This is a genomic window from Lentisphaera araneosa HTCC2155 (assembly GCF_000170755.1).
GTDB lineage: Bacteria > Verrucomicrobiota > Lentisphaeria > Lentisphaerales > Lentisphaeraceae > Lentisphaera > Lentisphaera araneosa.
The window spans coordinates 1-115,343 of record NZ_ABCK01000005.1 but is presented as its reverse complement, the minus strand read 5'-3'; the positions used below and the strand labels follow the sequence as shown (position 1 = coordinate 115,343).

The window sequence follows — 115,343 nt, the reverse complement described above, 5'->3', positions numbered from 1 at the left end:
GCCTTTCAATTTATATTTCAACCCTAAGCTTACTCTTCACTAAACATGGCAAAGACTTCAGCACCAGTCATTTTGTGAGTCTCGTTTTTGAAGGAGTAATAATCCGGCTTTGAATCAATGAAAATTTCGTGGTCAAAATTGAGTTCCATTTGATTATCAAAGAGACCTATGGGCACGATAAACTGATCGTTTTTCTTTAGGTGATAGAAAAGGTGAGTGCTGCATTCTGAGCAAAAACCGCGCTCCGCCCATTCGGAAGAATTAAAAATTTTGATATTTTCCGTGCCGTCGAATTTTACGGAATCCTTGCAGTCCACTCCTAAGTAGGGTGCGCCGGCCCATTTTCTGCACATCTCGCAATGACAGGCGCCCACATCATTACTCATTGATTTTGCGTGAATTTTAACCGCACCACAAAGACATTGGCCAGTGTTTTCAATACTCTTACTCATGTAAGCTCCTAATTATGTTTTATTAAGAATATTTCCATTTCCAGTAAAGATTACTGATAAATTCTTTAAGTGAAAATTTAGACTCGCTTGAATTCAACTCATAAGTGCAACACCCTTTGTTTTTGTTAAATCAATTCCAGTTAATTTCTGAAATACTTCATAAGGTGTTTTAAATTTTAAGCATTTTCTAGGCCTATTATTAAGCTTGTCGACAGCAATTTCAACTTCTGAAACATTAACTTTATCAAGAGTCATGTACTTGGGAAAGTATTGACGTAGTAAGCCATTTGCATTTTCGTTCTGTCCTCGCTCCCATGAATGATATGGTTTTGCAAAATAGCTTTTACATTCCAACTTTTCAGAAATACTCTCATGTTTAGCAAACTCCTTCCCGTTATCAAAGGTGAGAGTGTGAACTTGTTCTTTAATAGGTGTCAACAAATTAATGATGGCTTCACTAACTAAGGAAGCCTTTTTCTGAGAAACAGGCAGTGCTAACCGTACTTTTGACTTACGATCATCCATTGTTACTATTGCCCCTTTATGAGCTTTTCCGATGATTGTATCAAGCTCCCAGTCACCAACTCGTTCTCTTTTGTTTGCAGCTTCAGGTCGCTGATCTATATCAATCCTGTTGGGAATGCCATTTCTACTGTGTTGATTACCATAACGTTTACGGTAAGGCTTACCTTGATGTCGAAGCAACTTATATAGTTCACCACCCGATTTTTTGTCTTTGAGAATATATTGGTAAACTGTTTCATGATGAAGTGATATTGACATATCATCTTTTAATCGCCCAACGATTTGTTCTGGACTCCAATCCTTCGTAAGATGTTCATCGATATAAATTTTAACCTCAACTGTTAATTTGATGGATTTTGGCTTTTCTTTTAGTCGCTTTTGAGCTAATTCATTAGCCTGCCTGTTACGATAACCACGTTTACCTGTGTTACGTTTAAGTTCCCGTGAGAGAGTACTCACGTGACGACATAGCTTTTTTGCTATTTTATTGATGGATGTACCTGCCTTTTGTTCCAACTCAAGGTAATGTCTTTCTTCAAGACTCAGATGTTTATAGGACATATTTCTTGTCTCCTCTGTTTTTGGTTTGGTCACTAATACAGAGTACATTTGAGTCTTGTTTCACTCAATAGCTTCTGTACTAGCAACTAACAGAGGTGTTGCACTTACTACCCGAATTCAGCACTTTGTGTTCATATGTATAGGGATATTTAGTTCTATATTTAACTGCTTTCTTTAAAGCTCCCATGATTAACTTATGAGAATTTGGATCTTTTTTAGAGTCTATGTATGCAATAAATGTTACCAGGTGACTATTTAAGTTTAATTCTAAAGTTGCAATTGCTTGTGATATGTGTGGATCGTTTGAGTGTTGTGATGACCTTAGTAATTCTAGCACTCGGATAGCAGAAAAATTTTTGTTTGCATGCCCCATGTATTGTTGATTTATATCAAACTTTAATTGTAATTTTTCAGCTAAGTCCTCTATGAGTTTTTCGGCTTCTTTTTTAGAAATCATCTCCTCATAGGCATGTGTGTGCAGTGAACATATGGCAGTCAGAATGAGTAATAATAGTTTCATTTTTTATTCCTTTAGAACGCTTAAATTGAGCCTGCGTTTCTATTAATTATTATGTGATTCCACTTTTTAAAAAAGTGATCCCTACAGATAAAGTAACGAGAAAGAATACCCAGAAAAAGACTGGTTTGTCTGACTTTTTTACTAAAGTTTCTTTCCCAAAAAAAATAAATCTAAATTTGTTTTCTTTGATGATTATAATTCCTACAATTAAGAAAAATATTCCAAAAAGAATATGGATGATTTGCTCAGGGTTCATTATTATTGTTGCCTAAGCTATGATTAGGCGTTGTCGTTTTTATATTTCGTATATTTTTCGAGGAACTTTTTTTGCTTGTCTGTAATCGTTTGTTTATCCGATAAATCTTCATAATACGCTTCAATGAACTTTGTGTATTTAATCATTAAATCGGCAAGCTTCTGTTCATCAGTGGCGTTTTTGAGAACGCTAAGAATTATGAGGTTAGACATTAATCTTTCTTCTTCAATTGCGTGATTAACTTCTTCTAACCTTTTTTGGAGGGAACCATTGCCATATTTTATCAAAAAATCATTTAACTCTTGTTGGTTCATCCCTGATTCTTGTAATGATGCTTGATATTCGTGGTAATCACTGATTTTTTGAAATGTATGTCGAGCCTCTTCAGCTATTGGATCGATTTGAGTATATATGGAATAGTTCCACGCCAGAATACTCGTTGAAGTGATGAAGAGTAGGAGATTCAATATGCTTATTTTATTTTTCATTTAATGAATTTTTTGATTTTATTTATTTGCCAAAAGTATAATTAGCCTTGTTGATGATTTCATATACATCCCACCACTACATAGACTTGTGTCTTGTTATTGTTGGTGATGAGAGAATAAAACCAAGTGCCTTCATTGTTCTTATATTGCATGGCATCTGACCATTCTTTGTAGTTTGGTGAACCTTTGAGGACTGGGACTATTGAATGGGAAAGTTTTCCTTCATAATGCTCATCGAGTGTGACCTGAAGTTGTAATATAAGTTTATCAATCTTTTCAGGCGATGTCTCAAAATAATATGTATCAAAGTAATCAGCGATTCCACCACCACTAAAATGGTGATTAAGGTTTTTTAGGTCTTGGGGTAAATCAACTTTGGTCAATGACTTGAAGCGTTTGTGGGGAGTAGGGGGATTAGTGAATAAAGACCATAGAACAAAAATTAGGGGTAGAATAGAAGGACTCACAATCCAATGTGTTCTATATTTTTGCAGTTTTCTCCACTTATAGATCCCGTATATCAGCAAACTCCAGGGTAAAAAATAAATGCACCAGCCAATACTGTGAAATATTGTGTGAAACAAGCCATTTTGTAATCCTCGAATATGGTCACTCCATCGGGAAAACTGATCAATTATGAACGCAAAGTTAAATAAACATATTGAGATTGAGATTATAAGGGTAATCCCAAAATGTAATGGCGTGCGCTTTATGCTTTCAGTTTCATTCATATTTCATTTATGCCTAAGCACCTAAGTTACTCTATGATCGAGGGATCGAGAGTATTGACTATGGCACTTAGTTCGATTTACTTGTATGCTCGTTCTTTGTTTTCTAGTATCGGTTCAATATGTCCGTCGCCAAATAGGCCGTATGCTTTATTTGCAGGGATATGAACGTCCACATTACCTTTTTTCGTACTGTCATAGCCAATAAGTGAATCAGTGCTTTCCCATTTTCTTATCTCGAGTCCTTGAATAGCCTTGTCAATCGAATAAACATGGTCGCCATGTTTTCTTTTTGCTGGGCATGTAAGGATACTTGCATCTAATCCGAAGACTTTAGCTATATGACTATTTTGATCTAAATAAGAGAACTTAGTATTTGTTGGAAACACTGTTTCTGAACCATCTGAAAAATACATCTGCATTGCAATGCTAACTTTTTTCAAATTAATATTACACGGGTGTGGAGCTCTTCTATCGGAGTTTGTTGAGAGTGCAGGGATAGTAAAAATGCCAATCACACAAAAAATGGCAAGGATCACTAAGAGGTCGGTTTTAGTAAAGTGTTTCTTTAAGTGCATTTTATTGGTGCGGAATTTTTAAGCTGGGTTCAATTTAAGTGTTACTCTTTTTCAAATTCTTTTATTATTTGATCAATTGCTAATTCAGTTCCTTTATCGAACAACTTCTTTTGGAAATTAGGTTTTACTATTTTATCGAGTATGAATTTAGCTTCTTTATCAGTTAGCTTTTCGTCTAAATGGTCACCCACACTTATACGTGTTTTTCTATCATTCTTTGCAATGATAAATATGATGGTGTTGCCATCGAGTTTCTTTCTTTTCCATAGCTCATGTGAATATTTCACCTCGTCTTGCCCATTAAAACTTTTGATTACAAAGACAAGTATTTTTTTATTTTCTCCATGTTCAAAATCGCTTAATTTTGAATTTAAAGTTGATATTGCCGTCTTACTTAAAAATGGTGTTTCTGTGATGACATATTTTGAGAGCGGTGCTTTTGCTTGAGTTGACAAAGCAAAGAAAATTAACGTGATGATTAGTAGTGTATTTTTCATGATTTTTATTCTGAGATTTCTTTGACTCTTCCGACATCGCCGCTTTCTAGGCGAACTTTGATACCATGGGGATGAAAGGAGGAATTGGTCAATATATTTTGGACAATTCCTTCCGTGAGCGCCCCAGACCTTTGGTCTTTTTTAAGAACAATTCTCACTTCTAGACCAAATTTAATATTTGAACGATTTCGACCATCCATGTTGTTACCTTATTTTCTGTTTTTAAATTATATACTAACGCTTAGGTAGATGTTTTTGATGAATAAATTTGAGCCTATAAAAATGCTTATAATCAATGCGATAATGATTGTGACGATGGCGAATATTTTCATTGTTTTGAGTCTTCTATAGATTATTTATTCTTGCGAAGAATTTACTTCTTCGGCGTTTTGTTTGAGTTCGATTTTTTGCTGGATTTCGATGATTAATTTTTGCTTAGATTTTTCGTCTAAATCATTCGAGTTTTCTAATTCTTTCAAGCATTGATTTAACTCTTCAAGTGAGCCTTCATCCACAATTTGTTCCGCTTTCTTCATGAAGTAAGTGACCACAGCTAATAAGAAGATGAGCCCAGAAAAAAAGACGATATCGTAATAGATCGATACATTGCCCACCAAACTGCCGGCAATAATTGTTAGGACGAGGATGGAAGTTGATTTAAGTTTATTCATTTCTTACAATTTTACGTTCTTGGGATTTTTGATTAGTCGATTATGCTGGCAAGAATAGCATCCAAAGTGAGATCGACACCCTGGGTGCATAATTGATCGACAATCGTTTCAAGGCTTTGCCTATTTCCGAATATTCCAAATAATAACATAATGGACCCAAAAATATAAGCAGGAATTGAATGCTCATTTGTGACGGCATAAAGAATACTGACGCCACCAACGAGGTTAATGGCGACGCGCATCCAGGGATCAATAGTGGAAACCTTCGTTTTTAAGATTTGTTTTTTGGAAAGTTTGCCTCTTCTTCTTTCGAGCTTAGCTAAACGCCTCTTTATATTTCTTTCTACAATATTTTTCTTCATAGTCAGCTTAGGCTTCTTTAGCGATTTCTATTATGGTGTCGATGCTTTGTCGCAAGATTTCAATGAGTTCGGCATCCATGTACTGATAATTATCTTCGATATCCAAAACATATATCTTTTTGTAATTCATTAAATCTCTGAAGTCGGCTTTTTATTTGTTGCGGTGCTTGGATTCCATGACACAAATGAGCTCAGCCCATTTAATATCTGAGTGGGAAACAGTTCTCCTCGCTTTTCTGCTTGTTCCTGCAGAGCGAATTGCGAGCTCAGGATGATTGCGATAGATATGTTCTGTAGTGGGACTACGCCATTGATTCATGGAGCAAATAAAAAGTATATTCATCAGTGATTTCAGGTGAGGCGACTCATTAAGACAGGCTCCGCATCAAAAGTGGCCAAAGCACTTTTGTGGAATAAGGGGAAACTGAATTGTTTGAGTGACTCCTACCTCCAAGTAAATATCAATAATTTAATAGACTAGGACTTTGCGGACTTCGCAAAAGCTTAGGTGAAAAAAGCCTTGGGGACTTGGGTTATTTTATGGACTTTTGTCTTGCTAGTGAGTGTTCAGTGTAACTGGCCCGTATTTAAGAGGGAGTCAAACTTCTATAATGATTAGACCTTTACGCAAAAAAGCCCTTCTCGTTTGAGAAGGGCTTTAAGAGTTTTTGCTCTGGGACTTATCTTTGTTCGAGAGTCAAAGTAATGGTGGGTTGATCACAAACTTCTGTGGGGCCGAAGTACTGAATCGGACCTGGGAAGACGTAGTTTGAATGAAGTGCCCATTCATCGCGATTAGCGACGAGTTCTTTGAAGGGAGCGCCATCGAGTTCGACGAGTGCTTTTTTGATCACGGGCTTATCGGCACCATGACGGCGTTCAACATTCATCATAGAAGTCAATGGAATACCCCCAGCAACCCATTCAGAAGCGGGTGATTTAAGATTTTTAACTGAGGCTAAGCAAGCAGTTTTACCGGCGCCAATGAGTGCGGCTGCGGTATAACCAAGGCTATAGCAGTAATCGGCATCAAAGTTCGATGGCGCAGCGCAACGACCTTCGTAACCAAAGAAGTGATGTTGCTCAGAGAAGTGGATATCCGCGTGATTCTCTTCCATATACATTTCTACCATGCTCGCAATGAGTTTCTCGGTTTCAATACGAGAAACTTGCACGTTGCCATGAGGGTCACGATCCATCACCAGTTGCTGACGGATATTTGCTGGCATGGAGAGGTAAACACTTGCGGATTCAGCACTGAGGCCGTGGCTTTGGAGTTGATCTACATCAGCAGCGATAGGGAGAGAGTCGGAGAGGCTTGCGTCATGTGCAAGTAGGTCATTGAGCTCAGCAATGAGAACTTTCATTTGGGGGATGAATTCAATGACGCCTTCGGGGATAACGACAATACCAAAATGCTCGCCTTTCGCTGCGCGCTTGACGGCTTTATCTGCGATATCTGCAACAATGCCACCAAGTGTCATGGCTTTAGCTTCCACTTCTTCGGAAACGAGCGTGACGTTGGCGCGGGTTTGAAGTCCGCATTCAAGGGCAATGTGGGAAGCAGAACGCCCCATGACTTTGATGAAGTGCCAGTATTTGCGAGCTGAGCAAGCATCACGCGAGATATTACCAATGAGTTCACTGTAAACTTTGCAGGCTGTGTCAAAACCAAATGAAGCTTCGATGTCTTCGTTTTTAAGGTCGCCATCAATCGTTTTAGGTGCGCCAATGACGAGGATGCCAGAGTTTTGTGCTTTGCAGTACTCAGCTAAAACGCAACCGTTGGTATTGGAATCGTCACCACCAATGATGACGAGAGCGCCAATATTCAGTGCTTTACAGTTGGTAATAACTTGGTCGAACTGAGCCGTTTCTTCAAGTTTTGTACGACCGGAACCAATGATATCAAAACCGCCTGTGTTGCGGTAGGCATCCATGATTGCCGAGTCAATTTCCATATACTTATTATCAACTGCACCACCGGGGCCACCGAGAAATCCGTAGAGTTTTGAATCTGCATTCAAGGATATGATGCCATCGAAAATACCGGCAATCACATTGTGTCCGCCCGGAGCTTGTCCACCAGAGAGGATAACGGCAACATTGATGGCTGTAGTGGTCTTATTCATATTTGCTTCGAAATTGACTTTTGGTGCACCATAAGTTTCGGGGAACAGAGCTTGGATTTGATCGAGGTCAGCCGCTGCAGTGGTCGCATCACCTTCGATAATGTTGACGGCGGCGCCATTGGCAAAAACGGTGGGGAGCTTGGGTTGGTAAGCTGCACGGGCAGCCTGGAGTGCGGAAATCGCAGACATTGAAGTATCCTTAGTTTTAAGATATTTTTTTAAACGATCGGCCAATATAAAGTGAGGCATTTTAAGTACAAGATTTGTGACAGGGAAAGGTCGGAGCTTTCTTGCTTCATTTGATTAGTTTATTTGTGGGTAAGAGGGAGGAGGTTAATTCTTAATTTTGAATTCTTAATTATGAATGGGTAGTTTTGTCAGCAATTGCGGGCAAGCTGCCCGCGCTCCCAGGTGAATATTAAAAGTTGTAGGGCTTCGCTTAACAGCGGGTTGCGGCTGCCACCGCGGGCGGAAAGGGGGGAGTTAATTATGAATGCTTAATTTTAGATTTTGAATGGGAAGTTTTGTCAGCATAGGGTTAGGAGAGTTTCGCTTAACAGCGGGTTGCGGCTGCCACCGCGGGCGGAAAGGTGGGAGCTAATTATGAATGCTTAATTTTAGATTTTGAATGGGAAGATTTGTCCGCAGTTGCGGGCAAGATGCCCGCGCTCGTGCGCCTGAGAGCGCACACAATCAGTGAGGTGAAAGTCCTCATCAACAAAGGCTGATTATGTTGTAGTCGAACCTAACTGCGTTGTCGTGAGGCGGGGTGGAGAGCAAGGCAAGGCGAAGCAGCAGTCCGTAGGATGACGAACTCGATTCGGCTTTATAGTACTAGCGAGCCTGCGATCGCGTGGCGAAGCTTGGAACGGAATGAAAATAATAATAAGGAGTAATTCTGAAGATCCTTTATGCTGAATATCAGCGAGTAGAAAAGCAGTAGAGGAAGTCTATAGAGTGGTTGGAGACGGAATGCGGTGAAGGTTGTGTGACGTTAATCAGGGAGATCTGCATGTGCAGTGCAATAAGGCATGCAGAAGTCAGAGCTCTCATAGTAGCGAAGAAGGCGGTGAAAGCTGTTAGAGCGAAGGAGAGTAGGAAGATGAAACTGAGAAGAAAAGAATGAAGGAGTGAAACAATTGTCAGAGATGACTAAACATACATGGGAGCACTTAGGGCGCACCGAAGAAATTCGTGCGTGGGCCTCGACTTCAGTCTGGACAGATCAGATGCTGGGAACTCTTGAAACAAGAGTTGAAGGTAAGAAATGGTATAGCTTAATAGATAAAGTAGCGCGAGAAGTAAACCTTATAGAAGCTTGGGAATCTGTTCGTGCAAACGGCGGGAGTCACGGGGTGGATATGGTGAGCTTGGATCGTTACGAATCAGAGCTAGAGCACAATACAAAGCAATTGATGAAGCAACTGCAGGCAGGGACTTACCTGCCACAATGCGTTCGCAGGGTAGAGATCCCAAAAGCAGATGGTAAAACGCGTGCTTTGGGAATACCGACCGTGCGCGATAGAGTTGTTCAGACTGCGCTCAAGAATGTTATTGAACCGATATATGATGTGGATTTTCTACACAAAGTTTTGGTTTTCGTCCGCAACGTGGATGTAAAGATGCGCTTTGGCGTGTTCATCATCTACTTACGCAGGGACAGCTCTACGTCATTGATGCGGATATTCAAAGTTACTTTGATATGATACCGCACGACAAACTCATGGAACGAGTCAAAGAGAAAATAAGCGATGGCAAGACCCTAGATCTTATAGAAGCTTTCCTCAAAGCAGGAATATTTGATGGGATCAAGGAGTGGGATCCCGAGAAAGGGACTCCGCAAGGAGGCGTAATTAGCCCACTACTTGCCAATATTTACCTCAATGAATTCGACCACAGGATGACAGCGGCTGGCTTTGAAATCGTAAGGTATGCGGATGACTTTCTGGTGATGTGTGATAATGCGAAATCGGCTAAGAGGGGCTTGCGCAAAATCAAGCGTTGGATGAAGGCTCATGGTCTGAACCTCCATCCCGATAAAACCCGAATTGCCGACATGAATCAGCAGGATGAGTACTTTGAATTTCTAGGTTATCACTTTGAGCGCTCGAAAAGAACGGGCAGGATAAATAGGTGGCCAAGAAAACAGAGTATGGCTAAAATGAAAGACACTGTGCGAAAGCATACGAGGCGTTGTAACTGGCAATCGGTAGAAGAAATCATTAAAGGTCTCAGGCCTAGTCTCAAAGGTTGGTATGAGTACTTCAAACACTCAAATCGTTGGGCTATGCTCGAAGTTGATGCTTTCTTTCGTCGAAGGTTACGAAGTATTATCGCTAAGTACAATCGTAAGAAAGGTTCACATCGCTTTATAGATAACAGGAAATATACCAAGAAATACTTTGCAGAGCTAGCAGCCTGTCGGACTTATCCTGACTCGAGAAGTGAAATTAGAGGAAGCTGGAGTATTTTGAATAAATGCTAATTCAAGTAGGTTTATTTTATGTCATCCCGGTTCAAATACTTTGATAGAAATACTCCTTTGTTACTACCTCCAAGTCTGAATGACTGGATACCCGAAGATCATATAGTCCACTTTATAATTGATGCAGTGGATCTTGTGCCAGTCGATAAATTCAAGACAAATCCAACAGGCAGTGGTTCCGATCAATTCCATCCTCACTTAATGCTTTCAATATTGATCTATTGTTATGCAACGGGTCGTTTTTCCTCACGAGAAATAGAATGCGCTACTTATTCAGATCTAGCCGTGCGCTACATAGCAGCAGATTTACATCCCGATCATGATACTATCTGTAAATTTCGCAGAGAAAATGGAGTCGCTTTCAAAGAAGCATTTATTCAAGTTTTAGAATTAGCTTCGGAATTAAAAGTTCTTAAGAAATTGGGTGGAGTAAGCGTAGATGGCACAAAGATTAAGGCCAATGCAAGTAAGCATTCGGCCGTGTCGTATAAGAAATCAGGTGAGTTACTTGAGTTGCTTAGCGCAGAAGTTGATGCGTTAACTCAAAAAGCTGAACAGGCCGACTCTAAACCACTTGAAGAAGGCTTGAGCATACCAGAAGAAATCACTCGACGCGAAACCCGTATAGCTAAACTCAAAGATGCGAGAAAAATCATCGAAGAGCGTCATTCCGAAAAGATGAAAGCAAAGCAAGAAGAGTATGAACAGAAACAAAAAACACGACAAACTATTCGTGATAAAGGCGGAAAACCTCGTGGACGTGAACCCAAGCCTCCTCAAGATATACCTGACGATAAAGCGCAAGTAAATTTCACCGATGAAGAAAGTCGTATTATGAAGACATCTTCATCAGGTTTTCAGCAATGCTATAACGCTCAAGCGGCGGTAGATATTGAAGGTAGCATGTTGATTCTCGGTGCCTATGTAACAAATGATCCCAATGACAAACTACAGCTTGATCCAGCCTTGAATAGCATAGATTCCTCCATCAGAGAAGTCAGTGAACTCTTGGCTGATAGTGGTTATTACTCCGAGGGAGCTGTTACAAAAATCGAAAGCGATGAAACCCAAAACACTGAAGTTTATTGTGATGTAGAACGTACGCCTCACGGGCGAACAGTCGCAGACTTAGAAAAGAGAGATGACCTAGAATACTCACCTCAAGGTTTAACTCCAAAAGAAGCTATGCGCCAAAAGCTTCAAACTACACGAGGGAGAGAATGTTATAAGCTGCGTAAACAAACAGTGGAACCAGCCTTTGGTATAATTAAAGAAGTGCTCGGGTTCAGGCAATTTTTCCTGCGAGGTATTGAAAAAGTTAACCTCGAGTGGGACTTACTCAGCATCGCTTATAACCTCAAAAGAATATTTAAACTCACAAAAGGCAATGGCCTGTCGCCGTTCGATAAAAAATTCTTTATTGGAGCCTAAAAAGGCTCTCAGGCACTCTTTTTTATACAGATAAGGTGATTTCTACTCGCTAATTACTTGGTGCTCTGTAAAGACGACTAAACTCATCATTACATGTACATGTTGACGTGATTTGATCGGCTTGATACGCAATATATCTTTTCAGAATTCCGACAGGCTGCTAGGGTTCTTTTCACTGGAAGAGTCTTGGCTATTGGAATCTCAGTCTCTTCGGAGTAAGCATTGACCGGAGAGCCGTATGCGGGAGATCCGCACGTACGGTTCGGAAGGAGGGGAGGCTCCGCAAGGAGCTTTCCCTACCCTTATCCAGTAAAAAATCAAGACGAGCCTGCGAAGCCGATCTGCCAACTGTTCAAAAAGAACAAACTAAAAACTCCTCTTTTCTCTGAGTTCTCCGTGCACTCTGTGGTGAAATAGTTTCTTTAATTATTTATGGGAAAAAAACTTTGTGGCTTGGCGCCTTTGCGAGAGAACTCTAATCCGTTACTATTCTGATAAAACCACCTGTTTATACAGGCAAGCTGCCCGCGATTCCAGGTAAATAATATAAAAAATGCTGAGCGGGTGCTCGGCATTTTTTAGTGTTCGTTAATGCGGGTATGCAAACATATTAGTCAATAAGATTGACGCAGCTAGGGCGACCAATACCTTCGGTTTTAGATTTGTAGGTGAGCATACCCGTTTCAGCATCGAGATCGAATAAAACGATGTTGTCGCTACTTTGGTTGGCCACGAGAGCAAAGTCATCATAGATGCCAAAGTTACGGGGGATTTCTCCCATGGTCGATTCGTTTTTGAGGAACTCGATTTTATCGTAAGCTATTTTGAAGATAGCGAGGCTATTATGACCACGGTTTGAGGCGTAGACGTAATGGCCATTGGGGTGAACGTGAACGTCGGCACAACTATTCCATTCTGTGAAGTCAGTAGGTAAGCAGCGCTTGTTATCCGTTTCTGTGAGCTGACCTTCTTGGTAGATGAATGCGGTAAGAGTGAAATCGAGTTCATTGATCAAGTAAGCGCGTTTGCCATCTGGGTGGAAAGTAAAGTGGCGTGGTCCAGAACCTGGAGCTGATTTATAGTCGAGGTCATGACGATAAATGAGCTTGTTATTAACGACTTGGAAAGCTTGCATGAGGTCACGGCCGAGGTCGGGCATGAAGCCGAATTTACCCTCATTATCAAAAGTAAAGCAGTGAGGATGTGGTGAATTCTGGCGCTTGGGGTTAACCTTGCTACCGCCAGTGAAGCTATATTTTTGCAATTGCTTTTGAATTTCGCCAGATTCGCCGAGCTGGAAGCTTTCAATATAATTGCCACCATAAGCCGTCACCACAAGCAGTGAGCCATGCGCTGCCACATGGCAAAGTTTAGCGGCAGTTTCGAAAGAACTGATTTTCTCTAGAGTGTTTTCTTTCGTATTAAGCTTATAAGCTTCTATAGAATGAACTTGTTCTTTTTTAGCACCTCGAGTCGCACATGAATAGAGTGTGTCATTGTGGTAAACTTGGAAGCCATGACTTTCACCTTCTCCCGCAATCGAAAGTAGTTCGATGTTTTCTCCTGTGGCACAAGTTTTGTAGAGGTGTAGGCCGCCGTTCTTACCGGATCCACCACCAACAAAGTAGCTGCCATGCTTCTCTTGGCTCTTACTCGTGGCGCATGAGCTCGCTAAAACGGTGAGTGAACTGGCTTGGATGAAGGTTCTTCTATTCATGGTTTCTCCTATTTTTTGTATATGCGTTTTATTCTTTGTCCCAAGGAACAAATGATTTCGTAAGTAATGGTACCTTTCCATTTGGCCCATTTTGCAACGGGGATTGCATCGCCTAGGCAGAGAACGGCATCGCCACTCTTTGCGTTAGGACATTGACTGAGATCAATGGTGATGTAATCCATAGATATGCGCCCGATAACGGGGCATTTATGGCCTTGGTATAATACATAGGCCTTTGTGTTAAATGGAAAACCATCGGCATAACCGAGCGCGACGGTTCCCACTAAAGTCGTTTTTTCTAATAGCCATTCTCGTCCATAGCCAATACTCATACCAGCATTTAATTCGCGAACGCGAACGAGGCGCGATGCAAGTGTCAAAATGGGTTCTAGTTGAACTCGTTGAGCACCTTCTAGGTCAAAACATCCATAGAGGTTGAGTCCAGTGCGGACAAAATTAAAAGGAGCTTGGCAGGCTTCGGGGATATTATGAATGCCATCGGAGTTGGCAATGTGGATACGTTTAAATGTATGAGGGCATTGATTTAGGAAATCTTTAAATGCTTCGATTTGTTGGAGTGAGAACTCGCGATCGGAATAAGCAACTGGGAAGTGAGTGTAAACGCCATCGAAGTGAAGTTTCTCGAGTTTTGCAATCTCCGCAAATTCCTCCAAGGCTTGTGCAGCTGGGATGCCGAGTCGTCCCATGCCTGAATCGATAACCAGATGACAAAAGACGCGACGTTCTCCTGCGTGAGCAGAAATGAGCTGGGCGCTTTCCAGTGAACCAATGGGTAAGATGAAATTGTTTCTGATAGCGAGGGGGATTTCCTCGGGAATGATATCGCCAAGGATGAGGATGTCGAGGTCTAAGTCACGTAGATCAAGAGCTTCGTTGAGATCAGCTACGGCAATGATTGTGGCTCCAGATTCTTTGAGTTCAGCGGCGATTTCTTTGGCTCCAAGGCCATAGGCATTGGCTTTTAAAACGGGCATGACTTGAGAGGGCGAGCTCAACTTTTCGAGCTTGTGAAAATTTTCTTTTAAAGCTCTTAAGTCAATGCTTAATGTATTGCGATGCTGATGCGCCAAATGACAACTCCGTATTTATCCTTATTAAAATGACTTTTCATTGAGATTAAACAAGTGCTAAAGAGCATCGTACTAGCCTAAATTACCACTTGAGGTATCTTAATGACGATTTTTAATTTAGGAGTACAAAATGAAATATATTGGGGCCATTTTTATCGCCATTTTCTTATCTGCGTGTGGAACTTCACCTGCAGCACCAACGAGTTTTTTAGAAGACGCTTGGAAAATGGAAGAGGGCAGGAATTTACAATTGGTTTGGAAATCACCAAATGCTCACATCGGTCAGTACACAAAGTTTGCTATGAAACCCATTGGTGTGACATATATGAAGCGTTTGGGTTGGTGGGATAAAAAGAATGCCACATCCTATCAGGAGAACGATGTTTTTCCAGGTTTTGATAATGCCGATAATCGCAAGGTCGCTTCTGATGTCGCTAAGATGTTTGAGCATCAAATGCGTCAAGCTTTTTTAGATGATCCGCAAAAAGATGTTCGCTTTGTACCTCACACTTTCTTGGATAATCAGACACTGCTGATGGAAATTCAAATTATTGAGCTTGTGCCTATTAAAAAATACTTTCCAGCAATGGGCTCAGTCAAAGGTGGGGCCATGGCGATTGAAGGTCAAGTTTTTAATGGTGGAACTGGCGAGATGTTGATGATGTTTAGCGATCGTCGCATTGAAAATAGCCCCAAGCAAGAATTGCAGGGAAAACTGAAACGCTATAGTCACGTGAGGCCCTTGATTCACGACTGGTGTGCCTATTTTGCGCGTTTAGCTAATACGGGTATGAAAGCGAATTAACTGAGTTCGTCGTCCAAGCGACGAATTTCTTTGTAAAGTTTATCTTGAACACGGTTCTTTAATACATAGGCCGTGTTCTTTTTTATGTCGAGATCAAGACAAATTTGCTCGATCTCTTTACCTTCACTAAAAGCGAGAAAAACCTGGGCAGCTTTGCCTTTGAAATCGTCCTTGATGTTCTCCCATGCCAAGTTAGAGACATGAAGTTTCCATTCTTTTTCAGCCATGTTGTAGACTTCGGGTTCGCTTTGCTCGGGGTCTTCTTCATTGAGACGAATTGACGCGGCGCGATCCAGGTCGTTTTTGTAACGTTTTTGTTTGCGGAAATAAGCAATCACTGTGTTGCGAGTGATTTGGTTCATCCAAGTCCTGAACTTGCATTTGTTGGGCTCGTACTCAAAGGAGGGGAGTTTTTCCCAAAGGGCGAGTAAGACGCGTTGCACTAAATCTTCCACATCCTGATTATTAACTCCCATCTTGGCGATCACCACGTAAATGTAACGTTGGTAAAAATAGACGAAATCTTCCCATGAATGATCATCGTGCTGATTGCGTATTTTGGCGATTAAAGTGTGACGGGTGTTATAATCTGAACTCATTGCTACTCCTAAAACGTTGTCCTAATATGGTGCTTCTTTTTAGCTGAGCAACAATTTATTAATGACTTTATGAGTTTTTCTTAGAAAAGAGGAATGAAATATTTTTCAGGAAATGCGGGCAAGATGCCCGCGCTCGTGCGCCTGAGAGCGCACACAATCAGTGAGGTGAAAGTCCTCATCAACAAAGGCTGATTATGTTGTAGTCGAACCTAACTGCGTTGTCGTGAGGCGGGGTGGAGAGCAAGGCAAGGCGAAGCAGCAGTCCGTAGGATGACGAACTCGATTCGGCTTTATAGTACTAGCGAGCCTGCGATCGCGTGGCGAAGCTTGGAACGGAATGAAAATAATAATAAGGAGTAATTCTGAAGATCCTTTATGCTGAATATCAGCGAGTAGAAAAGCAGTAGAGGAAGTCTATAGAGTGGTTGGAGACGGAATGCGGTGAAGGTTGTGTGACGTTAATTAGGGAGATCTGCATGTGCAGTGCAATAAGGCATGCAGGAGTCAGAGCTCTCATAGTAGCGAAGAAGGCGGTGAAAGCTGTTAGAGCGAAGGAGAGTAGGAAGATGAAACTGAGAAGAAAAGAATGAAGGAGTGAAACAATTGTCAGAGATGACTAAACATACATGGGAGCACTTAGGGCGCACCGAAGAAATTCGTGCGTGGGCCTCGACTTCAGTCTGGACAGATCAGATGCTGGGAACTCTTGAAACAAGAGTTGAAGGTAAGAAATGGTATAGCTTAATAGATAAAGTAGCGCGAGAAGTAAACCTTATAGAAGCTTGGGAATCTGTTCGTGCAAACGGCGGGAGTCACGGGGTGGATATGGTGAGCTTGGATCGTTACGAATCAGAGCTAGAGCACAATACAAAGCAATTGATGAAGCAACTGCAGGCAGGGACTTACCTACCACAATGCGTTCGCAGGGTAGAGATCCCAAAAGCAGATGGTAAAACGCGTGCTTTGGGAATACCGACCGTGCGCGATAGAGTTGTTCAGACTGCGCTCAAGAATGTTATTGAACCGATATATGATGTGGATTTTTCTACACAAAGTTTTGGTTTTCGTCCGCAACGTGGATGTAAAGATGCGCTTCGGCGTGTTCATCATCTACTTACGCAGGGACAGCTCTACGTCATTGATGCGGATATTCAAAGTTACTTTGATATGATACCGCACGACAAACTCATGGAACGAGTCAAAGAGAAAATAAGCGATGGCAAGACCCTAGATCTTATAGAAGCTTTCCTCAAAGCAGGAATATTTGATGGGATCAAGGAGTGGGATCCCGAGAAAGGGACTCCGCAAGGAGGCGTAATTAGCCCACTACTTGCCAATATTTACCTCAATGAATTCGACCACAGGATGACAGCGGCTGGCTTTGAAATCGTAAGGTATGCGGATGACTTTCTGGTGGTGTGTAATAATGCGAAATCGGCTAAGAGGGGCTTGCGCAAAATCAAGCGTTGGATGAAGGCTCATGGTCTGAACCTCCATCCCGATAAAACCCGAATTGCCGACATGAATCAGCAGGATGAGTACTTTGAATTTCTAGGTTATCACTTTGAGCGCTCGAAAAGAACGGGCAGGATAAATAGGTGGCCAAGAAAACAGAGTATGGCTAAAATGAAAGACACTGTGCGAAAGCATACGAGGCGTTGTAACTGGCAATCGGTAGAAGAAATCATTAAAGGTCTCAGGCCTAGTCTCAAAGGTTGGTATGAGTACTTCAAACACTCAAATCGTTGGGCTATGCTCGAAGTTGATGCTTTCTTTCGTCGAAGGTTACGAAGTATTATCGCTAAGTACAATCGTAAGAAAGGTTCACATCGCTTTATAGATAACAGGAAATATACCAAGAAATACTTTGCAGAGCTAGGGTTCTTTTCACTGGAAGAGGCTTGGCTATTGGAATCTCAGTCTCTTCGGAGTAAGCATTGACCGGAGAGCCGTATGCGGGAGATCCGCACGTACGGTTCGGAAGGAGGGGAGGCTCCGCAAGGAGCTTTCCCTACCCTTATCCAGCTTGGTTCTGAGACCTGAGACCTTATGTTATATGGGCTGGAACTTTAATTTGGAGCATTCACATAAGTTGCAGACCCAAGACTTGGGTAAGTCCATGAAGTCAGTTCCTGGAGAAATACCGTTTTGAGGATCACCTGCATTTTTGTGATATTCACTGAGGCAATCAGGGCATTGATATTGCTCGGGTTGATTATCCTCTAAACTAATGGGCTGGATTCTTACACCTGCGGAATCGATTTTACGTGTATGGAATTGCTGTTGCAAATCTCTCAAACAAGTAAGGAGTTCATCGAAATTAAGGTTCTTGCCTGCAGTTTTAAAGCCTGAATGCCGATAGTCAAAACTTGGCTTATAAATGACTCTACAAGAAAGACTCATGAAGTTCTTTGAGGTATTAATGATAATGGGGGCGCCACAATCTGAATCTCGTGGATCAATGGCAATATTGAGGCCATGGCAAGCGAAACCTTCGTGATTGAGTTCCTGAATGACTTGCTCTTTTAACTTGATCGAATTGGACTTGTGTGAAGGCACAATCCAAGCTAAATCCTGTTCAGAATGACGAATACTAATGTTATGGCGTCCGAGTAGAGCTTCCCAGGAATGGAGATCTTTTTTACTGATATGCTTCATCAGTAATGAACGTCCAGCCGTCACATAAAGCCTATTGAGATCATGTTCTTTTGCGAGATTCGCAAAATCGCGGATGAACTCTTTTTTCCAAGGTTTGTGGTTAGAGAAGATGTTGAGGGCAAGACGACCATTTTTCATGGGGGTGAAACCTTCAAAATCCCTATTCTGAAGTGGTGGCAAGATGAGGTCAGCACTCTTGTTTTCATTGAGGGGTAGCGAGGCTTCAAGGAGTTCAGCTAAATGATGCGAAGTAATGAATTGATCGTTAGCAATAAAGTCCTGCATGGCCTGGACGGCAGGTGCCACTTGAGTCGTTTTGAATAAGTGTGGGAGTAAAACACGCTCTTGGTTCAGCATGATAACTAAATGCCAAAGACCTTCGATATTTGAGGCGATAAAATTAAGCTTACTCGAAAAGAGGGGGAACATGCTCTGCTGAAAACTGCAGATACTGACAGAGAGTGTTGGCTTAAAAGTAAACGAATCAAAAATAGTCTGATAATCTTCATTAATGTAAGCCCAGTCATTTTTTTCGAGATCAATGCCACCAGAAGCATGCGAACAAATGATATTGGGATGCACGAGGGGCACGGGGTCTACATTAACGCGTCTAGAAAGCTCTTGTGGAGTACCAGGATAATCAATGAGGATATTTTGACGGCGTCCCAAAATGAAGCCGTCGACTCCTTCGGGTTCGACTAATTTGAGCAGGTCATTAGGAGTAAGCATGCCGCCAGGAGCATTAATCGTGAGTAAATTTTTCATATTCATGATTGAACCTCTTCGGCTTTATTGGCAATGTTTTTCATAAGTATTTTTTTAACTTCAGGTCGGCAAGAACCACAGCCAGTACCTGCACCTGATTTTGTGCAGAGTTCTTGAAAGTTACAGCAGCCTTCGTTAATAAGGTTTTCTATGTTGCCTTCACCGACATTATTACATGAGCAGACAACTTTGCCTATTGGTGGCTCGGCGGGTTCTGCACTTCCTTTGAGTAGTGGGAGGCGTTGATCAGCGAGTTCAATCTCCTGCTCAATCAAATCTTTAAAGTGGTTGAATTCAGATTTGTCACCAATGAGGATGGCGCCAATAAGCACGTCGTTACGCAAGATACATTTTTTATAATAATTTTTGCGACGGTCAATTAAAGTGATTTCGTCGTACTCAGGTCCTTCAGGTTTGCGAACTTGACCCAAAGAAGCGAGTTGGAGATCTTTGAGTTTGAGAATGTTGAAACTCAGTGAACCCTTGTAAGTCGCCCAGCGGTCACCATTGAGGTAGGCGGCAACGATACGTGCTTGGTCTTGAGCTGAAGGAGTCGTGCCGTAAGTTTTATTGCGGTGTTGAGCAATTTCACCCATGGCAAAAATTTTTGGATCGGAACTTAAGAGTTGATCATTGACCATGATGCCACGATCACATTTGAGTCCTGCTTCTTGGCCAATTTCAATATTGGGTTTTATGCCAGCAGCAAAGAAGAGCGCATCACAGGCAAGTTTTTTACCCGATTTGAGTTCAATAGCTTTTAAGTGTGTGTCCCCCTCAAAGCTTGCGACTTCATCATTATAGACAATTTCGATGTTGCGGTTGATGATTTCGTCGTGGAGAATATCACTACCCATATCATCGAGTTGGCCACGCATAAGGCGAGAAGAGCGTTGGATAATAGTGACTTCGACTCCGAGTGAAGCGAGTGATCCCGCGAGTTCGAGGCCGAGTAAACCACCACCAATAATGACGGCTTTACCACCATCTTTGAGATAAGATTTGATACGATCGGCATCACGTCTGGTACGCAAGCCAAAGAATCCCTGCATATTATCGGGAGTTTTCATGGTTTGAGTGGGACGACTTCCCGTCGCTAAAATGAGCGTGTCGTAGTTATGAGAAGTCCCTTTGCTATCCGTAATGGTTTGCTGCTCACGAGAGATTTGCTCAATGGCAGTACCTTCGTGATACGTGACTTTGAGTTTTTCCAATTCCTGAGTTTCAGAAAGAAGAATAGCTTCCCAACTTTTTTCATTGTTGATGTAATCGGGGAGCATGACGCGATTATAAAAGAGGTGAGGTTCGCGACCAAAGACGTGGATTTCATCTTCTTGATTGATTTTTCTGTAAGAGTGAATGAATTCAAGTGCAGCGGCACCGGCACCCACAAGAACAATCTTACGCTTCTTCTTGGCTAAAGCTTGCACGCGAACGGCCGAATATTTGAAGTCGGGTTCTTTGGAAATAGGATCAACCAAATCGGACGTGAGGTTATTGGCACGAGCTTGTTTGGAACCGTTGATATAACCCCAGTGCATGGGAAGAAAGACGGTGCCTGGACGAATTGAATCAGTTACTTGGCAGGCGATAATTGACTTAGAACGACGACTGGTGACTTCGACATTTTCTCCGTCAATAATGCCGAGTTCAAGAGCATCATTAGGGTGGATCTCAAGCTTAGGAGCAGGAATGTGTTGATTAAGGCGTTGGACTTTTCCTGTACGCGTCATGGTATGCCACTGATCGCGAATACGCCCCGTTGTAAGAACCAGAGGGAAATCAGAATTCGTTTTTTCCGATTGGTGAGGAGCTTCCACCACATGAAGATTGGCGCGTTTGTCGGAAGTGAAAAATTTAAAGTCCTCGAAGAGGCGTATTGTACCCGGGTGATCTGTGCTTGGACAAGGCCATTGGATGGAATTTTTCTTTAAACGCTCATAAGAAACACCACAGATGTCGATGTTGGTTCCGCGGGTTAATTCCCTATGCTCGTTGAAAATAGCTTCGGCATTAGGGTAAGTGAAGGCATCTTCAAAACCCATTTTTTGCGCAAAGTGCATGAGGATGTCGACATCGGGGCGAGCATTACCTGGAGCCTCAATGAGTTTGGGCACATAGGAAATACGACGCTCAGAGTTGGTCATGGTGCCTTCTTTTTCAGCCCAGCCAGCGGCGGGGAGAATCATGTCGGCATATTTGAGTGTGTCGGATTTCGATGAGATATCGGACACCATGACAAACTTGGCATTTTTGTAAGCGCGTTCAACTTTTTCGAGATCGGGTAAACTAACCACAGGGTTGGTACAAATGACCCAAATCGCCTTCAGGCGACCGTCGTCGAGTGCATCAACCATTTCCGTAGCAGTTAAACCCGGCTGAGAAGAAACCGACCCGCAACCCCAGTAATTGGCGACTTTATTACAATGATCAGGGTTAGCAAGGTCGTGATGGGCTGCTAACAGGTTGGCGAGGCCGCCGACTTCGCGACCCCCCATGGCATTGGGTTGACCAGTGAGTGAAAATGGACCACTCCCAGCTTTGCCAATGCGACCTGTTAGTAAGTTGAGGTTGATGAGAGCTAAATTCTTGTTAGTTCCAATGGAACTTTGATTCAAACCCATGGTCCACATAGAGAGTAAGGTTTTGGATTTAGCAATCATTTTTGCGGCTTGTTCAATTAAATTGAGTTCAAGGCCACAGGCTTGTGCAGATTCAATAAGATCCACATCTTTAAGAAATTCGAGTAGTTGATGTCCACCATTACAATGAGACTCTAAGAAATGGTAATCCACCGCACCATATTGTATGAGAAGTTTTGCGATGGCGTTAAAGAGGTAGACATCTGTGCCGGGGATAAGGGGCAGATGCAGGTCTGCCATTTCAGCACTTTGAGTTTTACGAGGATCGACAACAATAATTTTTGCGTCGGGAAATTGTTCTTTTCTTTTCTCTATGCGACGGAAGAGGATGGGGTGACACCAGGCTGGGTTTGCACCAGCGATAAAGAAACAGTCACTGTTTTCGATGTCGTCATAGGAAATGGGAGGCGCATCATCGCCAATTGTTTTTTTGTATCCAACAACAGCTGAGCTCATGCACAGGCGTGAGTTAGTGTCGATGTTATTTGTGCCGAGAAAGCCTTTGGTGAGCTTGTTGGCCAAGTAGTACTCTTCTGTTAAGAGTTGACCAGATACGTAAAGGCCAACTGAGTTTGGACCGTACTTCTTTATGATAGACTTAAAGACTGCTGCAGCTCGTGTCATGGCCTGATCCCAGCTTACATTTTGTAAGGGGTGGTGTTTGGCAGTGCGCATTTGCGGTTCTAGCAAACGGTCACTCTTGTCCATGACAGTGTTGTGAAGGTTCATGCCCTTGGAGCAGAGCATTCCCGTGTTCACGGGGTAATGCTCATTACCTTTGAGCGAAAGAAAACTGTCCTTGTCTTTGCTTAAAGAAATACCACATCCAACTCCGCAATAAGAGCAGGTTGTTTTACAGTTTTTCATTCTTTATCACATTGGGCGCTCAGCGCCCTTTAAGTTTAGACTTCTACTAGGATTAGGTCGTTTTCAAGCTTAACGGGGTAAGTCTTGATATTGTCGCAATCCTTATTGTCGCTCATGAGTTGGCCATCTTTAAGGCTAAAAGAACGTTTGTGTAAAGGACAGATAACTGTGGGTTTTTCAAAGTCTCCGCCAACTAAACCTCTGGATAAAACCATACGTTTTTGGTGAGGGCATAAGTTTTGGACGGCGTACCAATTTCCATCTGTAAGATGATAGATAGCGATTTGCTTGTCATTAACTTTTACGTTTGTCCCTAAATCTTGGGGGAAGTCAGCGGTTTTTCCTACGGGGTGCCATTGAGTGTACATATTGATTTTCCTTAAATTGTGACCTTGAGTTTTTCTTCTTCGTTTGCGGGGCGAATTTGATCGCGTTCGAGTACGAATTCAACTGTTTCGTCTTGTGCTTCTGAGTTGTTAAAGTGAGTGAAACGCTTCATTTTTTCTTCATCATTAATTGTATTTTTCCATTCACATTCATAAGTGTTAACCACGTGCTGCATTTGAGCTTCGAGTTCTTCGTTGATTCCTAAGGAATCATTGATGACAACATCTTTGAGGAAGTCTAGGCCGCCTTCGAGTTTGGTCATCCAAGTTGAAGTACGTTCGAGACGTTCAGCCGTTTTGACGTAATACATCAGGAAGCGGTCAATATATTTAATCAGCGTTTCTTCATCGAGGTCAGCAGCGAGTAGGTCTGCGTGACGTGGCTTCATGCCGCCATTACCGCAAACGTAGAGGTTCCAACCTTTTTCTGTGGCAATGATACCAAAGTCTTTACTCTGTGCTTCGGCACATTCACGAGTACAGCCAGAAACGGCTGACTTGAGTTTGTGCGGAGAGCGCAAACCGCGGTAACGTTCTTCAACGCGAATAGCGAGAGAAGTAGAATCACCCACACCGTAACGGCACCAAGTTTCACCAACACAAGATTTTACTGTTCTGAGTGATTTACCGTAAGCGTGACCTGATTCGAAACCAGCATCTACGAGGATTTGCCAAATTTTAGGGAGATCATTGAGACGTGCACCGAGAAGGTCAACGCGTTGGCCACCAGTAATCTTTGTGTAGAGATTGAAGTCTTTAGCAACTTGGCCAATGACGATGAGTTTATCAGGAGTGATTTCGCCACCTGGGATACGTGGGATGACTGAGTACGTCCCATCTTTCTGAATGTTGGCTAAGTAGATGTCGTTGGTGTCTTGAAGTGGAGCATGCTCAAGGATAGGGCGATTGAATACTGAAGCAAAAATAGAAGCGGCAGTGGGTTTGCAGACTTCGCAACCAATACCCTTACCGTGTTTAGCAAGAAGTGTGGCGTAGTTATCAATACCCGTTTTACGAACGAGGTCATACATTTCTGAACGAGACATATCAAAGTGATCGCAGAGAGCGTTAGAAACTTCAACGCCTGATTCTGCCATTTGATGCTTAAAGAGGTCTGTGAGAAGTGGCATACATCCACCGCAACCTGTACCAGCTTTTGTGCAAGATTTAAGTTCGCCAACGCTGCAAGAACCTTCGTCAATCGCTTTGCAGATGTCGCCTTTTGTCACATTTTCACATGAACAAATCTGTGCTGTATCAGGAAGGTCACCAATACCAATACCCGTTTGAGCATCGTCATTTGCAGGAAGGATGAGAGCCATTGGATCCTCAGGAAGCTTCATGCCATTTTGGTAGATCTGAAGGAGAGTACCGTATTCTTCGGCATCACCTACAAGAACCCCGCCTAAAAGTTTTTCGCCATCTTCAGAAACGACGATTTTTTTGTAAACACCTGAGTGTGGGTTGTTGAATTTTAAATGTTTAACCGCTACACCTTGTGGGTCAATATCACCAAAACTTGCTACGTCTGTACCGAGCAGTTTGAGTTTTGTTGACATGTCAGCGCCCGTGAATTCAGCATCGCGACCAAGGAGCTGTTCGGCTACAGCATCAGCCATAGTATAACCAGGTGCGACGAGGCCATAAATCATGTTGTTGTAAAGAGCACATTCTCCGATAGCATAAATATCTTCATCAGAAGTTTTCAGCTGATCGTTGACGAGGATGCCGCCGCGTGGGCCGAGTGTGAGGCCTGCTTCACGCGCAATTTCGTCACGAGGGCGGATACCTGCGGAGACAATAATCATTTCGGTTTCAAGAGAGGTGTCATCGGCAAATTCCATGCCCGTTACTTTGCCTTCGCCGGCGATGTTTGATGTAGCCTTACTGCAGTTAACTTTAATGCCGAGGTCTTCGATAAGATTTTTCAGCATTTCACCGCCTTCTTCATCAAGCTGTCTAGGCATGAGACGCGGAGCAAATTCAACAACTTCAGTTTTAAGGCCCATATCTTGCGCCGCTTTGGCTGCTTCAAGGCCAAGTAGACCGCCACCGATAACGGCACAAGTGTCTACTTTTTTAGAGTATTCAAGCATTTGATCGAGGTCTTCAATTGTTCTGTAAACAAAAACACCTTCCTTATCAATACCTGGTACTGGAGGAACAAAAGCATCTGAGCCCGTAGCGAGGATGAGTTTGTCGTAAGGGATAGTTAAGCCTTTTGAAGATGTGACGAGTTTAGCTTTGCGATCAATAATCGTCGCTTTATCACCGAGGTGAAGTGTGATGCCATTTTCTTCGTACCACTCGATTTTTGCCATAAGAAGATCATCAGCAGTCTTCCCATCAAAGTAGGAAGAGAGGTGGACTCGGTCATAAGCGGGGCGAGGTTCTTCGCAGAAGCTCGTGATTTGAAATTTCTTTTGAGTGTCTTTTTCGAGGAGTCGTTCACAAAATTTGTAACCGACCATGCCATTACCAATAACAACAATTTGTTCTTTCATTTTTATTTACCTAAAGTTCTAATCATTACAATTATGTAAATGATTTCATTATTCTTTCAATCTGCGTCTCAAATGTACGTATTGAGGCTTCTTTTCCAAGTCAAAATTTAGCAAAAAGGGCATTTAAGTCGTTAAAACAACGTAAAAAATGAATTAAAATATATTTATTACAAAAATGTAACCTAAAATAGGTTTTTTCAAAATAGGTGTGTTTTTGACTTAATTAGATTCTGAAGGTACAATTTGCTGATAAACTCTTTAATTAGGTAAAAAATGATTGTTGTGAATTGAGTATGTCATAAGGCGCGATAAAATAGGGGCAATTTTAAAGCATATTATATATAAGGTATTAAGACATGGGTAATTATCGCTCGAAAGCAACGACTGAAGGTCGTAATATGGCAGGGGCTCGCGCTCTCTGGCGTGCAACTGGAATGACAGATGAAGATTTTGGTAAACCAATTATTGCGGTTGTAAATTCTTTTACTCAATTTGTTCCAGGTCACGTTCACTTAAAGGATATGGGCCAATTAGTTGCCAGAGAAATCGAAAAGCACGGTGGTGTGGCGAAAGAATTTAATACGATTGCGATTGATGATGGTATTGCGATGGGTCACGACGGCATGCTTTACAGTTTGCCTTCTCGTGAAATCATTGCTGACTCGGTTGAGTACATGGTGAATGGTCACAAAGCTGATGCCATCGTTTGTATTTCTAACTGCGATAAAATTACTCCTGGTATGTTAATGGCGGCAATGCGTTTAAATATCCCAGCTGTCTTTGTTTCTGGTGGCCCCATGGAAGCGGGTAAAACTAAACTGGCCGATGGAACAACTCGAGCCACAGACTTGGTTGATGCGATGATTGCAGGTGCAGACCGCAACGTAAGTGATGAAGATGCCGAGAACTATGAGCGTTCTGCGTGTCCAACTTGTGGTTCTTGTTCTGGTATGTTTACCGCAAACTCAATGAACTGTTTGACTGAAGCTCTCGGTCTTTCGCTTCCAGGTAATGGTTCGACTTTAGCAACTCATGCTGACCGTAAGCAACTCTTCTTGAGAGCAGGTCAACTCATCGTTGAAAATTCTAAACGTTATTACGAAAAATTTGACGATTCAGTCTTGCCTCGTTCAATTGCGACTGTTGAAGCTTTTGAAAATGCTATGACACTCGATATTGCTATGGGTGGTTCTACAAATACTGTATTGCACATCTTGGCAGCAGCCCAAGAGGGTGGCATCGATTTCACAATGAAAGACATTGACCGTCTGTCTCGCCAAGTGCCAAACCTTTGTAAAGTGGCACCTTCAGTACAGCATTACCACATGGAAGATGTTCACAGAGCTGGCGGTATTTTTGGTCTCTTAGGTGAATTGGATCGTGCAGGTCTCTTAAAAACTGACTTAAGCACAGTTCACAGTCCCACGATGGCTGATGCGCTTAAGAAATATGATATTGTTCAAAGCGATGACGCGGAAGTAAGAGAGTTCTTTAGAGCAGGCCCTGCGGGCGTTCCAACTCAGACAGCTTTTAGTCAAGATTGTCGCTACGATTCCGTTGATGATGACCGTGAAAACGGTTGTATTCGCAACAAGGAAAATGCTTACTCTCAAGATGGCGGTTTAGCGGTTCTCTATGGTAACTTAGCTGAAGATGGCTGCATTGTAAAAACTGCGGGTGTTGATGAGTCGATCTTGAAATTTAATGGTCCTGCAAGAGTTTTTGAAAGCCAAGATGCTGCGGTTGCCGCAATTTTAGGTGATAAAGTTGTCGAAGGCGATGTGGTCATTATTCGTTATGAAGGTCCTAAGGGCGGTCCTGGTATGCAGGAAATGCTCTATCCAACGACTTACCTCAAGTCACGTGGACTTGGTGCGGCCTGTGCTTTGATTACTGATGGACGTTTCTCTGGCGGCACTTCAGGTCTCTCGATTGGTCACGTTTCTCCTGAGGCAGCTTCAGGTGGAGCTATTGGACTTGTTGCAGAAGGTGACATGATCAAGATTGATATTCCTAACCGCATCATTGCGATTGATATTTCTGATGAAGAATTGGCTTCGCGTCGCGCAGCTATGGAAGCATCGGAAAAGCCTTGGCAGCCAATTAACAGAAAGCGTACAATCTCCAAAGCTCTTAAAGCTTATGGAGCCATGGCGACTTCTGCAGATAAGGGTGCCGTAAGGGACGTTGACTGGTTCTAATTTTAGGACTCAGTTAATCTAGTGAAAAGGTCGCCTAAGGGCGGCCTTTTTTATTAGGCTTTATTGCCCTTTCTTATAATGAAGAGGGAGAGGCCTAAGCTGAAAGCAAAAATTATTGCTGCTTGCAGAAAAGTACTGGAGCTAAAATCTGGCAGGGTGTTGTAGGCGCGAGGGATCCATTTTCCTTTATTGGCAAGGACAGAGCCGTCGGCATTGAGCATGTCGATTTTGAAGGGCCACAAAACATAGAGTGAGCTCGCAATCATTCCGGTGAGTAAAGCCATGGTGTTATCGTGGAATTTTTCTAAAGCTTTGTGGATGACTCGACTCATGATCCCAAGCCCAAGGAGACAACCGAGTGCAAAGATGCAAAGTAAACTAATTGTTTGAATATTCGAGAAGTGTGCGACCAAGCTTAGAGCCTCGGCTTTGCTCTCTGATGTTCGACCTGTCATTAAGGATATGAAGCGGGTGATTAAACCTAGTACGAAGATATATTGACCGAGTAGCATGAGGATGAAGGATCCACTAATGCCAGGGAGGATCATTGCGCAAATCGCAATGAAAGCTGAGCTGAAACAAATCCACGTAGCTTGGGTGAAGCTGATCGCTTGATGGGAGGAGGAGACATCTCCTTTGGCGGCCAAGGTACTGCCCACAGTAATGGCGAGTCCAATTAAGAAAAACAGGTATGAAGAAGTCTTGCGTTCTTTAATCATTCTCCATGGTAGAAAAATAGATGGGATGATGAGGCCTAGGAAGCAGGAGAAAGTGAGCTCTGTATGATTGATAATTAAATAAGGTATAAAACTACTACCTATAGCGACCGCCGTAACGACGCCTGCGCCTAGTGTGAAGAGAAAGAGTCCATCGATTTTTTTGAACTCATTTAAAAAATCGCTGCGCCCTTGTTTTGATGTACAAAAGAAGATTTTTTTCAATAGATTAATAATGAGAGTGGGGGAAAGGTTCTTAAGAGCATTGATCAGTCTTTCGTATATCCCAACGATGAGCGCGAGAGTTCCTCCGCTAATACCGGGGACAACATCGGCACTTCCCATTAGCATCCCTTTAAGGAAAATTTTCATATCTTTTTCTGGTCTCCATGATTTAATTGTCAGAATATAATCAAAGAGTATTTATTTACTCGTCATAAAAGAGTTTTTTCATCATAAAGGTGATCTGAGGGTAGACTTATTAGACCTTCTTAAGGGATTCTTTTTTAAGACTTTGTGAGATGGTAAAAAAAGCCTTCTAAAAAAAAATATCTACCTTGCAAAAATGCGTCCTTAGTTTCTATTTCCTTCGATATAGATAAAGCCTTAATTTTTAGATTTTAAGAGAGTCCTAGATGCCTAAACGCAATGACATAAAAAGAATTTTACTCCTCGGATCAGGCCCCATTGTTATTGGTCAAGCCTGCGAATTTGATTACTCCGGAACTCAAGCTTGTAAAGCACTCAGAGAAGAAGGTTACGAAGTTGTTCTCGTAAACAGTAATCCTGCAACAATTATGACCGATCCAGAATTTTCTGATCGTACATACATAGAGCCACTCACAACTGAATTCCTTGAAAAAATCATCGAACGCGAACGCCCCGATGCGGTTCTGCCAACACTCGGTGGCCAAACAGCACTTAATGCAGCAATTGCTTTGCATGATGAAGGTATTTTAGAAAAATATAATGTAATGATGCTCGGTGCGACACCAGACGTTATTGATAAAGCAGAAAACCGTGACCGTTTCCGTGTATTGATGGAAGGTATTGGTCTCGATATGCCACGCTGTGCTACGGCAACTGATATGGAAGGTTGCTATAAAGTCCGTGAATGGTTAGGTGGAGAATATCCCCTTATTATACGTCCGAGTTTCACTATGGGTGGATCTGGTGGCGGTATTGCTTACAATGATGAAGAGTTCGATCGCATTTGTAAAACGGGTATGGACATGAGTCCTACAAATGAAGTTTTGATTGACGAATCTATTCTCGGTTGGAAAGAGTATGAACTCGAAGTTGTTCGCGATAAAAATGATAATGCGATCATTGTTTGTTCAATTGAAAACTTTGACCCCGTTGGTGTTCACACCGGTGACTCAATTACAGTAGCTCCCATTCAAACTTTGACTGACCGTGAATACCAAATCATGCGTGATAAATCAATTGCCGTTTTGCGTGAAGTTGGCGTAGAAACTGGTGGTTCAAACGTTCAATGGGCGGTATGTCCAAAAACTGGCCGTATGGTTATTATCGAGATGAATCCACGTGTGTCGCGTTCATCGGCGCTCGCTTCTAAAGCAACGGGTTTCCCAATTGCTAAAATTGCAGCAAAACTCGCTATAGGTTACACGCTCGACGAATTACAAAATGACATTACTAAATCGACTCCCGCTTGTTTCGAGCCTTCAATTGATTACGTTGTCACAAAGATTCCTCGTTTCACTTTCGAAAAGTTTGCGGGTGCTGAAGATTCACTTAATACACAGATGAAATCTGTTGGTGAAGTGATGGCAATCGGTAAGACTTTTAAACAATCTTTTCAAAAAGCTTTACGTGGTATGGAACTTGGTCGTTTTGGTTTCGGTGCCGATGGCAAAGATGCTCCTTTTGAAAATGCCAGTGATGAAGAGATCAAAAGATTACTCGAAGATCCAAACTCGCAGCGTACTTTTGCTCTTAGAGCGGCGTTCAAGCGTGGTTGGTCAATGGAGAAGGTTTTTGATATTTGCTTTATTGATCCTTGGTTCCTTAGTCATTTAGAAGAATTAGTCGCCTACGAAGATGAAATTAAATCAGCGGGTGATTTGGCCGGTTTAAGTGCTGATATCGCACTCTTCCGTCAAGCTAAAGAGTTTGGTTACTCGGATCCGCAAATTGCTTACCTTCTTTTTACAAAAGCTGACGAAGTACGTGCTGCTCGTAAAAAGATTGGTTTAACTCCATCTTACAACTTAGTTGATACTTGTGCAGCTGAGTTCGCGGCTGTGACTCCTTATTACTATTCGACTTATTCTGAAATCAATGAAGTTCGCCCTTCAAATGATAAGAAGACGATCATGATTATCGGTGGCGGTCCCAATAGAATTGGACAAGGTATTGAATTCGATTACTGCTGCGTTCATGCATCTTTTGCACTCCGTGAAGCAGGGTTTGAAACAATCATGGTTAACTCCAATCCTGAAACTGTTTCTACAGATTACGATACTTCAGATAAACTTTATTTTGAGCCTTTAACTCTAGAAGATGTTTTAGCTATATATGAATCCGAAGAATGTGATGGCGCTATTGTTCAGTTTGGTGGTCAAACTCCACTTAACTTGGCTGCGGACCTAAAAGCGAATGGCGTTAATGTTATTGGTACAAGTCCTGAAAGTATTGAGCAAGCAGAAGACCGTGATTTCTTCCAAAAGCTCGTTACTGAATTAGATATTAAACAGCCAGCTAATGGTATTGCGGTTAATGTTGAGCAAGCAGTAGCCATTGCCGATAGAATTGAATACCCAGTTCTCGTTCGTCCTTCTTTTGTTCTAGGTGGTCGCGCAATGGCGATTGTCTATGATGAACCCGAACTCCGTAAATATATGGAGACGGCCGTAGATGTTTCTGATGATAAACCAATCCTTGTAGATAAATTTCTTGATGACGCAGTGGAAGTAGATGTTGACTGTATTTCTGATGGTGAAACTTCTGTTATTGGTGCCATCATGGAGCACGTTGAACCCGCAGGTGTTCACTCAGGTGACTCAGCTACATGTATTCCATCAATGACTCTTACAGACAGTGTTAAAGATGTGATTCGCCAGCATACGTATAACTTAGCAAAAGCTCTTAAAGTTCGTGGTCTCATGAATATTCAGTATGCTGTGCAGAGTGGTGAAGTTTATATTATTGAAGTGAATCCCCGTGCTTCACGTACAGTGCCTTATGTATCTAAAGCAATTGGTGTTCCAATGGCGAAGTACGCTTCACTTGTAATGGCGGGTACATCACTCAAAGAACTCGGTTTCACGCAAGAAGTTGAAGCCAAGTACTGGTCTGTGAAAGAAGCTGTATTCCCATTTGTTAGATTCCCTGGTCACGATGTGATCCTTTCGCCAGAAATGAAATCGACTGGTGAAGTTATGGGTATTTCTGATAACTCTGGCTTAGCTTTCTTAAAAGCTCAGGTTATGGCCGGTAACAAGATCCCTCAAGGTGGCGCTGTATTCATCACTGTAATGGATCGCGATAAGCCGAAAATTGTTGAGCATGCGAGAGATCTTGTTGATCTTGGTTACGAACTTTATGCAACTCAAGGTACGGCTACTTTCCTTTATGAGCAGGGCGTTAAAGTGAATGCTCTCTTCAAAATTAGCGAAGGTCAGCCCAATACTTTAGATCTCATCAAAGATGGTACGATCAAGTGGATTATCAATACCCCAACGGGCTCTCAACCTCGTAAAGATGAAGTCGCCATGCGTGCGGCAGCCATTATGAATGGTGTCCCAATGACGACTACGATTCCAGCACTTGCTTCTGCAGTGTCGGGCTTAAAGCACTTAGGTGCAGGCAAGTCATTTGGTGTCTTAAGCTTACAGGAAATCCACTCCTAAGAGTTTAAATAAGTTTTAAAGCCCAGCTCGCAAGAGGCTGGGCTTTTTTTTGACTTGTGGTATTTCAAAGTTGTTTGCCGAAAACACACCAAAAAACAAGAAAAAAAACATTTTATTTTACGAGAACCGTTTCATATAAAGAATGTTAAGAATATATTAAGATGTATCTTTTGATAATTCATTTTTTAGGTGTAAAAATATGTTAAGACAATTAAGTCCTACGGAGCATTCTTGGCAGAGAGTGGGGGAGCTTGATTCAAACAATTTTATCGTGATTGCAGAACTCAGTGGAGCTTTAAATGAAGCTTTGTTACATGACTCGCTAGTTAAACTGATTCAATCACAGGCTATACTTAGCTATGATATTGCTTCTAAGGGCGATAAACTTTATTACGTTCAAGGGGAATTAGAAGATGTACCCTTAGAGAGTTATTCTGTAAAAAATAAAGATGAACGCAATTACATCATCGACAAATGTCTCAATACACCGATCACAGCTTGTCCATTTTGGAACCTGAAAATCATTTCCATAGGTCGTTATCAACATAGTTTAGTTTTAAGTTTTAATCACATGTTAGCCGATGGTCGTGCAGGGGTGAAATTCTTTGATTACTTATTGAAATCAATGGCTGATAGCAACTATGAAATACCTCAATCTGAACCGATTAAAAGTTTTGAGCATTCCTATTCTCAGCAAAAAGATGTAATGCAAACTTTGAAGACTTATTCTTGGGGGATCAAAAACAAATTTGCGAGGAAAGCTCTTATTCCAAGTTCAGTTGAACCTAAATCAAGCACTTCAGCATCTACCTCGTATGTCAGCAAGCGTATTGATTCAGCTAGCTTAAGTAAAATTTTATCCTTTAGTCGACTCTATGAAGCATCTTTCACCTCGACTGTAACAACAGTTTTTCTAAATGAGATTGCAAAAAAATATGACCTTCATAAGCCACTTCATTCTTTCGTTGCAGTGGATACACGCCCCTATGCAAATGATAGTGACTATGAGGCCTTAAATTATGCAGTTGGAACGATAGAAGTGGGTTATAAATTTGGCAAATCGACTAAGCTATCTGCAGTTACGGGACAGTTTAAAACAGAGTTCAATGAAAAATGTACACCCATTCAATTTGCTTTTGACAAATTTGTTCGCTCGATGGCAATAAAGAAGTTTCCAGAAGCTCCAAAGTTCTTAAGTGCAGTTCAGGAGAATCAAAATGCTGTTGGACTTGTAACTAATATCGGTGAGACGGGTTTACAGAAAGAGTATGGTCAAATGAAGCTACTTCATTGCTATCATATTCCAGCGACTCATTTAGTGAATAAACCTTTTTACTGCTTAGCAACTTCCACGCATCAGAATGAAGTGGTTCTTAACTTGTCCTTCCCAGCAAATCTTGTCGATCGCAGTGAAGCTGATGAACTTTTAAATTCGATCATCAGCTCCTTGCAAGAAATTTCTTAAAGTTAATTAGTTAACTCGTTGAACTCTCGCACCGAGCTGTAGGAGTCGGCTTTCAATATTGGCGTAACCACGGTCAATCATTTGAATATTCTTGACGGTACTTGTACCGCTTGCGCAGAGGGCGCCTCCAAGTAAAGCCATGCCAGCTCGGATGTCTGGGCTGCTGAGAGTATTGGCTCTTAGTTTTGCAGGTCCGCTGATTACCACGCGGTGAGGGTCACAGACAATAGCGTTTGCCCCCATGCTAATGAGGCGGTCGACAAAATAGAGTCGGCTCTCAAACATTTTTTCAAAGAAGAGTACCGTGCCTTCTACTTGGCTCGCTAAAACAATCATGCAACTCATCATATCTGAGGGGAATTGAGGCCAGGGGCCATCGTCAATGACTGGGATAGCGCCACCAAAATCAGCTTGGATCTTTCTAGGAGAATTGGGGTCAATAGAAATCTGGCTATGTTCCATATTGAGTAGGATTCCGAGGCGTTCAAAAACTCTTCGAGCCATCCAGAAGTCGGATTTGTTAGTGCCCGTTACAGTGATCTCCCCGCCAGTGGCTGCACCGAGAGCCAAGAAACTGGCTGCCTCGATATAATCACCACCAATATGGATGTCTCCGCCATCGAGAGAACTGACGCCATCAATTTCTAGGCAGTTGGTTCCTAAGCCCTTAATTCTTGCCCCCATATTAATAAGCATTTCGGCGAGGTTTTGAACGTGGGGTTCACTCGCGGCATTGCGGATCCAGGTTTTCCCTTTTGCGACGACCGCAGCCATCAGGATGTGTTCGGTTGCGGTAACACTTGCTTGGTCAAAAAAGAGGTCGGAGCCAGAGAAGCCGTCTTTGGCTTCAAAGACAAAAGCAGGAAAAGAGTCGGTAAGCTTAGCACCCAGTTTTTCCAAGCCATAAAAGTGAGTATCTAAGCGACGACGTCCAATGACATCGCCACCGGGCGGGTGAAGTTCAACTTTCCCCGTGCGGTATAAGATGGGGGCCACGAGTAAGATGCTCGTACGGATTTTTGAGCAGGTTTCATGGTCAAGAGAAGATTTACTGAGATCTTTGGCGTGGATAGTGACTGAATCGGCATGTCTTTCAATGCTAGCTCCCAGAGACTGGAGAGCTTCAAGCATGTGTTTGACGTCGAGAATATCGGGTAAATTGTGGAGAGTGATGGCTTTGTCGGTTAAAAGGCAGGCGGCAATCATGGGGAGAGCTGCGTTTTTATTGCCAGAAACTTTTATGCTGCCATTGAGGGCAGTGCCACCTTCGATAATGAGTTTGGACATAGTTATTCCTTGCGAAGACTTAAGATGATGTTGACTTTAGAAAATTTATGCATAGCAATATTTTTCTTGTTGAGGCTGAATAAGTCACCGGCATCATTCTTGGGGTGGATAATGTCTAAGATGGCATCGTCTTGGTGCCACAGGGAACATATCTTACCACTACCTTGGGCTTGGAAAAATTTGTTGTGTATACGGGAACCGAGAAAGTAAAAGCCGGTGCGTTTCATGGGTTTTTCTTCAGCATTAAGCCAGGCTTCAATATTGCGTCGGACTTTCTTTTTGTTGGCAGTGTATTCAACTTCTATGTCAATGATAGAGCCTCGTCGTCCTTTTTGTTCGCGTGGTATAGTGTTATCGGCACCCAAAACGATGAGCATGAACTGGAGATGGAAAGCTTGGATTTTGGTATAAAATAAACTTTCGTGTATCAGAGCATCACTACTTGTTATGAGGTATTCTTTATTGTGCTCGCTGCCAACAATGTATTCAGCAGGAAAACGCAGCTCTGCAGCTTTGGCATCAAAGAGGATGCCGTTGAGTTCGATGTTTCCATTGCTGTGTTTTACGGGGCGAACTACAGGGTTTTTTCCAGAGTATTGAACATTGCGATTAGGAGCATCTTGGAATGAACTACAGAGGAAAAAAGCTAATAAAATAAGCTTATAGCGAAGAGCCGTCCTCATTGATTAATTGCGTTCCTGTTTAGCGTCACGAGTCATTAAGTAGTTAATGGCTTCGGCAGCAGAACGATCTTCGTAGAGAACCTGATAGCATTGTTCAATAATGGGGACTTCAACTTTGTATTGTTGAGCGAGTTGGTAAGCGCTTTTAGTTGTGGCGACACCTTCGGCAACAGAGTGGCCGAGTTTTGCTTTGATATCGTCCATACTCAGACCCTTGCCAAGCATCTCACCCACACTACGGTTACGGCTGTGCTTACTTGTACAAGTCACAATGAGGTCGCCAATTCCCGAAAGACCATTAAAGGTTTCTTCAAATCCACCGAGTGCGCGACCTAAGCGAGCCATTTCTACATTGCCTCGAGTCATTAATGCAGCTTTTGTGTTATCGCCTAGACCTAAACCATCAATCACACCTGCGGCAATCGCAAAGATATTTTTGAGGGCGCCGCCGAGCTCTACGCCCACTAAATCCGAGCTCGTATAAACGCGAAAGTTTTGGTTCATGAACACATTTTGAACCATTTTTGCTAGGTAGTTAAATTGTGAACTAACAACCACCGCGGTAGGCATGTTTTTGATGAGTTCTTCAGCGTGACTGGGTCCAACTAAAACACAGAAGGGGTGACTTTCACCAAGTATTTCGGAAGTAATTTCACTGATTCGTTGGAGTGAGCTGACTTCAATTCCCTTGGAGACGTTACAGATGGGAGCCGTCGTTTTATGCTCCTTGAGCATTTCAAGGCTGTGGCGAACGTATTGAGTTGGCGTAGAAGTTACAATGAGGTCGGTATTTTCGATCGCTTTTGCGAGATCCGCAGTTAAATGCAGTGAGTCCGGCAGGGGAAAGCCAGGAAGGTAGCGAAAGTTTTCTCGCTTTGCTTCCATCGCATCAGAGTATTCTTGTGATCGTGACCAGAGGTGTACATCGTGATTATTATCGCAGAGCGTCTTGGCTAAGGCAGTGCCCCAGCTTCCAGAAGATAAAACAGTGATTTTCATGATTTCTTCTCCTTCTTTTTAAAGCAGCTTTCAGTGCCATTACAGAGTCGTTTGATGTTAGCTTTGTGCATATAGGTAACAAGTAGCGCAAGTATAATTAACAGGCTGATCTGAGCTGGATTGGTCTCAATGAAATTGATCTTATTGAGCAGTATGGCAAAAATGGGGACCGTAATGGCAGCTATGATACTGGCGAGAGAAACGTAGCCTGAGGCTTTGAAGCAGAGAAACCAAACTGTTAAAGCAAGGATAACTGCGGGAGGGCAGAGGGCCATGACGGCGCCAGCACCTGTGGCAACACCTTTACCGCCTTTGAAATTTAGGAAAATACTAAATATATGTCCTGAGATTGTGGCAGGTAAAGCAATGATGGTTGCGGTGTTCGCAAGTTCAGGATGATTTTTCGTGAAGTAAAAGTGAATCATTAAGACGGGGATTAGGCCTTTTAAAAAATCAAGGATAAAACAGCTGTAGCCCCATTTCTTACCCAGAGTTCTTAGGACATTCGTGGCGCCGATATTGCCGCTGCCATGTTGACGGATATCAATGCCATGTATTCTTGATAGGATTAAACCAAAGGGGATGGATCCGCATAAATAGCAGATGAGGATTGTCACGAGGTAGGGCATTGCTTAGCGGTACTTTTTGTTGCGCTTGGCTGCTTCTTGGGAGTTTCTAAAGAGCGTATCCATATTCTGAAGCGCAGAACCTGTACCGTTAGCCACCGCACAGAGGGGGTCATCAGCAACGGTTACTGGGAGGCCAGTTTCTTGGCGAAGTAATTTATCTAAGCCACGCAATAGGGCGCCACCGCCAGCGAGATAAATGCCATGGTCAATTAAGTCAGCTGATAGCTCAGGAGGGCAGCGGTCAAGAGTTTGACGAACAGATTCTGCAATGGCAGTTACTGGGGGCATTAAAGCTTCGCGGATCTCTGTGCTCGTAATGGTGATGGCTTTTGGTAAACCAGCGAGTTGGTCATTACCACGAACTTCCATTGTTAGTTCGCCTTCTTCAAGAGGGAATGCAGAGCCAAGATTAATCTTGATTTGCTCAGCCATTCTAGGACCAATTTTTAAATTGTAGTTATTCTTTACGTGATTAGTAATAGCCATGTCCATGGCATCACCACCAACTTTAACACTTTTACTTTCCACGATGCCGGCAAGTGAAATCATGGCGACTTCAGTTGTGCCGCCACCGATATCAACAACCATGTTGCCGGTTGGGTCGGCAACAGGAAGGCCAACGCCAATAGCAGCTGCCATGGGCTCGAAAATTGTTTCTACTTCTCCAGCACCAGCCTTTTTGGCACTTTCTTTGACGGCACGCATTTCAACTTCATTGATTCCTGATGGAACGGCAATGAGGACACGGGGCATGGTGAGGTTGCGTGCGCGGGAGTGAACTTTGTTAATGAAATAGCGTAACATAATCTCGGTGATGTCAAAATCAGCAATAACGCCATCTTTCATGGGGCGAATCGCTCTGATGGAACCTGGCGTTCTACCTAGCATTTTTTTCGCTTCAATACCTACGGCGAGAGCCTTTCCGGTATCTTCGTGTACAGCAACTACACTGGGTTCATTAAGGACGATGCCTTGATCGCGTACGAAAACAAGGCTGTTTGCTGTGCCAAGATCGATACCGATATCTTTGACAAAAACTGATCTGATTTTATTAGCTAGACTCATAGGAAGTTGATTTTAAAATTTAAACAAGTCCTAAGATAGTTCATTAATGGCTTTTGCAAAAAAGCCACTCAATAAAAATGATCAAAAATCTAGGTAATTTGTGACTTAGCAAAGATTAATGACAGTCAGGTGCTTTGAGGAAGAAAAAACTGCCGCCCGGAGTGTTGGGAGTGTAAATAGGAGGGAGTGAGGAGTGGACGGCAGTTTAAAGTGTATTTACTAGATCTTTTAAGTCGCCGCCCCGGGGAGTGTCAATAGGAGGGAGTGAGGAGTGTTTGGGACGGCGACTTAAAAGATCGTTTGAAATACTCGTTCGTTTTCCTAATATTATAATATTCATAAATATACGCATTTCAAACGTTTTTTGAATAAAATATTAAGAAAAGGTTAATTTATGCAGAAAATAAGTTCTTCCTGCTTGATGCTTTGAGTTTGAAAAGTATGCCCGCGAGGGCACTTTACGCCAAATTTTATTAAGGATAAGAATGACAGAAGAATTTTATGGGCTGAGTGCTTACACGGACGGAAACCAATTAAGACTAGCTTATGTCTTGGGGATAGAGAAAAAAAAGGCCAAGTCTTTAATTGCGAGCGGACGCACAATTCCTTTGCCATTAAAGAACGTTTTATTTAGTTTTAATGAAAAAGTGAGCGAAGATGACTTTCGTTTAAACCACCCGCAGTATGAAGAGAAGATAAAATCATTAGCCGCTGATGTTGACCTTGGGATGCTGTGGGAGATGCTGGAAGGCGAAGAGTGTAAAGTTTTCACCTTAGATGAGCTCTGCGATTTTTATTTTTCAGAACTAAGTGATTACCTGAAAGCGGGTTTATTTGATGTTTTGTCCCAAGATATAGTTTACTTTAAGCGCCGGCTTGCTGAATTTACGATTCGCGACCAAGAGCAAGTTGAGGCTATTTTAAAGAGTCGAGAGAAAAAGCGCCTTCAAGAAGAGTACGAAGCTGAGCTTGGACCCTGGGTTCAGAGTGTTTTGGAAAGTGATGAGGATTCCACTGTCGAAGTTCCTGGAAAATTTAAAACTTTTGTCGGGCAATTAGGTAACTTGATTTGGCTGAAACAGAGTTCTGATGCCTCGAGGTTTTTAGATAAACTGATTGGCAAGTCTCCCTTGAGATTAAAAGCTGTCGAGTTTTTGATGAAAACAGGGCAGATTAGTAAAGATTGTGATGAACACTTAGTGATAGCAGGAATACGCCCCGATTTCTCCCAGAAACTCCTCGCGATGGCTGAAGAGCTGGATTTTGATTCAACAGGTCGAAATGACTTGGGTGAAGACTTTTATTGCTTTAGTATTGATGATGAATCAACTTCAGATGTGGACGATGTTCTCAGTGTTGAATATCTAGAAAATGATTTATTTAAAATTGGGATTCATATCGCAGACGTTAGTGCCTATATCGCCAAAGCAAGCACCTTGGACCTAGAAGCAGAGCACAGGGCCACGAGTATTTATTTACCAACTGGAACAGTGAATATGTTTCCTGCGGAATTAGCCACTCATAAGGCATCTCTTCTTCCTGGTTCGCCCAAGCCTGCGCTGTCTTATTACGCCACTTTGACAAGTGATGGGGAATTGAGATCTACCCATATTGAAAGAAGTTTAATTCAAGTTTCTGAAAAATTGAGCTATCGTTATTGTGATGGAGTCCTAGAAGGCGATGAAGAAGCAAAAGAAGACTTAAAAAAAGATCTTGATATTCTAGCGAATTTAGCAGATGAATTGATACTCAAGCGACAAGAAAAGGGAGCGATAACTTTTAATCGACCAGAAAATAAAATTACCATTGTCGATGGCGTGGTTGATATTACTGAAGTAAGAGCTCATTCAAAGAGTCGTGCATTAGTGGGTGAGTTTATGATTCTCGCGAATAATTTAGGAGCGCAATTTTGTCGGGACAATGAGATTCCAGCCTTATATCGCGTTCAAGAAAAGTCTGATGAACAAGTGGCGATGCCCGAGACGTATGATCCGGTATCTTTTGATGCAGCGATTAAGTGTATGAAAAAGTCCCGTATGACCCCTTACCCCTCAGATCATGCGGGCCTGGGTTTGGATTGTTATACTCAGTTTACTTCTCCGATTCGTCGCTATAGCGACTTGATGATGCAAAGGCAACTTATCGCCTTTTTAGAGGGACGAGATTTGGTTTATACTGAAGATGAATTATTAGAAATCAAATCAAAAGCTGAAAGTCGTTTGGGGGAAGTAAGAGATGTACAAAGGCAGTCAGAGAACTTTTGGCTTTACACGTACCTCGAACAATCAAAGATTGGAGAGACTTATTTGGCGACTGTGGTCAATCATTTAAATGGTGGCCTATTAGTCGAATTAGATGGACTGACTCTGCGCTTAAAATTAAATCACGGTAAAAAGCTTGAGATTGGTACTCGTCTAGAGGTGAAAATTCAACTAGTCGACCCTAAACTAAATCATGCAAAATTAAGTTTAGAATCAATCTTGGACGAATAGGGTATGCTTTTAGAGCTGGATAGATACAAATTTATTGAAGAAGTCGAGCGCTTACTTCAGGGAGTCGGAGATTTCCAATTAGATAATTTCCGAGATTTAGAAGTTCAAGAAGAAGAAAAAGAACCACGTGAATTGGTGTCATTTGTAGATCGCCAAAGTGAAAGTATGCTTTTTGAAGGCTTAAGTCCACTCTACCCCGAAGCTGAGTTTTGGGGCGAAGAGAATGGCAAGCGTGGCGAAGCCGATTGGATGTGGTTAGTTGACCCACTCGATGGGACGACGAATTATCTCAATCACTTAGATCAATTTTCTATTTCTGTGGCACTCCTCTACAAAGGAAAACCTCAGTTCGGAGCGGTATACAAGCCTATAAGTAGTGAGTTTTTTCATGCCTTTAAAGGCCTTGGTTTTTTCCACAATCATAAACAACTGCATTCACTTCAAACTCAACGTTCCTTTGAAAAGGCAATGATAGGGACGGGTTTCCCTTATCGCTCGCCCGATTTAAAAGACCAGTTTTTCTCCTTGATTGAAGATTTAATGCCGCGTTGTCGAGGTATCAGACGTTTTGGTTCAGCAGCTTTAGACTTGAGTTATGTGGCAGCAGGTTGGTTACAGGGTTTTTGGGAAAGTGATTTACAACCCTATGACGTAGGTGCGGGTTTGCTCTTTTTGGAAGAAATGGGTATGACGGTAAGTAATCACAAAGGCGAAGCTTACGATATGAATGTGGATCGCATGTTAGTGACGGCAAAACCGGAAGTGCATAAAGAGTTATTAGCTAGAGTCGCTGATCATTACGGTGAAGAGGGTTTACAGTTTTAGTTTATGTTGAATGATCTTCATCTAGGGGTCCATTAATGGAAAAAGCACCTTACCGTCCTCAGTTTAGGGTGATCATGCTCGTGAGCGTTTTCTTGCTGATTTGCTTTAGTTTACCGATGCTCTATTCGACGAGTGCTCCTGTGCATGGTAATAAATACTTCTTTAACCAATCCCTTTTTGTATGTATTGGTGCGACTCTCGCATTTTTCATTCAGTTCATTGATTACAATTGGTTATGCCGCAATGCCCGATGGTTTCTGGTGATTTGTTGTGTGGCTTTGCTGTATTTGGTTTTAGCCAACATACTGAGTAAGGCAGGCTACTCAGATATTGCGAAAAAATTTCCACTGATCAAAGCGATTAAAGGCTCCTATCGTTGGTTTAGAATTGGAGGCTTTGGTATTCAGCCTGCGGAGTTTACCAAGATTGCTTTGGTGCTCGTTTTGTCGGAGTATTATCACCATAATATTAAACGCGTCCACGAGCTTAAGTGGGGTTTCATTTTTCCAGCGCTCATTGGTGGCTCGGTAATGATGTTGATTATGTTGGGTGGTAGTTTATCGATGACAGTACTTACGGGCACAGTGATAATAACCGTAATGTTTGTTGCGGGAGCTCGTATGCGTTGGTTAGTAGGCTGTGTAATTATGGGCATAGTGGGCGTTTTTTCTGTGGCGATCATATCTCCGGTTAGAGCGGCGCGATTTGAGTCTTTTCTAACTCCGGAAGAACTTTCGGCTGATAAGGGTTACCAGCTTTGGCACTCATTGCTATCTCTCGGCTCGGGAGGTTGGACGGGGCAAGGTTTTTCTGAAAGTCGTATGAAAAATGAGTATCTCCCTGAAGCTCATACAGACTTTATTCTCGCAATTGTGGGAGAAGAGCTGGGCTTCTTATGTATTTTATTTGTCTGCTTTCTCTACCTATTATTTTTAGTTTCATCACTTAAAGTTGCGGGACAGGCACGTAATGTTCGAGGCGTCATTCTCGCTTCAACTCTTGGTTGTACGGTAATTCAGCATGCTTTCGTTAATATGGGAGTGATTTGTGGCTTGCTTCCCACGACGGGTATTACGGCGCCATTTATTAGCTATGGTGGATCGAGTATGGTTTCGGCTTTTATCTCAGTGGGTTTATTATTGAGTGTGGATCGTATGACTTCCACTGGGGAATACGTACCTGACAAGCCTTCAAATAGTCACGTGAAAGGTCCTTTAATCCTGCCCGGAGAAAATGTTGAGTAAATTAATCGTATCCTGCGGTGGGACAGGTGGGCATTATTACCCAGGTTTATCTATTGCAAGGAAGGCGCAGGATAAAGGGCTAGATGTGAGCCTTTTCTTGACTGGCAGACGAGCCCCTGGCCAAGCAGAGATTGCTGAAGAACATGGTTTGAAATCAAATTTGGCGAGGGCCTTAAGTCTGCCTAGTATAAAAAAACCATGGCGTATCCCACTTTTTGCTTGGCGATTCTATTGTGATTACTTGAAGGCCAAAAAATTCCTACGAGAAGAAAAACCTGATGCCGTTTTGTTTATGGGAAGTTTTGCGGGTGTTCCCTTGGGCTTAGCTTGTGCCAGTTTGAAAATCCCCACCTTTATCCACGAAGGCAATGTGTGGGCAGGTAAAGCTAATCGTTTTATGTCGAAGTACGCACAAAAATTCTTGGCGAGTTTCCCATTAAAGAATGAGTCGGCGATTCAATGCCCCACAGTAGTTGTGGGTATGCCCATACGTCCTGAGTTGCTTGAGGAGAATTTTAAAAAACCGGATTTTATCAGTCATCTGAACGATGAAGATCCTCTAGTACTATGCTTTGGCGGTAGCCAGGGGGCAGAAGCGATTAATAAAATGCTTCGGTACGCATATGATGTCATGAACGCTCGTAAATATAAATTGCAGCTCGTGCAGTTAACGGGATCTGATGATAATGCTGAACTCATTGACTTTTACGGTAATTCTCCAGTTGCTGTAAGCAAGCAAAGCCAAGAAATGGGGGCTCTTATTAATCGTGCTAATGTGGTCGTTTGCCGAGCAGGAGCCTCGAGTATAGCGGAGCTCATTCATTTTAAAACTAAGGCAGTGTTGATTCCCTATCCCATTGCGGCGGAAGATCACCAGGAGATCAACGCAGATTACGCTTGTCAATCAAATGGTTTTTATAAACTCCATCAATCCGAAATTGATCAGTTTAGTTTGGCCAATGCCATTGAGTTACAAATGCGACAAGATAAAGAGCTTGATTTTAGTATGATTGATTATCCCGATGCAGCAGATAAAGTTCTAAAAGAAATTTTCCCTAAAATCTAAAGAACCTCAAGCATCTTGTGTATGGTGCTCTCCAAGTAATCACAATCAATCACGTTCGACTTAGTCTCATCGAGGTGCAGGATGATTTGACGATGAATTTTACAATTATAGTTATTCTCTAATAAATAACGGTAGAGGGAGAGCTGGGCTGAATAATGATTGAAGTTGCAGTCATCTAATTGCTCACTGGCAGGGTGAATGCCTCTTTCGCCTCTAAAGGCGCGTTTATTAATACGCTTATTCGTCTTCCAGTCGAAAAGCAGCAGTGAGCCTGACTTTTTATGCTGAGCAATAAGGTCAATGGTCCCTGCAAGTTTGAGTTCTTTGCAAAAGATGATGACTTCTGGATAGAGAGTGAATTTTTCGAGGTCGATATTTTCTATTAACCAATTTTTCCCCGCAATACCCTTATCTTCTTTGGGCTCTGCACCGCTTAAGATATACTCTTCGAGTTCTTCGTGAACTTGTGTTCCATGATCTGCAGCAGCCGTCCATTCATCTTTTAGTTCTTCAATGGTCATTTCGGCGTATTTAGGTACAGAGGATACGAGTTTTTGAGCGACGGCATCGGCATTAAAGGGGGAGAAAAATTGTTTGATAAAAGTGGTACATGAGGTGAATTCTGCACTGGGATCTGACTTGAGCTTGTACTCATGTTCTTCTTTTAAAAGGTAGATATCGTCAGAAATAATATGACTCATACAGTTCCCGATTCTTTGAGCCAAGCTAAAGTGCGTTTTAAACCTTCTTTATTGTCTATTTCAGGTGCATAGCCAAAATCTTTTTTCGCCGCAGAGTTATCAAAGTAATGAGCTTTGGCAAGTTGAGCCGCAACAAAGCGAGTCATGGGCGGTTCGCCCTTTAATTTGAAAGTTTTGTAGATCCATTCGAGAATAGCACCAATTTTTGCGGCCTTTGCATAAGAGAGGCTACCATTGGGCGGAGGACACTCACTTAAACTGAGGATCTCGCGGATCCATGGCCATAGGCTCACGGGTTTCGGATCAGAAATAAAGTAGGCTTTGCCGGCTGGTTTTGAACTCTTGTCTAATTCACTAGCGACTTGGAGGTGGGCTTTGGCAGCATTTTCTACGTAGGTGAGGTCAACTAAGTTTTCTCCATTGCCCACTTGCTTAAGTCTTTTACTTTTTGCTTTTTGAATGAGTCGGGGGATGAGGTGCTGGTCTTCGGGTCCCCAAATTAGATGTGGGCGAAGTGAACAGGTTTTGAGTTGCTCGCTATTAGCTTCCAGAACGATTTTTTCACCTTCAGCTTTTGTCTTGGGATACGTGGTTAGGTACTCATCCGGGTAGGGGAGTGATTCGTTGCCATTTTCAATAGCGTCAATTCCAAATACGACTGAAGGTGAAGACGTGTAGATTAGCTTACTAACTTTTGCGCTCAAACAGGCGTTGAGCACAGACTGCGTTCCTAAAGTATTGACTTTATGAAAGAGTTCTTCATCACCCCAAACACCTGCGATGGCCGCAGTATGAAAAACATTGTGACAGCCTTCCATGGCACGGGTGAGTTTCATCGTTTCGTTGATGTCACCCTGAACCCAAGTGCATTCACTTAGGTCGCTCGGAGGCTGAGAGCGATTATATAAAACAACTTCTTGTCCTTGCTCGAGGAGTTGTCGAGCTATATAGCGACCAAGAAAGCCACTTCCGCCTGTAATGAGATGTTTCATATAAGAAATCCCGCCCGAAGGCGGGATAAATGATCAACCGATTAGCTTGTTAACAGCAGCGATAATAGCTCGTGCTGCCGCATGGTTAATATTGGAATGATAACCAAAACCAATATGAACGCTACCATTATCGCTGTTTTTAACTGATATGCTCGAAACAGCTTCTGCTTGAGCAGAATCACCAATGGAATCTTCGCCGAAGTGTTCGAGAACAAAATCAGGGATGTCGAGTTTTTTAAGAGCAGCAACAAACGCAGATATGGGGCCATTGCCAGTAGCTTCATGTGTGAAAGTCTCGCCTTTAAACTCAACTTCAATTTTAGCATTGACGATTTCTGATTGATCTTCGTCAGGGTAGGGCCAGTAATTGTTTAAGACCAACTTTGGGTTTTTAGGAGCGATATAGGCTTCTTCAAAAACTTTCCAGACTTCTTGCGTCGATACTTCGCGACTCACTTCTTCAGCATAAGCTTGAACTCGCTTGGCAAAATCAACTTGAACAAAACGTGGAAGTTTGATGTTATGCTCTTTTTCAATGATGTGAGCAATTCCACCTTTGCCCGATTGGCTATTGATGCGGATGAGGTTTTCAAATTCGCGACCGACATCAGCTGGGTCAATATGCAAATAAGGGATTTTCCAGCGCCCAAAAGTTTCCATGAGTTCATCTTTGCGTAAAGTGGACTTGTGGATAGCGTCTTGGTGTGAGCCAGAGAAAGCTGAGAATACCAAAGAACCGACATAAGGATGACGTTCGTGAGGAGGCATATTTGTAAGCTCTGAAATCTGTTCAGTGATATTCATTAAGTCTGAGAAGTCGAGCCCCGTATCAATGCCGAGGTACTGCAAGTTCAAGACAAGAGTGATTAAATCGACGTTGCCAGAGCGTTCGCCTTGGCCAAAGAGTGTGCCTTCGACACGGTGTGCGCCAGCTTGGATCGCAAGTTGAGTCGATGCAACAGCACAGCCCATATCATTGTGAGCGTGAAGTGAAATGATCGCCTGCTCAGATTTAAGCTTGCGTTGAAAGAGCTCAATCATATCGGCGTAATGAGTCGGTGGACGACGTTCAACTGTAGCAGGAAGGTTCAAAATCACTTTTTCATCCGCTGCAGGTTGCCATTGTTCGATAACGTGATCGCAGACTTCTACAGCGAAGTCTAAGTCCGTGTCAGTGAATTCTTCTGGAGAGAACTCCAAATAAAACGTACTCTCTTTGAGTTTACTGGCTTCTTCTTTAATTGACTGCACGGTAGCCGTACACATCTCAAAAACTTCTTGATGTGATTTGCCGAGTACGTGTTCGCGGTGAAGGTCACTCGTGGCTACGTAGAAATGCACCGTAGCTTTTGGAACATCGCGCAAGGCGTCCATCGTTTTTACAACGAGGTCAGGACGAGCAGGAACGAGTACAGAGATCATCACGTCATCTGGGATGACTTTGTTGTCGATCAAGTGACGGCAAAAGTCATAGTCGTCTTTTGACGCAGAAGGGAAACCAATTTCGATTTCTTTAAAGCCAATTTTTACGAGGATATCGAAATAGATTTTTTTCTGTTCAAGCGTCAAGGGATCGGGAAGTGCTTGGTTACCATCGCGGAGGTCAACTGCACACCAAGTGGGTGATTGAGTGATTTGCGTATCTGGCCAGGTTCTATTTTGAATGCCAATTTCTGGGATAGGTGAATATTTTTTCATAATCTTATATTACTTAACTTGAAGTTGTGTTTTTTGATGGATAGATGCCTTTGTCAATGGCATTTTGAATGATGCGTTTGGTGTCTTCAGGAAATTCCCCACGGAGAATCCAGTCTAGGTAGCCACGATCGGTTTTTACCAAATCTTTAAGCAGCTTACCTTGGTTTTTACCAAAACCGATTGAAGCATCTTCACCCTTCCAATGAAGACGACCATTCATGTCGACCCAGCGTTCGTCTTTGCAGTACTCTGCAAGCTTTGCCATGTCGTTTTCTAAGTCGTCATACATGTCGAGTTGTCCTTCGAGGACATCGATTGTAGCAATTACATCATTTTCGGCTGCATGGGCGCCTTCCAGGTCCTTTTTGCAATAGAAACGCAAAGCGGCTTCCAGGGTGCGGGGCTCCTTTTTATGAAAGATTCTCTGTACATCCACCAAATCGTGGGCCGAAGCGTCAAAACTTATTCCTGCGCGCTTAAATTCCTCAGTCAATACACGCAAGTCAAAGCGCATTATATTGTAGCCTGAGATGTCGCAGCCTTCAAAAAATTTATAAATCCCTTTCGCCATTTGCTTAAAAGTGGGCTCATCTTTCACATCTTCGTCAGTAATTCCCGTGATTTCAGAAGCTTCAGAGGAGATTGGTTTTTCAGGGTTGACGCGGCGAGTTTTAATGTCGCGTTTGCCATCAGGATGAACCTTGATGCAGCATATCTCGATGATTCGGTCTTCTGTAGGGTTGAGCCCTGTAGTCTCCAAATCGAAAAAAACGATGGGTCGCTGTAGATTAAGTTTCATGTTTTGTCCTGCTTTAGCCCTTAGTTTGAGGGAGTTTTATTTGCTTTTTCTAAAGAAATAATATGCTCATTAATATGTTTTTCGCATGTGATAATAATTTCTTTAAATGATTTTTCCATTAAATCGACGAATGAGGCACCTCTTTTTGCATCGCCAATATTTTCTAGTGTGATTTGTGGGATCGTGATCTCGGTAATGTTCTTGCCTTGAATAAAATGGAGTTTCGTATTGGTGAAAGTCATTTTTTCTAAAGCAAAATACTTGTGTTCGTCTTCAAGACCACGACTTTTGATATCTTCAATAATACCGCGTTCACGAGTCGCGAATTCACTGATATTTTTCATGATCTCGCGGTAATTTCGCCCTTCTTTTTCCTCCCAGAAAATTTCGATTGTATCACTCTCGAAGTTTTCGATGATAACCACGTCATCAGTTACCGAAGAAGGCTTGATTTTCATTTGAGCTGTAGCCATTTTGAGCGCAAGAGGTGCCGACGAACCCTTTGGGCTCGCAATCATAAGTTTTTTTAGTTCTGCTTTGCCGGTAATGAGGCTTAAGCTGGAGCGTGAGATTTCAGCATCAGTTCCAGTGATATTGTGAGTGACTTGGTTTACGGTCTTTTTGATGATGAACCCCATAGACGACAAGGCAATCAATAAAGATAAGATAGTCGCTATGGTGATGATGATAAAGAAAGAGAACTTTTTGTTCATGATGTTTGTCCTAAGATTCGAAGTCAAAAAATGATCTTCAAGGTAAGCGGATTTCATTAAGATTCAATTGAATCTGAGGCTTATTTTTATTTCAGTATAGAGTCTAAAATAGACTGGGGTTTTTCGTGCACTTCCCACATATCACTAGAGTCGTGAGCCATGAAGTTTTCCGAGATGGCAGAATCCAGCATTTGTATGAGTGGATTATAATAGGATCTTGTATTTAAAATCATAAGTTTTCCCTTGTATAGATTAAGTTGTTTCCAGGTGAGGGCTTCCATAAATTCTTCTAGAGTTCCGCAGCCACCTGCAAGTGCAATAGCTAGATCGCAATCTTCCAGCAATTTGTCTTTACGTTCATGAATGGTTTTTACGACATGCATGCTCGGGACATGGGGGTGTTGCCATTCTCTTTCAATCATAAAGTGCGGTATAAAACCTTTAATGTTACCACCATGTTTGATCATGCTGTCGGCGAGTGCACCCATGAGGCCGCTAGCACCTCCTCCGTAAGAGACAGTACAGTCGATAGCAGATAAAAGTTGTCCGAGTTCAGTGGCGGCGTCAAAGTAGTCTTGGTGGATGTTGGGACTGGAAGCGCAGTAAACGGTGATTTTAAGTTGTTTCATATTGACCATAAATGTTTAAATTTGTGTAAATTACTTGATCCTTAAAAGAAAATTAAGATTTTAGTTCTTGCATGTGTTGATCGCTTTATGTATAATCGAAAGATTATTATACATGCAGGTATGTGAATGGCACAAGAAGAATCGGTTGAAAATCAAAGTATGGCGACGCAATTGCCTGAAGAACTTTTGGCAAAGCTCAGGGAAGCTAATGAGTCAAATGCTGATTCAGGTTTTAATATTGCCTCGAATTTCTCTGACCGCTACGAATTAGGATTAGTCTTAGGTGAGGGCGGTGCCGGTCGCGTTATTGCAGCATACGATAAAAATGTTCGTCGTCGAGTAGCGATTAAATTTATCCGCTCTGATAAGGCCAGTGAAATTGCCCTTCGATATTTTCTTAAAGAAGCAAAAATCACAGGACAGCTTCAGCATCCACATATTATTCCCTTGTACGAATTGGGCATGACTGAGAATGAAGAGATTTATTATGTAATGAAGCTTGTTCAAGGTGTGACTCTTGATGAAATTCTAGAAGGCATTCGCATTGGTGATAAAGATATGATTGAACGTTTTCCCTTGCCGAGTTTGATGAAAATATTCCGTAGAGTTTGTGAAGCGGTTTCTTATGCTCATGCAAAGGGAGTGGTGCATCTCGACCTCAAGCCAGATAATATTCTAGTGGGTTACTTAGGTGATGTTCAGGTAACGGACTGGGGCTTAGCTCGTTTGCGACGTGGTATGGAAGATATGTCTGAATTGGAGTTGGTTGATATTGATGAAGATGTGGATTTCATCATTGATTCAGAAAAAGAAAAAGTTATTGGGACCCCTGCTTTTATGTCGCCCGAGCAAGCGATTGGTAATTCTGATCTCGTGGGGACTCGTAGCGATGTTTATGCACTCGGGGGGATATTATATAAGATTTTAACCCTGCGTGCACCCGCGAATGGTAAGACGACTACCGCAGTTTTACGTCGTAAATTGAATGAAAAAATCAAACACCCATTACTTTACAGTGAGGAAGCCGTTGGCGACAATCCAGATAATGTGAAGCTCATCCACTTGCCCAATTGTCGAGTGCCTCGTTCGCTCGCCGCAATCTGTATGAAAGCTTTGGATGAGAAATTAATTGAACGTTATCAAAAAGTTGGTGATTTGATGCGCGATGTTGAGGTCTATATGGCGGGTTATATTCCCGACGCCGACAAAGGGGCAGGTTTAAATCGTCATTTTTCTCAATTTATCTATAGGAATCAAAAAAGTATCGTTTTAGTGCTGATTTCTATCTTTGCTGTTTTGACAAGTATTATTATTCTTCTACTCTTGATACAGTATACAAAGTAAACAAGAGATTTTATCGTGAGCAAAGAGCGTGAACCCGAGTTTTGGGTAGAGGAATATTCCGATTATTTATTCGGCTTTGCTTACTCTCGACTCAATGATAGCCACAAAGCAGAAGATGTGGTGCAAGAAACTTTTTTAGCCGCAGTAAAATCCTTAGATAAGTTTGATGGGCGTGTCCCCGTGAAATTTTGGTTGCGCGGAATAATGAAAAATAAAATTATCGATAGCATTAAGCGCGATTTAAGAGAATTGAATGAAAGTGAACTCAATTCCTTCCCTGAAGTCAATAGTAAAATCTTTAAAACGGCAGGTGTTTTCTCTCGAAAAGTTGCCGATTGGGACTTTGATCCTTTCCAATCATTTGAGAAAGAAGAGTTTTGGCAGATCTTTAAAGCATGTTTAGAAAAAATGAATGAGCCTTTGAGAAGTATATACATGATGAAAGAGATTGACGGAATTGATGCAAAGCAAATTTGCGAAGAATTTAATATTAGCCATGCAAATTTATGGGTGATCACACACCGAGTCAGAAAGTCGATGAAAGTCTGCTTGAATAAGAATTGGGGCGATACGTACAAATGATTTTAACTTGTAAACAGATTGCTAGAAAAATGGCTGACCAAAAACTTCATAAAGCTTCGCCCATGCAGCGTTGGTGGATAAAGCTTCATATAAAAATGTGCGTGGTATGTGGTTCCTATCAGCGCGATGCCGAAAAATTTCAGCATGCAGAAAGTAAGTTTGCGGAGTTCGAAGAAGGGTGCCAAAAGAAATTAAACTCAGACTTCAAAGAAAAGCTCAAAGCTCAAGTTCGGCAATCACAAAAAGAAGAGAAATAGATCTTTTTGTTTCAAAATAAAAATTGCTTTTGTTGTCATAATCTTTCCTTAAATAATGCTTTCACTTGATCCTGTGATGAAAAAGATTTTTTTAATCTTTTTTTTCTCTTGAATTGTGCTACTATCTGCGAGTTTAAAATATAAAATCCCAACAACTTACGGAGTTTAGCCATGTTAATGAAAGGCAAAAAAGGTGTTATCCTTGGTGTAGCAAATCACAGATCAATTGCATGGGGCATTTTTGAGTCCCTTAGAAATCAAGGTGCAGATATCACTTTGACCTACATGAATGATCGTATGAAAGATGGAGTTGAAAAACTCTTTAAAAAATTCGATATCAATGATGTAGAACTACTCGAATGTGATGTAACTAATCAAGAAACCATCGATTCAACTTTCAAAGCACTTGGCGAAAAACATGGCGAAATTGATTTTGTCGTACACTGTTTGGCTTTTGCTGACAAATCTGAGCTTGAAGGTGAGTTTTACAACACCAGTCGCGAAGGTTACGCGATGGCGGGTGAAGTAAGTTCTTTCTCTTTAGTGGCTATCTCTAAAGCGGCTCAGCCTTACCTCAGTGAGAGTGCGAGTATTGTGAGTTTGACTTACCTCGGTTCAGAAAGAATTTGTACTAACTACAATGTTATGGGCGTTGCGAAAGCAGGTTTAGAATGTAGCACGCGTTACTTAGCTAATGACCTCGGTCCTCAAGGCGTTCGTGTGAACTCAATTTCTGCCGGTCCAGTGAATACTCTTGCCGCTCGTGGTATCGCCGGCTTCACAAAGATGTTGACCATTCAAGAGAAAATCTCTCCTCTACGTCGTGTAAACACAATCGACGAGATTGGTGATGCAGCGATGTTCCTATGTTCTGACTTAAGTCGTGGTATCACTTCAGAAGTCATTCATGTTGATTGCGGGTTCAGCAATGTTGGCGTGGGCCCCATGGAAGCTTACAATCTGGAAAAATAATGATGAATAAACCTAATGTTGCAATTATGGGTGCCACTGGTGCAGTGGGTGCCGAACTTTTAGAATTACTCGAAGAGCGCAATTTTCCGCTCAACTCACTTAAACTTCTTGCTTCTGCTCGTTCAGCAGGCAAAAAGATCAATTTCCGTGGTGAAGACATCACTGTAGAAGAATTGACTCACGACTGTTTTGAAGGCGTAGATATTGTTCTTGCTTCTGCTGGTGGTTCACTTTCAAAAGAATACGCTCCTTCAGCGGTAAAAGCTGGTGCAGTGGTTGTTGATAATACATCGCACTACAGAATGGACCCAGAAGTTCCACTCGTTGTGCCAGAGATCAATCCTGAAGACATCAAATGGAACAAGGGTATTATTGCCAACCCGAACTGTTCAACAATTTTGATGGTGCTCGCTCTATGGCCGCTTCACAAGAAGTTTGGTGTGAAGAGAACTGTATGTTCAACTTATCAAGCGGCATCTGGTGCAGGTGCATTAGCTATGCAGGAACTCGAACAAGAGACTGCGGCTAAATTGCAAGGTGAAGACTTTGAGAATACAGTGATCAATCAGCCTTACGCATTTAACTTATTTCCACACAACTCTCCGATGAAAGAGAATGGTTACGTGGAAGAAGAGTTGAAGATGATGAATGAAACGAGCAAAATCTTTCATGAAGATTCAAAAGTAACAGCCACTTGCGTACGTGTACCTATTATGCGTGCTCACTCAGAGAGTTTGAATATCGAATTCGATAATGCTTACACAATCGAAGAAGCTTATGAAGTTCTCAGATCTGCTCCTGGTGTTGAAGTATTTGAAAACCGCGAAGAAAACCTTTGGGCAACTCCTTTAGATGTTTCCGGTAAAGACCCAGTTTACGTAGGTCGCCTCCGTCGCGATGTGACTCTTGATAATGGTCTTGAGTTATGGTTAGTTGGTGATCAGGTTCGCAAAGGCGCTGCTTTAAATGCAGTTCAAATTGCTGAGCTTCTTCTAGAGGGCTAGAATGGCTGACAATATTTACGATGAGCTCAAGTGGCGTGGACTTATTTTTCAAGAATCAGGTCAGGATGAGCTACGTTCATATCTAAGTGACGAAAAAATCAGCGTCTATTGTGGTTTTGATCCCACGGCAGATAGCTTACACATTGGTCACTTAGTGCCACTTATCACGCTGCGTCGTTTCCAAGAGTATGGTCATAGTGTTTTACCTTTGGCTGGCGGTGCTACGGGCATGATTGGTGACCCCAGTGGGAAAAGCCAAGAACGTAATCTTTTGAGTTCAGATGATATTGCTCATAATGTGGAAAGTATTAAGTCTCAGCTAAAACAAATTATTGATTTTAGTGGTGACTCAGCAACTTTGGTGAATAACTTTGACTGGATCTCTAAGATTAATATTATTGAATACCTCAGAGATATTGGTAAAAACTTTTCTGTTAACGTGATGATGAACCGCGATTCAGTTTCTTCTCGTCTCGAAGGTAAAGAAGCTGGGCTTTCTTACACAGAATTTAGTTACATGGTTCTTCAGGGCTATGACTTCCTTCACCTCAATCGCGAACATAATTGTACACTTCAGATTGGTGGTAGTGATCAGTGGGGCAACATGACTTCGGGTATGGATTTGATTCGCCGAAGCAATGGTAAGCGCTCTTTCTGCATGACAGTACCACTCATCATGAAATCTGACGGAACAAAGTTTGGTAAGACTGCGGGTGGATCAGTTTGGTTAGATCCTAAGCAAACTTGCCCCTACGACTTCTATCAGTACTGGTTTAATGTGGCCGATGCCGATGTGATTCGTTTTATTAAGTTCTTTACCTTCCTTCCTCAGGATGTCGTAGAAGCACTACAAGCTTCCGTTGAACAAGAACCTCATTTGCGCGAAGCGCAAAAGAAGCTCGCTTGGGAAATGACCACGATGATCCACGGCGAAGAAGAAGCGAAAAAAGCTATTTTTGCGGCTGCCGCACTTTTCGGGCGTGAAGACATTAGAGAAGTCGATGCAATCACTATGGATGCACTTCACAATGCAACCGAAGCTCCAAGTTTTTCTTCACTCGATGAAGTTGAAGGGATTCTCTCGCTCTTGACGGCGAGTGGCTTATGTAAATCATCTGGCGAAGCTCGCAAAATGGTTCAAGGAAATGGCATTAGCTTGAATAATGAAAAGGTAAAAGACTTCAGGTACAAGCCTGTACAAGAAGATCTTATCCATCAAACTTATTTAGTTTTGAGAAAGGGTAAGAAGGATTTTTCGGTAATAAAGTTTACTTAGCTCCTAGAAATTCTTTATCTAACGCTTGCAAAACAAAAGCCGTGTAATATTATTATTTAATGTTATACGGCTTTTGTCGTTATCTTTAGTTGAAACAAACAACTGTTTTTGTTCTCCCCCAATCATGAGAGATTTAATGTGATAAAAATCGGGCTTACCGGTGGCATCGGCTCCGGGAAAAGTACTGCTTTAAGTTTTTTTGAAGAATTTGGTTTCAATGTGCAGGATTGTGATGATGTTGTGGCCGAAATTTATCGCTCATGTGAAGATTTTAGAATGAATTTATTGACTCGTTTTGGCGAGCGAATATTAAGCGAAGGAAAAATAGATAAAAAGAAGATAGCTAAAATAGTTTTTGAAGATGAAAAAGAACGACAATGGCTAAATTCACAACTTCATCAACGAGTAAGGGATGAAGTTAAAAACAATTACCAAGAAGATAAAATCAACATAGTAGCCGTCCCTTTATTACACGAAGCAGGCTGGGACAAGAGTTTCGATTCAACGGTTTGCGTATGGTGTCCCCATACAACTCGTGTCGAACGTTTAAAGCAAAGAGGATTCTCACCACAGCAAAGTCAAGCACGTATTGACGCACAAATGTCGCAAGATGAAAAAATGGAACGATCAAACTTCGCAATTATTAATGATTTTGATATAAACAATTTAAGAGCTCAGTGTTTAGAGCTTAGTAAAAAATTTAAAAGTATAGATAAGAAATAAGGATATATATGTCTGAAGAAAACGCTGAACAAGCAGCAGCTCCAAAGAAAAGAGGGCGTCCGCCCAAGGCCAAAGCAGAAGCAACAAGTACAGAGGCTGCAGCAGCTCCAAAAAAACGAGGCCGCCCGGCAAAAGCTAAAGAAGAAAATACAGCAAGTGCAGCAGCAACTGCTCCAGAAAAAAAAGCTGGCCGTCCCGCTAAAGCTAAAGATGATTCAGCACCGGCTAATCCCAAGCCCGCGACCGAAGAAAAAGCACACAGCTCAGATAATAATAAAAGTTCAGACAAAGCCGTAGAGTCAAAAGATCAGCAAGGCGAATCTACGCAGGTGAATAAAAGCGATTCTTCTAAAGAGAACTCTGATTCAAAACAGAATTCTGGTCAAAACAACCAGAATAATCAGAACAATAACAATCGCCATAACAATAATAATCGTCACAACAACAATAATAACCGTAATAACCAGAATAATCGCAATAAAAACTGGAAGAATAATAACAATAATAAGAACCGCAATCGCAGTAGAAAGCGCAGTCCTTATCATGAACAAGATTTGATGATTGAAGAAGAGGAAGCGGCATTCGAAGGTGGGATTCCAGGGGCTAACCTCTCAGAAATTCAGCAGAAATCTATGGCTGAACTCAATGAGTTAGCTAACGCCCTAGAAGTTGAAGGTGTTGGTTCAATTGGTAAGCAACAGCTCGTTTATGAGATTCTTCAGGCACAAGCGTCTGACCAAGGTATTCTCTATGGTGGCGGTGTTTTAGAAGTTTTTAAAGAAGGCTACGGCTTTTTGCGTTCTTCAGAATACAGCTACATGCCGAGCCCTGAGGATATTTACTTAAGTCCCAAACAGGTGAGACGTTTCTCTCTCCGTACAGGTGATACGGTAATGGGTGCGGTACGTGCAGCTCAAGATCAAGAACGTTTCTTTGCGATGATCAAAGTTGATGCGATTAATGGTGAAGACCCCAAAGAGAAAAAGAATAAAATTCCTTTTGAATCTTTGACTCCAGATTTCCCTGAATACCGTATGCACATGGAAACGGAACCTACAAATCATAGTATGCGTGTCTTGGACTTAGTTGTTCCTGTTGGCGCGGGTCAGCGTGGTCTCATTGTAGCTCCACCTCGTACAGGTAAAACTGTTTTAATGCAGAGTATTGCCAATTCAATTGCGACAAATAATCCAGACTTCCACCTTATTGTTCTCTTAATTGATGAACGTCCAGAGGAAGTAACGGACATGAAGCGCAATGTGAAGGGTGAAGTGATCAGTTCAACTTTCGATGAGCCGCCTACACGCCACGTACAAGTTGCAGAAATGGTTATTGAAAAAGCTAAACGTATGGTTGAGCACGGTAAAAATGTGGTCGTACTTCTCGATAGTATCACTCGTTTGGCTCGTGCATATAATACGGTTCAGCCTCACTCAGGTAAAATCCTTTCGGGTGGTGTAGATGCTAATGCACTTCACAAACCCAAAAGATTCTTTGGTGCAGCACGTCGAATTCAAGAAGGCGGTAGCTTAACAATTCTAGCAACAGCACTCGTTGACACGGGTTCGAAAATGGACGAAGTTATTTTCGAGGAATTTAAAGGTACAGGTAACATGGAAATCTGCCTCGATAGAGGAATGATTGATAAGCGTATCTTCCCTGCCATTAATATCGAGAAATCAGGAGCTCGTAAAGAGGAACTATTGCTCGATCCAAAAGAGAAAGAACTCATGTGGAAGTTGAGGCGTGCGGCTATTTCAATGCCTACAACTGAAGGTATGAAAATTATTCTCAATGGTGTTAAGAAGACAAAGTCCAATGTTGAATTCTTAATGACGATGAATATATAAAATATTTTATTTGCTCGCTCATTAGAGCGAGCTTTTTACTAAACTAGGAGAGAAAGATGAAAAAATTAGCAATGCTCTGCGCATTGATGGTGGTGACAAGCTTAAACGCTTCTCAAGAAATGCTTAAGTTGATGCCAGCAACAAATAAACTCGTAATGCTTTTTGATATTAGCAGAAGTTTACAAATTCCTTTAATTGCAGAAGGTCTTGACGCTGCAAACCAAGATCCTCAAGTTCAACAGTTTATTAAAGCGACTGGCTTTAGCATCAAAGATTGCAAAAAGTTAGCTATGAGCATGGATTTGAATGTAAGCACTGGTCAGCCAAACGAAGCCTCGGCAATTATGTTAGTTGAACTCAACAAATCAGTTGATCTAGACAAAATCATTGCTGCTGGAATGAAAAATAACGCAGCAGTAAAATTCCAAAAACAGGATGTAAACGGTAAAAGTTTCTATCTCTTAGAGAATAAAGAAATGGCGACACCAGGTATGAACGAATTAGGCATGGCGCTTGTTCAAGATAAGCTTTTAGCTGTTGGTGCTCCAGGTGCGGTTAAATCGCAATTAGGTGCTCAAAGTTCGAATAATTTGACGAGCAACGCCAACCTCATGAAGCTTTTAAAAGGTAATGCGGGTGTTTTTACTCTTGCAGTTGATACTTCCGAGCAGGCAGCGCCAGTTCCCGGTCAACAGCCTAGCCCCTTAGCAAGCGTTAAAGGCATAGCTTTAAGTGGCGACATGAAAGAAGGTGACCTGTTTGTTAACTTAAATGCTGAATGCTTCCAAGCAGATCAAGCTGCAGGCCTCATGTTCATGTACAACATGATGGTGGTTCCAAACTTGAGTAGCCCTCAGTCGCCAATTAAAGCGAACGAGTTAACTGCCGTTGCCGACAAGAGCATGGTGAAAGTTCAGCTTCATTTAACAAAAGCTCGTTTAGTTGAGATTCAAAAACAAGTTGAAGCAATGAAACAAGCACAAAGTTTGGGTGCGAGTGCCAATCAAGCACCGATTGGGCAGAATCCCCTCAAATAAGCCTAAAAAAACATAGGCTTAGATTAATGGCAAGATGACCTATTTCATCTTGCCATTATTGTATACGATACTTGTGATTTTAATTAGGACCCAAATTTATGAGGCTCTTCGCTCTAGCCCTGATCTTATTTGTTTTTAACGCTCATGCTGAAAACCCCAAACTCTTTCTCAAAAATGTTCCCATCAACAATAATTTAGTTGTTGGACTTGACCTCGAAGCCATCATTGCTCTGCAAAATAAGTTTGGCCTTACTGAGGCTGATGAACAAATTGAGACCTTCAAAGATTTTATGGGAATCGAACCCAGTCAGCTCAGTTCATTGATAATTGCGGGCAGTGGTGATTTTGCCAACCCCAATAATGAATCGGGCTTCATGCTCCTCAAAGGTAATGCCGCTCTTCACGCTGAGAAAGTTTTACACTCATTCTTCAATAAGCAAGAGGGCATGAAGGCGAAAGAAACCAAGTTTAATAATCACCCAGTCTACCTCGTGGAAACATCACAGATGTCCCAAGATCCTGTGGCTGCGACTCCCGCAATGCCAGTAAAGGATATCTACTTGAGTAACTTGTCTGAAGACACGCTCTTGGTGGGAACCAAAAAATCACTTAAAGAAGTCTTGAGTACGGTTAAGTTTGATAAAATGCTCAATATCACGTCGTCATCACAAATGATGAAAATTATGGATGATGAGCCCGCCTTATTATTTGTTGCTTTTAGTTTCGAAAACTTCCTCAGTACAACAGCGGGCCAAGCTCTTGCGATTAACCCTGTCGCGCAGGGTTTGGATATGGAATCTTTACTTGGCTTAATGTTTAATGCAGACTACAAAAAAGAAACGGGTCACAAGCTCAGTTTAAATTTAAGTTTTTTCTCAATTGATGCGAGAAAAGCTTTCGAAACAAAAGTCAAGCAATTGCGTAATCAGCAACAAGAAGCCATTCAGCATGGTAAGCTCGAAATTAGTGGGGGCTCCAATAAGCTCTCAGTTACTTATAGTCTAAGTGATGAGGACTTGAAGAATACGATTAAATCAATTCGCAGTCAAGTCTCTGGTGTCCCTCTTGAAGAGGTAGAAGAAATTGAAGAAGAATTAGAAATACCAGAAGAGATCGAATAAATCAACAAATGGAGAGGAGTGAAGGATGAGTGTATTAGCTAAAAATCTATTTTTAGTCAAAGAACATGTGGGGATGTTTAAATCGGCTAATAATTATGATATTTACGACCCTGATACGGGAGAGATGATCATGGAATGTCGTGAGAATACTCTAGGGTTTTTTACTAAGTTATTGCGTTTTAGTGATTACAAAAGAATGACGCCCTTTAACGTTGAGATTAGCGATGCTCAAGGAAATTTATTACTTACCGTCAGTCGTGGTGTTTCGATTTTTCTCTCTGATGTCAAAGTTCATGATGGTGAAGGAAAGCTCTTAGGTGGCTTTAAACAAAAGTTTTTCTCTATCGGTGGTAAGTTTGATGTGCAAGATCCCTCAGGAAAAACACTCTGTAATTTGAAAGGCAACTGGACTGGCTGGGATTTTCGTTTCTTAGCAGGTGAACGTCAGCTCGCTCAAGTGTCAAAAGAATGGGCCGGCCTCGGCAAAGAAATGTTTACCAGTGCCGACAATTATGTTTTGAATATTGCGGATGATGTCGCAACAGAAGCCCCTGTTCGCAAGTTAATTATGGCAGCAGTTATGTGCATCGACATGGTACTGAAAGAATAGGCCCGTTCGCAGTAGATCACTGCATATTCAGTCAAAAACTTTTTACCTTAAACCTAAACGAGCGCAGCGAGTGCAACCTAAGGCAACTTGTTGCCGCAACCTAAGCGCGAGCGCCAGCGCCACCTAAGGACGAAGTGCGCCTCCTAAACGAGCGCAGCCTAAGCCGAAGGCGCTCCCCCTCAGACTAAAAATCCAAATCTAAATCCGTGTAGATCGCATCATTCATAGCTTTGAGCCTTTTGTTGTGCTCATATTCACCCGGCATGCCATTAAAGACAAAGCAAACCACTAAATCGTGCTCTGGGTCCACGTAGGCAGCAGAAGATTGATTACCATTATGCCCAAAAGTCTCTTCCGAGCAGTAGCTACCAAAGCTATAGGGGTAGGAACGGTTGTGGCATTTTGAATCGATCATGAAACCTAGGCCCCAGTCAATCGTCTTGTTAAAAGTGAGATCGAGCAAACCTTCGCGTTGGCGAGTTACGAGTTCTTCAACCGTGCGTTCGCTCATCAGGCGTTTGCCTTCGTAACTTCCTTTATAGAGTAACATTTCCATAAATGTGGCTAACTCTTTCATGGGGCCTCGACCAGAAGCGCCGGGACGGACTAAGTTGACGCTATCAAAGTATTTTTCTAGTGAAGAGTAGGGGGTTTGAGTGTCGGTTCGATAGAGACCTGAAATATCGAGGCCTGAATTGAGGTACAGATCTTTTGTCATGCTGATTCCACTGTGCTTCATACCGAGAGGAAGCAAGATCTCTTCTTGGAGGAATTGGTCCAGAGGGCGACCGTCTAGAATTCTGACGATTTCGCCAAGGATTAACCAACTCGTGCCAATGTGGTAACCGGCTTTTTCTCCAGGAGTCCAGTCGCTCTCGATAGGCATTTTTGCGATGGCCGCAACAGTTTCTTCCCAAGTCAGTTTATCCCACTGCAATGGCAGTAGGCGAATGCCGGAAGTATGTGTGAGTAGATGTTTAATTGTAATGCTTTCTTTACCATGGCAGGCAAAAGAGGGGAGGATATTTCCCACCAGCTGATCATAAGTGAGTGAGCGCCGTTCATGTAAAATGGCAATGGCGACTGCTGTGAGCATTTTTGAACAGGACATCCACGGTAAAACTGTATCGGGACTGAGCATTTTTTTCTCATCAATTGAGTCCGGGTGACTCTTGCCAATTGCGAAGTCCGCAAGTTTTTCGGAGTCTTGTGAAATGTATACTTGGGCACCAAAATGCAGATTTGCTTCGATACCTTCGCGAATAACTTTTTGTGTGTTTGAAAATTGCTCTAAGCCGAACATATGTTCTTCCATATAATTTTTATTTTGTGCAACTTAGCAGATTTAGCTATAATTAAAAAAGGAGCTCCTTTGAAAAAAAGCTGTATTTTTCTTCTTCACGGAAGCCGTAAGCCCAAACAGGGCGAAATTGAAGGTATTATTGAATCACTAGAACTCGAAGAGGGCATGCGATCACATATTGCCTACCTCGAATTGCAGGAACCTTCTTTCAGTCATGTCCTCGAGCATTGTAAAGACGATGACGAAGTCCATATCCTTCCGCTATTTGTATTGGAAGGTCGTCATGTGCGAGAAGATATCCCAGAGATTACTGCAGATTTAAAGAAAGAAGCTCCACATATTAACTTTGTTGTTCATCCGCATATAGGTCAATGGTCACTCTTTGTTGAGATGCTCAATAAGAAAATAAAGGATCTCTAAGCGAGCCTTTGCCTTCTATGACAGAAGTTCTCATGAGAAAGCCACAAAAAAAGGCTATCTCAAGGCAGAATTAATATGAAATGCAATTACTTTCCATTCTTGATTATTGAATATTAAAATTTTGGTTTTGAATGAAAGAAAAATTGCAGGAAATCAAAGATTTATACCCCTTTGAGCCTAAAGACTTAAAAGTAGAAGGCCAGCACCGCCTTTCTTATGTAGATGAAGGTGAAGGACAAGTGATGCTCATGGTTCACGGCAATCCTACATGGTCATTCTTTTACCGAGATCTTATTAATGAGTTTTCAAAAACTCACCGAACCGTGGCTCTCGATAATATTGGTTGTGGCACTTCTGACAAGCCACAAGACTATGATTACACTTTAGAAAATCATATTTCGAATTTAGAAAAATTAGTCTTAGCCCTCGATTTAAAAGATATTACGCTTTGTGTTCACGACTGGGGCGGAGCTATTGGCACGGGTATGGCCACGCGTCACCCGGATAGAATTAAAAATATTATCGTTTTCAATACAGCGGCTTTCCGTTCGCAAAATATTCCCAAACGTATCGCACTCTGCCGTGTTCCATTCTTTGGCAAAGTGGCTGTAAGAGCCTTCAATGCTTTTGCGGGTTCCGCAACTTTTATGACCACAGTTAAGCCTTTGACTGATGAAGTGAAGCACGGCTTCTTGTTGCCTTACAACAATTGGGAAAATCGCATTGCCACCCACGAATTTGTTCTCGATATCCCACTCAGTGAAAATCACCGCTCCTACAAAACTTTATTGGCAGTAGAAGAGGGCTTGAGCCAGCTGAAAGATGTTCCCATGACCATTATTTGGGGAAAATATGATTGGTGCTTTGATATGACTTTCCTCGCTAAGTGGAAAGAGTTTTTCCCAAAAGCCAAAGTTCACGAAATGGAAGCGGGTCATTATCTCTTTGAAGATAAAGGCGAAGAAATCATTGAAATCATAAAAGAATTTATTAACAAAAACTAGACTAAGGAAAATAACATGAAAAGACGTTTATTTATTGCAGGTAACTGGAAGTTAAATAAAACTGCTGCTGAAACCACTGAGACAGTAGCTGACCTCAAAGCTAAACTCGCTGACTTTAACGGTTCGCTCGACGTAGCTTTATTTCCTCCATTCCTCTCAATTGCTGCGGGCCAAGCTGCTGCTGCAGGTTCTCCCATCGGTATCGGCGCACAGAACGTTCACTTTGCTGAATCAGGTGCTTACACGGGTGAGCTTTCAGCTGCTATGCTCAAAGAAGCGGGTATTGAGCTCGTTATCATTGGTCACTCTGAGCGTCGTCAGTACTTCGGCGAAACTAACGAGACAGTTAACCTCCGTACAAAAGCGGCTTTAGCTGCTGGCATCAAGCCTTTCGTATGTATCGGTGAAACTCTTGAAGAGCGCGAAGGCGGAAACATGGAGTCTGTTCTTAAAGCTCAGATCGTTGAAGGTTTTGCAGATATCACTGCTGAGCAAATGACTAACCTCGTTGTGGCTTACGAGCCAGTATGGGCAATCGGTACAGGTGTTACGGCAAGTCCAGAGCAAGCACAAGACACTCACGCTTACATCCGTAGCGAATTCGCGGCACTTTACGGTCAAGAAGTGGCTGACAAAGTGATCATTCAGTACGGTGGTTCAGTGAAGCCTGCTAACGTTGCTGAGCTCATGTCTTGCGAAGACATCGACGGTGCATTAGTTGGTGGCGCAAGTCTCAAAGCCGATGATTTTTCAGCTCTCATTTTAAACGCTGCAGCTCTTAGCTAATTGAGCTTGTAAATTATAGGGTCGGCTTTAATGTCTGCCCTATAATTATTACACGGAGAAATTTAATGAGTTCAGTATTACTCGCAATTGTTGTTTTGCTTGCTGTTTTGATCATCGTATCAGTGTTGATGCAACCCTCGAAAGCCGACGGTGGACTTGGCGGTTTAGCCTCGGGCATGACGTCTGATGTTTTGGGTGCTAGCTCAAATGACTTTTTAGCTAAGGCAACTTGGTGGATGTTCGGTATTTTTGTTGTGGCTTGCCTTTTCTTCGGAAAAATGAAAGCAACTGAAAATGCGGAAAAACTTCAAGAGAGGAACACTAAATCGGCTCTCGAACTAACGGTTCCAGCAAAAGCTGAAGAAGCAGCTCCAGCAAAAGCTGAAGAAGCAGCTCCAGCAAAAGCTGAATAAAATATTTCTTTAAAAATAAGATTCTTTTAAAGCTCTATTTAATAGAGCTTTTCTTTGTATTTGACTGAAATCAATGGTTTTATGTCTTTTATAAACATTTGTCGTTCTAATTGATGCCAATAATAATTGGCATTTTTTTTAAGCTACTTGTTGAAATATTATTTTAAATCAATATGTTTATAACGGTGGCTGTCTGATCCTCCTTTCCTCCATACCTCCCCTCCATTTCAGGCAGTCACCCTTTTTTATCCCCCTCCCTCAAAAATATGTCTGAATGATCCACATTGGATTTCAGTATTTCCTACATGAGCCAGTCGCGTTCCTTGCGAATTTGACTCGGGGATTTGTCCGCATGCTTTTTAAAGAAGTGGCTGAAACTCGCACAGTCAACAAACCCACAACTAGCAGCAATCAGTGAAATGGATTGCTCGCTATTCTCCAAGAGTGATTTTGCCTTTTGAAAGCGCAAACTTTTAACATAGGTCATAACGGAACCTAAATCATTGTCTTTAAAGAGTTTGATTAACTTCGTTTTATTCAGTTCAAACTCTTCACAAATGACTTCAATACTCAATTTATCATCGAGGTTATTTTGGATGTACTGTGTAATTTGTTCAATGATGCTTAGGCTGGATTGAGTCTGATCAGACGAAAGTGTTAATCTTTCCAAAATATATTGAGCGGACTTTTCCAGATAACTTTGTGACTTCTGCTGTAAAAAAAAGTCTTCGTAAATGAGTGCTAGACTCAACTCATCGGCTTCCTCTATATAAAGAGCGTCACTATTGGCCTGAATCATCAACACTTTGTGACTCTCGCTAACTTGCTTACACTCAAATTGATTCTCTTTAATCAATTCAAGATCGCCAACTGACCTAGCCCGATTCTCACCTTCACACATAATGACTAGCTCACCTTCTAAAAGTATGAGTAAGTGGCCAGTACTGAGGTCTTTAATATCTGTGGAAAAGCTTTTCATTATGCAATCTACTTGAGACCCTAAAGAAGTCAATTGAAATTTTTAAACAAAAATATTTGTTTATTTGTTGTAATTATCTTCTTTGTCGTTACTATTTAACAATCTTATCTAATAATCAGGAGTTTTATCATGGCCGAAGTTAATCTAAACAAGCTTAAGAAAGTCTACGATGGTGGAGTTATTGCCGTTCACGAATCAGATCTTCATATTGAAGACAAAGAATTTATGGTTTTAGTGGGTCCATCAGGCTGTGGTAAATCAACGACCTTGCGTATGATTGCGGGCCTAGAGGAAATCTCGGGTGGCGAGCTCAAAATTGGTGAGCGCCTGGTCAATGATGTTCCACCTAAAGATCGCGATATTGCCATGGTTTTTCAAAACTACGCTCTTTACCCCCACATGACGGTCTATGATAATATGGCTTTTGGCCTCAAGCTAAGAAAAACGCCTAAAGCGGAAATTGATAAACGTGTTCGTGATGCAGCGGAATCACTCGAACTCAGCGAATACCTTAAACGTAAGCCTAAAGCTCTATCTGGTGGCCAACGTCAGCGTGTGGCATTAGGGCGTGCCATTGTGCGTGACCCCGCAGTTTTCTTATTAGATGAACCACTTTCAAACCTAGATGCTAAAATGCGTGTAAGTATGCGTAAGGAACTCAAGCTACTTCACCAACGCCTGCAAACCACGATGATTTATGTAACGCACGACCAAGTTGAAGCAATGACACTCGGTAACCGCATTTGTGTCATGAGTCACGGTTATATTCAACAGGTGGGTAAACCCTTAGATGTCTATGATTACCCAGTCAATAAATTTGTGGCGGGTTTTATTGGAACACCCACAATGAATTTCCTAGAAGGTGAATTACTTGTGGAAGGGCAGAAAACATTCTTTACCAGTGACCATACACGTATTGAGCTTCCGAGTGACAAAGCCGATAAATGTCAATCTTACCTCGGCAAAGCTACCTTCGGTGTGCGTCCAGAAAAACTGACAATCACTAAAGACAAACCCGAGGGACTCTCTTTCTCTGGTAAAGTCGAATTCATTGAGAAATTAGGTGATACTCAACAAGTATTCTTAAAAGTAGGGGAGCAATCAGTTACGGCATCGGCAGAGGCACATTTTGATATTGAAGCGGGAGATGATGTGTATTTACTTCCCGACATGGAGAGAATTCATATCTTCGCGGGTGAAGGCGAGAATAACATCACGCTTTAAAAGTTGTTACAAGTCAATCGGAACTTGACTCTACATTCATCACGAGTCACTTTCAGTAGCCTCAAAGTTCATGCTATCTACGAGCGCGGGCTTCCAAAGTTATAACTACCATACAATAGAAGTCCCATCCCAATTTAAAAATTGACCATTTTGTTCGGGTGTTATCTTAGTGAGAACTGAATAAATTCTTTGAGCACTGAGCTCAGGACTATAGAGTTTGTCGGGGCGTACCTTGAAGGGTTTTGACATGGCGGAATCAGTTGTTCCTGGATGAATAGAAACAATACAGGCTTGACGATTTTTACGTTTCCATTCTATCGAGAGGTTGTGGATGAACATATTCAGTGCAGCCTTACTCATGCGATACGAGTACCAACCACCTAGGGAATTATCACCGATGCTTCCCACCATTGCCGACAATGAAGCCCAGAAAAAACTTTCTTTACCTTCAATGTGATTTTCCAGTGCTTGAGCTAACTTTATGTGAGATAAAACATTTACATTCATGCTATGTTGCAGCCATTTAGCGCTAATTTCACTCAATTGTTTTTCAGGCATATTCTCCCCATTATGCAGGATGCCCGCACATTGGATCACCCCATGAAAATTGAGTTTTTGTTCGTCTAATTGGATTTTGAAAGACTCATAACTTTCTTCATTGAGTAAATCAACACAAAATTGTTGTTCATTTGCTGACTTAGCACTTCGGCTCAAGCTCCATACATAATAATTCTCTTTCTCAAAGTGGATCCTTAAGGCTTTACCTAGAGCGCCGTCAGCCCCGGCAATGAGTATATTTTTTCGTGTGTTCATACACTAATTAAGCCGAAGCGTAGGTCTCCACAAAAAACCGATCCGTGTACTTAGCATTGCAGCCATGATGGCTATCCATAATTCGATGAATGCGCTTGCGTAGCATCGTTTTCTTAGCGGGAATACTTAAGTGAATCATGCCCCGTTGCAAATCCTGCCAGAGATCATCAATAGCTTTTTCTTCTGCCTCACTCACGATGCGGTGGATTTTACGGGAAATCATTGACCACACACCATGTTCCACTCCCGTAGGGTCAAAGGCTTTAATTCCTGAGGGACCATTTAGAATATAAAATTTACTTGAATCTAAACCCTCTTGCTTGAGTTCCTCTAGGGTTTCTAGAAAGTCTTGTTCGGATTCAAAATCACAGGAAATTCGATTCACTTCATAAGCGACATACTTCTTTGGGTATTGGGTATAATCTTTCATTTTTCAACTTCTCCTTATTTATAAGTTTATAATAATAAATAACTTAAGATTTTTCTTAAAAACAAATGTGAGCTCTAAAAACTCCATCCAACTCTGAGCGCTATCTTTCACTAAACCCTTGATTAGATAGATTTATAAATTTGCAATTTTTTTCATGGAGTCCTAAAATCGCAATCATAATTGATTGATAAATTAGTCAATACTGAGGCTTTAAATGCCTCTATTTCTAGAAATGTCAACAAAGTTATCTTTAGTGCACATTTGATTTTTAATAAGTAGGGCTCACTGATTAAGATATAAATGACTTATATACAATGAGATAAGTGTAATTCATGCTATGTTATATGTAAACAAAACCCCTCAAAACAGTCATTAGGTTTGCATAAGATGTATAAAAATACGGGCTCAGAGCCCAAAATGGCCAATTTACCTTATTTTCTAGATGGTACACTCAATATCAATAATCGCTGGGTCAAGTTAGCGGCAATAATACCTTGGACAGATGTCGAAGAAATTTATGCACTAAATTTCACCAGTCATACTGGGCCCAAAGCTCTTCCTGCAAGAACTGCATTTGGTTCCCTTATCATTCAAGTAAAGCTAAGTTTAACTGATGAAGAAACGGTAGAAATGATTTCTGAAAATCCCTATCTTCAATATTTCTTGGGCTTTGAAAGATATAAACAGGAAGCACCTTTTGATTCGAGCATGATGACTCATTTTCGAAAGCGTTTTGGCGCTCAGGACATTAAAGACATTGACGAACTCCTGCATACAGCGACACGTAAAAAAGAAGAGGATCTATGATGATTCAGACAATGATCCTCCATCAAATAAGGGTCTTTAATTGTTGATGCCAGTGTGTTCCTGCTGATATTCACTACCCAACTGACCTTGGGTTGCTAAATAAAGCCCGTGAAAAACTGAGGAAGTAATCGATATCCTTTGGTGTCATCGCTCAAATACAGAAGATAAAGTTAAGCCTCGAACTTATCGTGAAGATGGCAGGAAAAGCTTTTTAAGTATTGTTCTAAAAAAACGTGTTTCGAAAAAGAAAAGACGTGAGGTGATTAACAGACAACTCCATTGCGTAAGGAGGAACCTCGCCAGTATAGATGAACTCAAAAAGTATGCCGATCTTACTCTATTGAAGCCTAGTTTATATCGTGAACTTCTGGTGATCGGGACACTTTATCAGCAACAGCAATACATGTACGATAACAAAGTAACAAGCGTAGATGATCGCATCGTAAGTATTCATCAACCACATATCCGTCCCATAGTTCGGGGGAAGGCGGGAGCTCATACGGAATTCGGAGCAAAAATATCTATCAGTGTGGTCGATGGCTGGACCTTTACCGATACGATTAGCTTTGACTCTTATAATGAAGGGACCGAACTGATTTCACAAATTGAAAAATACAAAGAACGATTCGGTTATTATCCCGAATCAACACATGCTGACAAAATCTACCGAAACAAAGAAAATCGAGCACATTGTAAAAAGCATGGGATAAGGATAAGTGGTCCCAGTCTTGGAAGGCCTCCCAAAGATGAAAAATTACGTAAAGAACAAAAGGATATACAACGCCAAGATGAAGCTATAAGAAACCAAGTAGAAGGCTGTTTTGGTGTAGCCAAAAGACGCTATAAACTCGATCGCATTTTCACGAAAATTAAAGCGTCGTCTGAAACACTTATTGCTTTAATATTCATGGTGATGAACTTGGACAAGGCATTAGCCTTTTTATCACTTTTTGGCCAATATTATAAGCAGCTATTAGAACATTTTCTTAACTTTATAAGTATCATTAGCCAGGGTGAGCATCTCAAAAGACGAGTCATTCAGTAAGGCCTAAGTAGACAAAGTATGGCTTGTTAATTCTAATGTTAATATTATTTTAATTTAAAATGACTGATTGAATTTTTTTTAAACTCAAAATTGAGTAAATCATTAATCAGACCATAGATTATTAAACAAATTAGTATATGAGGCTTTGCCGTGAAAAAAGTTATTAATAGTAGCCCTTCACCAGTGAGTCATAAAGTATTAAAAAAGAGTAAAAAATCAGTGCTTGTTAAAAAACTAGTGGTAAAGAAGCTGAGTAAAGACCTGAAAACAATTAAAACGTCTCGGCTACTTTCATAATTAGAAGGGATCTAAGTGTGAAAATCCCTCAATATATAAGTGATTATTTCCACACACTGGTAGAATAATGACTGATTTCGTATACTAATCCATCTCTGTTCATTAATATAAAGTTCTATTTATCATGAGTTTGTGTATTTTTTTATGATTGTTGTTCCAGTTTATGCTACTTATCTTTTTATAACTTTAATAAGGAGATAGAATAATGAAACTTAGCCAAACCTCACTTGTAAGTTCAAGCTTTTTTAGTGAAACAAAAAAATATAAAAAGAACCCTGTACTCCAGAAGATCTCTTACTTTGTGTTTAAAATGGGATGGTCTGGTCGTAGTCGAATCTTTTAGATTGAGGTGATAAAATGAAACTTAATCATACCGCAGTTAAATGGGTAAATGAACCGAGTGAACCTAGAATTACAAGTCTAAAAATTTTAAAGACTAAGCGGGTCTTAGCAAAAGATTGCAGTTTATGCAGCGAAAATTGGATTTACTCAGAAAAGAGCCCTGTAAAAGCTTTTATTAAAAAACTTTTTTTCTGCTCAAAACGCTACTGCACCTGTGTACGTGATTAATGGATTGAATTTTTCAGTCGATACGGTCAAAACGTTCAACAAGAACCTTTTCCCGATAGTCAAAAATTTCTTTGAGTTTGCTCTCAATCGTTAATTTATTCAGTAGGGGGGCAATCAGTTTGAAGGGGGGCATATAGTGAATTTCATCCGTACATAAAACACCACCAGCTATTTCTTCAAAAAAGTGTTTATGGTGCCAAAATTTATAGGGCCCAAAGCGCTGCTCATCCACAAAAAATTCACCTTGGCGCACATGCGTTATTTCGGTGACCCACTTGACTTTAAAATTAAAGAGCGGGCTCACTGTGTAGGCGATGATTTGCCCTTCATACATCTCTTTACCTCCTCCCTCAATAATATCAAAACCCATGTAATCGGGTGTAATGACTTTTAGGTTTTCGGGGGCAGAGAAAAAATCCCAACATTGCTCTTTACTGACTTTTAGCTTGATCTGACGATAGAGTTTATACATAAAGGTGACTTTGATTTTTATTTTGAATAAATGCCAAAATCAATAAAAACAAATGCATCACTCAAGAACTTGAATTTCTCATCAACTTAATCAAAAAGAATCCAATAAGCTGAATGAAATATAAAATGGACCATGATAAAATATCAAAATGAGCTCTATTTTAGTAAAAATTAATCACAATGAGTTTATATGGATTACCACGCTGAAGAAAAGCCATCCACTGAAAGCACCTTGCAGCAACGCAAAGAGCAAGCTAAAAAAGATTTTATGAACATGAGTAGTGCTCAGCAAGCAAAAATCTTAAGACAACATAATCCCGAAGCCCTAGCCAAAATCGATCGCGAAATTGCCGCAAAAGAAGTCCGTTTTAAAAAAATCTCCCGCGTCTTCACTTTCCTTCTCGTCGCCGTCATCTTCTACATCCTCATTCTTAAATAATTTAGATCGCTTCACTTGGGACCGCTAAGCTCCAGCTTGGCAATTACGAATAAAAAGATCGCTGCACCTGGGACCGCCAAGCTCCAGCTTGGCAATTGCGGATAAAAAACCACTACGTTCAAAGATCGCTCATTACATTCACTGCAGATCGGGCTTCGCCCTGCAGTTGTTAGTTTTAAATTGTCCAATCGTAGATTTTTCTAACTGTGGAATCGTCAACTCAGGCCATCGGGCGTAATCTCAACTACTTCGTTCCGTCAATTCAGTGCTTTAGCGCGTCAACTCAGAAGCTCCGCTTCGTTTACTCGGTCCCCCTACCACCTGCCACCTAAGCGTCAGTCCTTTTAACTTTTGTGTCATTGCACACTCAGACCAATGGCGCTTGCAAATGACAAAAAGATTAAACCTAAACGAGCGAAGCGAGTGCAACTCAAGCCGAAGGCGTTCCCTTCAATTAAAAATTATCGCTCCGCCCCCTAAGCACGAAGTGCGCCTCCTGCTCTTATTTCGACCAGTACCAACTAGTGACGTTATAGCGGTGTTGCACTGAAGGATTAGCTTTAAATTTTTCGACCCAGTGTTCGGATCCTTTTGAGGACGGGTCAAATAAGATGCAGCGATTATAAAGAGGGCTAATCATTAGAGGATCATCGCCGCTACTTTTAAAAGTGAGCTCACCTCCAGAATGATAGTTCCAACTTTTATTTAAGTAGAGCAGCATGCAGACTTCTCTTCCGGGTGAATCATCAGCGTGTTGCTCAACAAAGTCGTCAGGACCTAAGCGAAAATAGTTCGTATTAATTTCTGGATCAGCAACCGTCTTATCAGTTAAGTGTACATTGAAAATACCTGATAAGAAGGACATGAATTCACCCCCACGTAAAAAGAATAAAAAGTCTTGAGCTAAACTGGGTTTGAGCATTTTTCCTTGCCAAAGATCGCGCTGAACAAAACGTTGATCATAGCTGGTTTTTTGCCATTCATCCTGATCGACATATAAAGAGGAGTAGCTATGCCTTTGACTTTTCCAATAATGTTCTTGCTGTAAAATCTTTACGACGGCATCGAGTTGATCTTCATTAAATAACTTATCGATCACAAGGTGGTTTGGGCAGGAATTTAACAAAGATTCGCGGTAGGTCACTACAGCAGAATTGCTTGTTCGCTCATGATTCAACCACATGAAAAACCTCCCTTATCGACCAAAACCAAAAAATTAATACTAAAGAGATGAACATAAGTCCTATTCTTTAATCTTTAAAATTCTTAAATGGAAATAATTTGATTAGAGCGCTGCACTTGGGATCGCCAAGCTCCAGCTTGGCAATTGCGAATAAAAAACCACTTCGCTGCACTTGGGACCGCCAAGCTCCAGCTTGGCAATTGCGAATAAAAAACCACTACGCTCAAAGATCTCTTCGCTGCAAGATCGTTCGCGTTGCTCACTGCAGATCGCTCATTTCATTCACTGCAGATCGGACTTCGCCCTTCAGTCATCAGTTAAAAACCTGTCACCTAAGCCGAAGGCGCCACCAAGAAGCTTTGCTTCGTTACCTAAGCTCGGAACGAGCTGTCAAGTCCTGAAAAATAGTTGTCACTTTTGTTTATGTTAATTGACTAATATTTATGCACATTGTGTTTCATGAACAACACTTGGAAATGAATATTCCAAAGCTGTATGAGGGCGACAATTATTGTATAAGTAAATAGCCTGCTTAATTGCTTTTTTAGCATCTTTAAAGTTCTTAAATGTTTCGCGTAAATGATATTCATACTTCAGTATTCCGTTGACTCTTTCAGCTTTTGAATTTTCATAGCAATGGTTTTCTTCAGTCATACTGACAGGAAGATTTCTATTCGTCAAGATTTCAATGTAATCGTGACAGCAGTACTGAGACCCACGGTCAGAGTGATGGATGGGGTATGACCCTTTTGGGAGACTTTTTAAAGCCATCTTTAATGCTTTGATACATCCTACAGCTTCTAAACTCTCTCCCACATTATAAGCAATAATTTTTCTAGAGAAGGCATCTGTGATTAACGCTAGATAAACAAAGCTTTTTGCAACTCTGATGTAGGTTATATCACAAACCCACACCTGGTTAGGTGCGGTTAACACCTTATCCTTTATTAGATTTTTGTAGACTTTAAAACGATGCCTAGAGTCAGTAGTTCGACAGTACTTCCTCTTTCTTTTGATTAATAGGCGTTCTTCGCGAGCTATATCGAATAAGCGATCTCGTCCTATCTGTATAGAATTCTCTTTGAAGTTATCTACTAACATATTCTGCAGCTTTCGAATTCCGAGCTCAGATTGAATGCAACGTTGTTCTTTAATAAGATCGATCACAAGTTTTCTATCTACTTCTTTTTTGGTGCTTAAAGATTTATTTTTATAGAAATTTTGCCGACTCATATGGAGGTGATTACAAAGTTGTTTAACAGTAAAGTGGCTATTCATTGATCTGACTCTTTTGACCGCTTCACACCGACTTTTTTTTTGAAGGCTTCTTTATCAGATACGCCGAACTCATCACAAGCTATATCAAAGTAAGCTTTATTCATAACATCACTTATCGCTAGTTCGGTTACTGTTTTCTCTAACTCAGCAATATGCTTTTTAAGAGCTTTAATCTCATCAATATCATTTTCTGTTTCCACTTTAATCACCTTTGGTAATAAGTCTGTTCTACCATACTTTTTGACCCAGGCTCTTACTGTACAAGAGCCTGATATCCCATAAGCTTGGCTCGCTTCTCCACAGCTTATAAATTTACCTTTGGAGATCTCGTTTACCACTTTTTGTTTAAATGATTCACTATATCTTATTGTATCTTTCATAGGTTTTTCCTATTTTAGATGACAACCTATATCAGGACAAGACAGCACCTCCTGCTACCTGATTCCTGAAACCTTGTAATTGTCTAACTGTGGAAACGTCAACTCAGGAACTTCGTTCCGTAATCTTAGGACTCAGTCCGTGAATTCAGCGCTTTAGCGCGTCAACTCAGAAGCTTAGCTTCATTACCTAAGCCGAAGGCGCAACCTAAGGCAACTTGTTGCCGCACCCCAAGCTCGGTACGAGCGCAACCTAAGGATCTCTGCTCCGCCTCCTTGAGCGTAGCGATCCTCCCGTGAGTTTACTCTGTCTTGTGGATTGCTTGGGCTTGGAGCTTTCTTTTATCATTTGGCATGACCTAGTGGAGTAATTAGGACTTTCTATCCCCCATCAATACTTTTCGCAATTTATTTGTAAGGACTGTCAATGAAAGAAGAATTTTCTTGTCGTCCGGGTTGTGGCGCTTGTTGTACTGCCATTAGTATTTCTGCGGCTATCCCTGGAGTTAATGGGGTGAAGCTAGCGGGTCAACGATGTCCTCAGCTCGATGAAGATAATCTCTGCTTGCTCTGGGATAATCCTCTGAGGCCCAAAGTTTGTAATAGCTATCAGGCTTCACGGGAATATTGCGGAGATAGCAATAGCGAAGCTTTGAAGCTTTTAGAAAGCCTAGAAACAGCAACGAATGGCTAGGAGTGGAAGACCGCTTCCTTGGGACCACCAAGCTCAAAGATCGTTCATTTCAGTCACTGCAAGACCGCTACGCTGAAAGAGTCAAGAGAGTTAGCTAGAAGGGGGGCAGTTATCGGTTAAAAGCTGGGCTTTTCTGAGTGCACTTGCAAGTAGGTTTTTGTCTTAATTCATAACTTTTTGATACCACGCTGGTTTTCTTTTTTCTAAAACCTGCAAATAGGTTTTTTCACAGTAGTTAGTCCTCGTTTTCCAGCATCGGTACATAATTCTTATCCATTTGTATGCTAAAGCTCTTAAGATGCAAAAATGAGGCATATTGAGAGCTTTTTTGTGATAATAAAATTCATGAGCCCAGATAGATGATCGGATTGAATTGTTAGCAAATTCCACAAAGCTAAGCTGAGTGAATCTATCACACAAAAGCCTCCTTCTCACAATATTCATCTTTCCACTCTGAATTGTTACAGGTGCTACTTCACTAGTCTTTAAGACTTCTTCTACTGATTGAAAACGTTCTCTATCATCTCCAAAGAAAGCCATGAGTCGAGGTCCAATACTTGGTCCTGCTCCTGGAAAGGAATGAAATAGTTCATAGTCCTCATGTTCTGTATAGATCTTCAAAATCTTTTTCTCATAAGCTTTAATAACTTCATTCAAGCTTTTGATTCGCACACAGAATTGTCGAGCTACGAATACATAACAGTCTAACTCATCTTTATCGTGTACAACAACAATAGAACTACGTAAGGCTTTAACTCTTTCTTTTGTTTTTTTACTACTGGTACTTCTCTTATTAAAAAATTTCGTGATCCCAATTTGATGGGCATTAAGAATCGACTGCGGACTTGGATACTTATCTAGGAATTCCATAAATATTTCTGCGTACAGATGGTTGCCAACTACTTTAAGGGCTTGTGGATAATAAATTTTAAGCAACGCAGTTAATTGATTAGTTAAACTTGTTCGATCATCCACTAAATTTCTTCTGCGAAGAGTTAACTTTTTCAGACTTCCCTTTGAGAAGGAAGAGTCAGCTTTATTAACTTTATTCCGATACGGGCGTATACCCGCTAAAGATTTAGGGCTCTAAAAATAGCATGGGACATCCCTTATATTAATTGTGAAAAAGCAAAAACAATAAGGAGTATCCCATGATATCAGATACAATAAATCGTAAAGAAGGCAGTAGCAAACGACTTGCGCTCAGAAGTAATACCTCAACCCTGGTTAATGTCATTGTTGAGGGAACCAGTTGCTCACGCTTTGAATCAGAAGTCATAGCCGACAAAGCAGTGGAGGTATTTGGCATCGGCCCATATAGTCCAGACGCCGAACTGCAGCCAGGTCAAATGAAATGGAAGGCAATAAGTGCTTTGGAACCTGCGGGAAAACCTCTAGCAGCTTGTCAATTCAAAATCATCACCCTTACGGTTCACCAGCTTGAGGATGATCAAGAAGTGTATTTGAAGTATGGCCGCTCAGCCAAGCGAGCCAATCAAATTGTTCGGATGTGTGAGGAATGCTATGATCAGGAGTGTTTACTGACTCAGGAAGATTTAGCTTGCATACTGGATTGTGATGTAAAAACGGTGCGCAATGACATTCGTGATTATCAAAAGAAACATGAATGCCTTGTTCCAACCCGGGGAAACAAAAAAGATATCGGCCCAGGTATTACCCACAGAACAAAAGCCATAGAGAAGTTTATCCAAGGTGAATGTCCCGAGGATATAGCCCGTAATATGCAACATTCTCTCAGGGCTATAGAGCGTTATATCACATCTTTTTGTCGTATAGTCCATTGTCAAAGCGAAGTTTCTGATACTTTGAAAACATCCTTGATCGTAGGTTGTTCATTAGCTTTGACCAACAAATGCCTTGACCTTCGAGATCAGTATATGAAAACAGCTGCGTACCGTGAGCGCTTGGAAGAAATACAGACTATGGGCACCCGTTTTTGGGAAAGTGTAGACTCTAAAAAAAAGGCTGGGCAATAGACATGAAAGATAAACTCGTTAATAAAAAAGAGTCGAAACCTGAGCCAGCCTGGACTAAAAAGGATTTTAAAGCTGTACTCATGAATTTCTTTCTTCAGCATTGTCCGCAGCTCGGTGGCGAGCTCTTAGTAGAACGTCTTGTTTTAGAGCTCATTAAAACTATTGAAACCTATTATCCCGCAACAGAAAGAATGAAAATGGGACAAGCTTTGTGGTACGCAGTTGATGCCGCAGAAACAGCCGGTTATGGCAAAGCCCTTGAACGATGTAAGCTCGTTCCTGTTGTTTTAGATATGATTCACGATGATGATATTGAAGCGTATTTAGCCAAGGAGAAGAAACGTAAACGCAATATAACGAAGGTTGTTCGAATCTTTGATCAAACTTATCAACAGGGAGGCGTCTTAACCCTTGCTGATGCTGGCTCCATCATGGGGCTTTCTCCAAGTACAATCTCTTCATATCTAAGAGAATATGAAAAAGAACATAACAGATTGGTCCCTCGGCGAGGTACAATTCATGATCTTGGTCCCACGCTGACTCATAAGCGTATTATTTGTATAAAACATTGTTATGAAGGAAAGTCTATTGAACAAACCGCTCGGGAAACAACACACTCAGTTCGAGCTGTTACGCGATATACCAATGATTTCAAAAGAGTTCAGACTTGCTTAAAGGAAGGTTGGAAAGTCGAAAAAATAGCTGCCGCTACAGGATTATCGAAATCTTTGACTCAGGAGTATATAGATCTAATTGAAAATAAACCACAGGAGGAGACAGAAGGCTGATTAAGAGCTAAAATCAACTACAGGGTATGTTCCCTTGCGGGCATAGACCCTTATTTTAGTACCGAAGGTGGGACTTGAACCCACACGACCGAAGCCGGGGGATTTTGAATCTACTTATGGGTAAAAAAAGAAGTACTTTTATTACACTTATCGAATGTTTCGTACTTAAATAGTACTCAGTTCATAATGGTTCATTTCAGTGCATAAAAAAGCAAAGTGCTACAAAAGTGCTACAAAACCAAATTCTCTACACTCGTGTTTTTGACAATTCTCCGAAACGCGAAAGACACTCTATTTCTAGACTTAATCATCATTCGAAACTGACTTTGAGTTAGCTTTCCCATGACTCAATGATTTTCTCTTGACTACGAATACTAAACACCCATTCTCTTCCTAGCTTCTTCTTTTCAAAGAGGCCCAAAGCCACTAAATCATTGAGTACGCTAGCTGCAGTGTTATAGGAACAATTGAGGTTGTCTTTTACGTTCATAGCTGTAAATGTTAGTGCCCCTTTATTCTTAGCCACCTGGAAGACCGTTTTTTGCTTTTCGTTGAGTTTACCAAATAAACCCGATGCCCATAACCAATTATTGAATTGAGCTTCTTGCTTGAGAGTTTTTTGGTATGAATTTTTAAACTCATTTATAGCTCTAAAAACTATATCACTTTGATAATCTAAGAAATAAGTTAAATCCATATCATCGGTTTCAGTATAAAGGTAACTTTTCCCATACTTGACCGGGGCCTGCTTTAATAAAAGACTAATAGCAATATATCTAAAGGCCGAAAAATCATTTTTAAACAGGTACCAATAAAAAAGGGCCCTAGCGACTCGACCATTACCGTCTCTAAACGGATGTTCATAGCCGATAGAAAAATGTAAGGTTATCGCCTTTAACAGAGGATGCAGATAACTGTCGCTGTTGATATCGTCATGAGCTTGATTCGTCCATTCTGTAAGTTTTTCCAATCGTTGCTCCAGCCCTTCCGCTGGCGGAGGCGTGTGCACAGTGTTCCCATCAGCATCCACGACTTCAACGTCGTCCGAGTTTCTAAGAACACCCGGAAAGTAATGATCGTCATCTATGTCTTCAACACCAACTTTGTGAATCTCTAAAATCAAGTCTAGCGATAATTCCTTGTGCCTATTCTGCCAAGTAAATTGCATCATCTTAAAATTACCTAGAATCATTTTTTCATCAGGCGTTCTAGGTTTTCTTTTGCGTTTAAGCATATCTTTAGCAATTTTGGTCGTCGTAGCAGCACCCTCTAATTGACTACTACTTATAGCCTCATCTTCAATCAAGTCATTCAGAAGATATTCCAGATGCTTTTCTTCGCCAATTTTACTACACATCCATTCTAGAGAGGCCGTCGTTGTATTTCGATCCGTTTCAGACATGGCCTTTTGAATTGTAGGGGTTAAATAATAATGACAGGCCTGCACAGGCTCACCGATTTCGATAAGCTTCTTCAATTGTTTCTCTCTGGCACTTTTAATAACTGACCAAACTAGATCTTCATCTAAGCCCTTGGGGATTCGATAGGTTATTTCATCAAAAGGTAGGTAGCGTCCTTTACTATCTACAGGCGAAAATAACTCCAGATACTGTCCCAGCAGATCCGGGGAATCTTCGGAGATACAGTTAAATGGATTTTGAACTCTTGTCTTTGGAGGAAACTTCATTGTTTATATCTCAATTATCATTCATTTTGAAATAACAATACACCCATAATCTTAAGTTGTCTCAATTATCATTGAAATTGAAATGAATATTTTTATCTTTTTAATCCCTTGGAGCATTCAGCCAGGGAATTCAAGTAAATCACCTCTTTTGGAGACAGGAAAAATAAGTCTCCATTCTTTATCTTTTCGATCTATGCGTCATATTGATTTCATTAATTATAGGATGCTCTATGGAACTCGATTTTATTTTATTAGCTAATCAGCACTTGCAGACTGATTGGCGCAAGCCAAGCAAACGCCTTGGTAAAGCTCAGGAAGAACTTCAGCAAAAAACAAACACTCATTTCGATTTATCACCTCAAGAAGCCTTATTCCATTTAGCTTTTGTGGACGAGTTTAGTCAGCTATCTAGTAATCTTCATTTTTGGCGACGCTTTGCACTTTATTTTGTCGAGACTCTACGTATGACTCCTTCCCTCGAAGAGTTCCGTGACAAACAAGTCATCGCGCCTGATCAGACGCAACTCAGCAAGCTCATTGATAGCGCGCCTTTTTTTAGTGGTTCCGAATATCTGAATTCCGACTGCTTAGAATTTCACTGGCAAGCCCTCAACAATTATTTCTCCGACAAGATCAAAAAATTCAAAGGCAGCTGTTCCGAGTTCTTTCAGCAATTCAACCCCGATATTCATCTCATTGGCAAAATCTATTTTCACCTCGTGGAGAATAAAAAAGGCGCTAGCCCCTTTGCCTTCATGGCGACTTATTCTGCGGGTCTCAATGATCAGGGCACGGTGCGCCACCGGCCTTTGAGTTACGCTTTAACTGAATATGAGAAAGATCAGGAGAAACTTATCGAGCTTTTGAGCACGGTTCAAAACGCAGCTGAAGAAAGTCCTTATCTAAAGACAGTTCTCGAGTCTGGCGAACTCTTTTATCCATTGGGACTCAGTCCAGAAGATTGCTTTACCTTCCTAAGCGAGATCCCACTCTACGAAGCTCAGGGTATTCAATGCCGCGTGCCCAATTGGTGGCGCAGCGGTCAGAAGGGAGCCTCCTTAAATGTCAGCTTTGGCGAGAAGAAAAAATCGCTTGTTGGAATTGAATCACTCATCGACTTCCATGCCTCGATTCATCTCGATGGTCTGGAACTCACACTTGAAGAAGCGCAGGAGATCTTAAAGAGCTCACAAGGTTTATCTTTCATCAAAGGTAAATGGGTAACCGTAGATCACGATAAGCTCAGTAAAGCCCTGCAAAATTGGCAGGATGCAAACGAACTCATGGATGGCGATCTTCGCTTGGGCGATGCGCTTCGCTTAGTTCTTTCCAATGGCGATAATTTACTTGGCGCCACAGTTGCGGACGAAGAAGTCGAGGTCTCCTGTGGAACCTGGCTCAATGAAGTATTAGAGAAAATGCGTTCTCCAGAGCTTCTCAAAGAAGCTAAGGTTCACAAGGACTTTCAAGCCACCCTGCGACCTTATCAGCAACTCGGCCTAAATTGGCTAACTGTGCTCGATTCGCTACAGTTCGGTGCTTGCTTAGCCGATGATATGGGACTCGGAAAAACGGTTCAAGTCATCGCCTTGCTCAATGGTCTTCGTCGTAAAAAAACTAGCAGTACTTCACTTTTAGTCGTGCCCGCTTCGTTGATTCACAACTGGGCGGGTGAATTATTGAAATTTGCCCCCAAGATTAAATTTGCTATTGCTCACCCCGGCGGAGGTGACTTCCTCTTAGGCAAAGATGAAAATATTGAGGATTTCAATCTCATTATCACAACTTATGGTTTAGTGAAACGTGATAAGCGACTCAAGGAACAGCTCTGGCATTACGTTATCTTGGATGAAGCCCAAGCTATTAAAAATGCCGGCACAGCACAAACTAAGGCGGTTAAGGCTCTTCAAAGTAAAAATCGCTTGGCACTCACTGGTACGCCTATAGAAAACTCCCTGGGTGATCTCTGGTCTTTATTCGACTTCCTCAACCCCGGTTTACTGGGCAATAAAAAAGAGTTCACCCGCTTAGCAAAATCAAAAGACCTATCTCGCATACGTCAGGTCATTAGTCCCTATATCCTACGCCGTTTAAAAACTGATAAATCTATTATAGTGGACTTGCCTGACAAAGTGGAAATCAATAGCTTTGCCGAATTGAGTAAAGAGCAACTGGTACACTATAAATCCGAAGTTGATAAGCTACGCGAAGCAATCGCAGATAGCGAGGGCATTCAGCGTAAGGGTCTCGTTTTATCCTCACTCATGAAGTTCAAGCAGATTTGTAATCACCCCGATCAATTTCTTGGCGGAGGCCCCTACAAGACCACCGAGAGTGGTAAGTTCCAACGCCTCATGGAAATTTGTGAAACCATCAAAGAAAAACGTGAGAAAGTTCTTGTCTTCACGCAGTTTAAAGAAATTACCGAGGAATTAGCCAAATTCATGGAGAGCTATTTTGGCCATTCAGGACTCGTTTTACACGGCTCGATTTCAGTCAAAAAACGTAAAGAAATGGTAGCTCGTTTTCAGAGCGATGAATACGTGCCTTTCTTCATCTTATCCATCAAAGCAGGGGGGACGGGTTTGAACTTAACCGCTGCAAATCATGTCGTTCACTTCGACCGTTGGTGGAACCCTGCGGTAGAGAATCAGGCGACCGACCGTGCCTTCCGTATCGGCCAGAAAAAGAACGTCATGGTTCATAAGTTTGTTTGTAAGGGTACAATCGAAGAAAAAATCTCCACCATGCTCGAAGATAAGCAAAAAATCTCCGACGAAGTCCTCAGCTCTAGTGGTGAAGCCGCCTTCATTACCGAAATGGAGAACGATGAGCTCATTGAACTCTTTAGCCTCAGCGGAGAGCCGTCATGAGTCGCTACGGTAACTACGGTGGTTTTGGTGAATACGAAAGTAAGGCTCAAAAACTCGCTAAATCAAAAAAGAAGATTGCCGCCCTCAAAAAGAAAAATCCAGATATCGAACCCATCCTCATCGAGGGACGCCTACTTGCTAGAACCTGGTGGGGCAAAGCTTGGAATGCTAACTTAGAGAAATACTCCGATCTTAGTAACCGCCTCGAACGTGGACGCAGTTATGTCCGCAACGGCTCGATTCTCGATCTGCAAATTCACGCCGGTTATATCACAGCTCAGATCATGGGATCGGGTTCCAGTATCTATAAATGCCGCGTCGATATAAGTCCACTCTCAGAAAAAACCTGGCAAATCATTAAAAAACAAAGCTCCGGTAGCATCGCTTCTATAGGTGAATTACTGTCCGGAAAATTCCCCAAGGAAATGCAGGAGCTCTTCGCCGCCAAGAGTGATGGCCTTTTTCCCGCATCTAGCGAAATTAAAAAATCTTGTGATTGCCCCGACTACGCCAGTTTGTGCAAACACCTTGCCGCGACACTTTATGGTATCGGTGCTCGTTTTGATCATAAGCCTGAACTCATCTTCACCCTGCGTGGTATTGATTCAAGCGAACTAGTGAGTGCTGTTGTCGAAAGCCACAAGGACGACCTCATAAGCCGCGCCAAAAAAGCGAATAAAGAACGTCAGCTCAAACTTAAAGATAAGCAATTATCCAAGCTCTTTGACATAGATTTCGAAATGCCTGATTAAGTTTTTAAGTAGCCTTTTGGGTAAGACTCAAGCCTTATGATAAGGGCGGTTTTTATGCTTTTGTTTCACATTGATATTGCCCCGGATTATACCTCTAAGAGGCACAGAAAAACACAATTTTCACGAGGGGGCTGTAGCCTAGTGTTTTTGAGGCGTAAATACTTTATTATAAGTCAAGTGAGTGAAAGTAAATAATTGACCTACGGCTTCGGAGTGCATTGTTATGAACTGAGATGAATAGAGGAGAACTCAATGCAAAGTTTCACATAGAAAACGTCATGTATCAGATCTTAGAATTGATATAAGGCTTTTACGGTTTTGACGCCAATTAGAATCATCCATTGATTCTAACAGAGACAGCAAATGATCGGTATTCAGGTGCTGTTTTTTAGTGCTAGTTGGTTCAAGCCATTTACGAGTAGATTCGACGTCGATGTGGGTGTAGTGGCGGGTCATGGCAGGAGAACCATGCCCGACGATGGCTTGGACGATGGATTGGGGTACACCATTCTTAGCGCATTCACTAACAAAGGTATGGCGAAAAGAATGGAAGCCAACTTTTCCATCTGTTATTTTTAGATCAGTGAAGAGGTCCTGGATATAGCGGCTGAGACTATATTGGTCACGTGAGTAGAGTGCAGCCATTTGAGGTAAAAGATATACACTTGGTTTACCTTTTTGCTTGATCCATAAAAAGATTTTTTTGAGCTCGCTGAGAATAGGGAGCTGAATGACTTTTTCTTGTTTAGCAGTTTTGGACGGCATAAAAGTGAGTATATCTCGATCTAGGTCGATATCAGCCCACTTTAATAAGGCTGCATCTTTAAGGCGCATGCCAGTGTAAATTCCTATATTGCATAGAGCCCAGTCATCAGACTTCGGGAGATTTTTTAATAAATCAATTTCTTCACTATTTAGTTCACGCCATGATTTTTTTTGTTGGCGCTTAGTAGCGAAGCCATCGAAAGGGTTAATGTGAACACCACATTCTTTGCCCACAGTCATAAAGTAACGTTTCAAGAAGTTATTATATTTGTTATAGGTGCCAGAAGCCACGGTTAAATTTTCTAAGAATTCATCTGCCATGGCAGCGTTGATTTCATCGACATATTCCAGGTTAGAATAATGTTTCTCTAAGAATTTTACTAATTTGGACCAATATTGTGAATAGCGTACCAAAGTTAAGTCACCGCTATCGAGACGTTTTTTTGATTTGTTGTAAATCGACCAACCATCTTTTATAGGAATCCGCTTGTCGGAAACCAAGCCTTTAGCTTTAGCAATAAACTCTGCGGCTTCTAATTCACTGTTAGCTTTTGAGGGAGCTAAGAGATCTTTGGCTTTTTTATCAGCTTCAAGTTTATTTTTTGTTTTACGTGAGACTGTCTTTTTCTTGCCGTTTACTGAGAAACGAAGGTAGTAGGTATCACCTCGTTTAAATATGTTTCCTTGACCTTTTGCGCGTGCCATAATTATTTACTTCAGCTCCATTCATATCAGTTCTACTCTGATCATAAGTTTACTACAAAAAAAAGCAAAGTGCTACATAAGTGCTACAAAATGAATTATTTCGGCAAAGAAAAAGCCTCAGTAACTTGTGTAAGTTACTGAGGCTTAGCGTAGTACCGAAGGTGGGACTTGAACCCACACGACCGAAGCCGGGGGATTTTGAAGCCATAGCATAAGCACAAATCACTTTTTCTAAAAGTCTTTCTGGTCAACGTTTTTTAATGTAGCCTAAAACCTTAGGGTACCCACTTAATTTCAAGGAGCCTTAAGTTCAAAACCACCATCCAGAATGAAGCGGCGCAACAACTTATCGACTTCAATATTCATCTTGATAATTGATAAGGAGTTTCCGTCTCTAGCTTCGAAATATGATTTCGCTAAAGCTTTATCAACAGAGTTTTTTAAATCATCTAAGCGACCGTATTCGTTAATAGTCTTCTCATTCACTCCAATCGTCATAAGTTCGACTAGCTTTGCTTCATCTAAGTTAAAAGCCTTAACGATAGCTTTGATCTGCTCTGCTTCGACCTGAGTTTGATACTCTGTTATGTAATCTCTAAAATTTCTTCCAGGTTGAATTTGCAGTGCCCCTTTCTGGATTTCATGAAGCAGTATATTGGCATATTTCTGCTCTTCCTGAGAAAGAGATGCAAATGACTTATGAAGTTCATTTTGTGTCTGCTCGACTTCCTCAGGGGAAGAGGCTTCTTGCTTTAAGACTCTTAAGTACTTTTCAAAACGACTATTCATATAGTCCGTATCAATTTTACCCGTATCAATTTCCGTAATGTGCGAATAGACATCATAGGGAATTGCAGGAGCACCTGATCCAGCACCTTCACCTGTTCCACTCTCAAAAAGTTCTTTATAACGTTGAACAAGAGCATGGTAGATGGGCTCATCAAACGCGAGTTCAATCGTAGATTTTTCAAAAGTATAAACCGTCTTATCCCAATCAAAGCCCTGAATATTAGCGGCATCTAAATGATCATTAAAATCCTTAAACAATTTAGCGAATTGAGCACAAACAGACGAGTCCGAAGGAAGCTTTTCAAACTCCTTTATCTCGGCATTCTCAAAGAGCTCCTCAATTTCTGAATAAAGCGCATTCATCTTTTCGAGATTCTTTTCAAGAGGATCAACAAAAAGGCCAATCTTCTTGTCGCCCGAGTAGGCTTTCACCGCATCATCAATATTGCGTTCCATTGTATGTGGGTAACGATAATAACGAATAGTCCCAAATGGCTTATTCGGACCAAACAAACGATTGGTACGCGAGAAAGCCTGGATGATATTCTCATATTCTAAAAGCTTATCTATGTAGAGCGTATTTAGCCACTTTGAATCGAATCCAGTAAGCATTTGATTAACCACTATCAGTAAATCCAACTGCTGATCGTTCTCCAATCTCTTATAGCTTTCTTTATGTGCTAGGCGGTTTGATAAATCTTTTTTAAACTTAGCATGCCTCGCAAAATCAAATTTTTGATTATACAAAGTATTATAGTCAGTCATGATTTCCTCTAAGCCCTTCTGCTTAAATAAGACATCACCATTGTTCGTATCGTCATTATCAATATTAGGGTCAAATAAAGCCGAAATTTTCAAGTCTGGCTTAGCCACTTTAAAACGACGGTAATACTGAATAGCTTCAGAAATACTACTGGTGGCAAAAATGGCATGGAACTTATTGCCCTGACTATATTGTGTCCAGTTACTCACAATATCATCGACTACCGCCTGCGGATGCTCATCTCCCAAATATTGCGCTTTAGGAATATAATCTTCAATGCCTTTAACCCATTTGCCCAATTCATCTTTATAACCAGCCATCGGCACATTATTCATGTAGTGATTATAAACTTCTGTCTTTTTCTCATCCGCAAAGACTTCTTCTTCCGAGCCAGCCTTGGCTTTTTCTAAAGCAATCGCTCTGCGTAAATCCTTATCTTTAAAAGTAGAAACCTTATAAGGATCAAAACCCAATACGTTTTTATCTCGGATACCATCCGCAATGGTGTAGCGATGTAATTCATTACCAAAGATATCGCTTGTCGTGCTATTGTTTTTCTTATTTTCTTCATCAATGGGCGTACCTGTAAAACCAAAGAAGAGAGCTTCCGAAAATGTCTTTTTAATAACGCTTAGCATATCACCAAACGTTGAGCGATGAGCTTCATCAATAATAAAAACGACTCTTTTTTCGCGAATTAACCTTATATCTTCACTATTTGTCGCTTTACTAATGTCATCTACATCTTCAAAGACATTACTCATTTTTTGAATTGAGCTAACAATAAGTATATCTTTAGCATTTTTGAGCTTATCGACCAACATATCGGTATTATCAGTCGCTTGTACGTCATCCTTATCATCAGCAAAGTTTTCGTACTGCTCTAAAGACTGAGTTCCTAACTCTATGCGATCCATTAAGAAAACCACTTTATCCGCATTGTTAGACTGAGCAATCAATTGAGCAGATTTAAAGCTCGTCATCGTTTTTCCCGAGCCAGTGGTGTGCCAGATAAAACCGCCTAAACTATCACTGTGTGATCCATTCTCATGCCACTTATGTTTTGCTACTGCAGATGATATCTCCTTAGCTGCATTGTATTGATAACTGCGCATGACTTTCAAAATGCCATCACTATTATCTGCCACTGTATAGTAACCTATTAACTCGTGAGCCATGGGAATAGAAATGAGCGTCTCTGCAATTTTTTTCCAATCATTCATGGGCTCATTATTAAAATCCGCCCAATTAAAGAAATAATCGCTATTGAACTTCCCATCGCTTCCTGTATTCGCAAAATACTTAGTCTCTTCAGGAGTCATGGCGACAAAAACTTGTACTAAGGAAAAGAGACCTGTAAAAATTCCTTCGGCGGAGTACTTCTGGATTTGATTACTCGCTTGATTAACTGAGATCCCACTGCGCTTAAGCTCCAAATGAATCACTGGCATACCATTGATCAGCAGCATCAAATCACCACGGCGATCATTAAAGAGTTTCGACCCTCGTTTGAATTTGGGTTGCTGAACAATTTGGTAGCGACTTTGACCCGCAGCAATTTCCTGACGGTCATATATCTTTAAGCTCACTTCTTTGCCTAAGTGAAGTTTGTCCTCTGGATTATCGCGCTTTATGGAAACTGTTTTCCCATTAATAAAGTTATTGAGTTTCAAAGGAGTCTTTAATTCAGTAATTTGCTCGATGATCTGCTGCATCTCACCACCTGTAAGTGGCACATCATTGAGGCGATCAATATCCCGATTATTCTCAAATAGAATATTCGCCCAGTTTTTTAGTAAATCTTCTTCCCTTGGGTTCTTGATAACTTCATTTTCCCAACCTTTATCTTTCAGTACTGCGATAAGGGCTTCTTCAAATTCTGCTTCTGTTTTAAATGTGCTCATACCATTCCCCCTATACAAACATCTTGCTCAAGCAAGCTTGTTTAATGTTCTGAAGTTTTTGAATTTGTTGATCGTGCTGGCTTATTAAATTGTCGAGAGATTTAAAGTAAGAACCAATTTTTTCTTGTTCTTGGATTTTCTCCGGTAGGCTCAATCCCAAATTCATCATGACTGATGCATTAAGTTTAGCTCGTCCGCCTCCAACTAAAAACGGTTCAATATCTATTTGTGAAATGGCATACTTAAGATACAGGGTGGAGGTCTTGTAGTTTTTCCCCTGAAGAACATGTGCATGATTATTAACCCATATTTTTCCAGTAACATAATTGATGGGATAATTTTTCAGATCATTAGCACCGTCCTCTGCTAATAAGACATATTCGCCTTCATGAGTGAAGCCTTCAACATAATCTTGAATACCATTAGCCCCGTAATATGGTGTCACACCAGCTATTCTATCTTTTGCTGTTATAGGAACCCTAGAGTTATCGTGTTTAGTAGCAACTTCGTCTAAAGTTTGAAATTCCCAATCACCACTAAAACCTTTGAAACGAATTTCTGGCACTGACTGCCCCGCTTGTGGGAACATCTTTTTGAGCATCGCTTTTTTAATATTTTGGAGCTTCTTATGCTTTTCTTGATGATTATTAATCAACTTATCGACTTGCTGAAAGTACTTACCGATTTTGGCTTGTTCTTGTTTATCCACAGGAAATGAAACGGTAAAGATTGAGACATCCTTTTTAGTCAGTTGAGGCTGAGCGCTACCGAATGTAATGGTACTAATTTGTCTCCTGCCAAGTGGCGACATCAATAAACAGGTTATAAAAGTAGGGGTCAGCATATTTTTACAACGAATAATTAACATTCCCGAATTAATGCGTGCAAATGGTATTTCTTGATGAATCTCACCACTATACCAAGCAACATTCCCGACTGAACCTCTTGATGTTATGATAATATCATCAAGAGATAACATGCCGTTACCCATCGCATCGGATTTTTTCTTTATTATATATTGATTAGTATTAAATATAAAACCGCTTTTAGTAACATTGGATGCATTTAGAAAAAGGGTATGTCCACTTGTGTTCAAGTCATCTCCACTGGGATAGTTACTACCTCGATCTCCATCAATTATATCTGCAACTTCCATCAATGGGCTTTCTTTCCAACATCCATTTAATCCTTTAAATCTTAAAACTGGTTCTACAGAATTATTATGCATATCAAGAACCTTCAAATAGTTTTTGTAGCTCAGTCATTCCTTCAAGGTCGAATTCATTCCCAGTAAGTTCACTCATCAAGCCAAGGAGAGACTGCTCTGTTTCTCTAATCTTACTCTCAACTTCTCCATAAGTCACCGCATACTTATCGGCCAAGATTTGAACTTGATTAGCCAAATTAGAAATAAGCGAGTCAGATAATTCGTCGATTTCTTGGACTAAGGGACAGATCCACTTGAGTTTCAGAAGCTCATTGACGCCTTCATCAGAAAGATTTTCGATAGTATCTTTCGTTTTTGAGTGAAGAGCCAGCTCAGCCTCTTTAAGGGCTTTTTTGACTTTCTTCTCTTCTGCAATTAAATCGGCGACTTGGATAATTTTAGCTTCGTAACTTTCTTCGGGGAAAGCTCCTTGCTTTTTAGCCTCCGCTTTGAACTGCTTAGCTTCTTTAGCCACTATGGTATTTACAAAACCATCCTGACTTTCTTTGATGCTTTCGCCTTCTTTATCTTCTTCGGAGAGTGAATCCAAAATCTCTTCAAGACATCCCGATATTTCTGCGAGGCGATTTTCTTGCGCTCGTAAAGCCTCTAAGTCATCGGCAAGAAGTGTCTCCTGCACAAGAGTAAATGGCAAGATATGACCTGCCCAGCCGTCTTGCACCGTGACATCTTTACCACTTTTCTTTTTGGTCACCATATTGGCATCAACTTGCTTAGTCGCTTCAAAGCCTTCGGTCTGCATCATTTCCAAATCGTTTGATATGACTTGCCAATAATTATTGAGAATCTGATAAGCCGCATAACGATCCACTAATTCAACTGAACTCAAGCGATCAAAAAGTTCTTCCGCCAAAGTCGCTTCATGGCGATCGCGATTTATGCTTTGCCAATTTGTAATTAGCTGATTTTCAAGTGATTCATCAAAGCCGGTAAAAGTTTCTTGGTAAGACTTTTTGAAATTCACCAAATCAGAATGCTCGGTGATGCTCTGCCTAACGAGGCTCGATTCCACGGCCAAGTTGGAATAAGCTTCATTTTTCGGGCTAAATAAGGTTTTTCGTAAGTCAGAGAAAGCTGACCAATAGGATTTTAATTGATCTATTTCACTATTGGGAATGCCCCCTAACATCGTAGCGTGGAGATCCCAGTTTTCAGCATCTTCGGATGAATCTACATAACGAGGGATATTCAGGTTATATTCATTCTCACGAATCTCAGATTTTTTAACAAGTCTAGAGAATTTATCTCTATCATCTCGATTAATCACCGTATCAACAACTCGTTTGATGTCTGAGGCTTGAAGCTTATTACTTTTACCTTCTTTGATAAAGTGCTTAGAAGCATCAACTATTAAGACATCATCACCTTGTCTTTTTTGTCTTAGAACTAAAATGATTGTCGGGATCCCTGTGCCAAAGAAGATATTTGCAGGTAAGCCGATAATCGTTTCGATGTGATTATTTTCAATGAGTTGTTTACGGATCTCGCCTTCTTCCCCAACGCGGAAAAGAACCCCATGAGGCAAGACAATACTCATAATGCCATCTGGCTTGACGTGATACAGGTCGTGAAGTAGGAAAGCAAAATCTGCCTTCGTTTTCGGGGCTAATCCAAAACGCGCATAACGTGGGTCGGTTTCTTTATTAACCGAGTCCCACTTTTGTGAATAAGGCGGGTTGGAGACAACCGCATCGACACGAAGGTGCCGGTAAGAACCATGTGGATCATTGTCATCGAAGTAAGGCCAATCTTCTTCTAAGGTATCACCATTTCGAACTTCAATATTATTGGGAAGGATACCACGCATAATGAGGTTCATACGGGTTAAGTTATAAGTATTTCCTTTTAATTCCTGGGCATAATATTTAATACTGTCTTTATTCTCGATGTATTTAGCTACCGAAGTACCGATATTTATCAATAGAGAACCTGAACCACTTGTAGGGTCGTAGATCTCGATTGTTTCATTTCCTTTGAGGTGGTGAGCCGTAATTTCGGACATAAGTAAAGAGACTTCATGCGGAGTATAAAATTCGCCTGCTTTCTTACCTGCATTAGCGGCAAATTTTTCGATTAGGTATTCATAGATAAAACCAAGAACATCATAGCCTTGTTGACCGTCCATGGGAATATTCTTAATGAGGTGTAAAAGGTCATTAATCGCTTTCGTTTGCTTCTGAGCACTTTCACCAAGTTTACTTAAACCCGTCTCCAGAGTATTAAAAATTCCATCAAAAAGCTTTTTATGATTGGGGTGAATCAAACGCCCAAAAGCAGATAAGGCATCACGCACATTCGCAACAGTAAATTCCGTTTCAGGTTTCAACCAAGTAGAAAACAAATCATCGTAAGAAATGAAGTAGCCAAGTTCTTGCTTAAAGTAATCTACTGTAGCCTCATCCTCTTCATTTAACCCCTCAATATCTTCCTCTGTCATTCCTTGCTCAAGGGCAAAATTGGTGAGCTGAACGGAAAGATATTTATAGAAGATAAAGCCCAGGATATAATCTTTATACTCATTCGCTTCGATCTTAGATCGCATCTGGTTCGCAGACTCCCAGATTTTTGCTGCTAACTCTTGTTTATTCATGTGTGGTCTTTTTTCCTAGTAAAATTTTAGTAAATCACTCAGCATCACGCTTTGAGTTTGTTTCGTAAAGTTTTTGGGTAATGGCACCCTTATAAATCTCTTCATTCAAAAACTGTAAAAGCTTCTTAGCTTTGGTTTTATCGGTTGGGAATATTATTTGCTCATGTCCCGCAGATGTATCAATTTCGATTTCTACCTCATAACCACTTGCATCACCTCTTATTTGGCTAGGTGTGTAGCTATCCAAAACGCCAGAGTCTTTAAGCATGGAAAAACGGGTTTTGAACCACTGACTAGCTTTATGTGCTAAAGCTTCAGGTCTATCGATAGAAATATTATCATGTTGTAAAATTTCAATAATTTGAGTCTCAGTCACTTCTCTATAGAAGTCACCTAAAGGCAAGAAAACGTTAGTTGTTCGGAAGTTTTGAAAAAGAAGCTTTAGCTCATCTTTAAAGACAACCGCATCTAATTTATTCCCTAAAGTTAAGCCTGGTTTATTGGAGCTTGTATAAGTGTCACTTGCCAGGAACAAAGATCTTCCTGGTTGAATAATATGAGACTTCATGAATTTTTGAAAAAGCATCAACTCATTACCTTCTTCATCTTGAGCAAAAGCTATTATCGCTTTTACAGAATTGAGCTGGTCAGCGCAGGAGGCTATTGAGGTTAAATTACGAGTGTGCTCGCGGCTAATATTTAAGTGTTCGAGGAGCTCAAAGTCATTAATCACAAAACGTTCATCATCATTAGGGGTGTAACCAGCAGAAAAAACAACCTCCTGTGTCTCCGAGGTAAAAGCAAGGTATTGTTCAGTCCACAAGACTTCTAAGCTTTCTTGTAAATCCCTGTGAATTGGGATACGTAATAGTGACTCTTCATTATTTCTTTTTATATAAGTGGTTAACTGTAAGTTACGTAACATTTATTTTCCCTCAACTTCTATTCGGATATTATGCGCAATCTCAACTGTATCTATATTAGAATTTGGCGTTCTTACTTCATTTTTTGTAATAAGTAAATAACTTAGTCCATCATCGCTTTTGACACTGTAAAAATGAAAACCCAGAAAGCCCATTACAGGATTGAAGTGAAAAGCATTTGCATGGGCAAGGGTAAAGAAAATAACGCCAATGATATACGCGCCGGTAAACCACTCGCCTGTAAAAGAAAGCTTATCGGAAGAAATAAACGGTAGTAGATAGGTTAATAAAAATGCCAGCATTTCTTTGTCTTTACTTTCAAATTCTTTGATTGTAAAAGTATTGATTCCTGGTCCCTTAGTTCTTAAATAAGTTAATAGCCCCCAACAGATCAAAATAAGCAATAACGCTATAACTAGCCATTGCCAATAAGCTTGTTTAGTCGCCCATTTATTGATGGCCACGGCCCCGAGCAAAGGGGACAATGATGTTGCTATTAGCAGCAACTTAGCAAAAGTATTCATAAATCCCTCCCATAAATTTCACTTACCTCCTTCTGAGGCTCCACCGGCCTTAATCCATTGATCCACTGCGTCCTTTTTGAATTTCCAGTGACGTCCAACTTTGTGGCCTGGCATCTTTTTTTCATCAGAAGCTAGCCAGCGATCTTCCACAAGTTTTCTCCCAAGTTGATATCCAAATTAGATCATAAAGAAAAAAGGTATCATGTTAATGGAGACGATCAAGTATAAATAAAGATGCGAAACGAGTCTTTGTGCTTTTTATCGTTTGACAACTTTTTATATATCTTGATTAATCTCGAGTCCAAATGAGCTCAGGATTTTTATATATCTCCCCAAAGACAATAGCATTTTGTTGGTATTTCTGGCCAAGTTGAATAGCATCGTCACGAGATATTCCAGTAATTAAAAAACTATCTTCACCGGAATACTCTCCAGAGGGATCTATACCTTTTCCTGATATAACCTGTATATCTTGTACGTTTAAATCCTCTAATAGCGTTTGATTACGACTGTGATTCTCGGTATCGGTTGTTTCATTTAGAGAATAAGGATTCCACGCAGTTATAAAGGCCCAAGTGTTATGATTAGAAGCCTTTAGAAAAGAATTTAACTGGGGGTTATTAATACCTATTTTTATCGATGTTGTAAGTTCTTTATCAAAAACCTGATATTCGGCTTTAAGATAGTTTTCGATGTGCTGTTCTTTAGTCATAATACGTTCCATTACTCATTTTTGTATTTTGGCCGAATGGCGTATACCTATAAAGGAAGTGTAAACCTATTCTTTAGTTAAGTTTTTTCGATATCTGTATTCAAAGTAGAAGCTATTTACTAGGAAAGAAATAGTTTAACAGTTAGTTTTAACCTAGAGAAATCAAATCAAAGAGAAACAATGAATAAATACGATGTTATTGGCGATGTTCATGGTTATGCGGATGAACTGGAAGTACTGCTGAAGAAGTTAGGTTATCAGAAAATTTCAGGAGTGTATCGTCACCCACAAGGACGGCAAGTGATTTTTATTGGTGATCTTATTGATAAGGGTCCAAAGATTCGCCAAGTTTTAGAAATAGCCAAGTCGATGTGTGATGAAGGAACCGCTCTGGCGGTGCTAGGGAACCATGAGTACAATGCGATTTGTTATCATACTATGGATCGTTCAGGTTTGTCTCCTTTGCGCGCCAATGAGGGTAATAATCTCACCCAACATCAAGAAACACTACTGGCTTTTAAAGAACATGAGTCCGAATGGAAGACGTACTTAAAATGGTTTCGATCTTTGCCGATCTACTTGAACTTAGAAGGACTTAATATTGTTCATGCCTGTTGGGATGAAAAGTATATAGGCTTCTTAGAAAACCAACAAAATAATTATGGTGCACACGCCCTGAAAGACGATGAATTCCTTTACGCTTCCGCGATAAAGAATAGTAAGGAATACAATGCCATTGAAAACTTACTTAAGGGCAAAGAAGTTGGTTTACCAGAAGGGAAGTGTTTCTTGGATAAAGGAAATAATGAACGTTCGAGAATCCGTACTCAGTGGTGGCTTAGTAAGCCAGATTTAATCGATGTAAAGAGTTCCATGGAGATAGCACTCACAGTGCCTGAGGTATCTCAAGCATCACTTCAAGATGTTGAATTTGATTTTGGACAAATGAAAGAGGGTTTTATAGGTTTACCTAATACGGGTTTGACTCTTGTGGGGCATTACACTTTTAAAAATGAGGCAGCACCGATTAATGAACGAATTGCTTGTCTAGATTATAGCGGAGCCAAGGCGCTGATGGCCTATAGCTGGAGCGGTGAACCCACTCTATTAAAAGAAAATTTTACCATGGTGTAAGCGAATGGATAGAGCAATAGAAAAGTGTCGAAGTGATTGGGAAGAGGTCTGTGCGGATTACGAGATTGAAGAAAACCTTCGTATACGCTTACATCGTTGCTTTTCTTGGGCGGCAAGAATTGAGCCTCATCAAGGTAATGATTCGCTAGATGAAGCGTTTTTATCCGCGTGGTTAGCCTTCAATAGCCTGTTTGCTCGTATAGATGCTAACACAAACCAGTTCCTTCCTGAGAAAGAGAGCATGACTGAGTTTCTTCAACAGGTTTTACGCATTGATCGACAGAATAAGATCAAGCAATTCCTCGGTGAAAGTAAATGGCAAATGGAGCAATTGCTTCAATGTAAATTCCTTCAACAGAGCTTTTGGCGTGACCTCGGTGAAGATCAGAGTTCAAGCACATTTAAAGATAGCTTTAGTTTCTTTCGCCGTAAGGGGGAAGATGTCGTACTCAAACAAGTCTTATTGAGAATCTACCTAATGCGAAATCAACTTGTTCATGGTGGCGCGACTTATGGGTCTAAAATGAATCGTCACACGCTCATGCTATGCCTTTTCGTCCTACAACCCTTCCTAAACTGCATTATCGATATCCTAGTTCACGAGGGCTCAGACGTGAACCTCGGCTCGCTCCCATATCCACCAGTGAGATAAACACATGTTAATAGAATTATATAAAATTTAAGAGAAGGAAAACTTTATGAGTATTATCAGGAATTTAGTTTTGTTTATGAGCCTGTCTTCATTGGTCTGTGCAGAAGAACTGAAAGACGTAGGAGGTGATTTTAGTCATCAACCTGAGTTTACTTGTGTTGAGAATTATGAGGGCTCAGAAGCCAAAGTCCGAGTCACTTGCGAAAACAAAACTTGGTCAATTCAGTTCCAAACTGAAGGTTGGTCAAATGAAGTCCAAGACTATGCCAAGTTTGTTGGAACTGGTGGCGGCGGTGTAGCCCAGATCTTCCAAGAAGATGTCAATAATGATGGAGTCAAAGAATTCGTGACCGTACTCTATAAGGGCGAAGGCAATGGTGATGAAGTCTTCTGGAACGAAGTCATTTTCTGGTTCAAAGATGGCACGCAAAAGCGAACGTGGGTAAAAGACTTTGATCACAAAAAGATGAGGCACTACCTCAAAACCATCAAGCCTAAACTCAGCGCACCCAAAGCCGTTTAAAGCTCATCTAGGCGCGCCTAAGGCCTCTTGATTAAGGTGGCAGCAAGAACGTATACGTAAGAGTTGGTTATGAAATAAAACGACTTGTTTCAAAATTGAGCTCAAATACAAGCCTTGACGATTTTTTAGACAATGGCGTAATGGCGATGCCTCGGTGTGTTTTAACTATATTACAAGGCTAATCAAAGGCTTATGTAAATCGAAGCTAACTCAAATAAAAAGTAGCGTTGAAAAATGCGTGTAAAAATTGAGTTAGAGACAAAAAAGCCCACTTAAACTTGGCAGTATAAGTGGACTGGCTATTTTTGACTTTAGCCTCTAGTCAAATTTGATCTTTATATCCCGTAATCATCCATTTCCTCTTCCCACTCATCAAGTAGATCTTCTAAGTCACCAGCATTCTCATCAGTGTAAAAAGTGATTTTATCTCGATCAGGACAAATATAGTGTGAGAGTTCTGAAACCATTTTTTTAGCAACTATTTCATCTGGAATATGGCCTATGAATGTATCTCTTGCTAAGTCTATAAAGTCTACTCGTTCTTGATCACTTGAGATTGGAACATCAAGAGCGTCAACCATCAAATTATCGATCCAATAATCACCATGGAAATCTCCATAGTTGGGAATGACTTCTCTTAATATATTGGGTAAATGATATTGGTCATTATATGGAATGTGTGGCAAGGGTTTCATAAGTAAAAAATATTTTGTATAGTGGACCAAATACGAGAAATTAAAAAACTCGATGAGATCATCTAGAATCCAAAATAATTTTTTCCATGTCCATAGAGATGCGTAATCAGTGATTTCTAATACGTCAACCGTATTTAAAATTGGCTGAATCGTCTCCCATAGTAAAATACAATTTTTGTCTGAGATATTATGTACATGCATATGGGAATTTATTAGCCACCAAAGCATATGGATCACGCTGTTATCAAATGATGAATAATGCAGTTTTTTGTGATTCTGGAAAGCGATTCTATAAAATTCGCAAATCAGTATCAACTTAAATTTAAGAGCTTGTGGAAAGTCATCAAAATCAGTAGCACATTCATTTTTTAAAACAGTTTTTAACTTCTCCAAAATAGATTGTTTATACATTTTGCTTTTTTGATAGGAACTAATGGTTTTGAGATCCGTCGTAAACCAAAGGTCATTTAGAATTTCTTTGATTAATTCATTCTCACTTTGAATAATAGTAGTGTTATTTTTCATATTTAAGTTCCGTAATGTGAATTGATTCAATGAGGTGTGAGAGAATCCAGCCACTCATGAAAATAGCTGGATTATAATCAGGTTTTTAATGACTACATTCGTCCTCACTTGAAGAATGATTCATCTTCAGATAATGAAGGTCTTCCAGTATATCTTCACAATATGTTAAACGTTTTTTATGGTAATCCATCAGGCACCGCATCAGCAGAACTGACGGCTCAACTGGGAAATGGTGTGGACAAATATCACGGAGTGTCTGATACACCGGCAAAAAATCGTTGCTACAGATAATAAGCTCAGCGATATTCTGATAATTTGCAGCTTTGTAATATGGGTCACGATAATTGAGCTTGCAAAGGTTAGCCCATATAGTTAAATGTTTACAACGGATATGATGGCAACCGGAAGCATAACTTTCTTCAGCAAGGTAATTAATTAGATTAATTTGCGGTAGCAGAAAATCCTCAAATGTTCGGAATTGCTTATACTTTCCGAAGTGAATAGCTTGATAAATCAAGTAATAATGAAGGATGGCGAGCTTGCCATGAGTAATGTGTGTAAGTCGTTTGTCTGCCTGCCACCTTATTAACATTTTTCCAAAGTGCTCAATGATGTTTGTGGTTGTTTTGTTTTTCCATTGAGTAGTCTCGAATTTCACGATTGCTTTTGCGATGGATGAAGGCACACCCAGCGCATTCAGTGTTTGTTGTATTAGTGTTGCGTAATTCATTATTAATCCTTGATTTAAAGTTATTTTTTTATAAAAACTGTGGTAAGCATGATTTTTAATAGGGGGGGACTCTGTAATAGATACGAGTCAATAACTAATTTGATCTCAAAGAGAAGTCTAAGATGCTTGTTGATAATTAACCCTTACATCCTGGGTATATAGTTATCTTATAATTTATCCCGAGTGGAGTTCGAGAAATCTACTTATAATTGAACCCTTGGTTCGGCCTTACTGATTGGGGCTAGTTATAATTATGAATGCGAACATTCTAGTTAAATCTATGGTAGTCAAGCTTTTCATTTTCCTTAAAAAGACCTGACCACACCGACACATTTTTTCTTTGCGGCAATCTCACCGCGCCGGTATCTTTGCGTTTCACTATTGGCGGTTAAGTAGATGTAGTTGGGATCATAGCTATAGAGGCCAAGTAATAAAGTACTGTCCTTGAGTTCAATAATAATTAAGTCTTGCTCCTGCAGCAATTTTACATCTTTCGCGATGATGAGATCGCCGGATACAATACTTGATTCATTAAGTACTTTGTTCGTTTTATAAAAAACGCAATCGGGGTGAGATATATTATGTATAAGATCCATCTGTGCGGAAGACTCAATACGAGTTAAGTCCTTTATTGAATCTTCGTTCTTAAGTATAGTAATAAGCTCATGCACCCGAAGCTCATGCGCTATAAGAGGCTGAATTTTTTTATAAGTGCTATCTCGCATTGACGAGGCAGTCCCATTTAACCATCGAGCTATCTGAGGCTGCGAAACTCCGACTAATTGAGCCAGTTGATTTTGGCTGATTTCTTCTTTATCCATGTAGATTTTGATCGCGGCAATGAGTGGAGTTGTTATTTTCATTTTTAGGTTCCTTGATTTTAAGACGTATTCGTTATATACTTAAACTAAAGTATAATAAACGAATAATCAAGGGGAGAAGAATAAAAAGATCATCAATTTCCTAAATCAGATAAAAAAGTAACTGAAATAAGAAAGAGAATCAAGCTGAAATCGAAGGAACAAAAATATGAGCAGAAAAGCCAATACATTGGAAGCTGGGAATTGTACAGGTCAATTCACGTATAGTAGGAATTTGTATATAGCAATAAAAGCTACTTTTGCTAATACAGGTGTAAAAGGGACCACGAGTGAATTGGAACTAGCTTTTGAAATATGTAACAGGCTCTTGCACACGACACCCAAGGGCGCTTTTTTTGATAAAAAACCATCATATCGAAAGCGGATTTTTGGTAAGGTAGCCAAAGCATTGTGTGAGGCCAAGCTAATCGAATGTGTTGATAATAGATGTCATTATAAGTCAGAGGCTAAGAATAAACCACCGGAGAAACACAGGTACCTACCTCAAGTCTTATTATATAAAGCAGTTATGCTTGGATATCACAGCACAACATTAAATGGGGTGAAGACTCACAAGTATGTTAAAAGAGACTTCTCATGTCAGATTATATTAAATAATGAATCAGGTGTTCCTTTGGGTTGGACAGGGCAACTAATGAAAAAATATCAACAAGGGGATACTGGACTTATTTTCAGTTTTAAATTTTTTTTGAATATATTAGACCGTGAAAAATGCGATTACGAAAAATACCGATTAATGCAAAGTACTTTTAGTGCCATCGGCTGTAATTATACAAATTCTGATTTAATCCCTGTACATGCAAATACATATAATCAAAGCTTGTCAGGAAGAGTTTTTGCTTCTAGTGGTCCGGTCTGTAATCTTCCGAGAAAAGCACGGACTGCTTTGATACCTGTTAACTCTATAAACTGCGTATGGTACCTAGATTATAGTGGATGTGAATTTCATGTTCTTTTAGCGCTGCTAGAATCTAAAGTAATTCCTTATGGTGATCTTTATCAAGCTTTGATTAAACATGTTGCTGAGAGATCTAAGCGACGCTTAACTCTTGATAAGGTAAAAGTTTGTATTACAGAAATTGTTTCCACAAAAAATTGGGAAGCGATGTATAACCTTATAGATACTGGTCGATCTACAAAATCAGCAGAAGAATTTTTATACTTCAGTATAATACTGGCACTTCATGATTTATTTGAAGTTCGTTATAATACCGATTATTTATATCAAAACATAGCGTTGTTGGAAGTACCGGAGGTCATAGAAAAATTATGGAATAGCGAACAGCCACACTCTGAAATCGCCAAACGCCTTCATGAAATCATCAATTCAACATTAAAAAATAAACTTAAGCGACCTTATGTTAAAGAGTGGATTTCGGCAATAAATCACGGCCGCACAAGATCGCGCATTTTATTTAAAAAAGACATCCCCCAAATAAATAGAAGTTGGAACTATATATTTTACTTGGATCTACTCATCAGTGTTTGTACATTGTTTCAATGTGATTATTTAAAGTTTCTGAAAAATGCTGATAAGACATATCCAAAACATATTCTTAAAACTATAAACGCCAAATTCTTTTTCAATGCGTTGGATAGTGCGGTGAGTCCTCATGGAATGGATTTAAGCTTAGGTATCCCCCTTCATGATGGATGGTGTTTTCCGGGTACTGAAAACCAGGCATTGAAGGTTAAAGCATTGATGGAGAAAGCAAGTAAGATGTACACAGGAAGAGTTATCCCTGTGGATATGGAACAAGTGACAATAGATGAAGTTTGATATTTTTTTAGTTAAATATATCGAAAATCCGACCTGAAGTTCATAAGCAATTAAGGACGCCTTAATAGAGGATGATTGTTTTATATTCAAAGTACTGTTTATGAGGTGTTTAAGGCATCTTTTTAAGCTATAAAATGTAACAGCGTAATATTCAATAGGACAGAGCCTTCGCCGCAGGCAAGGAAGGCTGGTTCCTAATCTTCTGATCTCTTTATTTTAATACTCTTTTTTTTTAAACATTCTTTTTATTAGCTCCCCCTTACTTTTTTTAACCAAATCTCGATCACTTCTCATTTAACTAAAAAAATAATTCTCGGTGTCATTAGAAATTTCTTCAGATACGAATTTTACAAGAATTAAATGTTAATATTGAATATTTTACTAGCTCCTCGAAAGTTGAGTTCTTGCTTAAGTCTGAAACCTAAACGATTGCGTAAAAGTTCAATTAACTATTTTTTCTGTTCTTTAACTAGCTAAGGGAATAAAACCGCAATTACGCGACCCAATACGATTTGGCTCTAAGTTCATCTAAAATGATGGTTTTAAATTTTACTTAGGGTGGAGGGATAAATAAATCCTGAAAAAAAATGATGTATAAAGTCCTAAAGACTAGAAGGGGGTGGACTCCAAAAGAAATCCGTTAATGTACTCACTCTCATGGGGCTCAATTTTGGGGTCCGATTTATATATAATAAAAATCGGATAGAAAACCTCGATTCCGTTATTTTTTTGTAGCAGTTTTAGCGAATGTAAAACGTTACTTCATTGTGCGCAATCACGATTTCGTTTTGGTAGAGAACAAACTATAAAACGGAGAAAGTGAAGATGAAGAAAAGAGTGACAATATCAAGTGATAAATACATACATAGACAAATAAAGATCATTGCCGCGGAGCAAGAAATTAGTATTCAGGATGCAACTGATGCGGTATTGATTTTGGGTGTGGATGGATTTAGAGCTAAATATCAAACACGCAAAAACTTAATAGACCAGAGGCAATTAAGTGATTTGCCGATTATTGAAGAAATTACTTTAAGATCGATGAATTAAGCTTTTATGATTGAGAACAAATGTATAAAGGAGAAGAAGATGAGAAGACTATACGCCCTTATACCTGACGACTTATATTGTAAGATTAATCGCTTGAGAATTGAAAGGAACCAAAGTTTGAAATCTATCACCGCTGAAGCAGTGGAGAAATTCCTTAAGGAAGAAAAGAAAAAGGAACTTAACCTGCGAGAAGTTATTGGACGTGATTAAAAAAAATGAGAGAAGCTCAATGTGGCTTCTCTCTTTTAATACAATAGATGTGTAAGAATATTGTTTTTATATGAATGATACGAATAAGGGCTCATGAAGCATCAACAAAACGATACTAACCTTCTTCTGTATATGATTAAGTTATTGTTTACCTAAAATACTTGGATTTCTATCCCCAGCCAATCGTTGCGGCCTTATGCCATTTTGCACTATCATATTAACCATATAATGAATTGAGCATAACCAAGCATAAATAAAATAAGTTAAAATTGAAGAGATGACATAAGCCCAAGTATAAGTAAAATATTTACTTTCTATAGCGGTGATTTTAGCATTGTATTCATCAATTAACCGTTCGTTATAATTAACTGCGTTGCCTAAACTTTTTTCATAATATTCAAGTTTGGTTATAGCTTCTTTTTGTCTCGTAACATGTGGTCTACTTTTGATTTTAAATGTAGACCGATATTTCATTAATTTCTTAAGTTCTATTTCTTCATTATCAATTATTTTTTGTGTTTCTGCGATCTTCTTTTCTAAATTGGCAGTATCTTTCATCATGTAAATGGTATCCTCCTGATACCTTTTAAAGTCTAAATCATATTCTTCTTCTGATTCATAATCGTTTCTTAAAGGCATAACCAAATCAGGTCTGTCTTCTGCAAAGAAAGGCTTTGCATGATCCTTAATATATGATTTTTCTTGATCATACATTTTATAAAGGTAATAACCACCATACCCCATAGATACTACGAACATTAACAACAAAAGCCATTTTGAGATGTTAACTATTCTAAAGTTGATACTTTGTGCGATGTCCATATTATATATCCTCAGATTTAGCTTTGATATTTTTAAGAAAATTGTACCCTAGCTTTATCTCGTAGTCGGTGATAGTCTCTAATTTTAAATCAAAAGGTTCTGGTTTATACCTGGTTAATTTATTGTACCACTCTCTAAGATACTTTAATTCATTTTTAGTATCAGTTATGGATTGAGTAAGCTTATGACTTTTAAGTAGAATCTCATCTTTCTTTTTGAGTTCTTCTTTTAAATTTATACTTTGAATTCTACAGTATTTATCTATAGCCTTATCGTAAGTATCTTGATAAATTTTAAGTTCATACTCCTTGGGCATATCTCTTCTGTATAATAAATGAGGTCCAATTCTTACGAAAGTAGTAGATATATCTCTAAGAGTTCCAGTATATTTAAAACGATAGTTACGTATTTCTACTTTATCGCCTTCTTTAAGCATTTTGTTGATTTTTATAAACTCTTTTTTAAAATCATCTTGAGCATTTTTTACTGCTTCAATACGTGCTAATTCCTTCATTGCCTTAAGATCTTTATAATCTTGAACAAGTTGGTTATATTTCTTAGTGTGAGTACTGCCTTCTTTTCGAATTGTTTCGATCCAGTGTTTTTGATCGTCTTTTATTTTTAAAAGATTTACATAAGTATTTCGAATAAGGTTTATTTCCTCATGGCTTATCCCTTTTAATTTTGTTGATGTATAAAAAACTTGCTTTGCTGATATACAAGAGTAATCAATGTATAGAGAGTCCCAGAAATCGTCTGATTCTTTTTTATTAAAAGCTGTTAATGAGTTACGAAGTGCGAGCTGTTCGTTAGCTCCAGTAGATAAAAATTGAATTTTAGCCTTGGTATTTTCGAGTGTTAATTTAGTTATACGTTCTTCATTTTTACGTTTGACTTCAATTAGATGTTGAGTATGTCTTTTTTCGACATTAGTGATGAGTTCTTTTTGATTATTAACAACTTCCATAATTATCTGGTTATTCTCATCTAACTTTAGTAAATTTTGAATATCAAACTTTGAAACATCTACTGGCAAGGAAGCCATTTTATATTTCTCTGTCTGATTTTCTCTATATTCAGATTCTATAGGAGTTAGATAGTTTGTTAAATCATTAATTTTTTCAATCTGTTTTAGATATTCAGATTTTCCATAGTACTTAGTTAGTATCATTAAAGAGCTATTAGTGATGTTTTCAAAAACCTCGAGTTTGCCATCTTTGTTAAAAGCGAAAAAGATACTATAAATTGATGGGTCTTTAGTACTGACCATTTTTACAATAGTGTACTGAGCATCTGAATGAGTTGAAAAGTGATTAATCATCTCATCAAATCTCATGAACGTACTAGTTTTACTTTCAATCTTTTTCATGATATTTGTAATGTCAATATCACGAATATCTTCAACTACAGCATTAACTCTTTGTTCAGTATCAACTACTTTTTGTTTAGCAGTTAATTCCTTTTCAGAGCTACATGATACAGTAATAATAGATGAAGTTATGGCTATGAAAAATATATTAATTAATTTTGTCATTAGATAATCCTAAATTTTTTGTTACGTGTTCCTAGAAGAGTAGGAATGTTTTCATTTAATAAGTCACATAGTAAGTGAATGGAACCACGATTTTCTGTGGATACATTTCACCTGTATTATTAAGCTGAAACTTGGAGGGATGAACTACTTTTTGAGGAAGTTAATCTGTTTTTGCAGGTCTATATTGGCTTCTGTTTCAGCTAGAGCAGCTGAGCATTGTTTGCAGCGCTTGATATGTTTTTTAAGGAAGAACTTGTTCCAAAGAAATTTACCTGAAGCTAGGTCTTCGAGTTCTTTATATGTGATGTGTCTCATAGTTCATTCTCCTTTAGAGATTGTACTATCTGCTGAACCTTTTTGAGAGTGCGATGTTTAGCGAGGTAAACAGCATCTACTGAGATTGATAATGTTTTAGCGATATATTTTGCTTCAAAGCCTTTAACAACGCTCATCTCAAAGATTTGGTACGCTTCTTCACTAACCTGAACTCTGACTTGTTCAATGGCTTCATTTAAAACCATCTCTTGCCATGCAGATTCCCATCTATTTTCTAAATCATTTGCAGAAGAAATAAGAGAGTCTTTGTGATCTTGATAATCTTCGCCGATCGGAGGGCGCCTTCGCATAATATCAAATGCCCGTCGATCAATAATAGTTTTAAAATAGTTTCGGAATTTGCCTCTGCTCTTATCAAAAATGAATTTTTCCTTGGATTTGAAAAGACTAAGTAGGGTGTCCTGTATAAGATCATCAATCTCTTTACTTGATAAACCTCTATCTTGACCACGCATAATAATTAGAGGGCGGTAGTCTTGGTCAAATTGTTCCCAAGAAATTTCATCTCCTTTAAGGACTTTGGCTATTAATGAATGACGGGTTGTGAACGACATGATATCTCCTTGTGTTTTTAACCCATCTCGGAGATTTTTTTAAAATCTTGCAAAGTTTTAAGAAAAAAGTTCATTTTTTTTCTAAAAGCATCGGAGCAATATATTTTTCAGTTCGGTATTTCAATATCTCACCTGCTTTACAGTATTTCGAATAAACTGTGAATGTAGTATGCCCCTCTTTGGTATTTACAGGGAGCTCTACCTGCCAACCTAAATTCAAGAATTCTCGTTGAGTAATCATTTCTTGTCGGAGTTGGGGATTAATACTTCCACCGCCACCCCATCGGTCTGTTACAAGTAAATAGACAGTTCCTTCATTTTTTACTTGAAAATTAGATATGCCTCTATGAGCCATGTTTTGAGTAAATGACCAGCCATTAAATCCATTAGGTATATCCTTCCAATGCTGGTTGGTACGATTAGTAAAGATTTGTGAGTCACTGTCAAAAGGCATCCATTTACTAAGCTGATCAATATCCTTAGATTGAGCTGCAATATCTTTATTTACATAATTTGTTTTCTTTTTAAGTGTTTGCTGCCTAGCTTTGTTAATAGGTCGATTCAAGCCCTGAGTTCTGGAGGCCTTATTATCATTTCCTATTTTAATTTCAGCAGGGTTGTCTGTCTTTGTAACTCTATTTCTAAATGTAGTTGGTTTGTTTTGAACTGGAGGTTCTTCTTCGCTCAATACAGGATCTTTTCTTACTTCTTTAGTTTTTTTATTGGTAGGTGGGAGCTCAGTTATGCTTTCAGTTTCTGTAGTTATACCTACTTTAGAGACTCTGTTTACAGCGTCAGGAGATTGTTTTTGAGGTGGGGCTGGTTTATCCGAGAATAGTATAAATAACAGAGGTATGACGATGGCAACGATTAGAGATGAGATGAGCAATTTAGTTTTGTTGCTTGAAAGTGCTTTTGTGTTTTCAGTATAATCCTGTAAACAATTGACTTGTGCATAGAGGTCATCTCGAAGTAATTCTAAATCTAATATAAGTTCACTGCAATTCCGGTATCTGTTCTCTGGGTTTTTCTCCATCATTTTTAAAATGACACTATTCAAAGAATGACTTATCTCCTCATAACGTTTATTTGGTGGTATTAACCTTTCCTGTATATGTTTTAGCATAACTTGAACAGGCGAACATTCCTCACTCGAGAAAGGAGTGAAACCAGTAAGTATATGATAGAATGATGCACCTAGAGAGTAAATATCGGATTGCTTAGATACATTTTTTGCATTCATCGCTTGTTCTGGCGCAATATAATGCGGTGAACCTAAAGCTGTATTTGTGACAGTTAAGCCACTGGAGACTGAACTTTGATTTTGAAATTTGACAATTCCAAAATCAGTAAGTACAGGATCGCCAAAATCATTAATCAAAATGTTTTCAGGTTTAATATCTCGATGAATTATGCCTTTGTCATGAGCAAAACAAAGTCCAAGCGTAATTTGATAAATAAGTTCCACGGCCTTCTCAGGATGAAGTTTTCCTCCATGATTTTTCATTAAATCAGTTAAAGTCCCTGTAGAGGCATACTCAAATACTATATAATCCATACCACTCTCATTACCAAAATCGAGCATTTTGACTATGTTGCGATGCCGAAGCTTGAATAGTGCTTTGATCTCCTGATCAATACGCTGGCTTGTATCGTCTAGGTCAACATGAAAAGTTTTTACCGCAACATTAGTGTTTGAATCTAAGTCTACAGCAAGATAGACTTCTCCCATTCCACCTCTGCCTAAAAGTTTTTCAATTCGGTATTTATCAATGTAATCAATCATACATTAAGTTACCTTATTAAGGTGAGATTCAAATATCATATTATTCATAAAAAGCTTCAGAATGATAATTACTTCATATAAAAATTAAAAATGTTCAATAAAAAGAAGAGTGGAGAGAATAAATCATCCATACTTCTTATAAAAGCTACTCTCGTAACTTTCGGCTTTTTATAAACGAGGAGACGGTGCCGGGGTGAACTTCTAGCAAACGACTCATTGAGTTTATTGAGATCCCTTTGTTCAGGTAATCTTTGATAATGGACTCTTTGCCATCGAGCACGGATTTGGACGTGGAGCCTTTTGGGCGACCAAGTACGACACCTTGTTCGCGGCGGTACTTTAAACTTTCTTTAATACGCACACTCAACATTGTCCGCTCTAACTCAGAAATCATTGAGAAGACCCAAATCAAGACCTTAGACGACATGTCATGATCACCATTGATATCAATATTTTCTTTGACCAGAATAATACGGACTTTACGATCGATAAGACTTTGGATCAATTGAATAACTGAAATAGTTGAACGACCTAAGCGACTTAGCTCAGCAGCAATAATAGTATCTCCAGAAACTAGCTTATCATTCAGTTCCTTGAGCTTTCTCTCGTCTACAGCCTTTTTACCACTGATCGTTTCGGATAGGATAGAATCAATAGTTAGTCCTTTAGCTTCAGCGAATCTTCTGATCTCTAGTTCTTGAGCATTTATACTTTCAATTTGTTTGAGAGTCGATCTTCTTAAATAAGCATAGACCATTTTATATACCTCATTTTTTTGATTGTGAACGAAAACCCCTATGCGAATTAATGTGGACAGTAGTATCCATATTAAGAGGGGGTTTTCGTTGATGATTATGAATAATAAAAACAGTAGTTTTATATGGATGGAGAAGCTTTTACTTCTTCCGTTTATTCCTCCGAATACTCTTTACAGCTTCATACGCCACCTCAATAACTATCACGACGACACGAACAACTACTTCCTGCTTGCTCTTCGGAATTTTCCACTTCATTAAAAGAGATGCGGTGGATTCGAAAAGTAATCGCCAGCTAAGCCTGATATGAGCTGATTATCTTCTGGTGTGATTACGCCTTCGAACTCCAACATATTTAATTCATTGAATTGATCTAGCATATAACGAACTATTTCTTCTTCGGATATAAAAATCTTACCATCCTGACTATCGCAGTCACAAGTGGAGAACATGACAAATTGTTGGCTTAGGGTATGGAAGTTTAGCAGGAAGAAGAAGCTGTTGAATTCAACTTTTAATTTAGCCATGAAATCACGTACATCCTGAACCTCACATAACTCACGCGGATCGTTGTCGTAGCCTGAGACTGTTAATTCCACTTTATTCATAAAACGCTTAGCGTGATTATAAGTCATATCTTTAAAGAGCTTAATGATTCGTCTAGTTGATGATGACTCAATTTCGGTACGGCTTATACAAACAATAAAAAATTCATTCGGATTATTCTTTTTCATTAGATATACCTTTTACTTATTTGGACAAAAAAAGGGCATCACATAAGTGACACCCTTGGTGGTTAGATCATCGAGAGAGGTTATTTAACTTGAAGAGTAGATGGATCGATTTTAACACCAGTTAGTTTCTCGATCTCTAATAACTTTAAGTTTACGGTGTAAGCCCTGATTTTATCTTTTACATCCAGTAAATTATTTAAAAGCTCATCAAACATTTTTCCTTCTTCATCACCATATTGGGACCAGAAGAATTCTGAAGAAATTAGCTTTTTACCATCATTATCAAGGTAGCGCAAAATCGTGCATACATTCTTACATCGCTGATGAGTTTGCGTCTCGGTGTACTTCTTTTCTTCAGTCTGAGTTACAACTACGTCTTCATTCACTGAGATTTCATTTTGCTCTTCATTTACTTTCTCTGTGTTTGCTTTAGCCATGGTGCTGTTCCTTTTTTATTTTTGTTATGGTGATTTTATTTTTTGTGACCTTTAAGCTGTATTCATCTCCCACTGTGAATCCCGATTCAGAAAGATATTTTCCACTGAAGTTTATTCGCGGTGTGGAGTAATGCCCAAGACCGGGCTGAGATACGACCTTGAGTCGTTTAGTTATACTCATGCTGGCATTCCAATAGTTATTGATATTACCAGTGAATATATATAGACGAATATGTGCCTTTTAAGGTAGCGATTATCTATCCTGATATGCCCTGAATTTCCCCGGAGGTAACTCTTCTGCGTAAGGAACAAATCCATAGTAATTAGAGATTGTTCTTCATTGGCCAAATCGAAATTAATTATAATGATTTGGTAAGCCGAAATTTTTTACTCCCTGCTTTTTTGGAATTTCTAACAAAGGACTTAGGCCTAATGAGTTTTCACTTGATGCGTTGAGCACAAAACACCATTTACTCCCTACGTTTTTAAAATCTCTAACAAAGAGCACTGCGAAGTTAGCGATGATCGGTAGTGAACCTTACGGATCATTCCTCATTCAACTCTTGCAGTAATTCTGTCCCCCTCAGTAAAATTACTCGATATATTTTGAAGATCATTGGACCAAAAAATGAATCCTCGTTAAAAAAATCGTTGGTGATTTGAACTGAAGTTTCGGGAACCTATTCAATAACAGATGCAGCTTTTTTGAGCTTGAGAATCCAGTAGGAGATTACTTATGGATACCGACAAAAACAATAAAAAAACCACCGATGACACTCATGAAATGAGTAAGGCCGATGACGCTAGAATAACTAGTGACTCTACTCAATGTACCGAAATAACCACTCTATGTGATATAGATCAAGTTTCTGAAAAGAGTGATGATCAGTCTATAGCAAAGATGCTTGGGACATGGAGTCCAGGTCAATTGATCTACCCGACAAAGAAAAGTCAGGGACGTAAGAGAAAGGTTTAGTCATGAGTGTGGGAAGACCTAAAAAAGCTTCGCTCTATAAACCGCGCCAAACGTGGTTTTGTAAGTTTTATAATGTTGATAATATCAGATGTAATAAATCATTAAAAACTAAAGATCAGAGTGAAGCTGAGTATCGTCGAAACCAATTGGATCGTTTAACTAAAGCGAAACTTCATATAAATGATTCAAGTAATAAAGAATTAGATCCAGTCGTATATGAACTGTATTACGGAGAGAAGCGACCGTATACAGTTCCTGATAAGATCCATGATTATGCGAAGCAAGCAAAGGAAGAAGGCGATTGTGCATTCATCGCTGGACTACTAGAACATAATGCTTATCTCGAAGCTGAAGTTACTAGGTTAAAACATATTGAAGTTGAATATGAATCTTTGAAAAAAGCCACCTTAGCCAAGATCGCATCGGCAAAAGTTGTATCTATGGATATAGCCATCAATGATTTTGATAAGTATATCCGAGATAAAGTTACAGCCCATAGTGCTAAAGGTTATTTGCGCTACGCTAGAAAAATACAGGTAATGTACCCTACGAAAAATGTGGGAGATTACAACTGGGACGATATTGATGATTTCATTGAAGTGGATGCAAAGCTAGTTCAAAAAGGCAAATCACTAAATAACCGAAAAGTAAAAGTTCGTGCTTTATTATCTCGATTTTTTTCTTGGGCAGCCAAGAAGTATAGAATACCGAATCCGGTTAAAGATTTGGAGAAATACAGCAAAGATCAACTCGATATAATTTGGTATGATGTACCACAAGTAGAACGTGTCTTAAACTCTTGTGATTCTTATTGGGCAGGGATTTTAGCAACTATGGCCTATACGGGAATTGGTCCCAAAGAGTTGTCAGGAATTACTAGGAGTGATTTTGAAGAAATCCACGGTGAGTATTTTTTGTTTATTGAAGCTAATCAACATCGAGGGACAAAACGAGATAATCGTAAACGCTCCGTCAATGTAGATAAACAATATCTGTTACCACGTATCCTGAAGTTCATTGATGACAACCATGCGGGCGACGAGATATTATTTGCCTTACCAAGTGATTATAAAATCACAAGAGATATAAATATTACTCATCATGAGAAATGGGTGCCTGATGAAATAGGACGTAATGCGAATCGTGATATTTTAGCAGCTCATGGAATGAAAGTAAAAAACTTGCGAAATACTATGGGCTCACTTATGCTGCGCTCAGGTTATACAGTAGAAGAAGTTGCGGTTGTATTGGGCAATAGCCCTGAAGTCGTTAGAGCTCACTACGCAAGATTGTTATCAAATGAAGTAAAGGTTCAACTTAAGGAAGTTAAAAAGTCAGAAGTCATTAGGGCAAAAAAGAAGCCCTCAGATACTTAATTCTGGTCAACGTTTGGCAATTCTGGTCAGTCTATTCTGGTCAACGTTTTAAACGAGGCAAAGAAAAAGCCCTAACAACTTGCGTAAGTCGTTAGGGCTTAGTGTAGTACCGAAGGTGGGACTTGAACCCACACGACCGAAGCCGGGGGATTTTGAATCCCCTGCGTCTGCCAATTCCGCCACTTCGGCAAGTGATTAGCGAAAGGACAATACTTATTTTCATGGGGCTTTCAAGTTGGATTTGGTAAAAACTAGCGTGCTAGTTTTTTGATCGCTGCGCTCGTTTAGGGAACGCCAAACTAGTTGGCTGAGTTGACGCACTAAAGTGCTGAGTTTACGGACTGAGTCCTAAGTTATCGTTTGCACATTTAGACAAATAGTTTAACCATGGATTGAATAGACAGGTTGCGCTGACGCTTGGGTGGCGGCAACAAGTTGCCTTGGATTGCGCCTTCGGCTTGGGTTACAGGACACAGGTTTCAGGGGGAAGGGCATTATCCACAGTGTCTTGTCCTAATATAGGTTGTCACCTAAAATAGGAAGAACCCATGAAAGATACAATAAGATATAGTGAATCATTTAAACAAAAAGTGGTAAACGAAATCTCCAAAGGTAAGTTTATAAGCTGTGGAGAAGCGAGCCAAGCGTATGGGATATCAGGCTCTTGTACAGTAAGAGCCTGGGTCAAAAAGTATGGTAGAACAGACTTGTTACCAAAGGTGATTGAAGTGGAATCAGAAAATGATATTGATGAGATTAAAGCTCTTAAAAAGCATATTGCTGAGTTAGAGAAAACAGTAACTGAACTAGCTATAAGTGATGTTATGAATAAAGCTTACTTTGATATAGCGTGTGATAAGTTCGGTGTTTCAGATAAAGTCGCATTCAAAAAAAAAGTCGATGCGAAGCTGTCTGGAGAGTCAGAGTAGTGAACAAATCATTCACTGTTATGCAACTCTGTGAGTATTTAAAAATGAGTCGACAAAACTTCTATAAACATAGATCTATTAGTACTAAAAAAGCCTCTTCGCACTTATCTGTAAAAGATCATAGAGTCTGACGAGTTTTTAGATTAGGCAAATCAAAGATTTTGAGTATGAGATATTCTTCATCTCGGTAACCATATGCCTGCTTGTACAGCGATCTATTATAAATCTTCATATGCTGACGTATTTTGTTTCAAAAGCTAAATCCCGCTGCATGCTGCGATGTTTTGCATAGAATAGTCAGACTTACTACAGTCAGCTTTTCAAACCAATATGCAATGCATTTCAACGAAACTAAATCTTTGATACGATAAATCTTCTCAATGCTTCTTTTAAAGCGTATGTAATACCCAGTTCTGAAAACAAGGTGCAGCATTGTTTTATTTCAGCTTGAGCGGTTTCTTCAAGGTCTTCATTGTTTCTGTTAAACTTCCATCGCAGACCTTTGATTTCACCCTTGTCTTCATCTTCCAGTTCTCTGGAAATTCTTCTTCGAACTTTATTTAGCCTATCATTCATAAGTTTGATGACATGAAAGTGATCATAAACAATTATAGCATGAGGCAAATTAGCCTTAATCCATGCTGTAAAAGATGGAGCTAGATCCACAGCGACAAACTCAATATTCGCTTTACTGGATTTCAGTTTTTTCATAAAACCATCTAGGCACTCCCCCTTTTTTCCTTTGCCTACAAATAAAGTCGCCCCGCTTTTTAGATCTCGCACAATTGTCAAATAGCCTTTGTCGCCAATTCGTTTTCCCATATGGATTTCATCGATGCCAATAGAACTAATATGTTTCAAAGAGATTTTACTGTACTTCTTACTTAAATATGTTTTTTCAACAGCTTTAATTGTATGCCAGTTTAGCTTGAAATAGTTAGTGCGTGACCGAAAACCCAGTGTTTATGAGTTTGTTGATGATTTTAAGTTAATATAAAAATTCAAAATATGGTTATACGTGTCGTGCAGTCATAGTATTATCATTTTTTTAAGGCCTAGGCGTCAGAACAAAGGCTTTTTTTCTATTTATTCACTAAGTCAAGGCAGGAGAAAGTACGCCGTGAATGGCGTTTTTATTATTATGAAGAGCTTTAAGCGCTTTTTCTTTTTCTACGTAGGACTTTGATTTCTCTGGCCATGATGATAGCACCAAGATGATGGATATTACTGGCACTTATCGCCATAGCGGCATAACGTTCGAAATTAGGAGTACCCTTATCAGGGCATCGGTCAAAACCATGACTTTCAAGAGCGTTAATAGCTGATTCAACTGCGGGGTGTTGTTTGCGAGCGACGACAAAGGCCTCCTTACTTTCACGCTCTTGAGCAGCTTTATTTCGGCGACCTTTTACAGGGAGGTGAGCTCTTACCTCTAATGCTTCAATGCGGGAGTGATTATTTTGACCATCCTTATCTACCTTTGAATAAAAACCCTTATCAAAACTCATCGATGTCAGCCCAGGGTACAGCTCCTTACTTTTACGAACCATTTCAACCGCCACGTCTTTATCCTGCTCGCCCTTCATGATCCTATGGTCGAGAATAAAGCCAAACTGATCTTCAACTACACATACCTTCACGCCAAGTTCCTGACGAATCCCAGCTTTTCCTTTGCATATCCATTCTGTGTGAGGTTCAAAAATCGAATACACCTTTTCATCGGGTGAAATAGTCTCTCCATTAAGAACTCTACGACTTATTTGCTTAATGAATAAGTCCGTGTAATCCATGTTTAACTGAAGCTTGGGACACTCTTCATCTAAAGAATTCTGGAGAGTTCTTGCTTTGAGTAAATGAGCTCGAGCCACACTAAGGTAATCCTTAATTATCTCCTCTATTTCTAAGCGACGTTTTTCCTTTCGCTCTTCTTTCTTCGAGTTAGAGTGACGCATCTTGCTCAGTTTATTATAAAGGCTATGGAATTTCTTTTGCTGGCTTTTTACTTCACGCCAGCCAGTGATTTTCAAAGATGAAGCCAATTTGCCTCCGATGCTCAATACTTTGCGTACAGAATCTTTTAATAGATTCAAATCAGTGGGGAAATGAACATTCGTTTCAAAAACAAAAGAATCGCAACGACTATGTAATTCTCGTTCTTCTGGGAAAAGTAATTCATGGCTGAAAGCAACTACGAGTTTACTAATTTTATTGGCAATTTTTTTTGTAAAAAGGCTAACGTTATCGTGTATTGTTTGGCGTCCTGTAACTATGTCGACATCACAAAAAAGATCAACTCCACAGATCTCCCGAATTTTGTGATGATAATCATAGCAACTTTTGAGCTTGTCATAATCCCAATTACAGCTCAAACGCAAAGTGCCTAAAACAAAAATAACCCAGAGATCCATTCCTTTACGTCCATCATTCCAGGATGTTCCTTTAGGAACTAATTCAGACAAAACATCTTGGATTTCTTTGAGTAAAACTTTGTTTCGATAAATTTCTTGTAAACCACGAAGAGTTTTGGTTATTTCATCACGGCAGTATGTGTCGAGTCTCACTTGTTCAATTGGCGTGACTCCGAGAAGTGGGTTTTCTCCTAATTCTGCTTGTGTACTTGTAAAATTACGCATGCTATATGACACCTTGGATTCTTTTATTTTATCTGTATCCTATTGGATAAATAGTAGTTTATGATGAAGTACTATACATTTAAACAAAAGTTTTATAGGGTACTTTAATACTGTTTTCTAGAAAAACTCACAACTTATTTTCCTTATAAATTATTATACTTAAAAGACTTAGGTTCATTTCGG

Annotated in this window: 110 protein-coding genes, 1 tRNA gene and 2 pseudogenes (1 of these 113 running past the window's edge); 46 read left to right on the top strand and 67 right to left on the bottom strand. The window is 40.3% G+C overall.

Annotated elements, in window-relative coordinates; translation table 11 throughout:
- From LNTAR_RS06275 to LNTAR_RS06210, 15 genes are all read right to left on the bottom strand, one after another.
- A protein-coding gene (locus tag LNTAR_RS06275; RefSeq protein ID WP_007277821.1) for a hypothetical protein crosses the window boundary here: on the bottom strand, positions 1-21 show its beginning. 297 nt of this gene lie to the left of the window's left edge; the window shows 21 of its 318 coding nt (coding positions 1-21); its start codon is at positions 19-21; the stop codon falls past the left edge of the window.
- A gap of 8 nt (positions 22-29) precedes the next feature.
- Positions 30-452: a GFA family protein gene (locus LNTAR_RS06270; protein WP_007277820.1), complete on the bottom strand. Its 423-nt coding sequence runs from the start codon at positions 450-452 to the stop codon at positions 30-32.
- Between the two features lie 93 nt (positions 453-545).
- Positions 546-1,538, bottom strand: coding sequence for an IS30 family transposase (locus LNTAR_RS06265; RefSeq protein ID WP_007277819.1), 993 nt, complete (start codon positions 1,536-1,538; stop codon positions 546-548).
- A gap of 79 nt (positions 1,539-1,617) precedes the next feature.
- Complete coding sequence (locus LNTAR_RS06260) at positions 1,618-2,058, bottom strand: hypothetical protein (RefSeq protein WP_007277818.1); 441 nt, start codon at positions 2,056-2,058, stop codon at positions 1,618-1,620.
- 49 nt (positions 2,059-2,107) lie between these two features.
- On the bottom strand, positions 2,108-2,314 hold the full coding sequence (locus LNTAR_RS06255) for a hypothetical protein (RefSeq protein ID WP_007277817.1): 207 nt from the start codon (positions 2,312-2,314) through the stop codon (positions 2,108-2,110).
- A 23-nt stretch (positions 2,315-2,337) separates the two neighbouring features.
- Positions 2,338-2,781, bottom strand: coding sequence for a hypothetical protein (locus LNTAR_RS06250; RefSeq protein WP_162026359.1), 444 nt, complete (start codon positions 2,779-2,781; stop codon positions 2,338-2,340).
- An 80-nt stretch (positions 2,782-2,861) separates the two neighbouring features.
- Positions 2,862-3,269 (bottom strand): hypothetical protein, encoded by a 408-nt coding sequence (locus tag LNTAR_RS27110; protein ID WP_007277815.1) that lies wholly within the window; start codon positions 3,267-3,269, stop codon positions 2,862-2,864.
- 341 nt (positions 3,270-3,610) lie between these two features.
- Positions 3,611-4,108 carry a type II secretion system protein gene (locus LNTAR_RS06240; protein ID WP_007277814.1) on the bottom strand — a complete coding sequence of 166 codons (498 nt, stop codon included), beginning with the start codon at positions 4,106-4,108 and terminating at the stop codon, positions 3,611-3,613.
- A gap of 41 nt (positions 4,109-4,149) precedes the next feature.
- The gene (locus tag LNTAR_RS06235; RefSeq protein ID WP_007277813.1) at positions 4,150-4,605 is read right to left on the bottom strand and encodes a TPM domain-containing protein; all 456 of its coding nucleotides are present in this window, start codon (positions 4,603-4,605) and stop codon (positions 4,150-4,152) included.
- Between the two features lie 5 nt (positions 4,606-4,610).
- Entirely contained in the window at positions 4,611-4,805 is a 195-nt protein-coding gene (locus LNTAR_RS06230) for a YwbE family protein (RefSeq protein ID WP_007277812.1), read from the bottom strand.
- A 156-nt stretch (positions 4,806-4,961) separates the two neighbouring features.
- The gene (locus LNTAR_RS06225; RefSeq protein WP_007277811.1) at positions 4,962-5,276 is read right to left on the bottom strand and encodes a hypothetical protein; all 315 of its coding nucleotides are present in this window, start codon (positions 5,274-5,276) and stop codon (positions 4,962-4,964) included.
- 32 nt (positions 5,277-5,308) lie between these two features.
- Entirely contained in the window at positions 5,309-5,638 is a 330-nt protein-coding gene (locus LNTAR_RS06220; RefSeq protein ID WP_007277810.1) for a hypothetical protein, read from the bottom strand.
- A 7-nt stretch (positions 5,639-5,645) separates the two neighbouring features.
- Positions 5,646-5,768 (bottom strand): hypothetical protein, encoded by a 123-nt coding sequence (locus tag LNTAR_RS28190; RefSeq protein ID WP_007277809.1) that lies wholly within the window; start codon positions 5,766-5,768, stop codon positions 5,646-5,648.
- A gap of 21 nt (positions 5,769-5,789) precedes the next feature.
- A complete protein-coding gene (locus LNTAR_RS27695) occupies positions 5,790-5,981 on the bottom strand; it encodes a hypothetical protein (protein WP_202944936.1) in 192 nt (63 codons plus the stop codon).
- 337 nt (positions 5,982-6,318) lie between these two features.
- Positions 6,319-7,959 (bottom strand): diphosphate--fructose-6-phosphate 1-phosphotransferase, encoded by a 1,641-nt coding sequence (locus LNTAR_RS06210; RefSeq protein WP_007277807.1) that lies wholly within the window; start codon positions 7,957-7,959, stop codon positions 6,319-6,321.
- Positions 7,960-8,909: 950 nt separating this feature from the next.
- Between LNTAR_RS06210 and LNTAR_RS27895 the strand changes: the two genes are divergently transcribed.
- The 4 genes and pseudogenes from LNTAR_RS27895 to LNTAR_RS06200 all read left to right on the top strand — a co-directional run bounded on the left by LNTAR_RS27895 (position 8,910) and on the right by LNTAR_RS06200 (position 11,686).
- Positions 8,910-9,476, top strand: a complete 567-nt coding sequence (locus tag LNTAR_RS27895) for a reverse transcriptase family protein (protein ID WP_238527724.1) — start codon at positions 8,910-8,912, stop codon at positions 9,474-9,476.
- Positions 9,407-9,811 (top strand): annotated as a pseudogene (locus tag LNTAR_RS27890) (reverse transcriptase domain-containing protein); the annotation flags it as partial. The gene LNTAR_RS27895 and the pseudogene LNTAR_RS27890, both read left to right, overlap by 70 nt.
- Positions 9,812-9,826: 15 nt before the next feature.
- Entirely contained in the window at positions 9,827-10,255 is a 429-nt protein-coding gene (locus tag LNTAR_RS27885; protein ID WP_337998504.1) for a group II intron maturase-specific domain-containing protein, read from the top strand.
- Between the two features lie 18 nt (positions 10,256-10,273).
- A complete protein-coding gene (locus tag LNTAR_RS06200) occupies positions 10,274-11,686 on the top strand; it encodes an IS1182 family transposase (RefSeq protein ID WP_007277803.1) in 1,413 nt (470 codons plus the stop codon).
- Positions 11,687-12,296: 610 nt separating this feature from the next.
- Here LNTAR_RS06200 and LNTAR_RS06195 read toward each other — a convergent pair.
- Both LNTAR_RS06195 and alr read right to left on the bottom strand, forming a co-directional pair.
- Positions 12,297-13,403 carry a lactonase family protein gene (locus LNTAR_RS06195; protein ID WP_007277802.1) on the bottom strand — a complete coding sequence of 369 codons (1,107 nt, stop codon included), beginning with the start codon at positions 13,401-13,403 and terminating at the stop codon, positions 12,297-12,299.
- 8 nt (positions 13,404-13,411) lie between these two features.
- On the bottom strand, positions 13,412-14,494 hold the full coding sequence (alr, locus tag LNTAR_RS06190) for an alanine racemase (RefSeq protein WP_007277801.1): 1,083 nt from the start codon (positions 14,492-14,494) through the stop codon (positions 13,412-13,414).
- Between the two features lie 130 nt (positions 14,495-14,624).
- On the opposite strand from alr, the gene LNTAR_RS06185 reads away from it, so the two are divergent.
- Positions 14,625-15,299 carry a DUF3313 family protein gene (locus tag LNTAR_RS06185; RefSeq protein ID WP_007277800.1) on the top strand — a complete coding sequence of 225 codons (675 nt, stop codon included), beginning with the start codon at positions 14,625-14,627 and terminating at the stop codon, positions 15,297-15,299.
- On the opposite strand, the gene LNTAR_RS06180 is transcribed toward LNTAR_RS06185, so the two are convergent.
- Positions 15,296-15,898, bottom strand: a complete 603-nt coding sequence (locus LNTAR_RS06180; protein WP_007277799.1) for an RNA polymerase sigma factor — start codon at positions 15,896-15,898, stop codon at positions 15,296-15,298. The genes LNTAR_RS06185 and LNTAR_RS06180 overlap by 4 nt on opposite strands.
- Positions 15,899-16,510: 612 nt before the next feature.
- Here LNTAR_RS06180 and ltrA point away from each other — a divergent pair.
- On the top strand, positions 16,511-17,839 hold the full coding sequence (ltrA, locus tag LNTAR_RS06175; protein WP_007277796.1) for a group II intron reverse transcriptase/maturase: 1,329 nt from the start codon (positions 16,511-16,513) through the stop codon (positions 17,837-17,839).
- 111 nt (positions 17,840-17,950) lie between these two features.
- Here ltrA and LNTAR_RS06170 read toward each other — a convergent pair whose 3' ends face one another.
- From LNTAR_RS06170 to nirB, 4 genes are read right to left on the bottom strand one after another with little or no spacing between them, the layout of a single operon-like run.
- Complete coding sequence (locus LNTAR_RS06170; protein ID WP_007277795.1) at positions 17,951-19,327, bottom strand: rubredoxin; 1,377 nt, start codon at positions 19,325-19,327, stop codon at positions 17,951-17,953.
- Positions 19,324-22,830, bottom strand: a complete 3,507-nt coding sequence (locus LNTAR_RS06165) for a nitrate reductase (protein ID WP_007277794.1) — start codon at positions 22,828-22,830, stop codon at positions 19,324-19,326. Before LNTAR_RS06165 ends, LNTAR_RS06170 begins: the two co-directional genes overlap by 4 nt.
- Before the next feature lie 35 nt (positions 22,831-22,865).
- Entirely contained in the window at positions 22,866-23,198 is a 333-nt protein-coding gene (gene nirD, locus LNTAR_RS06160) for a nitrite reductase small subunit NirD (protein WP_007277793.1), read from the bottom strand.
- An 11-nt stretch (positions 23,199-23,209) separates the two neighbouring features.
- Positions 23,210-25,720, bottom strand: coding sequence for a nitrite reductase large subunit NirB (nirB, locus tag LNTAR_RS06155; protein WP_007277792.1), 2,511 nt, complete (start codon positions 25,718-25,720; stop codon positions 23,210-23,212).
- Positions 25,721-26,076: 356 nt separating this feature from the next.
- Between nirB and ilvD the strand changes: the two genes are divergently transcribed.
- Positions 26,077-27,921, top strand: a complete 1,845-nt coding sequence (ilvD, locus tag LNTAR_RS06150; RefSeq protein WP_007277791.1) for a dihydroxy-acid dehydratase — start codon at positions 26,077-26,079, stop codon at positions 27,919-27,921.
- 53 nt (positions 27,922-27,974) lie between these two features.
- On the opposite strand, the gene LNTAR_RS06145 is transcribed toward ilvD, so the two are convergent.
- Positions 27,975-29,009, bottom strand: coding sequence for a DUF368 domain-containing protein (locus tag LNTAR_RS06145; protein WP_007277790.1), 1,035 nt, complete (start codon positions 29,007-29,009; stop codon positions 27,975-27,977).
- Between the two features lie 263 nt (positions 29,010-29,272).
- On the opposite strand from LNTAR_RS06145, the gene carB reads away from it, so the two are divergent.
- Together carB and LNTAR_RS06135 are read left to right on the top strand one after the other, a co-directional pair.
- The gene (carB, locus tag LNTAR_RS06140; RefSeq protein WP_007277789.1) at positions 29,273-32,512 is read left to right on the top strand and encodes a carbamoyl-phosphate synthase large subunit; all 3,240 of its coding nucleotides are present in this window, start codon (positions 29,273-29,275) and stop codon (positions 32,510-32,512) included.
- A gap of 199 nt (positions 32,513-32,711) precedes the next feature.
- Positions 32,712-33,977, top strand: a complete 1,266-nt coding sequence (locus LNTAR_RS06135; RefSeq protein WP_007277788.1) for a condensation domain-containing protein — start codon at positions 32,712-32,714, stop codon at positions 33,975-33,977.
- Positions 33,978-33,983: 6 nt separating this feature from the next.
- On the opposite strand, the gene murA is transcribed toward LNTAR_RS06135, so the two are convergent.
- From murA to LNTAR_RS06110, 5 genes are read right to left on the bottom strand one after another with little or no spacing between them, the layout of a single operon-like run.
- The gene (gene murA / locus LNTAR_RS06130) at positions 33,984-35,264 is read right to left on the bottom strand and encodes a UDP-N-acetylglucosamine 1-carboxyvinyltransferase (RefSeq protein ID WP_007277787.1); all 1,281 of its coding nucleotides are present in this window, start codon (positions 35,262-35,264) and stop codon (positions 33,984-33,986) included.
- 2 nt (positions 35,265-35,266) lie between these two features.
- Positions 35,267-35,947 carry a YdjY domain-containing protein gene (locus LNTAR_RS06125; RefSeq protein WP_007277786.1) on the bottom strand — a complete coding sequence of 227 codons (681 nt, stop codon included), beginning with the start codon at positions 35,945-35,947 and terminating at the stop codon, positions 35,267-35,269.
- 3 nt (positions 35,948-35,950) lie between these two features.
- A complete protein-coding gene (locus LNTAR_RS06120) occupies positions 35,951-36,949 on the bottom strand; it encodes an NAD(P)H-dependent glycerol-3-phosphate dehydrogenase (protein WP_040914363.1) in 999 nt (332 codons plus the stop codon).
- A complete protein-coding gene (plsY, locus tag LNTAR_RS06115) occupies positions 36,943-37,575 on the bottom strand; it encodes a glycerol-3-phosphate 1-O-acyltransferase PlsY (protein ID WP_007277784.1) in 633 nt (210 codons plus the stop codon). The genes LNTAR_RS06120 and plsY overlap by 7 nt, the downstream gene beginning before the upstream one ends.
- Before the next feature lie 3 nt (positions 37,576-37,578).
- A complete protein-coding gene (locus LNTAR_RS06110; RefSeq protein ID WP_007277783.1) occupies positions 37,579-38,640 on the bottom strand; it encodes a rod shape-determining protein in 1,062 nt (353 codons plus the stop codon).
- 485 nt (positions 38,641-39,125) lie between these two features.
- On the opposite strand from LNTAR_RS06110, the gene LNTAR_RS06105 reads away from it, so the two are divergent.
- From LNTAR_RS06105 to LNTAR_RS06090, 4 genes are read left to right on the top strand one after another with little or no spacing between them, the layout of a single operon-like run.
- Positions 39,126-41,132 (top strand): RNB domain-containing ribonuclease, encoded by a 2,007-nt coding sequence (locus LNTAR_RS06105; RefSeq protein ID WP_007277782.1) that lies wholly within the window; start codon positions 39,126-39,128, stop codon positions 41,130-41,132.
- A gap of 3 nt (positions 41,133-41,135) precedes the next feature.
- Positions 41,136-41,957 carry an inositol monophosphatase family protein gene (locus LNTAR_RS06100; protein WP_007277781.1) on the top strand — a complete coding sequence of 274 codons (822 nt, stop codon included), beginning with the start codon at positions 41,136-41,138 and terminating at the stop codon, positions 41,955-41,957.
- Positions 41,958-41,992: 35 nt separating this feature from the next.
- Complete coding sequence (locus LNTAR_RS06095) at positions 41,993-43,201, top strand: FtsW/RodA/SpoVE family cell cycle protein (protein WP_007277780.1); 1,209 nt, start codon at positions 41,993-41,995, stop codon at positions 43,199-43,201.
- Complete coding sequence (locus LNTAR_RS06090) at positions 43,191-44,267, top strand: UDP-N-acetylglucosamine--N-acetylmuramyl-(pentapeptide) pyrophosphoryl-undecaprenol N-acetylglucosamine transferase (RefSeq protein WP_007277779.1); 1,077 nt, start codon at positions 43,191-43,193, stop codon at positions 44,265-44,267. Before LNTAR_RS06095 ends, LNTAR_RS06090 begins: the two co-directional genes overlap by 11 nt.
- Here LNTAR_RS06090 and LNTAR_RS06085 read toward each other — a convergent pair.
- The 6 genes from LNTAR_RS06085 to LNTAR_RS06060 form a co-directional block, all read right to left on the bottom strand.
- A complete protein-coding gene (locus LNTAR_RS06085) occupies positions 44,264-44,968 on the bottom strand; it encodes a PD-(D/E)XK nuclease family protein (protein ID WP_007277778.1) in 705 nt (234 codons plus the stop codon). The two genes, LNTAR_RS06090 and LNTAR_RS06085, sit on opposite strands and share 4 nt — an antisense overlap.
- Entirely contained in the window at positions 44,965-45,960 is a 996-nt protein-coding gene (locus LNTAR_RS06080) for an NAD-dependent epimerase/dehydratase family protein (RefSeq protein ID WP_007277777.1), read from the bottom strand. The genes LNTAR_RS06085 and LNTAR_RS06080 overlap by 4 nt, the downstream gene beginning before the upstream one ends.
- A 33-nt stretch (positions 45,961-45,993) precedes the next feature.
- Entirely contained in the window at positions 45,994-47,658 is a 1,665-nt protein-coding gene (locus LNTAR_RS06075) for a 2-isopropylmalate synthase (RefSeq protein ID WP_007277776.1), read from the bottom strand.
- A gap of 13 nt (positions 47,659-47,671) precedes the next feature.
- Complete coding sequence (locus tag LNTAR_RS06070; RefSeq protein ID WP_007277775.1) at positions 47,672-48,457, bottom strand: 3'-5' exonuclease; 786 nt, start codon at positions 48,455-48,457, stop codon at positions 47,672-47,674.
- Between the two features lie 20 nt (positions 48,458-48,477).
- The gene (locus tag LNTAR_RS06065) at positions 48,478-49,170 is read right to left on the bottom strand and encodes a hypothetical protein (protein WP_007277774.1); all 693 of its coding nucleotides are present in this window, start codon (positions 49,168-49,170) and stop codon (positions 48,478-48,480) included.
- Positions 49,171-49,256: 86 nt separating this feature from the next.
- The gene (locus LNTAR_RS06060; RefSeq protein ID WP_157473313.1) at positions 49,257-49,799 is read right to left on the bottom strand and encodes an LOG family protein; all 543 of its coding nucleotides are present in this window, start codon (positions 49,797-49,799) and stop codon (positions 49,257-49,259) included.
- Between the two features lie 126 nt (positions 49,800-49,925).
- On the opposite strand from LNTAR_RS06060, the gene LNTAR_RS25240 reads away from it, so the two are divergent.
- From LNTAR_RS25240 to LNTAR_RS06005, 11 genes are all read left to right on the top strand, one after another.
- Positions 49,926-51,143 (top strand): serine/threonine protein kinase, encoded by a 1,218-nt coding sequence (locus LNTAR_RS25240; protein WP_007277772.1) that lies wholly within the window; start codon positions 49,926-49,928, stop codon positions 51,141-51,143.
- 15 nt (positions 51,144-51,158) lie between these two features.
- Positions 51,159-51,725: a sigma-70 family RNA polymerase sigma factor gene (locus LNTAR_RS06050; protein WP_007277771.1), complete on the top strand. Its 567-nt coding sequence runs from the start codon at positions 51,159-51,161 to the stop codon at positions 51,723-51,725.
- Positions 51,722-51,982: a hypothetical protein gene (locus LNTAR_RS06045; protein ID WP_007277770.1), complete on the top strand. Its 261-nt coding sequence runs from the start codon at positions 51,722-51,724 to the stop codon at positions 51,980-51,982. Before LNTAR_RS06050 ends, LNTAR_RS06045 begins: the two co-directional genes overlap by 4 nt.
- A 171-nt stretch (positions 51,983-52,153) precedes the next feature.
- Positions 52,154-52,954, top strand: a complete 801-nt coding sequence (locus LNTAR_RS06040) for an enoyl-ACP reductase FabI (protein WP_007277768.1) — start codon at positions 52,154-52,156, stop codon at positions 52,952-52,954.
- Positions 52,954-53,958: an aspartate-semialdehyde dehydrogenase gene (locus LNTAR_RS06035; RefSeq protein WP_007277767.1), complete on the top strand. Its 1,005-nt coding sequence runs from the start codon at positions 52,954-52,956 to the stop codon at positions 53,956-53,958. Before LNTAR_RS06040 ends, LNTAR_RS06035 begins: the two co-directional genes overlap by 1 nt.
- Before the next feature lies 1 nt (position 53,959).
- The gene (tyrS, locus tag LNTAR_RS06030; RefSeq protein ID WP_007277766.1) at positions 53,960-55,234 is read left to right on the top strand and encodes a tyrosine--tRNA ligase; all 1,275 of its coding nucleotides are present in this window, start codon (positions 53,960-53,962) and stop codon (positions 55,232-55,234) included.
- Positions 55,235-55,372: 138 nt separating this feature from the next.
- Positions 55,373-55,957 carry a dephospho-CoA kinase gene (gene coaE / locus LNTAR_RS06025; RefSeq protein WP_007277765.1) on the top strand — a complete coding sequence of 195 codons (585 nt, stop codon included), beginning with the start codon at positions 55,373-55,375 and terminating at the stop codon, positions 55,955-55,957.
- An 8-nt stretch (positions 55,958-55,965) separates the two neighbouring features.
- On the top strand, positions 55,966-57,807 hold the full coding sequence (rho, locus tag LNTAR_RS06020; protein ID WP_007277764.1) for a transcription termination factor Rho: 1,842 nt from the start codon (positions 55,966-55,968) through the stop codon (positions 57,805-57,807).
- A 56-nt stretch (positions 57,808-57,863) separates the two neighbouring features.
- Positions 57,864-58,844 carry a hypothetical protein gene (locus LNTAR_RS06015; RefSeq protein ID WP_007277763.1) on the top strand — a complete coding sequence of 327 codons (981 nt, stop codon included), beginning with the start codon at positions 57,864-57,866 and terminating at the stop codon, positions 58,842-58,844.
- A gap of 98 nt (positions 58,845-58,942) precedes the next feature.
- The gene (locus LNTAR_RS06010; protein WP_007277762.1) at positions 58,943-59,965 is read left to right on the top strand and encodes a hypothetical protein; all 1,023 of its coding nucleotides are present in this window, start codon (positions 58,943-58,945) and stop codon (positions 59,963-59,965) included.
- Positions 59,966-59,990: 25 nt separating this feature from the next.
- The gene (locus LNTAR_RS06005; protein WP_007277761.1) at positions 59,991-60,575 is read left to right on the top strand and encodes an LURP-one-related/scramblase family protein; all 585 of its coding nucleotides are present in this window, start codon (positions 59,991-59,993) and stop codon (positions 60,573-60,575) included.
- A 184-nt stretch (positions 60,576-60,759) separates the two neighbouring features.
- On the opposite strand, the gene LNTAR_RS06000 is transcribed toward LNTAR_RS06005, so the two are convergent.
- Positions 60,760-61,890: a serine hydrolase domain-containing protein gene (locus tag LNTAR_RS06000; RefSeq protein WP_083799968.1), complete on the bottom strand. Its 1,131-nt coding sequence runs from the start codon at positions 61,888-61,890 to the stop codon at positions 60,760-60,762.
- Positions 61,891-61,947: 57 nt separating this feature from the next.
- On the opposite strand from LNTAR_RS06000, the gene LNTAR_RS25235 reads away from it, so the two are divergent.
- From LNTAR_RS25235 to secG, 4 genes are all read left to right on the top strand, one after another.
- A complete protein-coding gene (locus LNTAR_RS25235; protein ID WP_157473310.1) occupies positions 61,948-62,298 on the top strand; it encodes a sirohydrochlorin chelatase in 351 nt (116 codons plus the stop codon).
- A gap of 131 nt (positions 62,299-62,429) precedes the next feature.
- Positions 62,430-63,302, top strand: coding sequence for an alpha/beta fold hydrolase (locus LNTAR_RS05990; protein WP_007277758.1), 873 nt, complete (start codon positions 62,430-62,432; stop codon positions 63,300-63,302).
- Between the two features lie 15 nt (positions 63,303-63,317).
- Positions 63,318-64,088, top strand: a complete 771-nt coding sequence (gene tpiA / locus LNTAR_RS05985; protein WP_007277757.1) for a triose-phosphate isomerase — start codon at positions 63,318-63,320, stop codon at positions 64,086-64,088.
- A gap of 65 nt (positions 64,089-64,153) precedes the next feature.
- Entirely contained in the window at positions 64,154-64,501 is a 348-nt protein-coding gene (gene secG, locus LNTAR_RS25230; protein WP_007277756.1) for a preprotein translocase subunit SecG, read from the top strand.
- A 301-nt stretch (positions 64,502-64,802) separates the two neighbouring features.
- Here secG and LNTAR_RS05975 read toward each other — a convergent pair whose 3' ends face one another.
- Entirely contained in the window at positions 64,803-65,480 is a 678-nt protein-coding gene (locus LNTAR_RS05975) for a helix-turn-helix domain-containing protein (RefSeq protein ID WP_007277755.1), read from the bottom strand.
- Between the two features lie 129 nt (positions 65,481-65,609).
- On the opposite strand from LNTAR_RS05975, the gene LNTAR_RS05970 reads away from it, so the two are divergent.
- Positions 65,610-66,704: an ABC transporter ATP-binding protein gene (locus LNTAR_RS05970; RefSeq protein WP_007277754.1), complete on the top strand. Its 1,095-nt coding sequence runs from the start codon at positions 65,610-65,612 to the stop codon at positions 66,702-66,704.
- A gap of 105 nt (positions 66,705-66,809) precedes the next feature.
- Here the strand turns inward: LNTAR_RS05970 and LNTAR_RS05965 are convergent, their stop codons facing one another.
- Both LNTAR_RS05965 and LNTAR_RS05960 read right to left on the bottom strand, forming a co-directional pair.
- Positions 66,810-67,517 (bottom strand): SDR family NAD(P)-dependent oxidoreductase, encoded by a 708-nt coding sequence (locus tag LNTAR_RS05965; RefSeq protein WP_007277753.1) that lies wholly within the window; start codon positions 67,515-67,517, stop codon positions 66,810-66,812.
- Positions 67,518-67,524: 7 nt separating this feature from the next.
- On the bottom strand, positions 67,525-67,947 hold the full coding sequence (locus tag LNTAR_RS05960; RefSeq protein ID WP_007277752.1) for a hypothetical protein: 423 nt from the start codon (positions 67,945-67,947) through the stop codon (positions 67,525-67,527).
- A gap of 387 nt (positions 67,948-68,334) precedes the next feature.
- On the opposite strand from LNTAR_RS05960, the pseudogene LNTAR_RS05955 reads away from it, so the two are divergent.
- Positions 68,335-69,799, top strand: a pseudogene (locus tag LNTAR_RS05955) (IS5-like element ISLar5 family transposase).
- A gap of 880 nt (positions 69,800-70,679) precedes the next feature.
- Here the strand turns inward: LNTAR_RS05955 and LNTAR_RS05945 are convergent.
- Positions 70,680-71,138 (bottom strand): SRPBCC family protein, encoded by a 459-nt coding sequence (locus LNTAR_RS05945; protein ID WP_007277747.1) that lies wholly within the window; start codon positions 71,136-71,138, stop codon positions 70,680-70,682.
- A 189-nt stretch (positions 71,139-71,327) separates the two neighbouring features.
- On the opposite strand from LNTAR_RS05945, the gene LNTAR_RS05940 reads away from it, so the two are divergent.
- Positions 71,328-71,576 (top strand): hypothetical protein, encoded by a 249-nt coding sequence (locus LNTAR_RS05940; RefSeq protein WP_007277746.1) that lies wholly within the window; start codon positions 71,328-71,330, stop codon positions 71,574-71,576.
- 502 nt (positions 71,577-72,078) lie between these two features.
- Here the strand turns inward: LNTAR_RS05940 and LNTAR_RS05935 are convergent.
- Positions 72,079-72,759, bottom strand: a complete 681-nt coding sequence (locus LNTAR_RS05935) for a 2OG-Fe(II) oxygenase family protein (RefSeq protein WP_007277745.1) — start codon at positions 72,757-72,759, stop codon at positions 72,079-72,081.
- A gap of 98 nt (positions 72,760-72,857) precedes the next feature.
- On the opposite strand from LNTAR_RS05935, the gene LNTAR_RS27530 reads away from it, so the two are divergent.
- Positions 72,858-73,160, top strand: coding sequence for a hypothetical protein (locus LNTAR_RS27530; protein WP_162026357.1), 303 nt, complete (start codon positions 72,858-72,860; stop codon positions 73,158-73,160).
- Positions 73,161-73,200: 40 nt separating this feature from the next.
- Here the strand turns inward: LNTAR_RS27530 and LNTAR_RS05930 are convergent, their stop codons facing one another.
- Together LNTAR_RS05930 and LNTAR_RS05925 are read right to left on the bottom strand one after the other, a co-directional pair.
- The gene (locus LNTAR_RS05930) at positions 73,201-74,037 is read right to left on the bottom strand and encodes an IS3 family transposase (RefSeq protein ID WP_007277234.1); all 837 of its coding nucleotides are present in this window, start codon (positions 74,035-74,037) and stop codon (positions 73,201-73,203) included.
- The gene (locus tag LNTAR_RS05925; protein WP_007277235.1) at positions 74,034-74,417 is read right to left on the bottom strand and encodes a transposase; all 384 of its coding nucleotides are present in this window, start codon (positions 74,415-74,417) and stop codon (positions 74,034-74,036) included. The genes LNTAR_RS05930 and LNTAR_RS05925 overlap by 4 nt, the downstream gene beginning before the upstream one ends.
- Positions 74,418-74,841: 424 nt before the next feature.
- Between LNTAR_RS05925 and LNTAR_RS05920 the strand changes: the two genes are divergently transcribed.
- Complete coding sequence (locus LNTAR_RS05920; RefSeq protein ID WP_007277744.1) at positions 74,842-75,108, top strand: YkgJ family cysteine cluster protein; 267 nt, start codon at positions 74,842-74,844, stop codon at positions 75,106-75,108.
- Between the two features lie 162 nt (positions 75,109-75,270).
- On the opposite strand, the gene LNTAR_RS05915 is transcribed toward LNTAR_RS05920, so the two are convergent.
- Positions 75,271-76,083 carry a transposase gene (locus LNTAR_RS05915; protein ID WP_007277743.1) on the bottom strand — a complete coding sequence of 271 codons (813 nt, stop codon included), beginning with the start codon at positions 76,081-76,083 and terminating at the stop codon, positions 75,271-75,273.
- Between the two features lie 176 nt (positions 76,084-76,259).
- Between LNTAR_RS05915 and LNTAR_RS05910 the strand changes: the two genes are divergently transcribed.
- A complete protein-coding gene (locus LNTAR_RS05910) occupies positions 76,260-77,105 on the top strand; it encodes a DUF1670 domain-containing protein (protein ID WP_007277742.1) in 846 nt (281 codons plus the stop codon).
- A 2-nt stretch (positions 77,106-77,107) separates the two neighbouring features.
- Positions 77,108-77,893 carry a DUF1670 domain-containing protein gene (locus tag LNTAR_RS05905; protein WP_007277741.1) on the top strand — a complete coding sequence of 262 codons (786 nt, stop codon included), beginning with the start codon at positions 77,108-77,110 and terminating at the stop codon, positions 77,891-77,893.
- A 331-nt stretch (positions 77,894-78,224) separates the two neighbouring features.
- Here LNTAR_RS05905 and LNTAR_RS05900 read toward each other — a convergent pair whose 3' ends face one another.
- A complete protein-coding gene (locus tag LNTAR_RS05900; protein ID WP_007277740.1) occupies positions 78,225-79,580 on the bottom strand; it encodes a Fic family protein in 1,356 nt (451 codons plus the stop codon).
- A 230-nt stretch (positions 79,581-79,810) separates the two neighbouring features.
- Here LNTAR_RS05900 and LNTAR_RS05895 point away from each other — a divergent pair, with 230 nt between their 5' ends.
- Entirely contained in the window at positions 79,811-82,453 is a 2,643-nt protein-coding gene (locus LNTAR_RS05895; protein WP_007277739.1) for a DEAD/DEAH box helicase, read from the top strand.
- Positions 82,450-83,205, top strand: a complete 756-nt coding sequence (locus tag LNTAR_RS05890) for an SWIM zinc finger family protein (protein ID WP_007277738.1) — start codon at positions 82,450-82,452, stop codon at positions 83,203-83,205. The genes LNTAR_RS05895 and LNTAR_RS05890 overlap by 4 nt, the downstream gene beginning before the upstream one ends.
- 276 nt (positions 83,206-83,481) lie before the next feature.
- On the opposite strand, the gene LNTAR_RS05885 is transcribed toward LNTAR_RS05890, so the two are convergent.
- From LNTAR_RS05885 to LNTAR_RS25225, 8 genes are all read right to left on the bottom strand, one after another.
- A complete protein-coding gene (locus LNTAR_RS05885; protein ID WP_007277737.1) occupies positions 83,482-84,675 on the bottom strand; it encodes a tyrosine-type recombinase/integrase in 1,194 nt (397 codons plus the stop codon).
- A 294-nt stretch (positions 84,676-84,969) separates the two neighbouring features.
- Positions 84,970-88,131: a type I restriction endonuclease subunit R gene (locus tag LNTAR_RS05880; RefSeq protein ID WP_007277736.1), complete on the bottom strand. Its 3,162-nt coding sequence runs from the start codon at positions 88,129-88,131 to the stop codon at positions 84,970-84,972.
- Between the two features lie 10 nt (positions 88,132-88,141).
- The gene (locus LNTAR_RS05875) at positions 88,142-89,359 is read right to left on the bottom strand and encodes a restriction endonuclease subunit S (protein ID WP_007277735.1); all 1,218 of its coding nucleotides are present in this window, start codon (positions 89,357-89,359) and stop codon (positions 88,142-88,144) included.
- Between the two features lies 1 nt (position 89,360).
- On the bottom strand, positions 89,361-91,949 hold the full coding sequence (locus LNTAR_RS05870) for a type I restriction-modification system subunit M (RefSeq protein WP_007277734.1): 2,589 nt from the start codon (positions 91,947-91,949) through the stop codon (positions 89,361-89,363).
- A 34-nt stretch (positions 91,950-91,983) separates the two neighbouring features.
- The gene (locus LNTAR_RS05865) at positions 91,984-92,874 is read right to left on the bottom strand and encodes a hypothetical protein (RefSeq protein ID WP_007277733.1); all 891 of its coding nucleotides are present in this window, start codon (positions 92,872-92,874) and stop codon (positions 91,984-91,986) included.
- On the bottom strand, positions 92,875-93,396 hold the full coding sequence (locus LNTAR_RS05860; protein ID WP_007277732.1) for a hypothetical protein: 522 nt from the start codon (positions 93,394-93,396) through the stop codon (positions 92,875-92,877).
- An 18-nt stretch (positions 93,397-93,414) separates the two neighbouring features.
- Complete coding sequence (locus tag LNTAR_RS26540) at positions 93,415-93,546, bottom strand: excisionase family DNA-binding protein (protein WP_007277731.1); 132 nt, start codon at positions 93,544-93,546, stop codon at positions 93,415-93,417.
- A gap of 139 nt (positions 93,547-93,685) precedes the next feature.
- Positions 93,686-94,108: a DUF3293 domain-containing protein gene (locus tag LNTAR_RS25225; RefSeq protein ID WP_007277730.1), complete on the bottom strand. Its 423-nt coding sequence runs from the start codon at positions 94,106-94,108 to the stop codon at positions 93,686-93,688.
- A 180-nt stretch (positions 94,109-94,288) separates the two neighbouring features.
- Here LNTAR_RS25225 and LNTAR_RS05845 point away from each other — a divergent pair, with 180 nt between their 5' ends.
- From LNTAR_RS05845 to LNTAR_RS05835, 3 genes are read left to right on the top strand one after another with little or no spacing between them, the layout of a single operon-like run.
- Positions 94,289-95,242, top strand: a complete 954-nt coding sequence (locus LNTAR_RS05845; protein ID WP_007277729.1) for a metallophosphoesterase — start codon at positions 94,289-94,291, stop codon at positions 95,240-95,242.
- 4 nt (positions 95,243-95,246) lie between these two features.
- A complete protein-coding gene (locus LNTAR_RS05840; RefSeq protein ID WP_007277728.1) occupies positions 95,247-95,894 on the top strand; it encodes a HEPN domain-containing protein in 648 nt (215 codons plus the stop codon).
- A gap of 46 nt (positions 95,895-95,940) precedes the next feature.
- The gene (locus tag LNTAR_RS05835; protein ID WP_007277727.1) at positions 95,941-96,417 is read left to right on the top strand and encodes a hypothetical protein; all 477 of its coding nucleotides are present in this window, start codon (positions 95,941-95,943) and stop codon (positions 96,415-96,417) included.
- 335 nt (positions 96,418-96,752) lie between these two features.
- On the opposite strand, the gene LNTAR_RS05830 is transcribed toward LNTAR_RS05835, so the two are convergent.
- The 3 genes from LNTAR_RS05830 to LNTAR_RS05820 form a co-directional block, all read right to left on the bottom strand.
- Positions 96,753-97,637 (bottom strand): hypothetical protein, encoded by an 885-nt coding sequence (locus tag LNTAR_RS05830; RefSeq protein ID WP_007277726.1) that lies wholly within the window; start codon positions 97,635-97,637, stop codon positions 96,753-96,755.
- 85 nt (positions 97,638-97,722) lie between these two features.
- Positions 97,723-98,367: a hypothetical protein gene (locus tag LNTAR_RS05825; protein ID WP_040914362.1), complete on the bottom strand. Its 645-nt coding sequence runs from the start codon at positions 98,365-98,367 to the stop codon at positions 97,723-97,725.
- Between the two features lie 305 nt (positions 98,368-98,672).
- Complete coding sequence (locus tag LNTAR_RS05820) at positions 98,673-99,230, bottom strand: helix-turn-helix domain-containing protein (RefSeq protein WP_007277725.1); 558 nt, start codon at positions 99,228-99,230, stop codon at positions 98,673-98,675.
- Positions 99,231-99,396: 166 nt separating this feature from the next.
- Here LNTAR_RS05820 and LNTAR_RS05815 point away from each other — a divergent pair, with 166 nt between their 5' ends.
- From LNTAR_RS05815 to LNTAR_RS27105, 3 genes are all read left to right on the top strand, one after another.
- Complete coding sequence (locus LNTAR_RS05815; protein ID WP_007277724.1) at positions 99,397-101,028, top strand: hypothetical protein; 1,632 nt, start codon at positions 99,397-99,399, stop codon at positions 101,026-101,028.
- 825 nt (positions 101,029-101,853) lie between these two features.
- Positions 101,854-102,078: a hypothetical protein gene (locus tag LNTAR_RS05810; RefSeq protein WP_007277723.1), complete on the top strand. Its 225-nt coding sequence runs from the start codon at positions 101,854-101,856 to the stop codon at positions 102,076-102,078.
- A gap of 39 nt (positions 102,079-102,117) precedes the next feature.
- Positions 102,118-102,288 (top strand): hypothetical protein, encoded by a 171-nt coding sequence (locus LNTAR_RS27105; protein ID WP_007277722.1) that lies wholly within the window; start codon positions 102,118-102,120, stop codon positions 102,286-102,288.
- 141 nt (positions 102,289-102,429) lie between these two features.
- On the opposite strand, the gene LNTAR_RS05805 is transcribed toward LNTAR_RS27105, so the two are convergent.
- The 9 genes from LNTAR_RS05805 to LNTAR_RS05770 form a co-directional block, all read right to left on the bottom strand.
- A complete protein-coding gene (locus tag LNTAR_RS05805; RefSeq protein WP_007277721.1) occupies positions 102,430-103,110 on the bottom strand; it encodes a hypothetical protein in 681 nt (226 codons plus the stop codon).
- Position 103,111: 1 nt separating this feature from the next.
- Positions 103,112-104,644, bottom strand: a complete 1,533-nt coding sequence (locus LNTAR_RS05800; RefSeq protein ID WP_007277720.1) for a hypothetical protein — start codon at positions 104,642-104,644, stop codon at positions 103,112-103,114.
- 144 nt (positions 104,645-104,788) lie between these two features.
- On the bottom strand, positions 104,789-104,959 hold the full coding sequence (locus LNTAR_RS27100) for a hypothetical protein (RefSeq protein WP_007277719.1): 171 nt from the start codon (positions 104,957-104,959) through the stop codon (positions 104,789-104,791).
- Positions 104,956-105,534, bottom strand: a complete 579-nt coding sequence (locus LNTAR_RS05795) for an RNA polymerase sigma factor (RefSeq protein ID WP_007277718.1) — start codon at positions 105,532-105,534, stop codon at positions 104,956-104,958. Before LNTAR_RS05795 ends, LNTAR_RS27100 begins: the two co-directional genes overlap by 4 nt.
- Positions 105,535-105,604: 70 nt before the next feature.
- On the bottom strand, positions 105,605-107,320 hold the full coding sequence (locus tag LNTAR_RS25220; protein WP_007277717.1) for a serine/threonine protein kinase: 1,716 nt from the start codon (positions 107,318-107,320) through the stop codon (positions 105,605-105,607).
- Between the two features lie 145 nt (positions 107,321-107,465).
- A complete protein-coding gene (locus LNTAR_RS05785; protein ID WP_007277716.1) occupies positions 107,466-108,077 on the bottom strand; it encodes a recombinase family protein in 612 nt (203 codons plus the stop codon).
- Between the two features lie 255 nt (positions 108,078-108,332).
- Complete coding sequence (locus LNTAR_RS05780; protein WP_007277714.1) at positions 108,333-108,809, bottom strand: hypothetical protein; 477 nt, start codon at positions 108,807-108,809, stop codon at positions 108,333-108,335.
- An 80-nt stretch (positions 108,810-108,889) separates the two neighbouring features.
- Positions 108,890-109,246: a hypothetical protein gene (locus tag LNTAR_RS05775; protein WP_007277713.1), complete on the bottom strand. Its 357-nt coding sequence runs from the start codon at positions 109,244-109,246 to the stop codon at positions 108,890-108,892.
- On the bottom strand, positions 109,239-109,427 hold the full coding sequence (locus LNTAR_RS05770) for a SymE family type I addiction module toxin (protein ID WP_007277712.1): 189 nt from the start codon (positions 109,425-109,427) through the stop codon (positions 109,239-109,241). Before LNTAR_RS05770 ends, LNTAR_RS05775 begins: the two co-directional genes overlap by 8 nt.
- Positions 109,428-109,982: 555 nt before the next feature.
- Here LNTAR_RS05770 and LNTAR_RS05765 point away from each other — a divergent pair.
- Together LNTAR_RS05765 and LNTAR_RS05760 are read left to right on the top strand one after the other, a co-directional pair.
- Entirely contained in the window at positions 109,983-110,222 is a 240-nt protein-coding gene (locus LNTAR_RS05765; protein WP_007277711.1) for a hypothetical protein, read from the top strand.
- 2 nt (positions 110,223-110,224) lie between these two features.
- Positions 110,225-111,598 (top strand): site-specific integrase, encoded by a 1,374-nt coding sequence (locus LNTAR_RS05760; protein ID WP_007277710.1) that lies wholly within the window; start codon positions 110,225-110,227, stop codon positions 111,596-111,598.
- 107 nt (positions 111,599-111,705) lie between these two features.
- On the opposite strand, the gene LNTAR_RS05755 is transcribed toward LNTAR_RS05760, so the two are convergent.
- Positions 111,706-111,787 (bottom strand) — tRNA-Leu (locus tag LNTAR_RS05755).
- 359 nt (positions 111,788-112,146) lie between these two features.
- On the opposite strand from LNTAR_RS05755, the gene LNTAR_RS05750 reads away from it, so the two are divergent.
- A complete protein-coding gene (locus LNTAR_RS05750; RefSeq protein WP_007277709.1) occupies positions 112,147-112,527 on the top strand; it encodes a transposase in 381 nt (126 codons plus the stop codon).
- Positions 112,528-112,878: 351 nt separating this feature from the next.
- Here the strand turns inward: LNTAR_RS05750 and LNTAR_RS05745 are convergent, their stop codons facing one another.
- Positions 112,879-113,388 carry a transposase gene (locus tag LNTAR_RS05745; protein ID WP_274377919.1) on the bottom strand — a complete coding sequence of 170 codons (510 nt, stop codon included), beginning with the start codon at positions 113,386-113,388 and terminating at the stop codon, positions 112,879-112,881.
- Between the two features lie 290 nt (positions 113,389-113,678).
- Positions 113,679-115,160 carry an ISNCY-like element ISLar7 family transposase gene (locus LNTAR_RS05740; protein ID WP_007277707.1) on the bottom strand — a complete coding sequence of 494 codons (1,482 nt, stop codon included), beginning with the start codon at positions 115,158-115,160 and terminating at the stop codon, positions 113,679-113,681.
- Between the last annotated feature and the right edge of the window lie 183 nt (positions 115,161-115,343).

Bases quoted from the DNA above. Each gene is read 5' to 3' on its own strand.
- LNTAR_RS06170 (WP_007277795.1), bottom strand. From the start codon at position 19,327: ATGAATATGAAAAATTTACTCACGATTAATGCTCCTGGCGGCATGCTT.
- LNTAR_RS06240 (WP_007277814.1), bottom strand. From the start codon at position 4,108: ATGCACTTAAAGAAACACTTTACTAAAACCGACCTCTTAGTGATCCTT.
- LNTAR_RS06125 (WP_007277786.1), bottom strand. From the start codon at position 35,947: ATGAGGACGGCTCTTCGCTATAAGCTTATTTTATTAGCTTTTTTCCTC.
- carB (WP_007277789.1), top strand. From the start codon at position 29,273: ATGCCTAAACGCAATGACATAAAAAGAATTTTACTCCTCGGATCAGGC.
- LNTAR_RS05870 (WP_007277734.1), bottom strand. From the start codon at position 91,949: ATGAATAAACAAGAGTTAGCAGCAAAAATCTGGGAGTCTGCGAACCAG.
- LNTAR_RS05780 (WP_007277714.1), bottom strand. From the start codon at position 108,809: ATGAAAAAGAATAATCCGAATGAATTTTTTATTGTTTGTATAAGCCGT.
- LNTAR_RS05805 (WP_007277721.1), bottom strand. From the start codon at position 103,110: ATGGACATCGCACAAAGTATCAACTTTAGAATAGTTAACATCTCAAAA.
- LNTAR_RS06015 (WP_007277763.1), top strand. From the start codon at position 57,864: ATGAAAAAATTAGCAATGCTCTGCGCATTGATGGTGGTGACAAGCTTA.
- LNTAR_RS05930 (WP_007277234.1), bottom strand. From the start codon at position 74,037: ATGAATAGCCACTTTACTGTTAAACAACTTTGTAATCACCTCCATATG.
- LNTAR_RS06105 (WP_007277782.1), top strand. From the start codon at position 39,126: ATGACAGAAGAATTTTATGGGCTGAGTGCTTACACGGACGGAAACCAA.
- LNTAR_RS05975 (WP_007277755.1), bottom strand. From the start codon at position 65,480: ATGAAAAGCTTTTCCACAGATATTAAAGACCTCAGTACTGGCCACTTA.
- LNTAR_RS06045 (WP_007277770.1), top strand. From the start codon at position 51,722: ATGATTTTAACTTGTAAACAGATTGCTAGAAAAATGGCTGACCAAAAA.
- LNTAR_RS05775 (WP_007277713.1), bottom strand. From the start codon at position 109,246: ATGGCTAAAGCAAACACAGAGAAAGTAAATGAAGAGCAAAATGAAATC.
- LNTAR_RS05840 (WP_007277728.1), top strand. From the start codon at position 95,247: ATGGATAGAGCAATAGAAAAGTGTCGAAGTGATTGGGAAGAGGTCTGT.
- LNTAR_RS06010 (WP_007277762.1), top strand. From the start codon at position 58,943: ATGAGGCTCTTCGCTCTAGCCCTGATCTTATTTGTTTTTAACGCTCAT.
- ilvD (WP_007277791.1), top strand. From the start codon at position 26,077: ATGGGTAATTATCGCTCGAAAGCAACGACTGAAGGTCGTAATATGGCA.
- LNTAR_RS05800 (WP_007277720.1), bottom strand. From the start codon at position 104,644: ATGACAAAATTAATTAATATATTTTTCATAGCCATAACTTCATCTATT.
- LNTAR_RS05830 (WP_007277726.1), bottom strand. From the start codon at position 97,637: ATGAAAAATAACACTACTATTATTCAAAGTGAGAATGAATTAATCAAA.
- LNTAR_RS06000 (WP_083799968.1), bottom strand. From the start codon at position 61,890: ATGGAAGAACATATGTTCGGCTTAGAGCAATTTTCAAACACACAAAAA.
- LNTAR_RS05890 (WP_007277738.1), top strand. From the start codon at position 82,450: ATGAGTCGCTACGGTAACTACGGTGGTTTTGGTGAATACGAAAGTAAG.
- LNTAR_RS05990 (WP_007277758.1), top strand. From the start codon at position 62,430: ATGAAAGAAAAATTGCAGGAAATCAAAGATTTATACCCCTTTGAGCCT.
- LNTAR_RS06085 (WP_007277778.1), bottom strand. From the start codon at position 44,968: ATGAGTCATATTATTTCTGACGATATCTACCTTTTAAAAGAAGAACAT.
- LNTAR_RS06255 (WP_007277817.1), bottom strand. From the start codon at position 2,314: ATGAACCCTGAGCAAATCATCCATATTCTTTTTGGAATATTTTTCTTA.
- LNTAR_RS05880 (WP_007277736.1), bottom strand. From the start codon at position 88,131: ATGAGCACATTTAAAACAGAAGCAGAATTTGAAGAAGCCCTTATCGCA.
- LNTAR_RS06005 (WP_007277761.1), top strand. From the start codon at position 59,991: ATGAGTGTATTAGCTAAAAATCTATTTTTAGTCAAAGAACATGTGGGG.
- LNTAR_RS05925 (WP_007277235.1), bottom strand. From the start codon at position 74,417: ATGAAAGATACAATAAGATATAGTGAATCATTTAAACAAAAAGTGGTA.
- LNTAR_RS06075 (WP_007277776.1), bottom strand. From the start codon at position 47,658: ATGAAAAAATATTCACCTATCCCAGAAATTGGCATTCAAAATAGAACC.
- LNTAR_RS06065 (WP_007277774.1), bottom strand. From the start codon at position 49,170: ATGAACAAAAAGTTCTCTTTCTTTATCATCATCACCATAGCGACTATC.
- LNTAR_RS06110 (WP_007277783.1), bottom strand. From the start codon at position 38,640: ATGAGTCTAGCTAATAAAATCAGATCAGTTTTTGTCAAAGATATCGGT.
- LNTAR_RS06095 (WP_007277780.1), top strand. From the start codon at position 41,993: ATGGAAAAAGCACCTTACCGTCCTCAGTTTAGGGTGATCATGCTCGTG.
- LNTAR_RS05865 (WP_007277733.1), bottom strand. From the start codon at position 92,874: ATGTTACGTAACTTACAGTTAACCACTTATATAAAAAGAAATAATGAA.
- LNTAR_RS05815 (WP_007277724.1), top strand. From the start codon at position 99,397: ATGAGCAGAAAAGCCAATACATTGGAAGCTGGGAATTGTACAGGTCAA.
- LNTAR_RS06265 (WP_007277819.1), bottom strand. From the start codon at position 1,538: ATGTCCTATAAACATCTGAGTCTTGAAGAAAGACATTACCTTGAGTTG.
- LNTAR_RS05845 (WP_007277729.1), top strand. From the start codon at position 94,289: ATGAATAAATACGATGTTATTGGCGATGTTCATGGTTATGCGGATGAA.
- LNTAR_RS27695 (WP_202944936.1), bottom strand. From the start codon at position 5,981: ATGAATATACTTTTTATTTGCTCCATGAATCAATGGCGTAGTCCCACT.
- LNTAR_RS06185 (WP_007277800.1), top strand. From the start codon at position 14,625: ATGAAATATATTGGGGCCATTTTTATCGCCATTTTCTTATCTGCGTGT.
- LNTAR_RS05940 (WP_007277746.1), top strand. From the start codon at position 71,328: ATGGATTACCACGCTGAAGAAAAGCCATCCACTGAAAGCACCTTGCAG.
- LNTAR_RS05900 (WP_007277740.1), bottom strand. From the start codon at position 79,580: ATGAAGTTTCCTCCAAAGACAAGAGTTCAAAATCCATTTAACTGTATC.
- LNTAR_RS05935 (WP_007277745.1), bottom strand. From the start codon at position 72,759: ATGTGGTTGAATCATGAGCGAACAAGCAATTCTGCTGTAGTGACCTAC.
- ltrA (WP_007277796.1), top strand. From the start codon at position 16,511: ATGACTAAACATACATGGGAGCACTTAGGGCGCACCGAAGAAATTCGT.
- LNTAR_RS06230 (WP_007277812.1), bottom strand. From the start codon at position 4,805: ATGGATGGTCGAAATCGTTCAAATATTAAATTTGGTCTAGAAGTGAGA.
- LNTAR_RS05895 (WP_007277739.1), top strand. From the start codon at position 79,811: ATGGAACTCGATTTTATTTTATTAGCTAATCAGCACTTGCAGACTGAT.
- LNTAR_RS05825 (WP_040914362.1), bottom strand. From the start codon at position 98,367: ATGAATTACGCAACACTAATACAACAAACACTGAATGCGCTGGGTGTG.
- LNTAR_RS06070 (WP_007277775.1), bottom strand. From the start codon at position 48,457: ATGAAACTTAATCTACAGCGACCCATCGTTTTTTTCGATTTGGAGACT.
- LNTAR_RS06135 (WP_007277788.1), top strand. From the start codon at position 32,712: ATGTTAAGACAATTAAGTCCTACGGAGCATTCTTGGCAGAGAGTGGGG.
- LNTAR_RS06180 (WP_007277799.1), bottom strand. From the start codon at position 15,898: ATGAGTTCAGATTATAACACCCGTCACACTTTAATCGCCAAAATACGC.
- nirB (WP_007277792.1), bottom strand. From the start codon at position 25,720: ATGAAAGAACAAATTGTTGTTATTGGTAATGGCATGGTCGGTTACAAA.
- LNTAR_RS05905 (WP_007277741.1), top strand. From the start codon at position 77,108: ATGAAAGATAAACTCGTTAATAAAAAAGAGTCGAAACCTGAGCCAGCC.
- tyrS (WP_007277766.1), top strand. From the start codon at position 53,960: ATGGCTGACAATATTTACGATGAGCTCAAGTGGCGTGGACTTATTTTT.
- LNTAR_RS06220 (WP_007277810.1), bottom strand. From the start codon at position 5,638: ATGAAGAAAAATATTGTAGAAAGAAATATAAAGAGGCGTTTAGCTAAG.
- LNTAR_RS06195 (WP_007277802.1), bottom strand. From the start codon at position 13,403: ATGAATAGAAGAACCTTCATCCAAGCCAGTTCACTCACCGTTTTAGCG.
- rho (WP_007277764.1), top strand. From the start codon at position 55,966: ATGTCTGAAGAAAACGCTGAACAAGCAGCAGCTCCAAAGAAAAGAGGG.
- LNTAR_RS05860 (WP_007277732.1), bottom strand. From the start codon at position 93,396: ATGAATACTTTTGCTAAGTTGCTGCTAATAGCAACATCATTGTCCCCT.
- LNTAR_RS06040 (WP_007277768.1), top strand. From the start codon at position 52,154: ATGTTAATGAAAGGCAAAAAAGGTGTTATCCTTGGTGTAGCAAATCAC.
- nirD (WP_007277793.1), bottom strand. From the start codon at position 23,198: ATGTACACTCAATGGCACCCCGTAGGAAAAACCGCTGACTTCCCCCAA.
- tpiA (WP_007277757.1), top strand. From the start codon at position 63,318: ATGAAAAGACGTTTATTTATTGCAGGTAACTGGAAGTTAAATAAAACT.
- LNTAR_RS06100 (WP_007277781.1), top strand. From the start codon at position 41,136: ATGCTTTTAGAGCTGGATAGATACAAATTTATTGAAGAAGTCGAGCGC.
- LNTAR_RS06035 (WP_007277767.1), top strand. From the start codon at position 52,954: ATGATGAATAAACCTAATGTTGCAATTATGGGTGCCACTGGTGCAGTG.
- LNTAR_RS05885 (WP_007277737.1), bottom strand. From the start codon at position 84,675: ATGGCACGCGCAAAAGGTCAAGGAAACATATTTAAACGAGGTGATACC.
- secG (WP_007277756.1), top strand. From the start codon at position 64,154: ATGAGTTCAGTATTACTCGCAATTGTTGTTTTGCTTGCTGTTTTGATC.
- LNTAR_RS05810 (WP_007277723.1), top strand. From the start codon at position 101,854: ATGAAGAAAAGAGTGACAATATCAAGTGATAAATACATACATAGACAA.
- LNTAR_RS25220 (WP_007277717.1), bottom strand. From the start codon at position 107,320: ATGATTGATTACATTGATAAATACCGAATTGAAAAACTTTTAGGCAGA.
- LNTAR_RS05750 (WP_007277709.1), top strand. From the start codon at position 112,147: ATGAAAGATACAATAAGATATAGTGAATCATTTAAACAAAAAGTGGTA.
- LNTAR_RS25240 (WP_007277772.1), top strand. From the start codon at position 49,926: ATGGCACAAGAAGAATCGGTTGAAAATCAAAGTATGGCGACGCAATTG.
- LNTAR_RS05740 (WP_007277707.1), bottom strand. From the start codon at position 115,160: ATGCGTAATTTTACAAGTACACAAGCAGAATTAGGAGAAAACCCACTT.
- LNTAR_RS05785 (WP_007277716.1), bottom strand. From the start codon at position 108,077: ATGGTCTATGCTTATTTAAGAAGATCGACTCTCAAACAAATTGAAAGT.
- LNTAR_RS06200 (WP_007277803.1), top strand. From the start codon at position 10,274: ATGTCATCCCGGTTCAAATACTTTGATAGAAATACTCCTTTGTTACTA.
- LNTAR_RS05970 (WP_007277754.1), top strand. From the start codon at position 65,610: ATGGCCGAAGTTAATCTAAACAAGCTTAAGAAAGTCTACGATGGTGGA.
- LNTAR_RS05875 (WP_007277735.1), bottom strand. From the start codon at position 89,359: ATGCATAATAATTCTGTAGAACCAGTTTTAAGATTTAAAGGATTAAAT.
- LNTAR_RS05820 (WP_007277725.1), bottom strand. From the start codon at position 99,230: ATGAAAATAACAACTCCACTCATTGCCGCGATCAAAATCTACATGGAT.
- LNTAR_RS06165 (WP_007277794.1), bottom strand. From the start codon at position 22,830: ATGAAAAACTGTAAAACAACCTGCTCTTATTGCGGAGTTGGATGTGGT.
- LNTAR_RS05795 (WP_007277718.1), bottom strand. From the start codon at position 105,534: ATGTCGTTCACAACCCGTCATTCATTAATAGCCAAAGTCCTTAAAGGA.
- LNTAR_RS06145 (WP_007277790.1), bottom strand. From the start codon at position 29,009: ATGAAAATTTTCCTTAAAGGGATGCTAATGGGAAGTGCCGATGTTGTC.
- LNTAR_RS28190 (WP_007277809.1), bottom strand. From the start codon at position 5,768: ATGAATTACAAAAAGATATATGTTTTGGATATCGAAGATAATTATCAG.
- LNTAR_RS27100 (WP_007277719.1), bottom strand. From the start codon at position 104,959: ATGAGACACATCACATATAAAGAACTCGAAGACCTAGCTTCAGGTAAA.
- LNTAR_RS27885 (WP_337998504.1), top strand. From the start codon at position 9,827: ATGAATCAGCAGGATGAGTACTTTGAATTTCTAGGTTATCACTTTGAG.
- LNTAR_RS05965 (WP_007277753.1), bottom strand. From the start codon at position 67,517: ATGAACACACGAAAAAATATACTCATTGCCGGGGCTGACGGCGCTCTA.
- LNTAR_RS05960 (WP_007277752.1), bottom strand. From the start codon at position 67,947: ATGAAAGATTATACCCAATACCCAAAGAAGTATGTCGCTTATGAAGTG.
- LNTAR_RS05770 (WP_007277712.1), bottom strand. From the start codon at position 109,427: ATGAGTATAACTAAACGACTCAAGGTCGTATCTCAGCCCGGTCTTGGG.
- LNTAR_RS05920 (WP_007277744.1), top strand. From the start codon at position 74,842: ATGAAAGAAGAATTTTCTTGTCGTCCGGGTTGTGGCGCTTGTTGTACT.
- murA (WP_007277787.1), bottom strand. From the start codon at position 35,264: ATGTCCAAACTCATTATCGAAGGTGGCACTGCCCTCAATGGCAGCATA.
- LNTAR_RS27105 (WP_007277722.1), top strand. From the start codon at position 102,118: ATGAGAAGACTATACGCCCTTATACCTGACGACTTATATTGTAAGATT.
- LNTAR_RS06225 (WP_007277811.1), bottom strand. From the start codon at position 5,276: ATGAATAAACTTAAATCAACTTCCATCCTCGTCCTAACAATTATTGCC.
- LNTAR_RS05910 (WP_007277742.1), top strand. From the start codon at position 76,260: ATGATATCAGATACAATAAATCGTAAAGAAGGCAGTAGCAAACGACTT.
- LNTAR_RS06235 (WP_007277813.1), bottom strand. From the start codon at position 4,605: ATGAAAAATACACTACTAATCATCACGTTAATTTTCTTTGCTTTGTCA.
- LNTAR_RS25225 (WP_007277730.1), bottom strand. From the start codon at position 94,108: ATGACTAAAGAACAGCACATCGAAAACTATCTTAAAGCCGAATATCAG.
- LNTAR_RS06270 (WP_007277820.1), bottom strand. From the start codon at position 452: ATGAGTAAGAGTATTGAAAACACTGGCCAATGTCTTTGTGGTGCGGTT.
- plsY (WP_007277784.1), bottom strand. From the start codon at position 37,575: ATGCCCTACCTCGTGACAATCCTCATCTGCTATTTATGCGGATCCATC.
- LNTAR_RS05945 (WP_007277747.1), bottom strand. From the start codon at position 71,138: ATGTATAAACTCTATCGTCAGATCAAGCTAAAAGTCAGTAAAGAGCAA.
- LNTAR_RS05835 (WP_007277727.1), top strand. From the start codon at position 95,941: ATGAGTATTATCAGGAATTTAGTTTTGTTTATGAGCCTGTCTTCATTG.
- LNTAR_RS06080 (WP_007277777.1), bottom strand. From the start codon at position 45,960: ATGAAACATCTCATTACAGGCGGAAGTGGCTTTCTTGGTCGCTATATA.
- LNTAR_RS06260 (WP_007277818.1), bottom strand. From the start codon at position 2,058: ATGAAACTATTATTACTCATTCTGACTGCCATATGTTCACTGCACACA.
- LNTAR_RS06060 (WP_157473313.1), bottom strand. From the start codon at position 49,799: ATGAAACAACTTAAAATCACCGTTTACTGCGCTTCCAGTCCCAACATC.
- LNTAR_RS05765 (WP_007277711.1), top strand. From the start codon at position 109,983: ATGGATACCGACAAAAACAATAAAAAAACCACCGATGACACTCATGAA.
- LNTAR_RS06210 (WP_007277807.1), bottom strand. From the start codon at position 7,959: ATGTCTGCGATTTCCGCACTCCAGGCTGCCCGTGCAGCTTACCAACCC.
- LNTAR_RS05760 (WP_007277710.1), top strand. From the start codon at position 110,225: ATGAGTGTGGGAAGACCTAAAAAAGCTTCGCTCTATAAACCGCGCCAA.
- LNTAR_RS06090 (WP_007277779.1), top strand. From the start codon at position 43,191: ATGTTGAGTAAATTAATCGTATCCTGCGGTGGGACAGGTGGGCATTAT.